Origin of the sequence: Streptomyces sp. 135, assembly GCF_020026305.1 — a bacterium.
Lineage (GTDB): Bacteria > Actinomycetota > Actinomycetes > Streptomycetales > Streptomycetaceae > Streptomyces.
Genome location: NZ_CP075691.1, coordinates 8,483,572 through 8,598,914, shown reverse-complemented (window position 1 = coordinate 8,598,914; position 115,343 = coordinate 8,483,572). Strand labels below are relative to the sequence as shown.

Below are 115,343 nucleotides of genomic sequence, written 5' to 3'. Positions count from 1 at the left end.
CACCGTCCAGGTCGACTTCCACCAGCCCGAGCGGTTCGGCCTGCACTACATCGGCGCGGACGGCGCGAAGCACCGCCCGGTGATGGTCCACCGCAGCGTCATCGGCAGCGTCGAGAGAGCCGTCGCGCACCTCGTCGAGGAGCACGGCGGCGCCTTCCCCGCCTGGCTCGCACCCACCCAGCTGGTGGTTCTTCCGGTCTCCGAGGCCCAACTCCCGGAAGCGGAGGTCACCTTGCGGCGGTGTGCCGAGCTCGGGCTGCGCGCAGAGATGGCCGGTCCCGAGCACGGCAGCCTCGGCGCCCGTGTCCGGGCCGCCCGGCTCGTGCCCTACCAGCTGGTCATCGGGGCGAAGGAGGCCGCCGATGGCCGTGTCGCCCTGCGGCTGCGGGACGGGCGGCGCGTCGACGCACTGCCGGTCGAGGAGGTCCTGGACCGCGTCCGGGCGCTGATCGGGGCGCACCGGGCCGAGCTGTGGGGCAGGGAGCCTGTGCCGTCCTGACATAGGGGCAGGAGGGAGGGGCGCCCGGAGCGTGTGCTTGGCATGCACGCGCCAATGGCGCTCCACCTGGCCGCACTCGGCGAGAGGCGCTCAGGGCCGGGGAAACAAGGGCGCGACCCCCTTCCACTTCGGTCCCGCCCCGGGATACCCCTGGTGGGAGAGACCCGGTCCACTCCCCCGCAGGAAGCGAGTCACACCGTGAACGACGCCCCCGCCGCCCAGCCCCCGGCCTCCGGTTGGTACGTGGACGATCGCTGCACGAACTGCGACGTCGCCCGGCAGCTCGCGCCCGACCTGATCCATGAGGTCGACGGCCGTTCCGAGCTCCTCCGCCAGCCGCGCGACGCGGCGGAGGAACGCCGCGTCCACGCCGCCGCGTTCGCCTGTCACACCCGCTCCATCCGGCCCGCCTCCGGTCGGCTGGACGAGCGGTGGGACCCCTACCCCCTGCCGATCGACGACACGGTCCTGTTCTGCGGGCACAACTCCACTCGTAACGCGGGCGCCAACTCCTACCTCCTGCGCCGCCCTTCGGGGACGCTGATGATGGTCGACACCCCGCGCTGGAGCGAAGCGCTGGCCGCCCGGTACGAGCGGATCGGTCCCGTCACCGACGTACTCCTCACCCACCGCGACCACGCCGCCCATGGCCGCCGCTACGCCGACCGCTTCAAGGCCCGGCTCTGGATCCACGAGGGAGACCTGGACGCCGCGCCCGGCGCCGACCGCGTTCTGCGGGCCACGGAGAGCGTCGAGATCGGCGACGGCGTCCTCGCCCATCCGCTGCCGGGCCACACCCGGGGCAGCGTGCTGTACGTCGCCGACGAGCGGTACTGCTTCAGCGGCGACAGCTTCTACTGGTCGCGTTCGGCGGGCGACATCGAGGTGGCCGAGAGCGTCACCTGGTACTCCATCGAGGAACTGGCGGCCTCGTTGGCCCGCACGGCCGAACGGCTCCGTTTCGAGTGGCTGCTGCCCGGACACGGTGACCGCAAGCACCTGCCGGCCGACGAAATGGCGGCCCGCATGCGGTCGTTGACCGCGCGGACGGCGACGCTGCGGCCCCGCCCGGTGGACTTCACGGCCGTACGCTGGTGACCTCCGAAAGGAGGACGCGACGGCCCGCGCCAGGGCGGCGAGAACATGCGGCGGACGCCACTCCTGTCTAGCGTCGTCGCATGAGGACTGATCCCCAGCGCTACGAGATTCTGCTGGTTCCCGAGTTCGCCGGGGACGGCACGGCCACCGGCGACACCCGCGGGGCCCTGCGTTCGGCCGTCGTGGTGGCCACCGGCGAGACCGGCGCCTCCGGCTACCCCCGCTACGTGGGGGACGGCATGGAGGCCGACATCGACCCCGCGACGCGCTCCGTCGAGGCCCTGCTCGTCGACGGGGCCGAGCTGGACTACGGCCTCTCGCCACGGGTCGCGGACCCCGAAAACGGCGCGGACGGCTGAGCCCGCGGGCGGATGCCCGCGGGCTCGCTCACCGCTCATCGGAGGCGGCGGCCGGTCACCGGACGGCGCGAGCGGTCACGACGTCCCGGGGCGGCGCGCCGCGGCCCGCTGGGCACGGCGGGACAGCCGTCCCTCGGCGGCGGGGGCGGGCGCCGCCGCCGTCTCCTGGCCGATGCCCAGTTCGCCGCAGAGGTCGGCCACGAACGAACGCACCGTGGGGTACTCGACGAACGCCGAGGAACGCACCGGGTGGGCGAGTTCGTCACCGAGCTTGGCGATGACCTCGATGAGGATCAGCGAGTCCAGGCCCATGTCGAACAGGTTGGTGTCCAGGTCCACGGTCCGCGGGTCCGGGGCGCCGAGCACCGCGGCGATCTCCTGCCGGATGAAGCCGGTGAGCAGGGCGGTCTTCTCCGCGTCCGTGCGCCCTTCGAAGCGGTCCCGCAGGGTCTCGACCGCGGGCCGCGCGGCCGGTGCCGTGCTGTCGTGCGGCTCGATCCAGTGCCGCTGGTGGTCGAAGGGGGAGCTGGGGAGCGGCACCCGGCGCACCCGCTCGCCCTCGTGGAACGCCGCCCAGTCGACCTCCTGGCCCGCCGTCCACAGCCGTCCGAGGACGTCCAGGAGGAATGCCGTGCCGACGGCCGACGCCTCGGGCAGCAAGGGCAGGGCGGGCCTGCCGTGCGCGGCGGCGTGCTGGGCGCCGGTCCGCTCCAGGAGGCGCAGCGCCGCGTCCGGGAGCTCCGTGCGGTCCGCGGCGACCACCGGGGTCCGGATGCCCCAGCCGGCCAGTGTCCGCAGCGTGGCGTACTGCACGGCGAAGGCCGCCAGGGGACTCCGTGCGCCGAGCAGTTCGGCGGCGCCGCCCGGCGTACCGAGGTCGGCGGCGCACTGGTCGAAGTGCGCGCGGAAGGCGGGGTTCTCCTCGTACAGCGCGGCGGCGTGCCCTGGGGCGTGCTCGCGCGCGTCGCCGGGGAGCAGTTCGAGGACCGGCTGTTCGGCGGTGGGGTCGCCGGCCAGCAGGCGGCTCTCGTCGCCGAGGGCCAGGGCGAGCGCCGCGTCCCGTACGCCGGTGGCGACGAGCGCGCGCCGGTAGGTGTGGACGCGCCGCCCGACCGCGAGGGTGTGGGACACGGCGGGCAGGTCGAGGTCGCGGTGCTGGCGCAGGTGACGGGCCAGCTCGGCGGTCGCGGCATCGAGGAGGGCCGGAGTGCGGGCGGAGAGCACGAGGAGCCGCGGGCGGGTGTCGGGGTCGGGCGCGGTGCGCGGCGCGGGGGGTTCCTCGACGATCACGTGGGCGTTCGTGCCGCCGATGCCGAAGGAGCTGACGCCGGCCCGGCGCGGTGTCGGCCCCGCGGGCCACTCCTTGGTCTCGGTGCCGACGTAGAAGGGGCCGGCCGCGAAATCGATCTCGGGGTTGGGCGAGTCGAAGTAGAGGCTCGGGACCAGGGTGCGGTTCTTCAGCATCAGGACCGTCTTGATCAGGCCCGCCATGCCGGCGGCCGTGTCCAGGTGGCCGACGTTGGTCTTGACGGAGCCGATCGCGCAGGAGGCCTGGGCGAGCGGTTCGCCGTCGCGGCCGAACGCCTGGTTCAGCGCGGCGATCTCGATGGGGTCGCCGAGCGGGGTCGCGGTGCCGTGCGTCTCCACGTACGAGATCGTCTCGGGGGCGCAGTCGGCGATCTGCTGTGCCTCGGCGACGACGGCGGCCTGTCCCTGCACGCTCGGCGCGGTGTATCCGGTCTTGTCCGAGCCGTCGTTGTTGACGGCCGTGCCCTTGATGACGGCGTGCACGGTGTCGCCGTCGGCCAGCGCGTCGCTCAGGCGCTTGAGGACCACGACGCCGACGCCGTTGCCGATGACGGTGCCCTGGGCCTTGGCGTCGAAGGCCCGGCAGTGCCCGTCGGGCGAGAAGATCATGCCCTCGTGGTGGAGGTAGCCCTCACCCTGCTCGGCCTGGATGTGGGCGGCGCCCGCCAGCGCCATGGTGCAGTCGCCGGAGAGCAGGCTGAGGCAGGCGAGGTGCACGGCGACCAGGGAGGTCGAGCAGGCGGTGTTGGTGCTGACGCTCGGGCCCCGCAGGTTCAGCTTGTACGAGGTGCGGGTGGCGACGAAGTCCTTGTCGTTGGTGATCATCATGCGGTAGCGGTCGACGGACGACGCGGTGCGGTAGCGCTCGCCGAGATTGTGCAGCAGGTAGGTGTTCATGCCGACGCCCGCGTAGACGCCGATCTGCTGTTCGTCGCGCTGCGGGTCGTATCCGGCCTGCTCCAGGGCCTCAAGGGCGCACTCCAGGAACTGGCGCTGCTGCGGGTCGATCAGCTCCGCCTCGTCCCGGGTGATGCCGAAGAGCCCGGCGTCGAACTTGTCGGCGTCCTCCACCACCTGACCGGCTTTCACATACCGCTCATCGGCGAGGAGTTGTTCGCTCACTCCGGCCTCGCGCAGCTGCTCGTCGGAGAAGTAGGTGAGGGTCTCGCGGCCCTCGCTGAGCACGCGCCAGAACTTGTCGGGAGTGTCGGCGCCGGGGAACCGGCAGGCGAGACCGACGATCGCGATGTCCGCGTCCCTGACCTCGGGGTCCGCCTGCTCCTGCCGTATGCCCTGCTCTGTTCGCTGGTCGTTCATCTCTTCTCCTCAACCCACCTTGATACCGAGGTCCGCCGCGACCTTGCGCATGTCCAGGAATGTCTCCGCGATGAACCTGGCTCCGTCGTCGGTGGTGTCCATCTGCTTGAACAGCTCCACCAGCGCCTCCCGGTGCCGCTCGCGGTCCCCCTCGCCCGCGGCGATCTCCAGGACCACCTGCTTCAGGCGTTCCTCGACCTCGGGCAGGTCCAGGGAACGCGGGAACTTGATGCTGAAGGTGGAGCGGTCGTAGTCCTTGTTGCGGCTCACCGCCCGCGTGTAGCTCGACGCGTTGAGCTTGTAGAACATGCAGTCCCAGTTCTTGAACGAGTAGTAGTTCAGGAGCGGGAAGAGCGTGCAGTGCGTCTCCATCGGTGAAGAGGCGTAAAGGCCCTTCTCCTTCAGTTCCGCGACCATGCGGTCCGGGTCGTAGTCGTGCCGCATGGCGATGAAAGGGAAGACGATCTTGGGGAGTTCGTCGTCCTCGGCGAAGAGGATCTCCTCGATCTCACCGTTGAACAGTTCGCTCGCGAGGTCGGGGCCGAAGGACTTGTAGAAGCCGCGGACCACCTCGCGGACGTTCGACTCCATCGTGAGGATCTGCTGCGGGTCGGCGCACAGGGCGATGTAGGGGATGCGCTCGCGGAAGGCGTGCAGGATGGCCCGGATCACGAAGAAGGTGCGGCAGGAGACACAGGGCAGCTTCTCGTCGAGGTACTGCCCCGGCTTCTTCGGACGCGGCCGGTTGAAGACGTCCCGCATCATCTTCTTGATGTTGTCGTCGTCGGCGTCCACCACGAACGTCGCGGGCAGCTTCTCCTGCGCGAGCTTGATGTTCTGCGCCGCGTGCGTGCTCTCGAAGGGGACGTCGAAGGTGTACGCGAGGGTGCGCTTGCCGTATTCATTGACGAACTTGTCCAGCATGTACGTGCTGTCCTTGCCGCCGCTGTACATGAAGAGGCAGTCGAAATCGCCCCGAGGATTCGGGGCCGCGGCCTGGAATTCGGCGAACACCTCGTTGGTGTACTTGTAGTTGACGAGCAGATCGCCCGCGAAGTCGAGGTTGCACAGATTGCAGACCTGTTCGTCGTCGAGAACGATTCCGGGGTGCCCGTCCTTGAGTGAGCAAATCTTGCAGCGAACGATGGTGGGTTCCACGATGCCTCCTTGGAAAGATGTCGGCTGCCCGGTCACTGGCGGGCTCAGCGTTCCGCGCCGGACCTCCGCCGGCGCGCTCCGAGCAGGGACCTGTCCCGGCCCGACGGCTGCCGCCCGCGCGCGGGCGGTGCGGTCGGCGCCTCGCCCTCGGCGAGGTGGCGGGCCATCGTCCGGATCGTCGGGTGACGGAACATGTCGAGACGGCGCAGCGAGGGGCGCAGCTCCGCCCTGAGCCGCGCGACCACGTGCGTGAGCCGCAGGGAGTCGCCTCCCGCGTCGAAGAAGTTGACGTCGACGCCGACTCCTGCCAGGCCGAGCGCGCTCTGCCAGATCTCGGCGATCCGCCGCTCCAGCGCGCTCTGCGGGACCGCGTCACCGTCGTGCCCCGCGAGGGCCGCCGCGCTGTGGGGCGCGGGCAGGGCCTTGCGGTCGAGCTTGCCGTTCGGCGTCAGCGGGAGTCGCGGCAGTACGACGACGGTTCCGGGGACCATGTACGCGGGCAGCCGCTCCCGCACGTGGGCGCGCAGCTCGGCCGCCGCCGGGGGCCGCCGCGCGTCGCGCGCCACGAGGTACGCCACCAGCCGGGCGCCGCCGGGCTCGTCGTCGCGTACCACCACGGCGGCCCGGGCGACGGCGGGATGGTCGCGCAGGACGGTCTCCACCTCGCCGGGCTCGATGCGGTAGCCGTGCAGTTTGACCTGGTTGTCCACCCTGCGCAGGTACTCCAGGCGGCCGTCGGGCAGCTGCCTCACCAGGTCGCCGGTGCGGTAGACACGGCCGGGCGCGAAGGGGTCGTCGAGGAACCTGTCGGCGGTGAGTTGGGGCCGCCGGTGGTAGCCGTCGGCCACGCCGTCGCCGCCGATGAACAGCTCGCCGGGGGCGCCCGGCGGCACGGGCCGCAGCCGTTCGTCGAGGACGTACATCCGCGTGTTGGCCAGCGGGCGGCCGATCGTGACGGGACGTCCCGCTGCCACGCGGTCGAGGGAGGACCAGATGGTGGTCTCGGTCGGGCCGTACATGTTCCACACCCGGCCCGCGCGGCGGACGAGTTCGGCGGCGAGGTCGTCCGCCAGGGCCTCTCCGCCGCACAGGACGGTCAGCTCCGGGCCGCCCCGCCAGCCCGCGCCGATCAGCATGCGCCAGGTGACGGGGGTCGCCTGCATGACGGTCGGGCGGTACGCCTCGACCAGCTCGCGCAGCGCGAACCCGTCGGCGGCCGTCTCGGCCGGGGCGACGCGCACCTCGCCGCCCGTCACCAGGGGCAGGTACAGCTCAAGGCCCGCGATGTCGAAGCAGGCCGTGGTCACGGCGAGCAGCGTGTCCGTGCGGCCGAAGCCGGGTTCCTTCGCCATGGAGCACAGGAAGTTCGTCAGCGCCCGGTGGCCGACCCGTACGCCTTTGGGCAGCCCGGTGGAACCGGAGGTGTAGATGACGTACGCGGGGTCCTTGGCGGACGCGCGCTCGGGGAAGTCTCCGGTGGCGCCCGACGGCAGGTCGCCCGGTGGTTGCGTGTCGTGGCCCTCCGGTGCCTCGTCGATGACCACGGGCCGGGCCGGGCAGCCGTGGGGCAGGGCGTCGGACAGCGCGGACTCGGTGAGCACCAGGAGCGCCCCGGAGTCCTCCAGCATGTGGCGGATCCGCTCGGGCGGATAGACCGGGTCCAGCGGTACGTACGCCGCGCCCGTCTTCAGCACCGCGAGCAGGCCCGTGACCAGGTCCGCCGAGCGGTTCAGGAAGACCCCGACGAGGGTGCCGGGGCCCGCGCCGAGGCGGGCCAGGCGGTGGGCGGTCCGGTCCGACCTGCGGTCGAGTTCGCCGTAGGTGAGGACCGTTTCGCCGAACCTGACGGCGGGCGCGTCCGGTTGACGTCGGCTCCACTGCGCGAAGAGCTGGTGGACGCACAGGTCGCGCGGATAGTCGGCGGCCGTGTCGTTCCACGCCTCGAGGACCTGGCGGCTCTCGTCCTCGTTCAGGAGCGGCAGCAGACCGGCGTCCTCGTCGGGCCGTTCGACGGCGTGGCCGAGGAACCGGCCGAAGCGGGCGGCGAGTTGGTGCGCGGCGCCCGCCATACGGGGGTCGGCCGGTTCGAAGGAGACGCTGCAGGGCGGCTCGTCGGGGCCGCCGAGCCGTACGGTCAAGGCCGGGCCGTCGCTCCGGTTCGCCGGGCGGCGGCCGTCGCTCAGGTCCACGGTGATCGGCAGGGCGGTGCCCGCGAGTTCCGAGCGCTCGCGCAGGTGGGGGTCGCGCAGGTGCACCCCACGCAGCGGGGCACCACGTCGGGCCAGGTCGGTGAGGTGCCGGGCGACGGCGGCCCGCAGCGCGTCCAGCGGTGCGCCGTCCGGGACGTCGGGGGCGCGGAAGGGCACGTCCTCCAGGAGGGGCCCGGGGCGCCCCGTGGCTCCCGGTGGGGCGGGGAGGCGCAGCGCGACGTCGTGGCCGCCGGCGGGCTCCCCAGCCATCCGGCCGAGGAACAGGAGCAGGGCGGCGAGCAGCCAGGCCCTGCCCTCCTGCCGGTCCATCGCGAGGACGTGGCCCGGCACTTCGGCCCGGGCGAGGGTCCGGGCGCCGGGTGCCGGGGGGTCCTCGCCGGCCTCCCCCACGGCCTGGGCGTCCTGGGCAGGCCAGGGCACTTCGAGGGGGGTCTGTGCGGTGAGCCGCCGCAGCCAGTACGGCTCGTGGCGGCGCGCGGCGCGGGCGGTGGCCGCCCACCGCTCGCAGGCCTCGTCGTCGAACTCCGTGAACCGGTCGCCGGGGCGCAGGCCGGCCACTGCCCCGGCCTCGGGGCCGCCGTCCAGGTCGGCCAGCCCGGTCAGCCGCACGTCGAGATCGGCGGTGGCGACGACCACTGCCCCGTCGTCGACGCCGAGCACGGTCCCTGGCGGGCTCGCCGAAGGGCGCTCGGTGACTTCCGCGCCCCGCACGGCGAACAGCCGCTCGCCCAGGGCCAGCAGCGCGAGGCCGAACGCGTTGCGGTGCGGCCCGAGGGTCGTGGCCCGTACGAGCGCGTCGAGTTCCCGGGCCGGCCGCCGCCACGAGAACAGGCCTGCGCGGGGCGGGCCGTCGTGCGGGCCGTGATACGTGCGCAGGGAGAGGTCCTGCGGGGTGCGCGTGTACGTCCCTGCGGCCAGCTCGTCGGCCAGCTCGCCGAAGGAGGCGGCGGCCGCCTCGTAGCAGGCGAGGTTGAGCGTGTACGCCGTGTCGTCCGGCCCGACCGGCACCGCGCGCTGTTTGAGCACGTCGCCGGTGTCCGCCTCGCGCTCCATCACATGCCAGGTCACCCCGTGCTCGGTGGCGCCCTCCAGTACGGCCCAGCTCGTGGCGTGCAGGCCCGCGAGGCGGGGCAGCGGCGCGTCGTGGAAGTTGACGGGCATCCGCTCGGGCAGCGCCAGGACCTCGTCGGACAGCATCCGCAGGTTGGTGATGCTGAACAGATACGCGAAGCGCAGCGGGCGCAGCCGTTGCGCGAGGTCACGGCCCGGGTCGAGCACGGTCAGGCCGTGCCCGTCCGCCCAGCGGCGCAGGCCCGGGTCGGCGGCGACCACGGCGACCACCTGGTGGCCCCGCGTCAGCAGGTGCTCCCCGCATTCGGCGAGGAGGGGTTCCTCGCCGATCAGGACGGCGGTGAAGGGGGTCGTCATCGCTGCTCCTCCTGGTCCTGGAGAACGCCGCCGAGCTGTTGGAGCAGGCGGTCCACGTCCGCGTCGGAGAGACCGTCGACGATCTGCGCGAGCCCGGCCGGGGGTTCCTCGGGCGGGTCGCAGGCCACGGCACCGGTCGCCTCCGTCACCTCTGCCGACCGCGCCTCTCGGGTCTCTCCGGGCGGTCCGTCCTGCCGGGCCGCGAGGTGGCGGGCGAGGCGTTCGATGGTGATGTGCTCGAAGAGCAGGGTCGACGGGAGCGGCCCGTACTCCCGCTCCAGCTCCTTGGTCAGGCTGAGGACCACCAGTGAGTCGATGCCGTAGTTCTCGAAGGTCGCCTTGGGATCGAGAAGGTCCTCGGGCATCTCCAGGACCCGGGCGAAGACCGCCCTGACCCGGGCCTCCTCCACGCGCGCCGGGTCCGGGGCGGCGGTCGGGGGCGCGGGTGTGCGCGGCGGCTTCGGCGCGCGCGTGCGCGGCGGCTCGGGGGCGGTCCCGGGGACGGGTCCGGGCGTGGTCTCGGGTACCAGGCCGTCGCTCGTGGCCACCAGTACGCGCTGGTACGTACCGCCGCCCGGGCTCGGGTGCTCCGCGATCCCGCGGAAGCCGTTCTGGGTGAGGACGTCGTGCCAGGCGGCCGTGGAGAGCAGGGGCGAGCCGGGCAGGCGGTACTCCGCGTCCTCGTACAGCCACCAGCCGGTGGCGAGACCGAAGATCAGCGACATCTGGTCGCGCGGCTCGACGCCCTCATTGATGACCAATACGCCGTCAGTGCACAGCAGTTGCTTGATGTGGGCCAGGGTGCGGTCGATCCGCCCGGTCGCGTGGAGGACGTTCGTGCCGAGCACCAGGTCGTAGCCGCCGTGCTCGATGTCCTGCTCCCGCGGCTCCCGTTCGATGTCCAGTGTGCGGAAGGCCGCGAAGGGGTGCTCGCCGCCGAAGCGCTTGCGGCCGTGCCGCACGAACCCTTCGGAGACGTCGGTGTAGACGTACTCGACGTGGCCGCCGTGGCCCGCTTCGGCGATCCGGCGCAGTACGCGTGCGCTGGTGCCGCCGGTGCCCGCCCCGACTTCGAGGAGCCGGACGCGCTCAGCGGGCCGGACGCGCAGGCACTCCTCCACGTACCGCAGAACGGTGTCGGCGACCTGGTCGTTGCACCGGTCGGTGACGGGGTCGCCCGCGTAGACGGCCCCCACCAGCTCGAAGGAGCCGCCCGGGAAGAGCACCTCCATGTGGCCGCGCCTCCCGGTCAGGACGTCCGGCAGCGCGTCGAGGCAGCGCAGCAGCAGGGTGGTCACCGGAGCCGACTCCGGGTGGCGCTCCGTCAGCTGCCGTACGGCTTCCTCGGGTTGGGCGATGCAGCGCAGCAAGTCCGCTTCCTCGACCCGGTCCGTCACCACCAACTCGGAGCCTTCGGACCGGAGATGGCCGCCGCGCAGAAGGATGTCGACGAGCAGGTCGAGCAGCCGCTCCTGCCCGGCGGTGACACCGAGGCGGGAGCGCAGCCCCTCGCGGGTGTGGCGTTCGCCGGGGCGGTGCAGGACGCCCATGCTCCGCATGGCGCCGACCAGGAGCCGCCGGGCGAGCCGCTCGGTCCGCGCGGACGCGCTCTTCGGCGCCGCCGGTGCGGTGGTGTCCGCCCCGCCGCGGGGCACGGCGGGCGCGGCCGTCACGGGGCGCCGGCACGGCTGGGGCCTCAGCACGGTGCCGGGGTCGACGCCGAGGCCGGCGAGGATGCCCGGCTCCGCCTTGACCACCAGCGTCTGCGGCAGCTCGCCGGACAGCACCCGCTCGACGGCGGCCATGCCCTCCTCGGCACTGATCGGCCGGATGCCCGCGGCGGAGAAGCGGCGCAGGACGCGCTCCCGGTGGACGTCCCCCGCCGCGTGCCAGTAGCCCCAGTTGACGATCCGGACGGGGTAGGGCGCGGTGTGCGCGGCGGCGAGGGCCCAGGCGTCGGCGACATGGCAGCCCGCCGCGTACCCGGCCTGGCCGTGGTTGCCCTCCAGCGTGACGGCGGAGGAGTACAGCAGCGCGAAGTCGAGCGCCTCGCCGCGCAGGGCGTGGAACATGCTCCACACCGTGTCGGCCTTGGCGTCCAGGGCGCTGCGCAGCTCCGCCTCGGAGAGGTCCCTGATGGGCTTGTCGACCAGCACCATCGCGGAGTGGATCACGCCGTGCAGCGCGCCGAAGCGGGCCTTGGCCTCGTCCACCGCCTGCCGCAGCGCGGCCGGGTCGGTGGCGTCGCACGGCACGTACAGCACCTCGGCGCCCAGCTGTTCCAGGGCGACGAGGTCAGCACGGCGCCGTTCGTCGGGTGCGCCGCGCCCGATCAGGACGAGGCGGGCGCGGTAGGTGCGGGCCAGGTGGCGGGCGGTGTCGCGGCCGAGCACGCCGAGGCCGCCGATGACGAGGTACACCCCGCGCTCACGGAAGCGGGTCGGGGCGGCGGGCAGCCTTACCGCTTCCAGGCGCCGCTCCCGTCGTACGCCGCCTCGCAGGGACACGGGACGGGCCTTGGCCCGGACGGGTTCGGCCACGAACGCGCCCACCGCATCGGCGAGTTCACCGCTGCGCACATCGACGCAGGCCGTGCTCAGCTGCGGGAACTCCTTGGCCGCGACCTCGCAGAAGCCGATGAGCCCGGCCGCCGCGGGACGCACCCGGTCGTCCTCGCCGAGCGGCAGCGCGTCGGCGGTGAGCACCTTGAGGCCGAGGGGCCGGTCGAGCATGCCCGCGCGATGCAGGGCCCGCACCAGGCGGTACAGGGAGACGACGCCCCGGTCCTGGGCCTCGCGCACCTCCCGCGCGCTCTCGGGCAGCACGTCGGGGCCGCCGACTCCGAGGAAGTACACCAGGTCGATGTGGGGGGCGTCGGCCAGGGCCTCGGCAACCTCCCGCTCGTCTAGGCCGCGGGCACCGATGCTCAGGTGTACGTGACGCGCGTCGGGGTGGGCCGCCGCCAAGGCGTCCGCCAGGGCGTCCGTCAGGGGGGCGGCCTCCGGCGTGGCGAGCGTGAGGACGGCGCGGGGCGCCGTGGTGTCCTGCCCGGTGACGAGCGGGGGCGCGGGCGTCCAGCGGGGGCGGTAGTCGATGCCGGGCGCCGTTCTCAGCTCCCGCAGCGCCAGGCCGATGACGCGTACGCAGACGCGGCCCTCGTCGTCGGTGAGGGTCACGTCGAACCGGTGGGAGCCGAGGTCACGGATGTGGGTCCAGCCTTCGGCGGGCACCGGGGCGTGCAGTTCCACCCGGTCCGCGGCGAACGGCAGGAGCGGCCGGGCGTCCGTGTCCGTCCCGTGGTCGAGCAGCAGGTCCAGCGGGTGCAGAGCCGCGTCGAGCGTGCCCGGGTCGAGGGGGCCCGGGTGGTTGGTGTCGCCGGGGCGTGCCTCGGGGCGGCGCAGCCGGGCGAGTGCGGTCCGCTCGCCGGTCCACGCCTGGGTGACGCGCCGGAAGAAGGGGCCGTAGGGCAGACCGCGCCGCCGCAGCCTCGCGTAGAGCTCCTCGGGGCCCGTCTCGTGCGGGCACTCCGCCTTGATCGCGTCGATCGCGAGGGGGGCGGGGCGGTCCGGTACGGCGTCGAGCACCTGGCCGAGCGAGTACACGGGGGCGTCCGTCGCGGCGGTACCGGTCAGCCGGTAGCCGAGCGCGGTGGCGGCGTGCCCGGTAGTGGCGTGGCCTGTGGTGCCCTGCTCGGTGGTGTCCTGCTCGGGGCGGGTCGTGAGGGTCAGCTCGGTCCCGTCGTCCGGCACTTCGACGGGCGCCGTCCAGCGGACGTCACGGAAGCCGCGCACCGTGCGCTCGCCGAGGGCACGGACGACCAGGTCCAGGTGGCCGACGCCGGGCAGCACCGGGCGGCCTGCGACGACGTGGTCGCGTACGACCGGATCGGTGGGCGCGAGGGTGAGGGGCACGTTCCGGGGAGTCGGCTGTTCACCCGGCATGTGCGCGGTGCGGGTGACCGGCAGCCAGTGCCGGGGCCGCTCGAAGGGGTAGCCCGGCAGCGGCACCGTCCGGCGCGGACCGGGCGTCGCCACGTCCAGGGTGTTCCAGTCGGCGAAGGCGCCGGAGACCCAGAGCCGGGCGAGGCGGGTGCGGTCGCCGTCGGCGGCCAAGGTGCGCAGGAAGTCCGGGCCCGCGCCTTCGGTGAACACGTCCGCGAGCGCGGTGTGCTGTTCGGCGTTGCCGAGGATCGCCCACGGACCCGCGTCCCCGTCGGCGAACGCCGCGAACTTCTCGGCGGCGTCGGTGACGTCGGACGCCAGGAAGGCGAGGCGCTCGGGCAGGGCTTCCCGTCCGGCCCGCAGGGTGTGCCCCACCTCGGCGAGCCCCGGCCGCTCGCGGCGCAGGTGGGCGGCGAGCGCGGCGGCGTAGGCCCGCAGCCGCTCGGGGCCGCGCGCGGAGAGCACCATCAGCTCGGGGCCGCGCGGGGCCGCCGCCGTGGCGGGCCCCTCCGCCGGGGCGCGGTACTCCTCCAGGACGACGTGCGCGTTGGTGCCGCCCGCGCCGAAGGAGCTGACGCTCGCCCGCCGGGGCAGTTCCACCGGCGCCCCGTCCTTCTCGGCGACGGGCCGCGGCCAGGCGGCCAGTTCGCGCTGCACCCGGAACGGGGAACGGTCGAAGTCGATGATCGGGTTGGTCTCCTCGGAGTGCAGCGAGGGGACCAGCTCGCCGTGGCCGAGCTGGAGGACGGCCTTGGTGACCCCGGCGATGCCCGCCGCGCCCTCCAGATGGCCGATGTTGGACTTCACCGAGCCGAGGGCGATGCTGCCCCTCGCCGGGCCCGCTCCGGCGAACGCCTGCTGGAGGGCGGTGTGTTCGATGGGGTCGCCGAGGGCGGTCCCGGTGCCGTGCGCCTCGACGTAGCCGATGGTGCGCGGGTCGATGCCCGCCCGGTCCAGGGCCTCCTCGACGAGCGCTTGCTGCGCCTGCGGGTTGGGCACGGTGTAGCCGCCGGTGCGGCCGCCGTGGTTGACCGCCGTCGCCTTGATGACGGCGTGGATGTGGTCGCCGTCGGCGACGGCCTCCGAGAGCCGCTTGAGGAGCACGGCGCCGACGCCCTCACCAGGCACGTAGCCGTTGCCACCGGCCCCGAAGGAGCGGCAGTTGCCGTCCGTGGAGAGCATCCGCATCCGGCTCAGGTGCGCGTACTTCAGAGGGTGCGCGGACACGTTGACCCCGCCGGCCAGGGCGTAGCGGCACTCCCCCCTGCGTACGCTCTCGCAGGCCTGGTGGAGGGCGACCAGGGAGGCCGAGCACGCGGTGTCCACGACCACGCTCGGGCCGCGGAAGTCACCGAAGTACGACACCTGGTTGGCGATCGCGGAGCGGTTGGCGAGGACCGTGTGGTGGTTGCCCTTGGCGGACTCCTCGGCGGCGAGCTGGGCGTAGTCGCCCCACATGACACCGGCGAAGACCCCGACGTCGCGGCCCTGGCCGCCGTAGCGGGGGCGCGGCAGGCGGGACGGCGGGTAGCCCGCGTTCTCCAGCGCCGACCAGGCGGCCTCCAGGAACAGGCGTTCCTGCGGGTCCATCAGCTTGGCCTGGGACGGCGGGATGCGGAAGAACAGCGAGTCGAAGGCGTCGACGTCCGCCAGGAACCCGCCCCACTTGCCGTAGCTGGCGCCGGGGGTCGTGTGGTCGGCGTCGAAGTGGGCGTCGGCGTCCCAGCGGTCGCGGGGCACCTCGGTGACGCAGTCGCGGCCCTGGCGCAGGTTCTCCCAGAACTCCGTCAGGTCGCGGGCCTGGGGGTAGCGGCCGCTGATGCCGATGATCGCGACGTCGGTGGTGGCGGTGCCGGCGGTGAGCTCGCGGGCCGGGACCCGGGGCGGGGCGGCCGGCGCCCCGTGCGCCTCGGGTGTCTCAGGCGTCCCGGGTGACCCCTGCATCTCGCTCGGGAACAACTTCCTTGCCGCCTCGGCGTGTTCACTCAGCAGGTACCGCGCGAGTTCGTGCACCGTGCGGTACTCGAAGAGGAGGGTTCCGCGCGCGCCGGGGAAGTCCCTGTCGAGGTGTTCGTTGGTCTCCATGACCAGCACGGAGTCGAGACCGTACGCATCCAGGGCCGTGTGGTCGTCGATGCGTTCCGCCGCCAGGCCGAGCACGTCCGCGAGCAGGCCTCGTACGTGGTCGCGCATCCGGCCGAGCAGCGCCGGGTCCGGCGCCACGTCACAGTGGGCGGCCGCGGTCCGCTCGCGGGCCGGGGCGGCGGCCTTGCCGGGCGCCTCGCCGACCTGCGGGGTCAGGGCCAGGTCGACGGTGGCGGGGTCGCCGATGGCCGGGACCGGCCGGGTGAGGCCGGTATGCCAGGCGAGGCCCAGGGCCCATATGCCCTCCTCGCCGGTGAACTCCCGCATACCGGTGCGGCGTCGGTAGCCGGTGCGTTCCTCCTCGCCCATCAGGGCGTCCACGCCGCCGATCCGCCACAGCGGCCAGGCCGGCGAGAGGGTGCGGCCCGAGGCCAGGCCGTCGCGTACGCGGGCGGCGCGGCCCGCCGCGTAGGAGTCCAGGAAGCGGTTGGCGGCGGCGTAGGCACAGGCGCCGAAGTCCCCGACGACCGAGGCGATGGAGGAGAACACCACGAACAGGTCGAGCGGCTCGTCGGCGGTGAGCGCGTCGAGCAGCCGCACGCCGTGGGCCTTGACCGCGAGCAGGTCGGCGAAGCGGGTGAGGTCCGCTTCGAGCACCGAGCACTGGTCGGCGGCGCCCGCGAGGTGGAAGACACCGTCGAGGTGGCCGAAGCGTTCCTTGGCCCGCGCGACCGCCGTCCGCATGCCGCGCGGGTCCGCGGTGTCGGCGGCCACGAGCAGGACCTCGCCGCCGAGCGCGACGAGTTCGTCCTCCGCCGCGCGTGCCTCGGGACGCTCGGCCGAGCGGCTGACCAGCACGAGCCTGGCCTGGTGCGTCGCGGCCAGGTGGCGTGCCAGCTCCAGGCCGATGCCGCCGGTCCCGCCGGTGACGAGATAGGTGCCGTGCCGCTTGAGCGGGTCGGTGCGGTCGGCCGGCGCGGTGGCGGTCCGGTCCGCCCTGCGCAGCACCCGGACCTGGCGGCCCGCCGCCGAGTGCCGCACCTCCACGCCCGCCTGCCTGCCGCTTTGCGCCAGTTCGGCCGCCAGCAGGTCCGGCAGGGCGGAGGCGTCGTCGGCGAGTCCGTCCGCGCAGGCCACGGTGGACAGTTCGAAGCGCGGCAGGACCCCGGGGACGGAGAGCGCGAAGCCCGCCACGGCTTCCTGGTCGGGGCGGGGCCCGTGCTCCGTCTCGGCCAGGACGTAGGCGCAGCGCGTCCGGCCGGGGAGCCGGACGGTGTCGAGCGCGCGGACGAGGGCGCGCAGGGAGTACAGCCCTCGCCCGAAAGCTTCGTCGAGGGCGGCACCCGCCTCCTGGCTCGCGCCGTCGCGTCCGTGCCCGACCTGCGGGGCGGTCAGGCCCCAGAGGTGGGCGAGGTCGAGGGAGCGGACGCCGTCACCCTCCAGGTCCCGCAGGAGCCGTTCGAAGTCGGCGGGACTGGTGGGGTCGACGGTGTACCGGTCGGGCCCCGTCCGTTCGAACTCCGTCGCCGCCCGTACGTCGATGACGCGCGGCGAACCGGCCCGCGCGGCCAGGCTCCGGGCGACCTCGCCGGTGTCCCCGAGGACGAGCAGCGCGTCGGCGCCGCCCGGGGCGCGCGGCGCGAGATCCTGGTCCTGCCAGACCTGCTCGTAGAAGAAGGGGGCTCCGGCTTTGGTGCCTGGCGCCGCCTCCTGCGGCTGCCGCGGCGTGGCCGTGAGGTGGCGGCCCCCGAAGTTCTCGATGCGGACCAGTTCGACGCCCGCGGCGTCCAGGACGCTGACGTCGAACTGGCGCGGTCCGCTCGCCGCGTCGGCGTGGCGGGCGGGGACGGCCAGTGCGTAGCACTCGCGGGGCAACCGCTCTCGTTCCGTGAGGACTTCCAGTGTGCCGAGGTCGAACGGCACGGCGAGGTTCTGGCTCTGTTCCGGCTGCGGCCGGTCCGCCCAGTGGCAGGCGCGCAGCGCGCCGTCGAGCACCGCCGGGGGCAGGAGCGTCGTCGCGGTCCCGGCGTCGGCGGCGTCCGGCTCGGGCAGCGTGAGGCGGACGAGGGCGCTGCCGTGGCCGAAGTGGACCTCTTCGATGACGTCGAAGGCCGGTCCGTAGCCGAAGTGCGCGGAACGGTAGGCGCGTTGGACGGCGGCGCCGTCCCGGTGCTCGGGGCAGCTCTCGCGCAGCGCGTCGAGATCGACGGCGGCTGCCACGGCACGCCCGGCGGCTCGGCCGGACACCGTGCCGCGCACATGCACGGTGCGCTCCGCGTCCTCCGAGGTCCATACGGTGAAGGCCAGTTCGGGGATCGCGCCCGCGCCGCCCGGCTGTGCGTCTCCGGTCCGGGTCAGGCTGACGAAGACCTCGCGCGGCTCGTCGCCGATCGCCACCGGCCGCCCCCAGAGCACGTCCCGCAGCCCGAGCGCTCCGTCGAGCCCGGCGAGGGCGGCCGCGGCCCTCGCCATCTCCAGGCAGGCGGCTCCGGCCAGCAGTGTCCGGCCTTCGATGACGTGGTCGCGTACGAGGGGCTCGGCGGGCAGGAATGTCCTGCGGAAGCGGATCTCGTCGAGCGTGGACTCGTTGGCGTCGAGGAGCGGGTGGAGTCGGGCGGGTGCTGCGGCCGTGCCGGGCTCGTCCCGCCGGTCGGCGGCGGGCACCCAGTAGCGTTCGCGGGCGAACGGGTAGCGCGGCGCGGGTATGCGGCGCCCCGGCGCGCCCTGCGCCGGGGTGAGCGCGTCCCAGTCGGCCGTGCCGTCGCGCGTCCACCGCACGGCGAGGACGAAGGCGGGGTGGTCGGCGGCGGGGGTGCCCGCCCCCGGGGCCGTGGCGGCCTCGCCCGCTACGACGAGGCCCGCGCACGGCGTGCCGTCCTGGTGGGCGCGCAGGGCCCGGACGAGGGCGGCACCGTCCTCGGCGACCACCGCGAGGCGTTCCTCCATCACCTCGCGGCCGTGTTGCAGCGTATGGGCGAGGTCCACGGCGCGTACGTGGTCACGCTCGGCGAAGTCGGCGAGGCGGCCCGCGTACTCGCTCAGGCGCTCCGTGTCCCGCGCCGAGAGCGGGAAGACCAGCGGCGCGGTGAACCGCTGCGCGGCCACGGGTTCGTCCGTGCGTTCGGGTCCGGCCGGGTACTCCTCGATGACCAGGTGGGCGTTGGAACCGCCCGCGCCGAAGGAGCTGAGTCCGGCGCGGCGGGGCGCCGGGCCCGAGGCCCCGGCGGGGGCGGGCCAGTCGGCCGTCTCGCGCTGCACCGCGAACGGCGCCCGCCCGAAGTCGATGTTCGGGTTCAGTTCATCGGCGTGCAGCGAGGGGACCAGCCGCCGGTGCTTGAACTGGAGCAGCACCTTGGTGAGTCCGGCGATGCCCGCCGCGGATTCCAGGTGGCCGATGTTCGACTTGACGGAGCCGATGGGCCACAGCCGGCCGGCTGTCCGCGCGGAGCCGAAGACCTTGGCGAGTCCGGCGATCTCGATCGGGTCGCCCAGTGAGGTGCCGGTGCCGTGCGCTTCCACGTAGCCGATGTCCGCCGGTCCGAGGCCCGCCCCGGCGAGGGCCCGGCGCACGGAGTCGGCCTGCGCGTGCGGGCTCGGCACCGTGTAGCCGTTCGTACGGCCGCCGTGGTTGACGGCGTGGCCGCGGATCACGCCGTAGATGTGGTCGCCGTCGCGCACGGCGGCGGCCAGGGGCTTGAGCAGGACCGCGCCGACGCCCTCGCCCGGGACGTATCCGGTGCCCCCGGCGCCGAAGGCGCGGCACCGCCCGTCGGCGGAGACGAACCTGCCCTGGCTGAGGAAGACGTACTTGTACGGGTGCAGGGAAAGATTCACGCCGCCCGCGATGGCCACTTCGCTCTCCGCGCCGCGCAGGCTCTCGCAGGCGAGGTGGATAGCGGTCAGGGAGGAGGAGCACATCGTGTCGAGCGCGATGCTCGGCCCGTTGAGGCCCAGGGTGTACGAGACCCGGTTGGCGATCGAGGCGAACGAGGAGCCGGTGACCCGGATGCCGCCGCGCTCGGCGTCGGCGGCGCCGTAGAGCTGGTACTCGCCGTACATCACGCCGACGAAGACACCCACGCTGCGGCCGGACAGTTCGTCCCTGCGGTATCCGGCGTCCTCCAGCACATGCCAGGCGTTCTGGAGGAACAGCCGCTCCTGCGGGTCCATCAGCTCGGCCTCGCGCGGCGATATGCCGAAGAACAGCGGGTCGAAGCGGTCGACGTCGCGCAGGAAGCCGCCCCACTTGGAGAAGGCGCGGCCACGGGCGGCCGGGTCCGGGTCGAAGTAGCGGTCGTGGTCCCAGCGGTCGGCGGGGATCTCCGTGACGCAGTCGCGGCCCGCGGCGAGGTTCTCCCAGAACTCGTCCACGTCGTCGGCCATGGGGTAGCGGCCGGTGAGTCCGATGACGGCGACGGCGCCGTCATCGTTCTCGCTGTCACGCTCGGAGGGGGTGGTCGTCGCGGGGACGGTGGGCGTGAGGGCGGGGGCGAGCCCGGTGACCGTACCGGCCGCGTCGGCCGGGTTCTCGGTCCGTGACGGTGATTGCTCGGGGGCGGCCAGTTCGCCGAGGCGGGCGGCGTGTTCGGCCACGAAATAGCCCGCCAGTTCCTCCAGCGTGGCGTACTCGAAGAACAGGGTCTTGGGAAGGTCGTCGAAGTGCCGCTCCAGCTCCGCGTTGAGCTGGGTGATGATCAGCGAGTCGATGCCGTACCGGTCGAACGGCACCCGCAGGTCGAGTTCCGCCGCGTCGAGCTTGGTCCGCTCGGCGAGCAGTTCCCGCAGGAAGGTGCCCGCCCACTCGGTGAGCTCCGCCTCGGACAGGCCGGTGGGGGCCGCCGCCCCGGTGGCGGACGGCCGGCGGCGTGCGGGGGCCGGTGCGAGCGCCGCCGCGATACGGTCCGGTTCACCGTGGGCGACCAGGACCGCGCCGCCGTCCTGGCGCAGTGCCTCGTCGAGGGCCGCCAGGGCGTCGGCCGTGGCCATCGGGGCCAGGCCGACGCGGTGGCGCAGCGCCCGGACGGCGTCCTCGTCCTGGCGCATCCCGCCGTCCAGCCAGAGCGGCCAGCCGAGGGAGAGCGTGCGGCCCGAGCGGCGGCCCGCGGCCACCTGCGCCCGGCGGCGCTCGGCGAAGGCGTCGAGGAACGCGTTGGCGTACGCGTAGTCGCTCTGGCCCGCGTTGCCGAAGGCGGCGGCGATGGACGAGAAGCAGACGAAGAAGTCCAGCGGGTCGTCGGCGGTGAGCCGGTCGAGGTGGAGCGCGCCGTCCGCCTTGGGGCGTACGACGTCGGTGAACTCCTCCCAGCTCTTGTGCAGCAGGTACGCGTCGCGCAGCGTGCCGGCGGCGTGCACCACGCCGCGGATCGCCCCGTGGTCGGCGCGTACGGCGTCGAGCAGCGTGCGCAGGGCTTCCTCGTCGGTGACGTCGGCACGCCGGAAGGTGATGTCGTGCCCGGCCGTGCGGAGCGCCGCGAGGCGCCGCTCGGCGTCCGGGCCCGGCGCGCTCCTGCCGATGAGGACGAGGGGGCCCGCGGCCCGGGCCGCGAGGTGTTCGGCCACGGCCAGGCCGAGGCGGCCCGCGCCGCCGGTGATGAGGCAGGCACCGCCGTCGCTGATCGCGGTGCCGCTCGCGGGCGCCGTTTCGAGGCGCTGGTGGCGCCGTGCGCGCCGGGCGCCGCCCTCGTGCCGGGTCTCGGTCTCCCCGTCGTCCAGGCAGGCCAGTTCGGTGACGAGCGTGGGCAGCAGCGGGGTGCCGGTGTCCAGGCCGACCAGGCGGTGGGTGAGGCGCGGGTTCTCCAGCGCGGTGCTGCGGGCGAATCCGGCGAGGGCGGCTTCGGCGGGGCGGGCCCCGTCGGCGTCCGTGCGGTGGGCGATGAGCAGGGCGGTGCGGTGGCCGCCGCGGCGTTCGAGGAGGGTCTTGGTGAGCGCGAAGACCGTGCGCGGGCCGCCGTCGGGAGAGGCGGGGCTGGAAGCTTCTCCGGGGTCGCCGGTGTCGCACCAGGTGTGCAGGACGGCGGTGGGGGTGAGGTCCGCCTGTGCGAGGTGGTCGAGGAGCGCGGCGAAGTCGGCCTGGCGGGACGGGTCCACGGTGAAGTGGTGGCCGTCCACCGCCGCGAACCCCTCGCCCGGGGTCACGAGGACCACCTCGGGGTCCGTGGCACCGGCGGCGCGCAGCGCTTCGGTCAGCTCGGCGCGGCGGGCGGGGCCGTCCGCGAGGAGCAGGAGCGGCCCGGCGGGCAGGGACGCGGGGGTCGCTTCCGCCGTCTCCCAGGCGCCGCGGAACAGGGCGGTTCCGGGCCGGTTCCGGTCCCCGCGCAGCGTACGGACGGACAGGTCGCCGAGTTTGGCGAGCAGCCGCCCCTCGGTGTCGAGGAGACGGACGTCCGCCTTGGCCTGCTTCTCGCCCGTGCCGTGCGGCGTGGTCAGGGTGACGTGCGCGAGGCAGTGCCGGGGCAGCGGCGCGAATACCTCCAGCCGGCCGAGTGCCAGCGGGAGATACGTGGTGGCGTCGTCCTCGCGCGCGGCGAGGAGCCCGACGACGGCGTGCAGGGCGCCGTCCAGGAGCGAGGGGTGCAGGACGAAGGCGTGGGCGTCGTCCCGGCCGGCCTTCGGGCTGGCGGCGGGCAGTTCGAGGACGCCGAGTGCCTGGTCCTCGCCGCGCCGCAGTTCGCGCAGGGAGCGCATGGCCGGGCCGTAGTCGAGGCCGCGGGCGCGCAGCAGTGCGTACAGCTCGGGTGCGGCGAGGCGGTCCGGGCACCGCTCGGCCAGTGCGGCCGGATCGGCGGGGGTGAGGGCGTCGGACGGGGCGGCGGGGGCGGTGAGCTCGCCGCGGGCGAAGACGGCGGGCTCACCGGTCGCGCCGCCCTCGTCGTCGTCGGCCGTGGCGGTGATCGTGAAGCGGGCGCCGTCGCCGTGCGGGGTGAGCCGGGTGTGCAGCGTGCGCGGTCCTTGGGCGAAGGACAGCGGGCGTTCGAAGGAGACCCTGCTCAGGGTGGGGCCGTGCGACGCGCCGACGGGCAGGGAGAGTGCTCCCGCGGCACGGGCCATCTCCAGGTAGGCGACGGCAGGCATGAGGGGCACGCCGTCGACGCGGTGATCGGCGAGGTAGAACTCGCCGCCGGTCAAGGTGGTGGCGTAGCGGTGTTCGGCCAGGGTGGAGACGTTGGCGCCGAGCAGCGGGTGCAACGCATCGGGCGTGCGGTCGCCCGCGTCCGGGGCCTCGGGGTCCAGCCAGACCCTTCTGCCTTCGAAGGGGTAGGTGGGCAGGGGGACGCGGCGGCGGCGCTCTTCCGCGTAGAACGCGGCCCAGTCGATGTCCGCCCCGGCGAGCCAGGCGGCGCGCACGGCGTCCAGGAGGGCACGCCCCGACAGCTCCGCGCCGGGCGTGAACGGCCGCTGCTCGTCAAGGTGTTCGCCGTCCCCGGTGGCGCAGGCGGGCTCGGTGCGCTCCCGCAGGGCCCGTACGGCCTCGGCGGCGTCGGCGCAGATGACGGCCCTGCGGTGGCGGTGTGCCCGGCGGCCCATCGCCAGGGTGTACGCGGTGTCGGCGAGGTCCGTGCCGGGGTTGCGGTCGAGGTGGTCGGCGAGGTCGTCGGTGAGGGTCTCCAGGGCCGTGGGGGTCTTCGCGGAGAGGACGAGCAGCTGCTCGTCCCGCGCGGAGGGGCCGGACGGTTCCGGCCTCGGGGGCTCCCCCAGGATGGCGTGCGCGTTGGTGCCGCCGATGCCGAACGAACTGACCCCGGCCCGCAGGGGGCCCGGCCCCGTCCAGGGCTTGGTCTCGGTGTTGACGTAGAACGGCGTCGCCGCGAATTCGATGGCCGGGTTGGGGCGTTCGTAGTTCAGGGTGGGCACCAGGGAGCGGTGGCGCAGCATCAGCGCGGTCTTGATCACCCCGGCCACACCGGCGGCGGCGTCCAGGTGGCCGACGTTGGACTTGAGCGAGCCGATGGCGCAGAAGCCGCTCTCCCGCGTGCCGCGCCGGAAGGCGTCGGTGAGCGCGGAGACCTCCACCGGGTCGCCGAGGCGGGTGGCGGTACCGTGCGCCTCGACGTACGAGACGTCGGCCGGCTCCGTGCCGGAGACGGCGTGGGCCTCGGCGATGACGGCTGCCTGGCCCTCCTTGCCGGGGGCGGCGTAACTCACCTTCAGGGAGCCGTCGTTGTTGGTGGCGGTGCCCTTGATCACGGCGTGGACGGTGTCCCCGGCGTCGAGGGCGTCCGCCAGGAGCTTGAGGACGACGACGCCGACGCCGTTGCCGAGCACGGTGCCGCCTGCGTCGGCGTCGAAGGTGCGCACCTTTCCGTCCGGGGAGAGGATCGCGCCCTCCTCGTACAGATAGCCGCGCGTCTGCGGCAGCTTGACCGTCACGCCGCCCGCGAGCGCCATGTCGCACTCGCCGTTGATCAGCCCCTGGCAGGCCAGGTGGATGGCGACCAGGGAGGTCGAGCAGGCCGTCTGGACGCTGTAGCTCGGGCCGCGCAGGTCGAGCTTGTAGCTGACGCGGGTGGCGAGGAAGTCCTTGTCGTTGCCGACCATCACCTTGAAGTGGTCGGAGGTCGCGGTCTGGTCGATACGGGGCAGGACGTTCTGCTGGAGGTAGGTGTTGATCGCCGCGCCGCCGTAGACGCTGATCAGTCCGTCGTAGCGGCGCGGGTCGTAGCCGGCGTCCTCCAGCGCGGTGTGGCAGCTCTCCAGGAAGAGGCGCTGCTGCGGGTCGATGACCTCTGCCTCGGCGGGCGTGAACTCGAAGAATCCGGTGTCGAAGAGGTCGACGTCCGGCAGGACGCCGTGCGCGGGGACGTACGCCGGGTCGGAGCGCAGGGCGGCCGGGATGCCGGCCTCGGCGAGTTCGTCGTCGCTGAACCGGGTGATGCCCTCGCGGCCCGCCCGCAGCAGCTCCCAGAATTCGGCCACGCTGTCGGCGCCGGGGAAGCGCCCGGCCATGCCGACGATGGCGATGTCGTTCCCGGACACTTCGGTGCCGTCGTGCGCACTCACGGTCGTACCCTCTTCCCTTGCTGCTCGGCTCACAGTGCGGCGAACATGGCCGCGCGTTCGCGCAGCAGTGCGGCCGTCTCGGACATCAGCTGCTCGGCGATCGCGTCGACGTGGCGCGACTGCCAGGACTCCAGGACGGTGCCGCGCACCCAGGAGTTGAAGGCGCCCATCGCGGGCCCGCAGTAGATCAGGTAGTCGACGGTCCTGCCCGGTTCGCCCCGCAGCGCGAGCCGGAAGCCGCGGTCGAGGTAGCTCCGGAAGGCGTCGGCCATCTGCCGCTTGGGGTCGCCGCTCCCGGGGGCCGCCGCCTCGGGGAGCGGTCCGCGCAGGAACTTCTCCTCGATCTGGCGCCGGGTCGCCGCGTCGATGTCGCCGAGCGCGTCGTGGCGGCGCCACAGGTCGTGGAGCTTGCCGGCGCGCGCGGGCAGGAACACGCCGCGCTTGACGACCTGGGCGCGTACGCCGAGTTCGAACATCTCCGCGGCGGGCGCCAGGGCGACGTCGTGGACGTCGAGGTCCTGGAGGAGCTCCTTCACGGCGGTGCTGGTGTTGGCCTCGGGCGTGCACTGGTTGATGGAGCCGGTGAGCAGGAAGTCCGCGCCGAGCAGGAACGCGGCGGCGGCTGCCTCCGGGCCGCCGATGCCGCCGGCGGCGCCGACGTGCACCTTCGGGCCCGCTCCGGACGCGGCGTCGCGCAGGCGGAGCACGGCGGGCAGCAGGGTGGTGAGGCTGCCGACGGCGTCGTACCAACCGGAGCCGGTCTCGACGCAGAGGTCGTCGGCGAGCGGCACGTCCGCGAACCGTGCCGCGTCGCGGGCGGAGACCTGCCCCGAGTCGATCAGCTCCTGGACGACCCTGCGCGGGGCGGGCGCGAGGAAGGCGGCCGCCATGTCCGTGCTGGACACCTTGGCGAGCACGCGGCCGCCGCCGAGCCGGTACTTGACGAGGGCCGGGGTGATCCGCAGGAAGCCGGAGGCCTCGACGGTGCGCACGCCCTTGCGCAGGAAGAGGTCGACCAGCGCCGACTCGCGCCCCGGGTCGGCGTGCTGGTGGAGGAGGTTCGCGCCGTAGGGGCCGTCCGCCCCGAGGTCGGTACGGACCGCGTCGAGGCCCGCCTCGACCTCGTCGAGGGTCAGGCCGCCGGTCCCGAAGAAGCCCATGCCGCCGGCCTTCGCGAGGCGCGTCAGGAGGTCCGGGCCGGAGACCCCGCCGTACATGGAGCCCGCCAGGTAGGCGTAGCGCAGGCCGTAGCGTTCCCGGAACGTGTCGGCGCCGAGGGCCGCGGGGCCGCCGGGCCGTGCGCGGGGGGTGACGGCCGCTTCGGCGCGGGGCTCCTCGGCCGGGGTCGCTGCGGCGGGCGGCTCCTCGGCCGGGGTCGCTGCGGGCCTCGTGACCAGCGGTTCCGCCTCGGCCTTGATCCTGGTGACGAGCTTGCGCAGCACCGCTCCCGGACCCAGCTCCCGGAACTCGAAGTCGCCCTCGGCCATCAGGTAGCGGATGGTGTCCGTCCACCGCACCGGGGAGGAGATCTGGCGGGCGAGGAGCCGCTTCACCTCACCGGGTCCGTACCGCCGGGCGTGCACGTTGGAGATCACGGGGATCTCGGGGTCGCGGAGCGTGAACCCGTCGAGGTAGCGGGCGAACTCGTCGGCCACGTCCCGCAGGTAGCGGGAGTGGAAGGGGGCGCTGACGTTCAACTGCACGTAGTGGACCTTGAGTGCTTCGAACACCGGCTTGGCCAGGGCGATCTGTTCGGTGGGCCCGGCGAGGACGAACTGGGTGGGCGCGTTGTGGTTCGCGATGTCCAGACCCGTCAGACCGTTCTCGGTGAGCGCCCGCTCGACGGTGGCGAGGTCGCAGCCGAGCACGGCCGCCATCCGGCCGTCCTCGGCACGGCTCATCAGTTCGCCGCGGCGGGCCACCAGGCGCAGTCCTGTCTCGAAGTCGAAGGCTCCGGCGGCGAACAGCGCGACGTACTCGCCGAGGCTGTGGCCGACGAGGAAGTCGGGCGGTGCGGGGTCCTCGCGCCGCTCGCGCAGCCAGGTCAGGGCGCTGACGACGTACAGCGCGGGCTGGGTGAACCGGGTGAGCTTCAGCTCGCGGCGCGGGTCCTCCAGGCACAGTTCGCGGACGGAGTACCCGAGGACGGCGTCCGCGACGGCGGTCTCCTCGGGGAACTCGTCGAAGAGGTCCTTGCCCATGCCCCTGGCCTGGCTGCCCTGGCCCGGGAATCCGTACACCTTCATGACGCCGTCCTTGGATACGGGGGTTGCGGGGGTGGCCGGGGACGCGGCGGCCGGCAGGGCGGCTCGTACGGCGGCCAGGGAGCGGGTGTCGTCGCCCAGTGGGGTGAGCAGCGGAAACGACCGTGAACGGGAGCCGGCGGGCAGACCGGCCCGCGTGAAGTTGTGCAGGGTGCCGGACGGTCCGAGGTCCAGGTACCGGTGGGGGCCGAGCCGCTCCAGGGCGGCAAGGGTCGCCGCGTACTCGATGGGCTGCCTGGTCGCCCGCCACAGGTGGTCGACGGTGATCCGGTCGACCTCGCCCGCGGTGGCGCAGGACACGACGGGGATCCTCGGCGGCTTCAGGTCGGCCGCCGCCATGACGTCCCTGAACAGCGGCTCGGCCGCGTCCATCCGGCGCGAGTGGAAGGCGTACGGGACCGGGACGCGATGGCACACCACCTTGCGTGCCCGCAGCAGTTCCTCGGCCTCGGCCAGGTCGTCGTGTGCGCCCGAGAGCACGAAGTGGCCGGGGTAGTTGCGGGCGGCGACCTCGGTGCGCTCGCGCAGCAGCGGGATGTCCCGGTGGAGCGCCTCGTCGTCAAGGACGGCGAGCATGCCGCCGCGCGGCGCGTCACGCAGCGCGGCGGCCTGGCGGACCAGGAGCCGCAGGCACTCCTCGGCGTCGAGGGCGCCCGCGAGGACGGCCGCGGTGAACTCGCCGAGGCTGGCGCCGAGCAGCAGGTCGGGCCGGATGCCGTACCGGGCGAGGGTGTGGGCGAGGCCGAGTTCCACCATCACGATCGCGGGATGGGTGTAGATCAGCGCGTCGAACGGCTCGGCGGGCCCGTGGCCCGGGGCGTACATCCGGCCCAGTACGGACGTGCCGAGTTCCGTCTCGACGACGGCGTCGAGGCGGTCGAGCGTCTCCCGGAATACCGGCTCCGCCCGGTACAGGCCCTGGCCCATCCGCTGGTACTGCGAGCCCTGCCCGGAGAACATGAACACGGTGGAAGGCGTCACCGCGCCGCCTCTCCGACGTCCGCCGCCTCTCCGGCTTCCGCCGCGCCGTCGGCTTCTTCCAGCAGCGCGCAGACGTCCCTGACCACGAACTCGCCCTCCCGGAAGGAGAGAATGCCTGTCGGCGCGGGCCTCTCGCGGCGGGCCGCCGCCATCAGGTCGCGCACGCTCAGGGGGCGTTCGGCGGCGAGTGACTCCAGCACGGAGGTGAAGGATCCGAGCAGGCGCGTGATCGTGGCGTCGGTGAACCGCTCCCGGTAGTACGACATGTGGAGCTTGACCGTCTCGGTCGGGAAGACGTCCAGGCGCAGCGGGAACCCCATCCGCGAGATGTAGTACGCCGCGCTGAACCGTTCGGAGTTGTCGAGGCCGACGTTCTGGAACACCACGTAGCTCTCGGTGGGCAGGGTGTCGTCCGGCTGTCCGGCCCAGGCCAGCGCCCTGTGCAGCGGGGTGTTCTCGTGGCCGCTCATCGCGACCAGTTCGTCCCTGACGCGCGCGAGGTACTCCGGCAGCCGCTCGGCGGCGTCGACGCGGGTGCGCAGCGGCAGGATGTTCAGGGTCGGGGCGACCATGTCCCCCACCCCCTGGGGGCCTGCCGAACGGCCGGTGAACAGTACGCCGTGGGTGAGGTCGGCCCGCTCCCCGTCAGCGGTGACGAAGGCCGCGACGGTGGCCGCCCAGCCCGCCTGGAACAGCACGTTCAGGGTCAGCCGGTGCTCACGGGCCACCGCGCGCAGCCGGGACGCGAGCCGGTCGGGCAGCGCGAACCACTGCCGTCCGAATCCGCTCTCGGTGCCGAGGTCGTTGCCGGGCACCCGCTCGGAGAGCCGGGTGGGGCCCGGGAGGCCGCCGAGCGCGTGCTGCCAGTAGCGTTCGGCGGCCCGCTGGTCGGCGCCGCGTACCGCCGCCACGAACTCCTTGAACGGCAGGCCCTCTTCGAGTGCGAGGGGCTTGCCCTCGGCGAGCGCGGGCAGGCCGCGGTCCACCTGGTTGGCGATGATGTCGAAGCTCCAGCCGTCCAGGCACAGATAGCTCAGGCTCACCACGATGACGCAGGTGCGGTCGTCGACGTCGGCCACGAAGTAGCGGATGGCGCCCGGCTCCTCGGGCTCGATGCCGCGCTCCCGGTCCGCCTTGAGGTGATGTTCGAGTGCCTCGTCCTGTTCGGCGGGGGTGAGCCCCCGCCAGTCCACGAAGTCCAGCTCGACCCGTGGCTTCCGGTGGACCACCTGGACGGCCTGGTCGGGACCGATCCACCGGAAGGAGGTCCGCATCGTGGGGTAGGTCCTGGCCTGGGTCTCCAGAAAGCTCCGGAAGTCGTCCTTGTCGGCCATCCCGAGCGGCACCGCGGTGAGCCGGTGGACCTGGAACATTCCCGGTTCGGGCGTACGCAGTCGGCGCAGGGCCCACTCCTGGAACGGGGCCACCGGGTAGACGTCCTCGACGTCCGGGTCCGCGCGGAGTTCGGCCAGTCGCGCGGCGGTGTCCCGGTCGCCGGGATCGTCCTCGGCCTCGGTCCGCGCGCTCGCCGTGCCGTTCGCCGCGACGGCGGCGGCGAGCTCCGCGAGCGTGTCGTACTGGAAGATCATCTGTGGGGTCAGTTCGAGACCCCGGTCGCGGGCCTTGGACACCACGTGGATGCTGTGGATGGAGTCGCCTCCGAGCCGGAAGAAGTTGCTGCCCGCGCCGATCGGCTCCACGCCCAGCACCTCGGTCCAGATGTCGGCGATGGTCCGCTCGACCGGGGTCCGGGGCTCGGTGGTGTCACCGGACTCGTCGAGCGTCTCGGCCGCCGGCTCCGGCAGGGCGGCCCGGTCGAGCTTCCCGTTGACGTTGACCGGGTACTTCTTCAGCGGGACGTAGGCGGCCGGGAGCATGTAGTCGGGCAGCCGGTCCTTGAGGTATCCGCGCAGCTCGGGCACGACGGCACGCGCCCACCGGTTGAACACGGGGTCGGTGGCGTACTCCGGCCACCGGCCCGTCGGCGCGGGCGTCTCCACGGCGACGCGGTCGTGCTCGTCGTCCTTGGGGCTCAGCAGCACCGCGTAGCTTCCGTCGGTGCGGTCGGGCATCCAGTCGACGCTGACGGAGCACCCCAGCCGGCCGGCCAGCCGCCACCACTCCTCCGGCTGCACGCCGTGGCCGCCGACCGTCGCCGCGAGGCGCGCGTTGGGCACGTCCAGGACCGCGAGGGCCCGGCCCGGCTCGGCGCGCAGCCGATGCTCCGCCGTGGCGAGCACGTCCTCGCCCCGCGACCACACGATGCGGTCGTCGGGGGCCGCGGGAGCCACGGCGGGGCCACCGACGCGCAGGTAGGCGTCATACCGGTAGCGGGTCATCTCGTTCTCGTGCTCCCCGCGCCGCAGTTGGGTCCTCACGTCCGCCAGGCGGGGCTCCTCCTGCTGCACGGCCCGGAAGAAGTCGGGGTGCAGCACCAGCTCCTGGTCCTGGGCGACGCGCCGGCGGGCGCGGGTGCGCAGCCGCTCGTCGCTCGGCGCATCGCCCGCCTGGTGGAGTTCGACCTCCGTGTGGAAGGTTTCCAGCAGGGCGAGGTTGCGGACGTCTCCGACGAATACGGTGCCGCCGTCGTCGACGCGGCGCAGTGCCTCGCCGAGGACGTTGCGCAAGTAACCGGCGCTGGGGAAGTACTGGACGACGGAGTTGATGACCACCAGGTCGAACTGCCTGTCCTGGAAGGCCGCGAGGTCGTCCGCGCCTCCGTTGTGCAGTTCCACGTGTCTCAACTCATCGCGTTGCTGGACCAGTTGTGTCCGTACGTGAGCCAGTGCGGTCCTTGAGATGTCGGTGGCGTGGTACATCTCGCAGTGCGGGGCGATGCGGGAGAGCAGCAGGCCGGTGCCGCAGCCGATCTCCAGGACCCGTCGGGGCCGCAGGGCCAGGATGCGCTCGACCGTGGTGTCCACCCACTCGCGCATGTCCTCCTCCGGCAGCGGGCCACCGTCGTAGCTGCTGTCCCAACCGCTGATCTTGAAGTCGGCGGGCCCTTCGCCGCCCTCCCCGTAGACGCGGTCGAAGACGGCCTCCCACTCCGTGCCCTGGGGCGTCGTGCTGTCGGCGGCGTCCTCGGCAGCGCTCCCCCCGGCGGCTTCGCCGTCCTGTTCGTCGTCGCGGGTTCCCGGCACGACGTACGCGACAAGACGCTTGTCGCCCGTCCCCGCGGCCTCCCGCCGGGCGAGCACCACGGCCTCGCCCACCTGCGGGTGCCCGGCCAGGGCCGCCTCGATCTCGCCGAGTTCGATGCGGTGGCCGCGGATCTTCACCTGGTCGTCCGCGCGTCCCAGGTACTCCAGTTCTCCGTCGGCCGTCCAGCGGACCAGGTCGCCGCTCCGGTACCAGCGGGAGCCGTCCGGGTCGCGCAGGAAGCGCTGCTCGGTCAGTTCCGGACGGTTCAGATAGCCGAGGGTCACACCGGCTCCGCCCACGTACAGCTCGCCGCGCACACCGACCGGCGTCGGCTGCCCATAGCCGTCGAGGACGCGCACCTCCAGGTCCGGGATGGGCACCCCGATCGGGCTGTGCGCGACGGCGGCGTCCACGTCCGCGCGGGTCACCGGGCGGTAGGTGACGTGGACGGTCGTCTCGGTGATCCCGTACATGTTCACCAGCCGGGGCGAGCGGTCCCCGTGGCGGTCGAACCACGGGCCAAGGCTTCGCACGTCGAGTTCCTCGCCGCCGAAGACGACCACCCGCAGGCACAGGGCGCCGCGCTCCACGTCCGACAGGTGGCGGAAGGCCAGCGGTGTCTGGTTGAGCACGGTGACCCGCTCGTCCCGTAGCAGCTCGTAGAAGCGCTCGGGGGAACGGCTCACCCAGTGCGGCACCACGACGAGCCTCCCGCCGTGCGCGAGCGCGCCCCACAGCTCCCACACGGAGAAGTCGAAGGTGAAGGCGTGGAAGAGGGTCCAGGTGTCCGAACGCCCGAAGCCGAACCACTCCTTGGTGGCCGAGAAGAGCCGCACCACGTTGGCGTGGCTGACCAGGACGCCCTTCGGCGTTCCGGTGGAGCCGGAGGTGTAGATGACGTACGCGGGGTCATCAGGTCCGGCGCCGGGCGCCCGCTCGGGGGCGCGCTCGTCCGTCGCCCCGTCGATGACCACCAGCTCGGCCGTGTGCTCGGGCAGACCGTCGACCAGGTGCGGCTGGGTCACCAGGATGGGCGCGGAGCTGTCCGACAGGAGGTAGGTGACGCGCTCGGGCGGGTAGTTGGCGTCGATCGGCAGGTAGGCGGCGCCGGACTTCAGGATGCCGAGGATGCCGACGACCAGGTCGACGGAGCGCTCGGCGCAGAGCCCGATCAGGGTGCCGGGGCCCGCGCCGAGGCGGCGCAGCCGGTGCGCGAGCGCGTTGGCCCGGCCGTCGAGCTCCCGGTAGGAGACGTGTTCCCCGTCGTGGCTGACCGCGATGGCGCCGGGTGCTTCGGCCGTCCGCTCCTGGAACAGTTCGTGGAGCAGCGCGACCGGTTCGGCACTCGGCGCGGGCGCCCGCGAGCCGCTCCACTCCAGTTCCAGGCGCTCGCGGTCGGCGGCGGGCATGATCGGCAGCTCCCCGACACCGAGGCCCGGGTCGGCGGCGACCGCCTCCAGGACCACCCGGTAGCCGTCGAGCAGGCGCTGGACGGTGGCCTCGTCGAAGACCGCGGAGTTGTACTCCACCTCGACCAGGAAGTCCCGGTCGCGGTCCACGACGCTGATCCACAGGTCGAACTTCGAGGTGTCGTTGCGGATGCCCTCGATCGCCTCGACCGTCAGCTCCTCGCCGGAGCTGAGCTCACGGGCCGGCAGGTAGCTGAAGGAGACCTGGAACAGCGGGTTCTGGCTGAGGTACCGCTCCGGCTGAAGGGCCTCGACGACCGCCTCGAAGGGGACCTCCTGGTACTGGTGGGCGCCGTTCACCACGTCCTGCACCCGGCGCAGCACCTCGCGGAAGTCCGGCTCCCCGGCCAGCCGGGTCTTGTAGACGAGCGTGTTCACGAACAGCCCGATGAGCTGCTCGATGTCCAGCCGGGTGCGGTTGGTGACGGGCGAGCCGACCGCGATGTCCTCCTGCCCGGTGTAGCGGTGCAGCAGGACGTTCAGCGCGCCGAGCAGCACGGTGAAGAGGCTGACGCCCTCCCGCTTGCACAGCTGGGCCAAGTCGGTGCGCAGCTCCTGGGGGAAGACTGTTCTGAGGTCGCGTCCCTCGAAGGTCTGCACGGGCGGGCGGGGCCGGTCGAAGGGCAGCTCCAGCGGCTCGGTGCCCTCGCCCAGTTGCTCGCGCCAGTACGAGAGCTGCTGCTCGAGCCGCTCGCCGCTGAGGTGCTCGCGCTGCCACACGGCGAAGTCCGCGTATTGGACGGGCAGTTCCGGCAGCGGCGAGGGCCGCCCGGCCGCGAAGGCGTGGTACAGCGTCAGGAGTTCCTGCCAGAACAGGCCGAGCGACCATCCGTCGACGACGATGTGGTGGGCGTTGAGCAGGACGACGTGCAGCTCGGGTTCGAGGCGGTACAGGGTGACCCTCAGCAGGGGCCCGGCCGCGAGGTCGAAGGGCCGCCGCGCCGCCTCGTCGACCAGGCCGTCCAGCGCCCCCGGGTCGGAGGTGAGGTCCACCAGCTCGACCGGCACGTTCACCCGCGGCAGGATCCGCTGCCAGGGTTCGCCGTCCTCGCTGGGCAGGACGGTGCGCAGCGATTCGTGCCGGCGGACGATCTCGTCGACGGCGCGCCGCAGGATGTCGTGGCGCAGCGGTCCGCGGAGCCGGAAGCTCATCGGGACGTTGTAGGCCGCGCTGCCGGGCACCATCTGGTCCAGGAACCACAGCCGGCGCTGGGTGAAGGAGAGCGGCGGCCGCTCGCCGGCGGGGCGGCGGGGAATGCCGGTGGTCCCCGCCGGGCGGGAGGCACCGCTCAGCTTCTCGAGGAGTGCCCGCTTCTGCGGGGACAGTCGCGCCTTGCGCGTGGCGGCGAGGTCTTCGGGGGACATGGCGGGGGGAACTCCTCTGTGTCGTCGGCGGCGTCCTGGGTATCGCCGGTTTCACGCGAGCGGGGGGCGGGTCACGCGAGCAGGGTGCGCACGGTGTCCTCGGGCAGCTCGTCGATGCGCTCGATCAGCTCCTCTTCGAGCAGCCGCACCATGTCCGCCAGGGTGCGGGCCTGGAACAGCTCGCCGAGGTCGAGTTCGAACGGGAAGCCGCTCTTGAGCCGGGAGATGATCTGGGTCGCCAGGATGGAGTCGCCGCCCACCTCCTGGAAGTCGTCGTCGGGGCGGGCCGATGTGACGCCGAGGACCTCGCGCCAGGCGTCGACGACCAGTTCCTGGAGCGGGCCGCCGCCGGCTTCTTCGGACACGGCGGGCTCCGGCGTGGCGGGAGCGACGGTCTCCGGTACCGGCACGGGTACGGCCGGGGCGGGGGCCTTGACCGGCACCGTCGTGACCGGCCCCTCCGTGGCGCCTTCCTTCTCCGCCACGACGATCGCCTGGTAGGCCTGGTCCTCGCGCACCGGAGCCGGTGAGAGGCTGCGTACCCCGCGGAACCCGCCGCGCTCCAGCGCCTGCCGCCACAGGGAGACGCTGAGCAGCGGGGAGCCCGGCAGCCGGCAGTCGTCCTCGAAGGCCCACCAGCCGCCCATCAGGCCGAAGGTGAGGGTGAAGAAGTCCTGTGCCCGGGTGGTCTCCAGGAGGATCAGTACGCCGCCGGGGCGCAGGAGTTGCCGGGCGTGGGCGAGGGTGTCGTCGATGCGCTTGGTCGCGTGGAGGACGTTGCAGGCGAGGACGAGGTCCTGGGTGCCGGCCTCGAAGCCCTGCTCGGTGGGTGCCGACTCGATGTCCAGCGGGGCGAAGGTCACGAAGGGGTGGTCCTTGCCGTACTGATTGCGGCCGTACTGCGTGAAGCCGCGGGAGATGTCGGTGTAGACGTACCGGAGCCGGCCGTCGGTGGCTGCTTCCGTGCCGTTGAGGGCGGGCAGCACCTTGGCGGTGGTGCCGCCGGTGCCCGCGCCGATCTCCAGGACGGAGACCGTGGCGCCGGGGTCGCGCTCGCGCCGCGCCCGCACGTACCGCGCGACGAGGCCTGCCACCAGGCCGTTGGTGTCGCCGTCGCTGTGGTAGACGGCCTCCACGGCGTCGAACGAGCCGCCGGGGAACAGCACTTCGTGGGCCTTCTTGCGTCCGGTGAGGACGTCCGGCATCTCCTCCAGGCAGAGCGTCAGCAGGTGGAAGTACCCGTCCATCTCCGGGTAGTCGGCGCCCACCTCGCGCTTGAGGGCGTCCAGCCTGTCCTTCTCCCAGGTCAGGGGCGCCGGTTCCGTGACCAGGCCGGTGGTGAGCAGGTCCGTGCCCTCGGCGCGCAGATAGCCGCCTTCTTCGAGGACGCCGAGCAGTCCGTGGAAGAGCGCCGCGTGCTCGTCGACGACGCCGAGCCGCCGGGCCAGGTCCGCCTCGGTGTGCCGCTCGCCCGGCGCCGTGAAGACGTCCATCCGGCGCAGCGACGCGAAGAGCATCCGCCGGCAGACCTGGGTCAGTTCGTGGACCATCACGTCGGAGCGCAGGGCCGCCGCCAGGTCCCCGGCCGCCGGGTCGGACCGCAGGTGCTCGTCGGCGGCGGCGTCGAGCTCCGCGAGGACGGACGGCACGGCCGCCGGGTCCTGAGGGGCGGAGCCGTGACCGGGGGTTCCTGGTGCGGTGCCGTCCGCCCATACGTGGGGGAACACGTCGCGTACGAAGGGGTGGCCGGGCAGGGCGATGCGGCGGGGGGCCGTGCCGGTGTGCAGGCGGGGCCACTCCACCGGGGAGCCGGTGACCCAGGCCGCGGCGAGCTCGTCGGCGTCGCGGCCGGTGGCCGGCTTCGCTCCGGTGCGGCGCTCCGTCACCTGGCCGTGGTGGGTGCCGGGCACCTCGGTGGCGCCGCCCGCGTACGCGCTGAGGCGCTCCAGGAGTTCGGCCATCGAGCCGGCGGTCACCGCGAGCCGTTCGGCGAAGGCCTCGCGGCCCACCTGGAGCGTGTACGCCACGTCGAGGAGCGCGTCGTCGCCGAGCTCGGCGCGCCGCAGGTGGTCCGCCAGCTCCCCCGCCTTCTGCCGCAGTTGGGGCTCGCTCTTCGCGGAGAGCGGTACCAGGTGGCGGCGGCCGGGGACGGCGCGGGCGCGGGGCCCCTGGGGGCGTCTCCTCGAGAGCTCCGGCTGACGAAGACCGGGCTCTCCTCGAAGTCGGCGTGCTTGTTCTCCGTGCGGAAGTTCGCGGCCGGGGGGAGCTTGCCGTGGCGCATGCACAGCAGCACCTTGATGGCGCCGAGGACGCCCGCGGCGCCCATCGTGTGGCCGATGTTGGCCTTGACCGAGCCGATCGCGCAGAACTGCTTGCGGTCGGTGAACTCGGCGAACGCCTCGGTCAGCCCGTGCACCTCGATGGGGTCGCCGAGGCTCGTCCCGGTGCCGTGTGCCTCGACGTAGCCGAGGCGGCTCATGTCGACGCCGCTGCGGCGGTAGACGTCGCGCAGCAGACCGCTCTGCGCGGCGGAGCTGGGCGAGGTGATGCCCGAGGTCCGGCCGTCCTGGTTGGTGGCGCTGCCCCGGATCACGCCGAGGATCCGGTCGTTGTCCCGGACCGCGTCGGACAGGCGCTTGAGTACGAGGACTCCGACGCCCTCCCCGACGAGCATGCCGTCGGCGTCGGCGTCGAAGGGGCGGCAGGCCCGGCCGGGCGAGACGGTGCCGAGGGCCTCCATGGTGACGAAGGTGCCGGGGTGGTTGGCGACGTACACCCCGCCCGCCAGCGCGAGGTCCGACTCGCCGTCCAGCAGCAGCCTGCGTGCGATGTCGACCGCCACGAGCGAGGACGAGCAGGCGGTGTCCACCGTCATCGCCGGGCCGCTGAGGTCGAGCTGGTAGGCGAGGCGGGCCGCCATGATGCTGGTGTCGGAGCCCATCAGGGCGTGCGCCGAGTACTCCGCCTGGGGCGCGAGCCCGGTGCTGCCGACGATGGTCGCGACGGAGCGGCCGCGCAGCGCCGAGGCGTCCTGTGCCGCGTCCTCCAGGGCGTGGTAGCAGGATTCGAGGAGGACGCGCTGGGCGGCGTCCATGGCGGCGGCCTCGCGGGGGGCGATGCGGAAGAAGGCCGGGTCGAAGTGCTCGCTGCCGGACATGGCTCCGTAGCGGGGCGGGGCGACGTCCGGGAAGTGCTCCTTGAGCAGCGAGAGGGCGACCGGGTCGTCGACCTCGGTGGTGCGGTCCCGGCCCTCGCTGATCACCTGCCACAGCTCGTCGGGGTTCCGCGCGCCCGCGGCGCGGCAGTGCATGCCGATCACCGCGATCGCCTCCGGCGCCGCCTGCTGCCGGCCGACGTGGGCCGTGACGCGCTCGCTGAGCCCGTCGAGGTCCCCGGCCCCGCTCACGTCGGCGGTCGACAGGGCCGTGCCGAAGCGGGCGTTGACCTCTTCGGTCAGCGCGACGGTCGTGGCCAGGTCCAGGCCGAGGTCGCGGAAGGAGGTGCGGGCGAGCCGCTCGGGGGCGGTGTCGAGGACACGGGCCGCGAGGTCCGACAGCGCCTGCTTGACGTGGGGCGACATTGACTCTGTTTCTCCTTCAGCTCCGCGGGGCGCGCGGCTGCGCGGTGGTCTCGGCCAGGTGTGCCCGGTTGGTCCGCAGGCGGTCCTCCTGGGTGGTGGAGGTCTGCTTGCGCAGGCGGAAAAGGCGGTGTCCGATCCAGCCCCGGCGCACTGCTTCGGCCAGCTCGGGGTCGGGGTCCGCGGGTTCGTGCGGGAGCTGTTCCTCGACCACGAACCGGTTGCGCGCGAAGACGTCGGACCAGGTGCGCGCGGTGGGAACGCTGATCCCGGCGCCGGGGTCGACCAGGTCACCGCTGAGCGTGCACAGGTAGTCGGCGAGGAGGACGTGACCGCCGTCCACGACCGCCGCGTCCAGGCGGGCGAAGAGTGCCTGCTTGTCCTCGACGCGGTAGCAGCCGTCGATGCCGTACGCCAGGTCGTAGTGACCGGGGAACGGATCGAGCGGGCCGCTCCGGTGGAACACGGCGACATGTCCTCGCGCCCCGCTCCCGTCGATGCGGCGCCCGGCCGCGTCGGCGAACTCCTTGTCACCGCTCACGCCGTGCACGATGAGCGCCGGGTGGTCGGCGGCGAGCCCGATGAGCGCGTCCGCGTCACGGCACCCGAACTCCAGAACGGCACCGAGCCGGTCGAGCCCGGCGTCGGCGAGGAGGAGGCGGTGCGGGGGGTCGGCCGGCGGGGCGGGGGCCCTCCGGGCGGGGGCGGTGTGGGAGGCGGGGATCCTCCCGGCGGGGGCGGTCTCGGGAGCGGGGGCCCTCCCGGCCGGGGCGGCCTGGGCAGCGGGGGCCCTCCCGGCGGGGACGGCCTGGGCAGCGGCCGTGGCGGGCTGGGGCTCGTCGACCGTGGTGGCGGCGCCGGACTGCGTGGCGGTGTCGGTCTGCGAGGCGGTGCCGGATTGCTCGGCGGTGCGAGCCTGCGTGGCGGTGCTGGCCCGCGCGACGGGACCCGGTTGCGAGGCGGTGGATTGCTTGACGGCTGCCGATTGCTCGGCGACGCCGAGCCCGGCGGCACCGGCCTGCATGGCGGCACCGGCCTCCGCGGCAGTGCCGCACAACGAGGCGGTACCGGAATGCGTGACGGCAATGGATTGCGAGGCGGCACCGGGCCCGGCAGCGCCAACCTGCGAGGCGGCACCGTATTGCACGGCCTCAGCGGCTTGCGCGGCGGAGGCCGCACGACTCGGCGTCAGCGCACCGTGCGCGGTGGCCGCACCGCCCACACCCCCGCCCGCACCCCTTCCGCTCCCCCGCCCGCGCCCCTCGTCCCCCCTGACGAGCCGCCGCCGCAGGTACGCGGCCAGGGGACCCGGTGCCGGGTGGTCGAAGATCAGGGTGACGGGGAGCCGCAGCCCCGTGGCGCGGCCCAGGCGGTTGCGGAGTTCCACCGCGGTCAGCGAGTCCAGGCCCAGCTCGACGAAGCCGGTGTCGGCGCCGATGGTCGCCGGGTCGGTGACGAGGACGGAGCCTACCTGCGCGCACACCAACTCCAGGAGAGCGGCGTGTTGTTCGGCCTCCGGTAGGCCGTCGAGGTCCGGGAGGCCGTCCGTGGCGGCGGTGGCCGTCGCGGTCCGAGGCACCCCACGCAGCAGGCCGCGGTGGAGCGGGTGGCCGTCGCCCGCCTCGGCCTGGGCGCGCAGGGCGTCGAGGTCGAGACGCATGGGCACCTGGAGCGGTTCGTCGGCGCCACGTGCCACGTCGAACAGGGCGAGTCCGTCCGCGGAGGGGATCGGCAGGAGCCCGCCGCGCGCCATCCGCCCGGTGTCCTCCTCGCTCAGGTGCTTGGTGAGACCGGTGGCCTGCTCCCAGTAGCCCCAGGCCATGGACGTGCCCGGCAGCCCTCGCGCCCTGCGGTGCTGGGCGAGGGCGTCCAGGAAAGAGCTCGCGGCGGCGTAGTTGGACTGGCCGGGGTTGCCGAGCACACCGGCCGCCCCGGAGAAGAGGACGAACTCGGCGAGGTCGAGACCCTTGGCCAGAGTCAACTCGTGGAGGTTCAGGGCGCCTTCGGCCTTGGGCCGCAGGACCCTGGCGAGACGTTCGGGGGTCAGCGCGTCGAACACCCCGTCGTCGAGGTCGCCCGCCGTGTGGACGACGGTGCCGAGCGGATGCTCGGCGGGGATGCCGTCGAGCACCTCCGCGAGCCGGGCCCGGTCGGCGACGTCGCAGGCCACGACGGTCACCTGGGCGCCCGCGGCGGTCAGTTCGGCGGCCAGCCCGGCCGCGCCGGGCGCGTCGGGGCCCCGCCGGCTGAGCAGCGTCAGGTGCCGGGCGCCGCGCTCGGCCACCAGGTGCCGGGCGAGCATGCCGCCGAGGGTTCCGGTGCCGCCGGTGATCAGGACGGTGTGCTCGGGGTCCGGCCGCCGGGGCACGGTCAGGACGATCTTGCCGACGTGGCGTGCCTGGCTCATGAACCGGAAGGCCTCCGGCGCGCGCCGCAGATCCCAGGCGCGGCGGGGCAGGTGGGTGAGGACGCCCTGTTCGAAGAGGTCGACGATCTCGGCGAGGATCTCGCCGATGCGCCGCGGCCCGGCGTCCACGATGTCGAACGCCCGGTAGCGGACGGCGAAGTGGGCGGTGGCGACCTGCGCCGCGTCACGGATGTCGGTCTTGCCCATCTCGACGAACCGGCCGCCGCGCGGCAGCAGCCGCAGCGAGGCGTCGACGAACTCGCGGGCGAGCGAGTCGAGGACGACGTCCACGCCGCGCCCGTCGGTGACGGTGCGGAACTTCTCCTCGAAGCCCAGGTCCCGGGAGGACGCCAGGTGGTCGTCGGGCACGCCGAGTCCGCGGACCGCGTCCCACTTGCCCTCGCTCGCGGTCGCGAAGACCTCCGCGCCCAGGTGCCGTGCGAGCTGCACGGCGGCCATGCCGACGCCACCCGCCGCCGCGTGTACGAGGACCGACTCGCCGGCGGTCAGGCCGCCCATGTCGACCAGGCCGTAGTAGGCGGTGGCGAACGCGACGGGGACCGCGGCGGCCTGTTCGAACGACCAGCCGCGGGGCATCCGTACGACGGTGTGGGCGTCGGCCACGCAGACCGGGCCGAGGCCGCTCGGGAAGAGGCCCATCACACGGTCGCCGACGGCGAGGCCGCTCACGCCGTCCCCGACGTCGACGACCACACCGGCACCCTCCGCACCGAGCGTCAGCTCTCCCGGGTACATGCCGAGCGCGCCGAGCACGTCACGGAAGTTCAGCCCTGCCGCGCGCACCTCGATCCGCACCTGACCGGGAGTCAGGGGTGCCTCGGCGGCGGGCCAGGGCAGCAGGGCGAGGTTCTCCAGGGTGCCGGCGCCGCTGGTGTCCAGGCGCCACGGCGTACCGTCACCGGGCGGTACGAGCGCGCTGTCCGAGCCGAGCCGGGCCAGCCGGGGCACGGTCGCCTCCCCGCCCCGCAGGGCGAGCTGCGACTCCCCGGCCGCGGTCGCCGCGGCGACCGCGCCGGGCAGCGCGGCGGCCGAGGCCTCGGCACCGTCCACGTCGACGAGGAGCAGCCGGTCGGGGTTCTCCGCCTGGGCGGCCCGCAGCAGACCCCACACCGGGGCGTGCGTCAGGTCCTCGACGTCCTCGCCGACGCGGGTGGACACGGCCCGCCGGGTCACCACGACCAGGCGTGCCGCGGCCTGGCTCTCGTCCGCGAGCCGGCTCCGTACGAGGCCGTGTACGCGCGCGGTGGCGGACCGGACGGCTGCCGCCAGGTCGTCCGTCGGCTCGGCGTGGAGGGAGATCAGCGCGATCTCGTCACCGCCGCCGTCGGACGCGCCGGGCACGTCGGCGCCGTCGCCGCGGCGCAGGGCCGTGGCGAGGCCGAGTTCGTCGGGGCCCGCCGCGGTCCACTTGATGCGGGGCGTGTCGGCCGGGGCGAGCGGGGTCCACTCCAGGCGGAGCAGTTCGTCGGGCAGGGCCGTGCGGGCGGGCGTCCGCCGTGCGCCGGCGAACGGGCGCAGTACGAGCGAGTCGAGGACGGCCAGGGGCCTGCCGGTGGTGTCGGCGACGGCTGCCGAGACCGCGTCGGTGCCCGCGCCCGTCAGGCGTACGCGAACGGCGGCCGCTCCCCCGCCGAACAGCTGCATGCCGGACCAGGAGAACGGCAGCAGACCGCCGCCGTCGCGGACGAACCCGCCGAAGCCCATGGCGTGCAGGGCCGAGTCGAGCAGGGCGGGGTGCAGGCCGTAGCGGGCGGCGTCCGGGCCGTCGTCGAGGGCGGCCTCTGCGTACACCTCCTCGCCACGCCGCCAGACGGCGCGCAGGCCGCGGAACGCGGGACCGTACGCGTATCCGGCGTCGGCCATCACCTGGTAGTAGGCGTCCACCGGTACGGGTTCGGCGCCGGTCGGCGGCCACACCGCGAGGTCGAAGCCGGCCTCCGCCGCACCGGCCGCGAGCAGCCCGGTGGCGTGCCGTGTCCACGCTCCCTCCCCGTCGGCAGCGCTCTCGGCGCCGGACTCGGCCAGCGAGTGGATCTCCAGGGGCCGGGCTCCGGTGGCGTCGGGCGCCCGGACGACGAGCTGGAGCCGGGCGCCTGCCTGCTCCGTGAGGGTGAGCGGCGCCTCCAGGGTGAGTTCTTCGAGCCGCCCGCAGCCGAGTGCCGCTCCGGCGTGCAACGCCATCTCCACGAAGCCCGTGCCCGGGAAGAGCACCGTGCCCGAGACCGCGTGGTCGGTGATCCAGGGGTGCGTGGCGAGCGATACGTCACCGCTGAACACGGTGCCGCCGTCGGCGAGCCGGACGGCCGAGGTGAGCAGCGGGTGCCCGGCCTCGTCCCGCGCGGGGCCCTGCGGCTGCAAGGCCGGGGTGGCGGTGTCGCCAGTGCCGGCGTCGGTGTCGTCGAGCCAGCAGGACCGGCGCTCGAAGGGGTACGTCGGCAGTCCCGCCACCCGCACGGGCACTCCGTCCCCCTGGTCGTACAACGCGGCCCAGTCGACCGCCGCGCCACGCACCCAGAGGTCCGCGACCGCGCCGAGGTCACGGCCGCGCAGGGCCGCGTCGAGGCCCGCCGTGTCCACCCGGGCCGCGGTGGCCGAGAACACCGCGTCACCGGGGCGGCCCCGGCGCCAGCGCGTGAGGTGGCCGCGCAGCTCCTCGGCCCCGGAGGCGATGACCGCCAGCCGGTGCGTCAGGTCCACGCGTCCGACCTGGAGGGTGTACGCGATGTCCGCCAGGTCGCTCGTGGGCCGTCCCACGAGGAAGTCGAGCCACGCGTCGACGTAGGCACCGAGGCGTTCCTCCGTGTGCGCCGACAGGACGAACAGGACCGGGCCGCGCTCGGCCGGCCGGGCGCGCGGCGCGGGCTCGGGCGCCTCCTCCAGTACGACGTGGGCGTTGGTGCCGCCCCCGCCGAGACCGGTGATCCCGGCGCGGCGCGGCGCGGGGACGCCGTCCACGACGACCTGGTGCCAGGGCACGGGTGCGGCGGAGAGCTCGAAGGGAAGCCGGTCGATGTCGATGGCCGGGTTGAACTCCTCGGGCAGCCGCGTCGGCGGCAGCGTGCGGTGCTGGAGCGCGAGGACGACCTTGAACAGCTGCGCCATGCCCGCGGACGCCTCGCCGTGACCGATGTTGGGCTTCAGCGAGCCGATGCGGAAGCGGCCGCTCACGCCCGTCCGGTCCTCGAAGACCTGGGTGAGGGCGGTCATCTCGACGGCGTCGCCGATCTCCGAGCCGTTGGCCGTGGCCTCCACGTAGCTGACGGTGCGCGGGTCGATCCGGGCGTCGCGCAGCGCCTCCCGGATCACCTCGGCCTGGCGCAGGGAGCTGGGGCTGGTGAAGCCGATGGTCCGGCCGTTGTGGTTGACGGCGCTGCCGCGGATGACGGCGCGTACCGGGTCGCCGTCGCGCAGCGCCTGTCGCAGTGGCTTGAGGAGCACCGCGCCGACGCCCTCGCCGGGGACGATGCCGGCGGCCTCGGCGCCGAACGACGCGCAGTCGGAGCGGTCGGAGAGCAGCCCCACGGTGGCCAGTTCCACGTACGTCGACGGGTGGAGGTAGAGGTTCACGGCCCCGGCTATGGCCAGGTCGCAGCGGCCGGAGCGCAGGCTCTCGACCGCCTCGTGCAGCGCCACGTGCGCCGAGGAGCAGGCGGTGTCCACGGCCTTGCTCGGCCCGCCGAGGTCGAACTGGAAGGAGACCCTGTTGACCATGTCGCCGAAGGAGGTGCGGGGCATCTCCAGGCGGCCCTCGGAGCCGAGGTGGGTGAAGCCGTGCTTCGCGCCGCCCGCGAAGACACCGATGCGGCCGCGTACTTCGGCGGGCAGCTTGGCGGGGGCGTATCCCGCGTCCTCAAGGGCCTTCCAGCACTCCTGGAGGAACAGCCGCACCTGCGGGTCGGTGTTGCGGGCCTCCTGCTCGGTGAAGTTGAAGAGCGCGGGGTCGAACGCGTCGAATCCGTCGAGGAAGGCGCCCCACTTGGAGTGGCTCTTGCGCACCACGTCGGCGCCCTCGGGGTGCGGGTCGTAGTGCTCGCGCCAGTCCCAGCGGCGGCGCGGGATCTCGGTGACGGCGGACCGCCCCTCCATCAGCAGCTGCCAGTAACTGTCCTGGTCGGGGGCGTCCGGGAAGGTGCCGCTCATGCCGATGACGGCGATGGCACCGGCGAGCTCGTCGTCATCGCCGCGCACGGGAGCGGCCTCGGCTGCAAGCTGTACGACCTCGGCGGCTTCGGCTGCTTCGACGGCAGGCTGGGTTGCGGGTGCGGGTGCGGGTGCGGGTGTGACCACTGTGCCGTCCCAGCCGAGGAAGGTCCTGCACTCGTCGGGGAACTGCTCGGCGAGCTGTCCGGCCACTCCTTCGACCTTGGCGAACTCGAAGAACAGCGTGCGCGAGGCCGACGGGAACGCCTCGCTCAGCAGCTGGTTCAGCCGTGTGCGCGTGATCGAGTCGATGCCGTAACGATCCAGCTGTTCCTTGGGGTCGACCTCCCCGCCGCCGTCTCCCTCGGCCGCGCCGAGCAGCTCGCTCGCCATCAGCGCGATCCGGTCCTCCATCGCCTGTTCCAGCCGCTCGGGGCGCAGCTCGCCCCTGGGCTCGGCGACGGGCCCCGGCACGCGTACGGGAGGGACCACGGGAGCGGCGACGGACGCGGGAGCGGACCCGGCCGCCGTCGCGGTGGCGGGAATGCCGTGGTGGTTCTTCGCGAACGGATAGCCCGGCAGCGGCACCCGGCGGACCGAGCCGTTCCGGTGCAGCCTGCGCCACTCGACGCTGCCGCCGCGCACCCACACCTCGGCCACCTGGGCTAGCTTCCCGCGCTCCAGCCACTTGCCCACGGTGTCGCGCAGCTCCTCGTCGGCGAAGAGCCGCGCGACGTCGCCACGCCCGTCGGCCTCGCCCAGCCGGCAGTTGTCGGGCAGCTCCCGGCCCTCTGCCAACGCACGCAGCCCGGCGAGGAGTTCGGCGCGGTCGCGGACCACGAGTGCGGCGCGGGCGGCCAGTTCGGCCCGGCCGAGCTGAAGGGTGCGCGCCACATCGGCCGCGGACGGCACGGCGCTCCCGGTTCCGGTTCCGGTCGAGGCGGCGCCCTCGGCGCCCTCCGTGGGGCCGGCGTCACCGGCCCGCGCCGCCAGCCGCGCCAGTTCGCCCGCCGTCCGCCCTTCGTGGAAGACGTCGGCGCCCAGGCGCGTGCCGAACTCGGCGTCGAGCGCCTCCCCGATGCGGGCGAACTGTTCCGGGCGTACGCCGTAGGAGTCCAGGGGTTCGTCCGGGTCGATCTCGTCGGTGGCGACGCCCAGGACGCCCGCCACCGCCGCGCACACCCGGGCGGGCTCCGCGGCGCGCGCCGCCTCTGGGGGCGGGGCGACGGCGACGGCGGTCGAGGAGGAGGCGCAGTTCTCCAGGTGGTCGGCGAGGACGCTCGCGTAGGCGCGCAGCCGCTCGGGGGTGCGGGCCGACAGGGGGACGATCTGGGGTGTGCCGTCGTCCGCGTGGGCCGGTTCGGCGGCGGGCACGTACTGCTCGACCACGACGTGCGCGTTGGTGCCGCTGTGCCCGAAGGAGTTCACCGCGGCCATCAGCGGCGCCCCGGAGCCGCTCCGCCAGGGGCGGGGCGCCTCGTCCGCGACGAACGCCGAGTCCTTGAGGTCGATCAGCGGGTTGAGCCGGCGCAGGGTCGGCATGCCGACCAGGGCGCCGTGCCGCATCGACAGCAGGACCTTGATGAGGCCCACGACGCCCGCCGGGGCCCCGGTGTGCCCGATGTGCGCCTTGGCACTGCCGATGGCGCAGAACTCCCGCTCCGTGGTCAGCCGCCGGAAGGCCCGTACGAGCGCGTTGGCCTCGACCGGGTCGCCGAGGGCGGTGCCGGTGCCGTGGGCCTCCACGTACCCGACGCGTTCGGCGGGGATGCCGAAGCGCCGGTAGACGTCGAGGACCAGGTCCTCCTGCGCGGCGCCGTTGGGCGCGGTGATGCCGTTGCTCGCGCCGTCCTGGTTCATGCCGGTGGCTCGGACGACGCCGTGGATGTGGTCGCCGTCGGCCACCGCGTCGGACAGCCGCTTCAGTACGAGGACGGCCACCGCCTCGGAGTAGACGGTGCCGTCGGCGTCGGCGTCGAAGGTGCGGCACCGTCCGCTGGGCGACATCGCGCCGCTCTCGACGAGGAGGTCGAGGCCCCGTGCGTCGAGGCCCGCGTTGACGCCGCCGACCAGGGCCAGGGACGACTCTCCCGAGCGCAGGCTCTGGCAGGCCAGGTGGACGGCGGCCAGCGAGGACGAGCACGCGGTGTTGACGACGAGGGCGGCGCCGCGCAGGTCGAGGAAGTACGAGAGGCGGGAGGCCACCAGGGCGTCGGAGGCGCCGGTGAACGACTCGTGGGGGTAGCCGGTGGGCTCGGCGCCGATGAACAGGCCGGTACGGGAGCCGGCCAGGGACGTCGGGTCGAGCGCGGCGTCCTCCAGGGCGTGCCAGCTCTCCTGGAGGAGCAGCCGCTGATTGTGGCTCATCAGGTCCGCCTCGTGCGGCCGGATGCCGAAGAACTCCGCGTCGAAGAGGTCCCGTTCGGCGAGCGCCCCGCCCCAGCGGTAGCCGCCGGGGTCGTCGGGGGCGAGGTAGTGGTCCGGCAGTTCGCCGTAGCCGACGCGGCCCCGGCTGAGGTTGTGCCAGAACTCGCGTACGTCCGCGGCGCCGGGGAACTGCCCGGACATGCCGACCACCGCGATGTCCAGCATCCGCGTGCGGTCCTCGGACTCCGTGTGCCCGGTGGCCGCCTCCGGGGCCGGGCGCCGGGCTTCCAGCAGACCGCGCGCCTGCTCCGCGCCGACCGCGCCCTTGACGTATCCGTCGAGGATGTCGCGGAAGTCTGCGCTGCTCATCGTTGCTCCCTCGTGGCCAGCTCTGCGTCGAGCAGGTCGAGCACCTCCGCGGCGGAGAGCTCTCCGGCCGCGAAACGTGCCTCCAACTTCACGATCAGGTCGTGCGGTGCGGATGGTTCGTGGGTGGCCGGTGGTCCGGAAGTCGCCTGCGGTTCGGGGGCCGTGGGCGGTTCGGCGGCCGTGGGCGGTTCGGGGCTCGCGGGGGCGAGCAGCCCGTCGAGGTGGTCGGCCAGCCGCTCCACGGACGAGAACTCGTAGAGCGCGGCGGCGTTGAGCTCGACGTCCAGCTCCTCGGCGATCCGCGTGACGAAGGTGGATCCGGTGATCGAGTCGACGCCCAGGTCGGCGAAGGCCGTCGACGGCGAGAGGTCCTCCTTCGGCACGCGCAGCGTCTTGGCGAGCCGCTCCACCAGCAGGTTCCGCAGCTCCGGCCGCCGGTCGAGGCCGCGGGACGCGCCGCCCGGGGACGCGCTCGGCCGGGCGGGCGCCCGTACCGTGGGCGCGCGCATGCCGATGACCTGCCGGTACCGGTCCGCGCGCAGCAGCCGCACGGCCGTGTCGAAGCAGGCGGCTCCCTCGGCGTCGTCCAGGAAGCCCAGCGACGGGTAGTCCCGCGCCGCCTCGCCGAACGAGGCCCGCCAGGCCCCCCAGTTGACGATGCCGACCGGGAAGGGTGCGGCGGCCGCGGCGGCCCGGGCGAAGGCGTCGGCGGAGGTGATCCCTGCGGCGTAGGCGGCGTGGGTGCCCGCCCCGCCGAAGGAGAAGGCCTGGGCCGAGGAGAAGTAGCAGAGGAAGTCCAGCGGTTCGTCCGCCACGGCCTCGTACACGTTGCGGGCACCCGCCGCCTTCACCTCGTAGTGCACGCGGAACTCGTCCTCGCCGAGGTCGGCGAGCGCGCCCGGTGCCCCGATGATGCGGGTGGCGCCCGCGAACAGGACACCGTGGATCTCGCCGAGGAGCGCCTTCGCCCCGGCGATCGCCCGCCGGGCCTGACGGGGGTCGGTCACGTCGCCCTGGACGTAGCGGACGCGGTCGCCGTACAGCGCCTCGCGCACGGCGGGATCGCTCTGCGGGCGGCGTCCGACGCAGACCACCTTGGCGTCGTACCGGTCGATCAGATGGCGGCTGACGACGCGTCCGACGAACCCGCTGCCGCCGACCACGACATAGGCGCCGCCCGGCCGGATACCCGGCAGCCCCGGCCGCGCCGCCTCGGACGGCTCCACCGGGCGGACCTCCTGCCGGTACCTCCGTCCGGCGCGCAGCGCGACGAGGTCGGCGGCCGGGGACGGAGGCTCGGCGGCCACCGCGGCGGCCACGGCCGCGCAGCCCTCGGGCGTCAGCAGGTCGGCCGCGGTGACGTCGAGGTTCCGTACGGCGAACCGCCCGGAGTCACGGGCCACGAAGTAGGCGAGGCCCGTGAGGCCCGCGCCGTGCGCCGTGCCGGGTCCGCCCGCGACGGACTGGGTGTCCTGGGTGACGACGAAGAGGTCCGTCCGCCCGGCGCCGTCGAGCCGCTGGACGGCCTTGACCAAGCGGAGCAGGGCGAGTTCGGGCGCGGCCGCGTCGGAGCGGGCCGTGCGTCCGGAGCCGGTGACGAGCAGGATCCGGTCGGGCGCGGGTCCCGCGAGGCCGGAGAAGTCGTCCAGCGGGCGCTCGGTCACCTCGGTGGCGCCGCCGGTCCGCCGGTGGTGCGCGGCCAGCGCCCCGGCGAGCGCGGAGCCCGGTTCCCCGGCGAGGACCAGCACCCTGCGCGGCGCGTCACCGGTGGCGGGAACCGCGGGTGATTCGGTCCAGCGGGGCACGGACAGCAGTCCGTGCGGCGGGACCACGGGCACCTCGGTCGGGGCCGCCGAGGAGGGCGCCGGGGCCTCGGGGCGCGGGCCGGCGTCGGTGGGGACCCAGTGCCGCTCCCCCGCGAACGGGTACGTCGGCAGGGGGACCCGGCGCGGCCGGTCCGCTCCATGGCGCGCGTTCCAGTCCACGGTGCCGCCCTCGGCCCAGCGCCGCGCCGTCTCGTGGAGTTCCGTCCCGGTCAGCGCCGGACGCGTACCGGAAGCCGCGAACTCGTCCAGCTGGCGCACCAGTTCATCGGCGTCGCTCGCCACGAAGGCGACCCGTACGGGCCATGCGACCCGGCCCACTTGCAGGGTGTACGCGATGTCGTGCGGCGCGTGCGCGGCGCCTCCCGCGGTGATCGCGTCCCGCAGCCGCGCGGCGCTCTGCCGCAGCTGGTCCCCGGTGCGCGCGGAGAGCGGCACAAGCACCGGCTCCCGCGGTGCGGCGCGCCCGGCCGCGGTCCGGGCAGCGGGGACGTATTCCTCCAGGACGATGTGCGCGTTGGAACCGGTGGCTCCGAAGGAGCTCAGGCCCGCGCGGCGCGGGCCCTCGGGCGGGGCGGGCCACGGCTCGGTCGTGCGCTGGAGCCGGAAGGGCGTGCCGTCGAGGGCGAGCAGCGGGTTCACGGTGCCGGCGTGCAGGGTCGGCACCAGCGTGCGGTGGTGGAGTTGCAGCGCCGCCTTGGTCAGGCCCGCGATGCCCGCGGCGGACTCGGCGTGGCCGATGTTGGACTTCACCGATCCGAGGGCGCAGAAGCCCGTGTCGTCGGTGTGCCTGCCGAAGGCGGTGGCGAGGCCCTTTATCTCGATGGGGTCGCCCAGCGAGGTGCCCGTGCCGTGTGCTTCGAGGCAGCCGATGGAGCGGGCGTCGACGTCCGCAGCGGCGAGCGCGGCGGTGATGACGGCGGCCTGGCCGACGGGGCTCGGCACGCTGAACCCGCTGGCGGCGCCGACGTGGTTGACGGCGGAGGCGGCGACGACGGCGTAGATGTGGTCACCCGCGGCCTCGGCGGCGGCGAGCGGTTTGACGACCACCGCGCCGACGCCTTCGGCGGACACGTAGCCGTCCCCGCCCTCCCCGAAGGAGCGGCAGCGGCCGTCCGAGGAGTGCATGCCGACGGTGCCGTAGGTGCGGTACTTGCCGGGGTGCAGCGAGAGGTTGACGCCGCCCGCGAGCGCGACCTCGCACTCCTTGCGGCGCAGGCTCTCCACGGCGAGGTGCAGCGCGGTGAGCGAGGACGAGCAGAGGGTGTCCACGGTCATGCTCGGGCCGTGGAAGTCGCAGACGAAGGAGACGCGGTTGGCGATCTGCCCCTGGTTGAGGCTGAGCGGCACCGGCGTGGCCGCCTCCGCGGCGACCAGGGTGTAGTCCTTGTGCATGGCCCCGGCGAAGACGCCGACCGCGCGGCGCCGGTCGGGCCCCTTGGCCTCGGCGAGGGTGTCGGGGGTGTACCCGGCGTCCTCGATCGCCTCCCAGCAGGTGCGCAGGAACCAGCGTTCCTGCGGGTCGGTGATCTCCGCCTCGGGGCGGGAGACGCGGAAGAAGTCGGCGTCGAACCGGTCGACGTCGTCCAGGAAGCCGCCCCAGCGCGACTCGCGGCCCTCGCCGGGCGTCCAGCGCTCGGCCGGGACCTCGCCGACGCTGTCGCGGCCCGCCTTGAGGTTCTCCCAGAACGCGGTGAGGTCCGCCGCGCCGGGGTAGTGGCCTGCCATGCCGACGATCGCGAAGCGCTCCGTGCGCGCGCTCGGCAGGGGGCGCCGCTTCAGGCGCGGGCGTTCCAGCGGCTGCCGCCCGGCGGTGGCGTCGCCGTCCCGGCCCGCCAGGACGGCGTGGGCGTTGGTACCGCCGTCCGCGAAGCTCGACACGGCGGCGGCCAACGGCGCGTCCGGCCAGGGGACGAGTCCGCGCTCGAAGCGCAGCGGAGTCGCGGCGAGGTCGAAGTGGTCCAGGGGCTGCTGTCCGCTGAGGAAGGGGACGATGCGGCGGTTGCGGAGCATGAGGACGGCCTTGATGACCCCCGCGATGCCCTCCGCGCACTGCGGGTGGCCGATGTTGGGCTTGACCGAGCCGAGCGAGCAGGGCGTGTCGGAGCCGGCGCGGTAGACGGCCGCGATGGCCTTCAGCTCGATGAGGTCGGGGACCTGGGAGCCCGCCGCGTTGGTCTCGATGTACGTGACGTCGTCCGCGGCGAGGCCGGAGCGGGCCAGGGCGCGGGCCATGACGCTCCGCTGGGCGGCGGGGTTGGGCGTGGCGGGGCCCGCGGTCCTGCCGTCGTTGTTGACGGCCACCGCCTTGACGACCGCGTGCACCTGGTCGCCGTCGGCCTCGGCCGCGGCGAGCGGCTTGAGCAGGAGGACGCCGACGCCCTCGGCGGGGGTGAAGCCGCGGGCCCGCCGGTCGAAGACGTGGAACTCGGGCTCGGTGTTGAGCAGGCCCCGCCGGTCGAACAGGCGGTGCCCGCCGGCGTCGGGCAGCAGGGTGATCCCGGCGACCACGGCCGCCTCCACGTCGCCCGAACGCATCGCCTGGACGGCGTGGTGCATGGCGACCAGCGCGGAGGAGCAGGCGGTGTCGACGACCGTGCTGGGGCCGCGCAGGTCGAAGTGGTGCGACAGGTTGGCGGCCAGGTAGTTCTGGCCGATCGCGACCACCGGGTTGCGGCTGCGGCCGAGGGTGGCGTCGTCGGGGGCGTGCCGGGTGCGGCCGCCGACGTAGACGCCGATGTCGCGTCCCTTCAGCTCGGCGGGGGTGTAGCCCGCGTCGCAGAAGGCGAAGAGCGTCTCCTCCAGGAGCAGCAGCGCCTGAGGGTCCATCGCGGCGGCGTCGTCGTCGGAGAGGTGGAAGTGGCCGGGGTCGAATCCGTCGAGGTCGATCAGACCGGCGGTGTATCCGGTCTCGGTCCCCCAGCGCCGGGCGGGCACCGGGGCGATCGCCGTACGTCCCTCGCTGAGCAGCCGCCAGTATCCGTCCAGGTCCGGGGCGCCGGGGAAGCGGCCCGACATGCCGATCACCGCGATGTCGTACGGGCCGTCGGCCGGGGCCTGTTGGCGCTCGCTCGGGGCGGAGGCGGGTGCCGTGGCTCGTGGGCGGGCGGCCGTGGTGACGGCGGTGGCCGGCGGTTCCGTGCCGAAGGTCCGCGTCAGTGCCTGCCCGTGGTGGGTGGTGAGCCAGCCCACGAAGGACTCCACGGTGGGGTGGTCCACGAGGACCGAGGGGTCGAGCTCGACGTCCAGTTCGGCACCGGCCAGGCGCAGGATCTGCACCATCATGATCGAGTCGGTGCCGTAGTCGGCGATGGGTACGTCGGCGGCGAGGCGGTCACGCGCGAAGCCCAACTGCTCGGCGAGCAGCCCGAGCAGCCATGCCTCGGCCTTCTCGGCGATGCTTCCGGCGGCGGCGGTGGTGGCGGAGGGCGCGGCGGTCGCCCGGCCCTGCGTCGGGGCCTGCGGCCTGGGGACGCGCAGTGCGCGCGGCGTCCAGTCGGGGGCGACGATCGCCGGCAGCACGACCGGCCCGGCCCCGGTGGACAGGACGTGGTCGAGCAGCCGCAGTCCCTCGGCCTCGGAGAGTTCACCGAGGCCGGTGGCCCGATAGCCGGGTCCTGGGCGCTCAGTGCCCATGCCCACGCCCCGCCAGCTGGGCCAGGCCACGCTCACCAGCGGCAGGCCGTGCGGCGCGCGGCGGGCCACGGCGTCCAGGTGGGCGTTGGCCATCGCGTAGTCGCTCTGTCCGACGGCGGCGGCCGGGACCATCGAGGCGACCGACGAGAACAGCACGCAGAACCGCAACGGATCGTCGGCGAGGGCGTCCACCAGGGCGTCGAGTCCGGCGGTCTTGGGGGCGAGCACCGTGCGCACGGAGTCGGCCGGCTTGCGGACGAAGGCGAGGTTGTCCCGGTCGACGAGCCCGGCGGCGTGCAGGACGCCGCCGATCGGGCCGAACTCCCGCCGGATCCCGGCCAGTGCCGCGTGTACGGCCGCCGCGTCCTCCCCCAGGGGCAGCGCGAGCACCCGCAGCCGCACCCCGTCGCGCTCCAGGGCGCGCAGCCCGTCGAGCTTGCGGCCCAGCGGCGTGTCCGTGCCGTGGCGGTCCCATTCGTGGCGCGGCGGCAGTGGGTCGCGCCCGGTGAGGACGAGGGTGCGCGCACCCCACTGGTCGACGGCGTGCCGGGCCACCGCGAGACCGATTCCGCGTGTGCCGCCGGTGATGAGCAGCGGCCGGTCGGCGGGGAAACGGACCGGGGCGCCGGTGGCGGCCGGCAGTTCGGCGAGCTCGGCCCGGTGCCGGGCCCCGTGCCGGTAGGTCACCTCGAAGTCGTCGCCGCCGTCGGCCAGTTCGGCCGCCACGAGGCCGGGCAGGGCGGGGTCGGCGGGGTCGGCCTCCAGGTAGCGGGAGCGGACCCGTCCGTACTCGCTCTGGAGCATGCGGTAGAGCCCGGCGCGCGCGTCACCCGTGCCGACACCGAGCAGCAGCGCCTCGCGTCCGGTCATCCGCTGCACCGCGGGGAGCCAGGCGTCGAGGCCGACGCCGCCGAGGTCGACAAGCGCGTCGAACCGGTCGTGCAGGTCCGCCGCGCAGGAGACCGGCTCCGCGCCGGGCAGGGCCTCGACGAGCCGGCGTGCGTGCTGCCCGCCGCCGAGGACGGCCACCGCGCGGGGCCGGCGGCCCTCGGTGGCGGGGGCGGGCCGCCACTCCCTGACCAGGAGGCGGGTGCCCTCGGGCGCCGGGAGGGCGGCGGGGCGCCGCCGGGCGACGAAGACCTCCCCGAACGCGTCGGGCTCGGCCACCGGCCGCCATACCTCGTCGTAGCCGGTGTCCTGGAGTACCTCCTGCCAGCGGGGCGCGGAGAGGAGGGGCGCGCCGGGGAGGCGGACGTCCTCGTCGTCGTAGAGCCACCAGCCGTCGAGCAGGCCGAAGGTGAGGGTGAGGACCGCGGACTTGCGGGTGACCTCGTTGATGACGAGGACTCCCCCGGGGCGCAGCGCCGCGGCGAGGTTGCGCAGGACGAGGCGGATGTCCTGGGTGGCGTGCAGGACGTTGGTGGCCACGATGACGTCGCAGTCGCCGCCGGTGAGGTGCTCGCCCGCGCCGGGCCGTGTCACGTCCCAGCGGCCGTAGCGCAGGTAGGGCCTGCCGGGTCCGAAGCGCTGCTCCGCCTGGTCGAGGAAGGCCGGTGACAGGTCGGTGTACCAGTACTCGACGCGGTCGGCGTACGCGTCGACGCGCGGCAGTACGACGGCGGTGGTGCCGCCGGTGCCCGCGCCGGCCTCGGCGAGGCGCACGGTGGCCGAGGGGTCCTCGGCGAGGCGTTCGCGCACCGCCGTGGCGGTCACTTCCGCCACCACGTCGTTGAGCCGGTCGGCGACCGCGTTGCCCTGGTACACGGCGGTGAGCTTGACCATGGAGCCGCCGGGGAACAGCACGTCGGTCGCGGGCAGCGCGCCGGAGAGGATCTCGGGCAGCCGGTCGGCGCACTCTTCGACGAGGGAGAGCTGCGCGTCCCAGTAGGGGTCGGACGCGAAGCGCTCGCGTACGGCGGTCCATGCCGGGTCGTGGGCCGGGGGCCGCTGTGCCGTGAGCTCCAGGACGTCGTCGTACTGCCTGGTCAGGCCGGTGGCAGTGAGCAGCCGGACCGCCTCGTCCAACCAGCGGCGGTACTTGTCCACGACGGCGAGGCGCCGCGCCAGGCCGTCCACGGACTCGGTGCGGCCGTCGGCGAACGCGCCTGCCGCGCAGAGCCGCAGGAGTACGCGGCCAGCGATCAGCCGGTCGAGTTCCTCGGCGGGCAGGGCGGCGGGGGCGGGGGCGGGCGGGATGACGGCGCCGTCCCTGATCCGGCTCAGTCCGCCGCTCTCGGCGGGGGTCACGGGGCCCTGGGGGTACGGGGCGGCCTCGACGGCTCCGGCCGCTTCGAACGCCCCCGGGAAGCGCGCCGCGAGATGCGCCGCCAGATCGCGGGCCGTGGTGTATTCGAAGAGCAGCGTGGGCTCCAGCTCCTGTCCCACGGCTTCCTGGACGGCTTCGACCAGGCTCAGTACCTGCACCGATTCGAGGCCGAGTTCGTAGTAGCCGGCGGTCGCCGGTATCGACTGCGGGTCGCGGTCCAGACGGTCGGCCAGCAGGCGCCGCAGGAAGGCCTCCGCGCGGTCGGCCGCGGGCGTGCCGGGCTCGGCGGCCCGGGCGGGCTCAGCGGCTCGGGCGGGCTCGGCCGACACGTACGTGGGCGTGTCCGTCACCGCCTTGCTGGACAGCTCCGACAGTTCGGCCACCTTCCGCCCCTCCGGGTCGAAGAAGTCCACGGAGAACCGGACGACCTCGCCGCGCCGGATCACCGACGAACGGCGTACGCGGGCCGTGCAGCGCCCGGTCAGCGGCCCCGCCGCGCGGAACGAGGCGATGTGCAGCGGCAGGAACGCCTGCCCGCCGGTGTCGAGCAGCGTCCCCGCCGCGACCGCACCGCCGAGCAGCAGCGCCGGATGCACGAGGAAGTCGCCCTGGGGCGCGGTGAGTTCGGCGGTCAGCTGCTCCTGGTCGACGCGGACCAGGCCTTCGGCGCGCGCGGCGCCACTGTAGTGCTGGCCGTTGGCGCCGTCCCTCAGATAGGTCTCGGCCAGTGGCCTCGGGGCGCCGTCGGCGGGACCGTCCAGCCGTTCGCGGAAAGCGGGGGCGTCGGTGACATCGGCGGCGTCGGTGACGAGCACCTCGGCCGTGGCGTAGGGGTCGCCGTCGGTCACGGCGACCTGCCAGCGGCCCGGACCGTCGGCGACGCAGCGGATCTCCGCGGTCACCGGCCCGTCCGTCACGTCGAGCGGGCGCAGCGCGGTGAGGTCACGGATCGTCAGCCGCTCGACGGGGTGCCCGTGGTCGCGGAAGACCCCGGCGACGAGATCCGCGTAGGCCAACGCGGGCAGCAGCGAGCGGCCCTGGACCCGATGCCCGGCGATGACCGGGGTGTCGGTGGACAGCAGCACCTTGCCGTACGGGGTGGACGGCCGCGGCGTGGCCGGGCCCCGCACGGCGTCGGCCGCGGGCAGCCAGCAGCGCTCCCTGGCGAAGGGGTAGCCGGGCAGGGAGACCCGCGGGCCGCCGCCGGGCCAGGTGACGTCGGCGCCGCGCACCCAGGCGGCGGCCAGTTCGCGCGGGGTGCCGCAGGTGGCCGGTGCGGCGGCGCGGGTGGCGGTGCCCGTCAGGACCCGCGCGGTGTCCGCTCCTGAGAGGTGCTCCTCCAGGGCTGCCGCGAGGTCGTCCACGCCGTCGAAGACCACGGCGAGGCGGTGCGCCATCGGCTCGCGGGTCCGGAGCGTGGCGGCGAGCGCGGCCGGGTCGGTGCCGCGTCCCTCGCCGCGCAGGAACTCCGCCGTCCGCGCGGTGTGTTCGGTGAGCCGCTCCGCGTCGCGGGCGGAGAGCACGCACACGTACGGCGGCTGCTGCCCGGGCGGCTGCGTGGGTGACACGAACTCCTCCAGGATCACGTGGGCGTTGCTGCCGCCCGCCCCGAACGCGCTGATCGCGGCGGTACGGGGCAGGGGGCGGCCCGCGGCGTCGACGCGCGGCGTCCAGGGGGCCCGCTCGCGTTGCAGCCGGAAGGGGGTGGCGTCCAGGTCGAGATGGGGGTTCAGGCGTTCGGCGTGCAGCGAGGGCACCAGTTCCTGATGGCGCAGTTGCAGCAGGACCTTGGTGAGCGCGGCCATGCCCGCGGCCGACTCGGCGTGCCCGATGTTCGACTTCACCGAGCCGATGGGGATGCGTACCCCGGTCAGGTCGTGCCCCTCGAAGGCGCGGACCAGGCCGGTGATCTCCACCGGGTCGCCGAGCGAGGTGCCCGTGCCGTGCGCCTCCAGGTAGTCCAGCTCGGCGGGGGCGAGGCCGGCGCGGTCCAGCGCCTCGCGGATCATCACGCCCTGGGCCTTGGGGTTGGGCACGCTGAAGCCCTTGCCGGCCCCGCCGTGGTTCACCGCCGTCGACTTGACCACGGCGAGGATGCGGTCGCCGTTCGCCTCGGCCGCGCGGCGGCGCTTGAGCAGCACGGCCCCGGAGCCCTCGGCGGGCACGTAGCCGTCGCCGCCCTCGCCGAAGCTGCGGCACCGGCCGTCGGTGGAGAGGAATCCGCCCTTGGCCAGCTGGAGGTACTTCAGCGGGTGGCTGGAGACGTTGACACCGCCGGCCACGGCGACCTCGCAGTCCCCGTCCCGGATCGCCCGGCAGGCGAGGTGGAGCGCGGTGAGCGAGGACGAGCACATCGTGTCGAGGGCGATGCTCGGACCGTCGAAGTCGAAGAAGTACGAGACGCGGTTGGCCACGGAGGCGTACGACGACGAGGTGGCCGCGCCGTCACCGCGCAGCGCCTCGTCGACGCCGTACAGCTGGTAGTGGCCGTACATCAGGCCCACGAAGACGCCGGTGCGGACCTCGGAGAGTGCGGCGCGGGACGTGCCCGCGTCCTCCAGGAGGTGCCACACGGTCTCCAGGAAGATGCGTTCCTGCGGGTCGATGTGGACGGCTTCCACCTGCGACATGCGGAAGAACATGGGGTCGAAGGAGGCCACGTCGGAGAGCCAGCCGCCCCACTTGGCGTAGGTCTTGCCGGGGGCGTCGCGGTCCGGGTCGTAGAACCGGTCGTGGTCCCAGCGGTCCTTCGGCACCTCTTCGACGCAGTCCTTGCCCTCGCGCAGGTTGCGCCAGAACCGGCCGAGGTCGTCGGCCTGCGGGTAGCGGCCCGCGACGCCGACGATCACGATGTCGTCGTCGGAGGCGGAGTGCCGCCGGGGCGCGGGAGCAGCGGTCGCGCGTACGTCCTGCGCGAGCGGCACCGCCACGGCCGACGTCTGGGCCGGGGCCGTGTGCTCGGCGGGCAGCGCGGGTCGCGGGCCGGGGGCGGCCAGGTCCCGCAGCGCGGCCGGGTGCCGCTCGACGAGGAAGTCGGCCAGCTCACCGATCGTCAGGTATTCGAAGAACAGCGTCTTGGACAGCGGTCCGAAGCGCTCCTCCAGCGTGCGCGTGAGGCTGAGCACCAGCAGCGAGTCGACGCCGTAGCGGTCGAACGCCTCGTCCTCCGCGACGTCTTCCAGCGGCATCTTCAGCTCGTCGGCGAGGAGTTCCCGCAGGAACCGGACCGTGGGGGCGCGCAGTTCGCCGTCCTCCGGGTCCGGGGTGGCCGGGGCGGCTACGGGGGCGGGCCCTGCGGGGCCTCCGCGCAGGGCATCGGCGATCCGCATCCGGTCGCCCGCCGTGAGCAGGAGCCGGGAGGCACCGCTCCGCAGAGCCGCCTCCAGCGCGTCGAGCGCCGCATCGGCCGGCAGCGGTTCCATGCCGAACTCGCGCCGCATGGCCTGGCGGGCCTCGGCGGTGAGGGTCATGCCGCCGTCGCGCCACAGCGACCAGTCGACCGTCAGACCGCCGCCGGGGCGCCGCTCCAGGTAGTGGTCGAGGAAGCTGTTGGCGTACGCGTAGTCGCTCTGCCCCGTGTTGCCGAAGACGGCGGCGGTCGAGCCGAACGCCACGAAGTAGTCGGGGGCGTCGGCCCGGGTCGCCTCGTCCAGGTGGACCAGGCCGCGCACCTTGGGTGCGAGCACCTCGTCGGCGTCCGCGCCGCTCTTGTGCAGCACCAGGGAGTCCCGCAGCGTGCCCGCCGCGTGCACCACGCCCGCGACGCGTCCGAACCGGCGCCGGGCCTCGGCCACCACCCGCTCGACGTCGGACCGCACACCGACATCGGCGCGGAGGTGCAGCCAGCCGTCCGGGAGCGGCGCGTCCGGCGCGGACCGGCTGACGAGGACGACGTGCGCGCCCGGGTGCCGGGCGATCCGCTCGGCCACCAGCAGGCCCAGCTTCCCGGTGCCTCCGGTGATCAGGTGCGCCCCGTCCCGGGCCAGCGGCGAGGGGCCGCTCCCGGGAAGCGCGCGCTCGCGCCAGGCGCGGACCGTGCGCCTGGGGCCGTCGATGCGGACCTCGGGCTCGCCGTCGACCGCCAGTTCGGCGAGCACCAGTTCGGCGAGTTCCCGCATGGATGCGGGGCCGCGAGCGTGGGCGGCGGCGGTCGCGGAGTCCGCCGGAGTTCCTGAGCCGGTCACGGGTCCGGAGCCGGCACGGGAGAGCACGCTCATCCGGATCGCGGGCTGCTCCTGGACGATCGTCCGGGCGAACCCGTCAAGGGCCGCGTGGGCGGCGTGGGCCGCCCCGGCCGCTCCGGGCCCGCCGTCATGGACGTACAGGTAGCGCAGCGGTCCGCCGCGGTCGGCGATCCGCGTCCGGCAGATGTCCAGGGCGGTGCGGAACCCGGCGCGCAGCGCCTCGTCGAGACCGCCCCCGGCACCGGAACCTCCCTCGGCGGCCAGGTGGACGAGGTGCGAGGCCCGCTCCGGAGCGCCGACGACCACCCTCACCTCCGGGGCAAGTAAGGCGAGTTCGTCACGCAGCGCCCGGGCGCGGCCGTCCCCCGTGTCGATGACGGACAGCAGCTCCACCCCGTCCAGCGGGGCGGCACCGGGCGGGCGTTCCACGTCCTGCCACACCGGCTCGAAGGCGTGCACGCGGGGCTCGGCGCCGGGCACGGACCGTTCCGTCCCCGGCACGGCCCGCAGGGTGAAGCGTTCGATCCGCGCCACGACCGTGCCGTCGAGGGCGGCCAGGCTGATGTCGAAGATCTGTGCGTCGGCGCGGCGCTCCACGGCCACGGCGTGCACGAGGCAGTCGGCGGGCAGCTCGGCGAAGAGGTGCACGGACCCGATCGCGTACGGCAGATGCGCCGTCGACCCCGGTACCAGCCAACCGGCGGTCTGCAGGGCCCCGTCGAGCAGCGAGGGGTGGAACCGGTGCGCGCCGACGTCGGGGCGGCGCAGCCGGGCCAGCGCCTCGCCGTCCCCGAGGGCGAGTTCCTCGATGACCTGGAAGGCCGGACCGTACCGGAAGCCGAGCCGGCCGAAGTACTCGTAGCACTCCTGCCGGGTCCTGCTCTCCGCGCACCGGGCGCGCACGGCGGCGGGGTCGAGCGGGGCGGGCGCCTCGAAGGCGCCGTCCTCCTCGTCGAAGACCAGGCGGCCGCGGGCGTGCGGACGTTCGCCGGTGATCTCGAACGCGCCGGAGGGCGCCACCGCCACCCGCAGGTCCCGCTCCTGTCCCGGGGAGAGGGCGACGGGCGCCGCCCAGACGACCTCGTCGATCCGCCGGACGGCGGCGGTGCCGTGGGCCCGTTCACCGGCGAGCCGCGCCATCTCCAGGTAGACGACGCCCGGAAGCACGCGCTCCGCGCCGACCTGGTGGTCTGCCAGGTAGAACTCCGCGCCGGTGAGGCGCTTGGCGAAGGCGGACTCGTTGAACGTCGACACGTTCGCGTCGAGCAGCTCCGCCGTGGCCGGGCTCGGCTCGGCGATGGGCGCTGCGGTGGTGGGCGGCGCGGTGGTGGCCGGGGCGTCGACCCAGTGCCGGGTCGGTTCGAACGGGTAGGTCGGCAGCCCGATCCTGCGCCCGCCCGGCAGGCCGGACCAGTCCACGTCCGCGCCGTCGGTCCACAGCTGGGCCAGGGACTCCAGGTCACGCTCGGCCGACAGGGCGCGTACGAAGTCCTGCCAGGCCGTGCCGCGCGACGTGACGGCGCGGCGGTGCCCGGAGCTCACCCGGGCGCGCAGCACGCCCGCCGCCGTCGCCGTGCGGCCTTCGGCGCAGGCGTCCAGGCGGTCGAGCAGCTCGGCGCGGCCGCGGGCGACGAAGGCGAGCCGCTCCTCCATGGCCTCGCGGCCGACCCGCAGGGTGTGGGCGACGTCGGCGGGCGAGGGCCGCTGCGCGCGGATGTGGGCGGCCAGGCGGCGGGCCTGCGCCCGCAGGGCTCCCTCGGTCCTGGCGGAGAGCACGAACAGTTCCTCGGCCGGCTCCTTCGCCGCGCTGTCCGGGCCGTCCGCCGCGGTGGGCGCCTCCTCGACCACGACGTGCGCGTTGGCGCCGCCGAAGCCGAAGGAGCTGATGCCCGCCCGGCGGGGCAGCGCGGAGCCGTCCTCGGCGAGCGGCGCGGGCCAGGAGCGCGTGGTGTCGACGATCTCGAAGGGGCTGCCGTCCAGTTCGAGGTAGGGGTTGCGCTCGCGGAAGTGCAGGCTGGCCGGCAGGGTGCGGTGCCGCAGCGCGAGGAGGACCTTGAGCAGGCCCGCGATGCCCGCGGCGGCCTCCAGGTGCCCGATGTTGGTCTTCACCGAGCCGATGCCACAGCTGCTCCCCTCCCTCCCTCGCTCGTGGCTCTGCGTCCGCGTGCCGCCGCCGAGGCGTTCGAACGCCTCGGTCAGGCCGCTGATCTCGATGGGGTCGCCCAGGGCCGTGCCGGTCCCGTGCGCCTCGATGTAGCCGACCGTGCGGGGGTCGACGCCCGCCGCCCGGTAGGCGTCGACGAGCACGTCGGCCTGCGCGTTCGGGTTGGGCGAGGTGAGCGAGGTGGTGCGCCCGCCGTGGTTGACGGCGGCGGCCTTGATCACCGCGGCCACGCGGTCGCCGTCCCTGCGCGCGGCCGTGTGGTCCCGCAGCACCACGACCCCGACGCCCTCACCGCGTACGTAGCCGTTGGCCGAGGCGTCGAAGGCCTTGCACCGGCCGTCCTCGCTGAGCATCTCGCCGCGGCTCAGCGCCTCGTAGATGCCGGGGTCGAGGATCAGGCTGACCCCGCCCGCGATCGCGAGGTCGCACGTGCCGTCGCGGAGGGCTCCGACGGCCTGGTGCACGGCGGTGAGCGAACTGGAGCAGGCCGTGTCCACCGCCACGCTGGGGCCGCGCAGGTCGAGGAGGTAGGAGACGCGGTTGGGGATGATGGACAGGGCGGCGCCGGTGAGCGTGTGGGCCTGCGCCGAGCGGCCGGTGGCGCGCTGCACCTCGGCGTAGTCGGAGTTGGTGGTGCCGATGAAGACGCCGACCCGCTTGCCCGCCAGGTCGCTCGCGCGGTAGCCCGCGTCCTCGATCGCCGACCACACCACTTCGAGGAGCAGCCGCTGCTGCGGGTCCATCAGCTCGGCCTCGCGCGGCGAGATGCCGAAGAAGGCCGCGTCGAAGCGGTCGACTCCGCTGAGGAAACCGCCCCAGCGGGAGCGGGAGCCGTCCGTGTGCGCCCGCCAGTCCCAGCGGTCGGCGGGGATCTCGGTGACCAGGTCCCTGCCGTGTTCCAGGTTCTCCCAGAACTCCGCCAAGTCGGCCGAGCCGGGGAACCGGCCGGCCATCCCGACGACGGCCACGTCGCCCGCCCGGGCCGCCTGCCCCGCCGCCCGGACCTCGCTCCCGGCTTCGGTCGCCGTATCGGTCGCCGTCTGGAGCGCCGCCAGATGCGCCGCGACCGCGGTGACCGTCGGATGGCGGTAGAAGACGGTCGGCAGCACTTCGGTCCCGTACCGCTCGCTGATGCGCGTGCTGAGCACGGTGAAGCTGACCGAGTTCATCCCGAGTTGTCCGAGAGGCACATCGGCGGGGATCTGCGCGGCGTCCATGTCGAGGATGTCGGCGATCAGGCCGGTCAACTCCTCCACGTCCTCCACGCGCGGCGAGGCATGACTCCTCACGCCTGCCTCACGGCGTGCCTGCGTCACGGCGCCCGCACCCCGCAGCTCGTTCAGGGGCACGTCCGTGAGCCTCGCGCGGTCCACCTTGCCGTTGAGCGTCTGCGGCAACGACGTCAGCGGGACCAGGACGTCGGGGACCATGTGGGCCGGCAGCCACTGGCCGAGCGCCTCGCGGCGGGGCACGGCGGCGCCGTCGTCGAGTACGAGGAAGGCGTGCAGGACGTTCTCGCCGCCGACGCGGCGCGCGACCACCGCGGCCTCGCGGACGCCGTCCTGGCCGCGCAGCACCGCCTCGATCTCGCCGGGCTCGATCCGGAAGCCGCGGACCTTCACCTGGGAGTCGAGCCTGCCCAGGTACTCGATGCGGCCGTCGGGCAGCTCGCGCACCAGGTCACCGGTGCGGTAGCGGCGGTCGCCGTCCATGGTGACGAACCGTTCGGCGGTCAGCTCCGGGCGGCCCAGGTAGCCGGTCGCCAGGCCCGCGCCGCCGATGTACAGCTCGCCGGGCACGCCGGGCGGCACCGTACGGCCACGCGTGTCCAGCACGTACAGCCGTGTGTTGGCGATCGGATGACCGATGGTGACGCGCTCGCCGGGCGCGAGGCGGCACACGGCCGACCAGATGGTGGTCTCCGTCGGCCCGAACATGTTCCACACCTGACCGGCACGGCACAGCAGCTGTTCGGCGGTGTCCTGGTCGAGTGCCTCTCCCCCGCACAGCGCCTTCAGCCCAGGGGCGCCGGTCCAGCCCGCGGCGAGCAGCATCTTCCAGGTCGCGGGGGTCGCCTGGACGACCGTGGCGGGGCTCGACTCGATGAGGCGGCGCAGCAGTACGCCGTCGCGGGCGACCTCGGCGGGCACGATCTCCACGCGGCCGCCGGTGATCAGGGGCAGGAAGAGTTCGAGGGCCGCGATGTCGAAGCAGACGGTGGTGAGCGCGAGCAGGTGGTCCCCCGCGCCGAGGCCGGGCTCCTCGGCCATGGACAGGAGCAGGTTGGCCAGCGCTCGGTGCGGGACCTGCACTCCCTTGGGGCGGCCGGTCGATCCGGAGGTGTAGATCACGTACGCGGCGTCGTCCGGTCCGGGCGCGACGCCCCGCTCCGGCTGACCGGCCTCCGTGTACACCCCTTCGCTCGCGTCGACCGGCAGGACCGGCGCGCCGAGGTCGGGGTGTGTTCCGGAGCGGGTGAGCAGCAGGTGCAGTCCGGCGTCCTCGGCCATGTAGCGAAGCCGCTCGGCCGGGTAGTCGGGGTCGAGCGGCACGTAGGCGCCGCCGGCCGCGAGGACGCCGAGGAGGGCGACGAGCATGTCCGCTGACCGGTCGACCAGTACGCCGACGTTGCGTCCGGGAGCGACTCCCGCGCGGCGCAGGCGGGCCGCCAGCGCGTCGACGCGTCCGGTCAGTTCGCGGTAGGTGAGGGTGGCGCCCCGGTCGGAGACGGCGACGGCCTCGGGGGTGCGGCGGGCCTGCTCGGTGAGGAGCGTGGGCAGGACGCGGTCGTCGGGGTGGTCGCGTCGGGTGCGGCGCTGCCGCTCCTCGGCCAGGCGCAGTTCGTCGGCGCTGCGCAGGGGCAGGCCGCCGAGGTCGCTGTCGGGTGCGGCGAGGGCCGCGTCGAGCAGCAGGCCGAAGTGGTCGCCGAGCCGCCGTACGGTCTCCTCGTCGAAGAGGTCGGGGTTGTACTTGAGGCAGTAGCGGGCGCCCTCGGGCTCCTCGACGACCTCCAGTGTGACGTCGAACTCCCCTTCCTGGTGCACGCCGTGGAACACGTCGGCGACCGGGGTGGTGTCGGTGTCGTCCTCCACCCAGTTCTGGAAGTAGAAGGCGGTGTCGAACAGGCGCGAGGCGCGCAGTTCCTGAGCGAGCGTCAGCAGCGGGTAGTCACCGTGCTCAAGGGCCTCCAGGACGGTGTCCCGTACGTCGCGCAGAAGGGTCCGGAAGTCCTGGTCCTGCTCCGCGAGGTCGTGCTTGAGGACGACCATGTTCATGAAGTAGCCGAGTACGTCGGCGTACTCCGGGGCGGGCCGCCCGGCGACGGGGGTGCCGATCAGTACGCGGTCCTGCTGCGTGTAGCGGTGCAGGAGGGTGGCGTAGGCGGCGAGGAGCACGGTGAACAGCGAGGTCCGCTCGTCGGCGGCGAGCTGCCTGGCGGCCCGGATCTGCCGCGCGTCCAGGCGTCCCTCGACGGAGGCGCCCCGGTAGCTCGGTACGGCCGGGCGGGGGCGGTCGAGGGGAAGCTGGAGCCTGGGCAGTTCACCTGAGAGCTGCCGCAGCCAGTACGCGCGCAGGCGGTCGCCGCGCTCCGAACCGAGCAGCTCGCTCTGCCGGTCGACGAACTCGGCGTAGGTCGCGAGGGGCCCGTCGGTGGGCGGGCACTGCCGGTAGAAGGCGGAGAGTTCGCGCAGGAAGACGGCGATGGACAGACCGTCGAAGACGATGTGGTGGAAGGTGAGCAGCAGTACCTGCCGCCCGTCGGCCATGACGAACAGCGTGGCCCTCAGGAGGGGCCCGCGGGCCAGGTCGAAGGGCTCGCGGACACTCTTCCTGGCCGCCTCGCGGACGTCGTCCACGGAGCTGGTGTGCAACTCTCGTCGTACGTAGGCGAGTTCCTGGCGGGGTTCGATGATCTGGTGGTCGCCCTCCACCCGGGCGCGGAGCTGCGGGTGCCGGTCGACCATGGACTGGAGCGCGGCGCGGAGGGCGCTCTCGTCGGTGTGCCGGTCCAGCCAGAAGGCGAGGGGCAGGTTGTAGGCGTAGTTGCCGGGCGCGGTCTGCTCGATGACGCGCAGCGCCTGCTGGCCGGCCGACAGCGGGAACCGGAGCGGCTCGGGTGCCGGCTCGGGCGCCGCCTCAGGCTGCGGCTCCGGTTCCGGCACCGCGTCGCTGTCTAGGTCGCCGTCGAGGCCGGGGGCCAGGCCGAGGCCGGGTTCCGCTTTCGCCCCGGTCGACCGGCTTATGTGGTCGCTCAGCTCGCGCAGCGTGGGGTGCCGCAGCAGATCGCTCAGGCGCAGCCGAACGCCGAGGTCCGCCTCGATCACGGTGGCGATCTTCATGCCGCTCAGCGAGTCGAAGCCGTAGTCCGAAAGGAGCCGGTCCGGGTCGACGGGGTCGTCGAGCTTCAGGGTCGCGGTGACGATGTCGCGCAGCCGCGGCAGTGGTCCCCGGCCCGCCCGCGGGGCCTGGGCGGGCCGCTCGGCGGCGGTAGCGGCAGTGGCGGCCGAGTCCGGCGCGGGGGCCGGTGCCACGGCGTCCCCGCCCGCGTTCTCGCCGACGATCACGTGCTGGCCGAGGTGCGCGCCCCGGTCCAGGACGACGGCGTCCGCGAAGCCCTCTTCGAGGAGGAGCCGCTGCCAGGTCTGCGCGGTGGCCAGCGGCGCGTCCTTGATGCGCAGTTCCGGGTCGGTGAACGCCCACCAGCCGTCCAGGACGCCGCCGGTGACGGTGATGCTGCTGCGGATCGACGTCAGTTCGTTGAGCACGAGCCGGCCGCCTGGGCGCAGCAGCTGTCGCGCCTTGCGCAGGGTGCGGCGCAGGTCTCCGGTCGCGTGCACGACGTTGGTGGCCACCACGATGTCGGCGCTGCCGGGCGCGAATCCCTGGTCGGCCAGGGACCGTTCGAGGTTGAGCGTACGGAACCGGGTGAAGGGATGGCGCTCGCCGAACCGCTGCTCGGCACTCTCCAGGAACTGCGGCGAGATGTCGGTGAAGACGTACTCGACCCGCTCGGCCCAGGCGGACAGGACGGGCAGCACCCGCTCCGTGGTCGCCCCGGTGCCCGCGCCGAACTCGACGACGCACAGCCGCTCGTCCGTGCCGAGGGCGGCGATGCGCCGACGGGCATGCTCCGCGACGGTGTCGGCCGCCAGTTCGTTGAGGGAGTCGGTGAGCGGGTTGCCCCGGTAGAAGTCCTGGACCAGTTCCATCGACGCGTCGGGGAACATGACCTCGGTGGCGCCGATCTCGCCGCGCAGCACCCGCGGGTAGTCGCGCAGGAACAGGCGGGTCAGCTCCACCGTGGCGGTGATGTCCGGGTGGTCGGCCGCGATGCGGTCGAGTTCCCGCTCGGCGTGGGCCAGGTCGGTGCCGTCCGCGAGCGCGAGCGCCTCGACGGTGTCGTCTCGTACGGCCACGTGCCCGGCGTCGGCGAGGATGTTCAGCAGGGCCGCGTGCAGCCGGCGGTATTTGGACACGATCCCGAGCCGGTCGGCGAGAGCGGTCACGCCGTCCCGCTCCCCCGGCCGTGTGAAGGCACCCATCCGCTGGTAGACGCCGAGCAGCGCCCGGTCGCAGAGCGCGGAGAGCCGGTCGTAGCCGGTGAGGACGGCGTCGGCTCCGGGTCCGGCGGGTGCGGGGACCGGGCAGCGGTCGGCGAGCGCCGAGGCGCGGTGGCCGAGCGCGTCGAGGGCCCACCGGTCCGCGCGGATCGGCATGACCTGCACGGGCCCGTGGGCGAGCACGCGCTCCAGCGAGTCGAGTCCTTCGCGCACCGTGAACTCGGCGACGCCGGTCCTGCGGAAGATCTCCTGGAGCCCCGGCTGCGCTCCGGAGCCGACACGGCCCCAGTAGCCCCAGTTCACCACCCGTACCGGATACGGGAGTTGCGCGGACAGGAGCCTGCCGTAGGCGTCCTGGAAGGAGCTTGCCGCCACATAGGCGGCGTTGCCCGCCGCGCTGACGAAGGAGCCCACCGAGCTGAAGAACGCCAGGAAGTCCAGGCGTTCACCGGCCAGCGCGGTGGTGAGTGCGGTGGTCAGCGCGAGCGAGCCGTCGATCTTGGCGGCGAGCGCGGCCCGCAGCTCCGCCTCGGTGAGTTCGGCGATGGTGCTGGCGTTGAACGTCATCGCCGCGTGGCACACGCCGTGTACCGGGCCGAAGTGCCGCCTGGCCTCCGCGACGGCGTCGCGCAGCGCGTCCGGGTCGGCGGCGTCGGCCCGCAGGTGCAGCAGCCGACCGCCTGCCTCGCGCACCCGCTCCGCGGTGGCCCGCTGCTCGGGGCCGGGTTCGCCGCGGCTGATCCACACCACATTGGCCCGGTAGCGCCGCGCGAGTTCCTCGGACAGGGCACGGCCGATGCCGCCGCTGCCACCGACCAGCAGGTAGGTGCCGCCGACGCGGTAGGGGGAGCGCTCCGGTGCGGGGACGGGCGTCTTGACGAGCTGCCGTACGTGACGGCGTCCGCCCCGCAGCAGTACGGCCCGCCCTGCCGGGTGCGCGGGCTCGGCGAGGATCGCGGCGAACGCGTCCGCCGGATCGGTGTCGGCCACGTCGACGCAGGTGACGTCGAGTTCGGGGCACTCGGCGGCGAGCACCTGCGCGTAGCCGAGGAGCGCGGCCGCGTGGGGGTTGTCCGCGTGGGCGCCCGCGGTGACCACCGTGAGCCGGGCGGCGAGGCCGTGGGTGCGGAAGAGGGCGAGGACGCCGTCACGCAGGGCGGCGTCGAGACCGTCCGGGCGGCGCAGCCCGCCGAGGTGGTACAGGTGCCGCACCGGTTCGGTGAGCAGGGCCGCCGGGTCGTCACGATCGAGGCGGACGTGGCGGGCACCGGGGTGGTGGCGGAGCAACGCCTCGGCGAGGCCATCGGGTTCACCGGCGGTGAGCACGGCCACGTCGTGTCCGGCGGTGGCGGCGTGGCGGGGCCCCTGACCCGTCAGCTCCTCGGGACACCAGACCGGCTGGTAGAAGCCGAGCGGGGGGAGGTCCGTACGGTGTTCCGGCGGGGCCGCGGATTCCGTGGCTTCGGCGGGTACGGCGCGCGGGGAGTCGACGGTGGAGTCGTCGGCGATGGTGCGTATGGGTTCCACGGAGGTACGTATGAGGTCCTTCGCGGACGTGGGTCTTACGAACGGACGGGCACCCGTAGCGGTCGGCGGCTGCGTGGCTTTGGCCGCGGCCGTGACCGTCCGCTCGGGCTGCGGTATCCAGTAACGCTTGCGGGCGAAGGGGTACGTGGGGAGGCCGACGCGCCGCCCGCCGGTGTCCGGCCACTGCGCTTCGACGCCCCGCGTCCACAGGCGGGCGGCGCTCGTCAGGTCACCTTCGGACAGGGCGCGTGCGAAACGGTCCGCCGCGTCCGGGTCCAGCGAACGCCGGGTGCGGCCCGCGTCGTTGAGCTCGACGTCACCCTCCGCTCCGGCCGCGACCGCCCTCAACACGTCCTTGGCCATCGCGAGTTCACGCGCCGGGAAGGCAAGGCGGACGTCCAGCTGCTCCCGGCCGACGCGCAGGGTGTGCGCGAAGTCGGCAAGCGTCAGGGCGGCTTCGGTCTCGGCACCGGCCAGGTCACGCAGCGAGGTCTTCCCGGAGACGGTCGTCTCCAGGCCGAGCCGCTCGCTGAGTCCGGCCAGTTCTGCCGCGCCCAGTCCGTACTCCGCCAGTTCGAGGTCGGGGTCCAGGTCCTGGGGCCTGACCCGCAGCACGTCGGCGGCCACCCGTACGCACTCCTCCAACGGCGCCCCGGCGGCCGGGCGGGCGTCGAGGAAGTCGGCGAGCCGGCCCGCGTACACCCGAAGCCGCTCCTCGCTCAGCGCGGAGAGCACGACCAGCTCCTCGGCCCCGCCGTCCGCCGCGGGCGGGCGGCTCCCCCGGTACTCCTCGACGATCAGATGGGCGTTGGCACCCCCACCGCCGAAGGAGCTGACGCCCGCGCGGCGCGGCAGCTCCCGTTCCCCGCCGTCCCGGTCGCGCAGCACGAGCCGGCGCCACGGCGCGGCCTCCTGCTGTACGTGGAAAGGGGTGCCGGACAGGTCGATGTCGGGGTTCAGCTCCGCCGAGTGCAGGGACGGCGGCAGCACGCCGTGCTTCAGCTGCATCAGGACCTTGGTGAGGCCCGCGATGCCCGCGGCGGACTCCAGGTGCCCGATGTTGGACTTGAGCGAACCGATGGCGCAGCCGTCATGGGCGGCCGGAGACCCCACGGCAGCGGGCGCCTCGGGGGTGGGCGCCTCGGCGGCAGGCCCGGCAGCGCCCGCGCGGAAAGCCTCCCGCAGGCCGGTGATCTCGATCGGGTCACCGAGCGGGGTGCCGGTGCCGTGCGCCTCCACGTACGTCACGGTCCGGGGATCGACGTCCGCGCGGCGCAGCGCGGCGCTGATCACCTCGGCCTGGGCCGAGGGGTTCGGGACGGTGTAACCGCCGGTCCTGCCGCCCGCGTTGATCGCCGAGCCCTTCAGGACGGCATAGACGCGGTCGCCGTCCGCCTCCGCCGCGCGCAGCGGCTTGAGCAGGACGGCGCCCACTCCCTCACCGTCCACGAAGCCGTCGGCGTGGGCGCCGAAGCTGCGGCACCGGTCGCCCCGGGAAATCATCTGACGGTCCGCCAGCATCCGCAGGTGCATGGGGTGCAGGATGAGGTTGACCCCGCCGGCGAGGGCCGTGGCGCACTCTCCGCGGCGCAGGCTCTCGCAGGCCAGATGGACGGCGGTGAGCGAGGCGGAGCAGGCGGTGTCGACGGTGAGGCTCGGGCCGCGCAGGTCGAGCGCGTACGACACGCGGTTGGCGATCGACCAGTGGGCGGAGCGCGCGTGCGTGTGGACGCCGAAGGCGCTGCTCTGGCCCGCGAGCCACTCGTAGTCGTTGTTCATCACGCCGGCGAACACACCGACGGGGTCCTCCGCGCCGAGCCCTCGGGGGCGGTACCCCGCGTCCTCGATGGTCGCCCAGGCCGTCTCCAGGAAGAGGCGCTCCTGAGGGTCCATCTCCTCGGCGTCGGAGGGTGAGATCTGGAAGAGGAGCGGGTCGAACCTGTCGACGTCGTCGAGCCAGCCGCCCCACTTGCTGTAGCCGCGGCCGTCCTTGGACTCCGGGTGGTAGTGCTCGTCCACGTCCCAGCGCTCGCCCGGCACCTCACCGACACAGTTGCGGCCTTCGACGACGTTGCGCCACAGCTCGTCCGGGGTCCGCGCCGAGGGATACCGCCCCGCGAGCCCGATGACCGCGATGTCCTCGCCCGCGCGCGAGGACGCGGCCGCGGGGGCGGCCTGCTGCTGTGCCGACGCCAGCAGTTTCAGGAGAAGAGCACGCTTGTCGTCCATAGACCTTCGTCTCATCCGGATGCCTCAAGGCTCGAATTGCGGCCGGCCCACGGCGCCGCACCATGAATTGGCGCAGCCCGAGGTGAACAATTCATCAAATCAAGCTGAAGAGAATCAGCGCAGCGTCACGATCTCCGGCGAACGGTCCGCTTACATGGGTTACATGGGTCGAAGCAATCGGCGGAAAAAGGAAATGCTGCCTCGCGCGACGACTCCGCTTACATCACTCTCAGTAGGCATGCTCAGCGGTCGACCCCCCGTCAGCTTCACCGGTCAACCGGAATCTAACACTTGATATCCAGCAGCGGCAAGCATGTGATCTTTCATCCAACTTCCATTCGTGTCGCACTCGACTACAAAGGCTTTCACCGCCCTGACCACGGAATACGCACCCTTCGAGAGCGCCGGGCACCCCACCGGGCCGGGCGGTCCCGGCGATCAATTTCGGACATGGCCGTCGCGATGGGACGACAACTGGCCAATGGCTCAGACCTGTTGGGGTGCGTACCGTCGGTAGCTCAGCGGGTCCACGGACGGCGTCCGGTTGTGTCCAATTGCGGTACCTTGGGCCGCTTTCGCGAGGTGCGCCGCCCTCCCGCCGTCTCCCACCTCACCCCACCTCCCGCCCGAGCCCCGGGAACCCATTCCCCACTTGCGTCCGACATATTCACGGGAAGCGGAGAACAGGCAGAGAAAGAGAGAAGACGCAGGCCGTTCGGCATTACGGCCGCTCACCCGGGATAGCGCACGAAAGAGATCTGGCGCCACCCCCGAACAATCATGCTACCGTCGTCCGGCGTCGGACCGAAGGGAAGGGCTATGGCCTCGTATTGGTATTGCGGCCCACCGAGCACCTCGTCGACCTAGGCCTGGTCGACCCGATCGGGACCCAGAGATCTGGAATGACGCATTCCATCCTGCTTCCGTATCCACGCACACCGATCGGCAGCCCGCCCCGCTTCCCGAGTGAATGGTTCATCGATGTCAGCCGCCAGGTAAGGGGAGGTACGCGGTGACAGAGGAAGATCCCACCCCGAGGCTGGCCGTTCTCGGCGCCGGCGTCATGGGGGTCAGCATCAGCACGCTCGCCCTCGGGCAGGGCGTCCCGGTGGTCCTCATCGAGACGGACCCGGCGAAGCGGGCGGACGCCGGCGCCAGGATCGAGCGCGAGCTACGCACGGCGCAGCTCATGGGCGTGCGCTCGGACACACCGCCCGCCCAGCTCGTCACCGGCGCCCGCGCGGCCGACTGCGAGGGCGCGGACGTGGTGATCGAGGCGATCACCGAAGAGGCCGGGCTGAAGGTCGCGGCGCTGACGGAGGCCGGTGAGGCGGCCGGCCCCGGCACCGCGCTGGTGACCAACACCTCCTCCATCCCCGTCGACGAGCTCGCCGCGAAGCTCCCGCACCCCGAGCGGCTGCTCGGCGTGCACTTCATGAACCCCTCGTACCTGATCAGGACGGTGGAGGTGATCCGCGGCTCGCGCACCTCGCGGCAGGCCGTGGAGTCGGTCCAGCGGCTCCTGGACGCGCTCGGCCGCCGGGGCGTGTTCGTCGGCGACGGCCCCGGGTTCGTCACCAGCCGCGTACTGCACCGCATGATCAACGACGCGGCCCGCGTCGTCGAGGAGGGACGGGCCACGGCGGAGGACGTCGACACCCTCATGCAGGACTGCCTCGGACACCGCACAGGACCACTGCGCACCGCCGACCTGATCGGCATCGACAATCTCGTGGACTCCCTGTGGGTGCTCCACGAGCGCACCGGTGACGAGGGCTGCCGCCCGTGCGACCTGCTGCTCCAGAAGGTGCGGGACGGCGAGCACGGCCGCAAGAACGGCCGCGGCTTCTACACCTACACGGGGATGGTCTCCTGATGGCCGGTCAGCTCGCGGTCGACCGGCAACTCCTCGACTACGTACGCGAGATGTCGCTGCGCGATGACGACGTGCTGCGCGAACTGCGCGCGGAGACCGCCGGCATGCCGATGCTGCAAGCGATGCTGGTCCTGCCGGAGGAGGCACAGCTCCTCGCTCTCCTGGTCCGGGTGACCGGCGCCCGCCACGTCCTGGAGGTCGGCACCTTCACCGGCTACAGCAGTCTGTGCATGGCGCGGGCCCTGCCGCCCGGCGGCCGGGTCGTCACCTGCGACATCAGCGAACGCTGGACCGGCATCGCCCGGCGCTACTGGGAGCGTGCCGAGGTCGACGGCCGCATCGACCTGCGCCTCGGGGACGCGGCGAAGACCCTCGACGAACTGACCGAGGAGAGCGGAGCGGGCAGCTTCGACCTCGCCTTCGTCGACGCCGACAAGGCCAACTACGTCCGGTACTACGAGCAGTCGCTGGAGCTGGTGCGCCCGGGCGGGCTGCTCGTCCTGGACAACACCCTCTTCTTCGGCAAGGTCGTCGACCCCGCCGCGCAGGACCCGGACACCCTGGCCATCCGCGAACTCAACACCCTGCTGCGTGACGACGACCGCGTGGACATCTCCATGCTCGCCGTCGCCGACGGCCTCACCCTCGTCCACAAGAAGTCCTGAGAGGAAGCACGGAGATGAGCGAGCCCACCACGGCCCGGCCGATGTCGGCGGAGGAAGTCCGGGCCGAGCTGAAGCGGTTCCTGGAAGAGCGCACCAAGACCGACTGGGAGCCGGACACCGACCTGTTCGCCACCGGCGGGGTGTCCTCCCTGTTCGCGATGGAACTGGTCGTCCACGTCGAGAAGACCTTCGGCATCGCCGTCGAGGGCGCCGACCTCAGGATCGACAACTTCCGTACGGTGAACACCATGACCGAGCTGGTGCTCCGGCTCGCCACAGCGGATGCCGGGACGGGCGCAGGGACGTACGCCGGTGAGTGACGAGCTCGCGGCCCTGATCAGCGCGGAGGTCGGCGACCGTGCCGCCGGCTGGGACCTGGCCGGGGCGATCCCGCCGGAGGTGCTCCGCGGGCTCGGCGCCAAGGGGGCCTTGTGCGCCGAGGTCCCCGCGGAGTACGGCGGGCGGGGCCTGACGGGACGCTCCAACGGCGAACTGACCGCGCACGCGGGGGCGTTGTGCAGTTCGCTGCGGAGTGTGATGACCTCGCAGGGCATGGCGGCGTGGACGATCCAGCGGTTCGGTACGCGTGCCCAGCGCGCCGCCGAGCTGGCCCGCCTGACCGGGGGCGGGCTCGCGGCCGTCGCGTTCAGCGAACCGCAGGCCGGCAGCGATCTCTCGGCGATCAGCACCACGATCGTGGACGACGGCGGGGACGGCGAGGGCGTGGTCCTCAACGGGCACAAGGTGTGGTCGACCGCGGCCGCCTACGCCGACGTCCTGGTGGTATTCGGCCGCTATCAGAACGACGCGGCGGCCGTGGTGGTCCCGGTGGACACCCCCGGCGTCACGGTACGACCGATCGACCAGCCGCTCGGCTGTCGTGCGGCGGGCCACGCGGACGTACTCCTGGAGGACGTACGCCTGCCCGCGGCCCGGGTGCTCTCGGGCGCGAGCCAGTCGCTCGGCCTGCTCACCACCATCGCCCTCACCTACGGCCGCCTCTCGGTGGCGTGGGGCTGCGTCGGCATCATCCGCAGCTGCCTGAAGGCCGCCGCCTCGCACGCCCGGACCCGTGAGCAGTTCGGCAAGCCGCTGGCACGGCACCAGCTGATCGCCCGCCACCTCGCCGAGCTGGTGGTAGCCGAGCAGACCGCGACCAGGGTGTGCGAGCACGCGTCGGAGTGCTGGGACAGCCGGTCCGCGGAGCTGTCCGGCGCGTCGGTGCTCGCCAAGCACGTCGCCGCGGGCAACGCGGCGCGCGCCGCCTCCACCGCGGTGCAGGTGCTCGCCTCGGCGGGTTCGGTGGACGGCGAACCGGTGGCCCGTGCCTACCGGGACGCCAAGTTGATGCAGATCATCGAGGGCAGCGAGGAGATCTGCCAGCTGATCCTCGCGGAGCGCGCCTTGGAGGGTGTGGCATGACGAGCGGGACCGGAGCCGTCGGAATCGGCGCGATCCACTGCCTGCTGCCGGACGAGCGGGTGGCCGTAGCGGACCTGCCGGAACTGGCCCGGCTGACGGACGAGGAGCTGAAGTTCGCCGAACAGGCCGGGATCAAGTCGGTCGGCGTCTTCCCCGACACGGAGCCGACCGAACTCGCCGCCCGCGCCTGCCGGGAACTGCTCGCGGCGCGGCCGGGGGTGCCGGACCTGCTGCTGCACATCGGTTCCCGGGCGCCCGACGTGCTGATCGGTTCCGACGCGGGCAAGATCGCGCATCTGGCCGGTCTCACCGGCACCTTCCCCTTCACCGTCGACGGGCTGGGCTGCGCGGGCTCATCGGCCGCCTGGGGCCTGGGCCGGGACCTGCTGCTCGGCGACCCGTCCCGGCGATGCGTCCTGCTCACCTACGGCAGCCGGCCCACGGCAGCCGACCGGGTCCGGCGTCCCGTGACGGTGATCGGAGACGGCGCGTTCGCGATGACGCTCGTACGAGGGGGGCGCCCGGTGCTCAAGGCGCACCGCATGGAGGCCGACAGCTCCTTCCACGACCTGTTCAAGGTGGAGTACAAGCACAGTCCCTGGTCGCAGTGGCGCGAGGTGTGCGCCGACAACGACCGCTACTCCTTCGAGCTGGCCATGCACAGCCGCACCCGGCTCGGCAAGCTCGTCGACCAGGTCCTCGCGGACGCGGGCATCGGCAAGCAGGACGTGGCCGCCACCCTGATGCAGAACGTCACCGCCAGCGCCTTCGAGTTCTACAAGGTCACGCTGGGGCTGCCGATCCACCCGGTCTGCGCCACCCACCTCGCGGAGCTCGGCCACCTCGGTCCGATGGACGTGGTCCTCAACATGGACCGGCTGCTGGCCACCGGCGAGCTGGACCCCGGGCAGCACGTCCTCGTGCTCAGCAACAGCCCGGTGGCCGCCTGGACCGTGACGCTGTGGGAAGTGTGAGCGACGCGACCCCGGGACGCGGGGACTCAGCCTCGGGGCGGGCCCCCGGGGACCGGCGAGGGAGGACAAGGGAGGAACGAGCGGTGACGGAACCGCAGCCGACCGTCAAGTGCCTGGTCTGGGACCTGGACAACACCCTGTGGCGCGGCACGCTCCTGGAGGACGGCGAGGTCGCCCTCCACGAAGGCCTGCGCGAGGTGATCGCCGAGCTCGACTCGCGGGGCATCCTCCAGGCGATCGCCAGCCGCAACGACCACGACCACGCCTGGGCGCAGCTGGAGAAGCTCGGCGTCGCCGAGTACTTCGTGCTGCCGCGGATCAACTGGGGCGCCAAGTCGGCGTCCGTCCGGGCCATCGCCGAGGAGCTGAACTTCGCTCTGTCGACGATCGCCTTCATCGACGACCAGCCCGCCGAGCGCGCGGAGGTCGCCTTCCACCTCCCCGAGGTGCGCTGTTATCCGGCGGAGGAGGCGCTCGCGCTGGTGGGGCTCGCCGAGTTCACGCCGCCCGTGGTCACGGGAGACGCGCGCCGGCGCCGGCAGATGTACCAGGCGGGGGTCCGCCGGGAGGCCGAGCGCACCGAACACGCGGGCAGCGACGAGGAGTTCCTGCGCTCGCTCTCCTTGGAGCTGCGCATCGAGCGCGCCGGCGACGAGGAGATCGCCCGGGTCGAGGAACTGACCCTGCGGACGAGCCAGATGAACGCCACGGGGGTGCACTACTCCGACGAGGCGCTGCGCGCGCTCGTGGCGGACGAGCGGCACGAGGTCCTCGTCGGCTCGCTCACCGACCGCTTCGGTCCACACGGCGCGATCGGCGTGATCCTTCTGGAGCGGCGGCCTCGGTCCTGGCACATCAAGCTGCTCGCCACCTCCTGCCGGGTGGTGTCCTTCGGCGTGGGGGCGGCGCTGCTGCGCTGGCTCTCCGACGAGGCGGCCCGGGCCGGCGTGGCGCTGACGGCCGGGTTCCGGCGCACCGAGCGAAATCGCATGATGGAGGTCGCCTACCGCTTCGCGGGCTTCAGCGAAGACGCCGGAGCGACGGTGGAGGACGGCGTGCAGACCCTGGTCCTCGACCCCGCCCGGCAGGACCCTCCCGCGCACCTGGCGGTCATGGCGCCCCGGCTCTTCGGGGAGTCGCCCGAGCCGGTGCGGTGGATGCCCGCCGGGTGAGGCGACGGGTGCGTGCGGGTCCGCGCCGCGGCTGAGCCGTGGCGCGGGCCCGCACGCACCGGTCACGGGGTGGCTTCCGCCTCCACCGGCTTGGGGATGAGGAAGGACGTCGCGAAGGCCGCCGCGATGAGCGCGACCCCGGCGATCATGCCTGCCGTGTATCCGCCGGGCGAGGTCTTGTCGGCCGGTTCGGCGGCGGTCTGCACGGCGTACAGGACGGCGAAGCTGAGGCCGGCGCCGAGGTTGAAGGCGCCCGCGTTCAGACCGGGCAGGAAGCCCGGGTTCTCCTTCGGGGAGAGCACGATGCCGAGGCCGTTGAGGACGATGTTGCCGACGCCCGCGTAGGTGACGCCGATGAGGATCGACGCCGCCAGGAGCAGCGGCCGCGAGTCGGCGTGCAGCGTGAACAGCATCAGGGCGACCGTCACGGCCGAGCCGATGAGGCCGAGGCGCAGGACGCGTCCGTATCCGTACGTGGCGGCCAGGCGCCCGGCGATCGGGCCCATGGCGAGGCCCGCGAGGGCGTACGGCGTCAGGGTCCACCAGGCGGACTGCTCGGCGCTCATGCCGAAGCCGGCCTGGGCGTCCTGCGCGAAGGCGGGGATCATGCCGTTCATGACGGCGAAGACGCCCGTCATGGTGAGGACGGTGGTGAGCAGCAGCGCCCAGGTGGAGCGCCGACGCAGGTGATGGGTGGCGACCAGGGGGTGGCTGCTGCGGTCCTCGGTGCGCCAGAACAGGGCGAAGGCGACGGCCGAGACGACGAACAGACCCGCGACCAGCGGCCAGTTGGCGGCGCCCAGCTTGCCCGCTTCGTTGAGGGCGATGAGGGCGGCGCCGACCGAGACGACGAGGAAGGTGACACCGGGCCAGTCCATGCGGCTGTCAGCGGTGGCGGCGGCCTTGGACTCGGGGGTGAGGGTGGCGACCAGGACCGCGGCGACGGCGGCCACGCCGGCCATCGACCAGAACACCGACTGGAAGCCGTGGTGGTCGGCGAGGTAGCCGCCCGCCAGGGAGTCGACGCCCGCGATGCCGCCGTTGACGGCGGTGATGACACCGAGGAGGGTGCCGTACTTCTTCGGCTCGTGGACCTCGTGGCGCAGCATGATCAGGCAGAGCGGCACGGTGGGGCCGGAGACGCCCTGGATGACACGGCCCGCGAAGAGCATCGGCACGCTCTCGGCGAGCGCGGCGACGACACAGCCGACGACCATGAGCGCGAGCATCCCGGCGAGGACCTTGCGGCGTCCGACGAGGTCGCCGAGGCGCGGCAGGAAGAGCGAGAAGAGCGCGGCGGAGGTGAAGAAGGCGGTCTGGGTCAGGCCGACCTCGGCGGAGGTCGCCCCTAGGGAGTCCTCGATGTTCTTCAGGGCGGGGCTGAGCATGCTCGCGTTGAGCTGGAAGGCGAAGCAGGCCGCGAGGAGCGCGGTGACCAGCACGCCGATGCGCACCGGGCGGGAGCCACGGGCGCCGCCGGGGGTCTCGGCGGCCGGTTCGGTGAAGGAGGCGTTCATGCGGGGACGTCACCGATCCGGACGTCACCGATGCGCTCGAGCGCGTCCACGACGAGGTCCCAGAAGCGCTGGTGGTCGAGGTCGACGGCGACCTGCGTGTGGCAGTCCTCGGGGGCGGGCGCGCGGAGGTCCGTCACGGTCATGCCGAGGGTGAGGGTGCCGGTCAGCTCGATGTCGACGGGGGCCTTGCGGACCGTCATGACGTCGGGGTCGATGACGTAGGCGACCGCGCAGGGGTCGTGCACCGGCGGGGCCGCGAAGCCCTGGGCCTCCAGGTACATGGCGCCGAAGAAGTCGAGGAGCTCGCCCACGAAGACGGCGGGCTCGGTGCCGACCTTCGCGATGCGCTCGACGACCTCGGGGGTGGCGAGCGCCTGGTGGGTCAGGTCGAGGCCGACCATGGTGACGGGCCAGGGCTCGTTGAAGACGATGTGCGCGGCCTCGGGGTCGATCTTGATGTTGAACTCGGCTACGGGGCTCCAGTTGCCCGTGTGGTAGCCGCCGCCCATCAGGACGACCTCGCGGACGCGCTCGACGATGCGGGGTTCCTTGCGGGCGGCCATGGCGATGTTGGTCAGGCCGGCGGTGGGTACGAGGGTGATCTCGCCGGGCTCGTGGGCCATGACCGTGTCGATGATCAGGTCGACGGCGTGGCGCTCGTCCAGGGCGAGGACCGGCTCGGGCATGACGGGGCCGTCGATGCCGCTCTCGCCGTGGATCTCGGGGGCCGTCTCGATGGTGCGTACGAGGGGGCGGGAGCAGCCTGCGGCGAAGGGGACGCCGGTGATGTTCGCGATGCGGGCCACCGACAGGGCGTTGCGGGTGACCTTCTCCAGGGTCTGGTTGCCCACCACGGTGGTGACGGCGACCAGCTCCACATCCGGGTTGCCGTGCGCCAGGAGCATGGCGATCGCGTCGTCATGTCCCGGGTCGCAGTCCAGGATGATCTTTCGGGGCATCGCGGAACCTCTTTGTTCGGCTGAGCCGCCGCCGGTCCTCGCCGGAGGGCGGGGCGGCGGCTCGGGAAAACGTTCTCCGAAGACTTTGTGCACAGGGGCGAATTATGTCAATGGCCGAAACCACACTCCGGCAAACGCGCCCGGAACGGACACGGTCCGGCAGGCCTCGGATGGACGCCAGACAGGCGTCAACTGCCCCAATCGCACGCGAATCTCACCCGCAATTCGGGGGTCTGGTTGTGACGAACGCCCGCTGATAACGTTTGCCGAAATGTGGCGGCTGGTCGAAGGGACGGGCGCGGCGTGGCCGACGTAACGCTGAGGGACGTGGCCCGGGTCTGCGGCTGCTCCGTCGCCACGGTCTCCCGGGTCCTCGCCGGCACGCGGCCCGTCGGCTCCGAGACCGCCCGCCGGGTCCGCGAGGCCGCCGACGCGCTCGGCTACCGGCCCAACCAGGCGGCCCGGGCGCTGCGCGGCCGCTCCACCGGCACGGTCGGCCTCGTCCTGCCGCAGATCACCAACCCGTTCTACCCCGCGCTCGTGCGGGAGCTGACGCACGCCCTGCACGCCGACGGCCGGGCGGTGCTCCTCGCCGACTGCGACGACGACCCGGTGACCGAGGCGGAGTACGTGGCGGATCTGCTGAGCCGGCAGGTCGACGCGCTCCTGGTGATCCCGGCGCACGAGGAGCGCAGCCGGGCGGCGGTGGCCGCGGCGGCGGCGCGGGTGCCGCTGGTCCTGATGGACCGCGGCTGCGGACCGGGCGTCGCCGACTCCGTCGCGGTCGACAACACCGCGGGCATGGCCCTCGTCCTCGATCACCTGGCGGCCACGGGCCGCCGCCGCGTCTGCTTCCTCGGGGCGGCGGGCACGGCGTCGGCCGCGGCCGAGCGGCGCGGCGCCTACGCGGCCGGGGGGCGCGCTCGACCCCGGCGCCCCGGAGCGGGTGGCTCTCGGCGACTTCTCCGTGGAATGGGGCAGGGCCGCCGTCGACGAGGTGTGGCCCGCCCGCCCAGACGCCCTGGTCTGCGCCAACGACCTCATCGCGATCGGGGCGCTCCAGCGGCTCCAGCAGCTCGGCGTGACGGTGCCGGGCGAGGTCGCCGTCACCGGTTTCGACGACATCCCGATGGCGGCGCTGTCCGCACCGGGCGTCACGACGGTCCGCCAGCCGGTGCCGGAACTGGCCGCCGAGGCGGCCCGCCTCCTGGCCCTGCGCCTGTCCGGCGACAACAGCGGCCCCCAACGGTCGATCCGGCTGGCCCCGGCCCTGGTCGTACGCGAGTCCAGCACCCCGAGCCGCTTGACGCCACCACGCAGGGCCGAGCGGGACGCGGCGCCGGTTACGTAGGGGTGGGGCGGATCGGCCGGGCGGGGCGGCGAGGCGCGGCGGCCGGGCGGGCGCGGCCAGGCGCGGCAGCCGAGCGCGGGCCGCCAGGCACGGACGGCCAAGCGCGGCAACCAAGCACGGACGGCCAAGCGCGGGCCGCCAGGCGCGGCCAGGCGCGGCGGCCGGGCACAGGCCGCCAAGCACGGACGGCCAAGCGCGGCAACCAAGCACAGGCCGCCAAGCACGGACGGCCAAGCGCGGGCCGCCAGGCGCGGCCAGGCGCGGCGGCCGGGCACTCGCCGCCCGGCTGCCGAAGAGCGGCCACGCCGCCGGGCCATCACCGCACCGGGAGGCGTCTCCGACAAGCGACCACTCCCCCGGCCCGCGACCGCACCCCAGGCCGAGTCACCCGACCCCGCACCCACCTCGGCGGCGCGTATCCCGCCAGGTAAGCGTGTCCCTCAGCAACGACCCCGCTCCGGACCACGGACCGCGCGTCCGTACCCGGCCAGTGGCCCGAGCCGAGCGCGAATGCGTCCGACAACCGGTAAGGCGCCCGGGCACTCACCGCCCAGGCGCCCGAAGGGCGACCACCCCCGGCCCGCGACCGCATCCCAGGCCGAGTCACCCCACCCGCGCCTACCTCAGCGCGTAACCCGCCACGTGAGCGTGTCCCTCAGCAACGGCTTCAGCTCCGGGTCACGGACCGCGTCCGTCCCGTCCGTGGCGTGGACCGAGAGCGTGTGCGTACGGCCGTCGGCGGGGACGCCGAGCGCGCGGGGGCTGACCACGGTGTCGCCGCCGGCCCGCCGGATCTCGCGGCCGTCGACGGACCAGCGCAGCCGGATGCCGGCCGCCGCCTCCACGGCCACCTTCGCGTCGCGGCGCACCACGCGGTCCGTGGGCGTGAGGGGGGTGACGACGGACGCGTGGCGGTGGAAGCCTGCGATCATGGCCTCGCGCCCGGGCAGGTTGAACTCTCGGCCGAGCGTACGCATCATCGAGTCGGTCGTGGGCCGGTAGAGCCCGCGCGGGTGGTAGCCGCCGCCCTCGTACGCGCCGACGGTCCCGCCGTCCGGTGACGTCTGCCCGATCCACCGGTACCACTTCTTCTTCTGCGCGGTGAGCCGGTCGGCCGTGAGCTTGCTGGTGTTCGACTCCCACGGCTCGGCGCCGGTGTAGGCGCCGTACTCCTCGTACCAGTACTCGTCGGCCAGCTTGCCCAGCGAGTGGCCCGTCTCGTGGACGACGACCTGGTCGGACTGCGCGTGGTCGGAGGAGGCGGTGGCGATGCCGTCGTAGCCGGACGGCGAGGTGATGTCGTTGTAGCCCGCGCCGCCGTACTTGGTGGAGTTGGCGAGGACGATCACGAGGTCGGGGTCCGCGGCCTTCTTCGCGTACGACTCGACCTTGTTGGTGTCCACGCACAGCAGCCGCTCGATGCCGTCGCAGTAGAAGGCCGAGCCGAGGGCGGTGTCCTTGACGGTGCCGCTGGTCGGATCACCGGAGACGCCGGACTGCCGGGAGACCGCGTCCACGGCCCAGACGTTGAAGAGGCTCTTGTACGACGCGTACGGCTCGACGGCGGAGACCTTCGCCCACTTGGCGCGCACGTCCGCGTGGAAGTCCTCCTGTTGGGAGGCGGTGTAGCCGTCGCCGATGAAGACGACGTCGAGCTTGGAGCCCGTCGGCCCGCTCCGCACGATGGGGACGACGTCGCCGTCCTCCTTGATCGTGGCGCGCTCCTTCGCGGAGAGCGGTTCGGCCACGGGGACCTCGGCGTGCCGGGGGTGGGCGCCGGGGCCGGTGAAGTACTCGACGCGCTGCGCCGGGTCCGGGCCGGCGGCCGTGGCCGTGCCGGCGGGTGCGGTGGCGGCGAACGCCGCGGTGAGGGCGATTCCGGTGGCGAGGGCGGCGCGCAGCGGTGTGCGTCTGGTCCTGCCCGGTATTCGGTGCGTGGGGGGCATGGGCGTCCTTCCGAAGTCCGCGGTATAAATGGCGGGTTAAGCGCGGTTAAGGCGCGGCTCAACGTAGAGGCTCCTGGGGTTCCAGGCAATGGGTGTGCCGTAAGTCGCTTGTGGGGATGGGGTGTTCCTACCGCCCACGCCGGGCGGCCGGTGAGAGCGATGCACGTGGAGGCAACGGTGGCGCAGGACAGTTCCGAGGGCGTACGGCCCGACGACCCGGCCGAGATCGGGCGGCGCGTGCTGCGGCTGCGCGGCGAACGCGGGCTCACGCAACGCCAGTTGGCCGAGCCCGCCTACACACCCGCGTACGTCTCCACGCTCGAATCGGGCAAGGTGCGCCCCTCGGAGACTGCGCTGCGGCACCTGGCGGAACGCCTCGGGGTGAGTTACGAGGAGTTGGCCACGGGCCGCCCCGCCGAGGTCGCCGCCGGACTGCGGCTGCGCCTCACCGACGCCCGGCGCGCCCTCGCCACCGGGGCACCCGAGGACGCGGCCGTGCTGTTCCGCGCACTGCACGAAGAAGCCGTCGCGCACGCGCTCGCCGAGGAGCGGGCGGCCGCGCTGCTCGGGCTCGGCGACTGCCTGCTGGAGTCGGGCGAACTGACCGACGCCCGCGACTGCTTCGCCGCCGCCGAGCGGCTGCTCGCCGACGAGCCGCTGCCGCGCCGGGTCCCGGCCATCCGGGGCCGCGCCACCGCCCACCTGCTCACCGGCGAACTGCGGTACGCCTGTTACCTCCTGGAGAGCACCCTCGACGAGCTCGACGCCGCGGGGCTGCACGACCCGGAGGCGCTGCTGCTCCTCTACACGGCGTCGATCGCGCCGTACATGGACATGGGCGCGCACGCCCGCGCCGCGCACGCCGCCGAGCTGGCCCTCGCGCTCGCCCCGCGCGTCAGCGATCCGGCACTGGTCGCCGGCATGCACCGCGGGGTGGCCCGCACGCTCATCGCCGAGGGACGCATCGCCGAGGCCGACGCGTCGCTCGCCAAGGCCCAGGAGCTCTACCGCCAGCTGCACATCCGTACCGAACTGGCGCACTGCCACTGGATGCGGGGCTATGTGCACGCCCAGGACGGCGACCTGGAGCAGGCCGAGCGCGAGCTGCGCGCGGCCCGCTCCATCCTCGCCTCCAAGCGGGCCGCGCTCTTCACCGAGCAGGTCGAGGTGGAACTCGCGGACGTCCTGCGGCGGCGCGGCAGAGCCGCGGAGGCGCAGGCGCTGCTCCGTCCGCTGCTGACCTCCGCAGACGAGCGGGACGGCGCGGGCGAGGGCACCGGGGTGCTCGGGGCCGGGCGGGGCGCGGTGCACGCGGGCGGCGCGCACCGGCTGCTCGGGCTGATCGCCGAGGAGCGGGGCGACACGGAGGCCGCCGAGGAGCACTACTGCGCGGCGCTGTCCCTGCTCGAACGGTCCAGCGCGGCGGGGGACCTGGCGGACCTCTGCCGTCTGCTGGGGGATCTGCTGCGCCGTACCGGACGGGTGGAGGCGGCCATGGACGCGTACCGCACGGGCCTCGGGCACCGGGCCGCACCGGGCACGACGACGCTGGGCCCGGCGCCCGCCACGCCCCCGATGTGAGGCCGGGCCCGACCGCCACGCCCCCTGTCACACCGCTCCTGCATCGACTGCATCGAAGGATGTACCCGCATTTCATCCACGGCTACGACTCTCTTGATCGCTGCGGCGCCGACCATGGTGAGTACACCATCCGGCGCGACCTGCGACGGCGCGGCGGGTGGCACGCGAGGACGACAGTAGTGAGCCCGAGGTGAGACAGAGATGCGTCCCGAGACCGGCCTTCGCCCCGCACCACCGGCCCCGCTCCTCGGGACGCTGCGGCGCGCCCTGGCCGGCGGGCTCGTCATGGGCGCGGCGCTGGGCGCCGGCACCGAGCTGGGGCCGGTCGTCGCCGACGCCCTCGGGGTGAGTGGGTTCCTGGCGCGGCTGATTCCCGCCGTGTCGGTCAGCGTGCTGGCCGTCCCGCTCGTCGTCCTCGCGCTGCGCCGCCGCGGCGGCTCGCTCAGGGACCTCGGGTTCGGCGGGACGGGCGCGAACCTGCGGGCGCTGCTCATCGGCGCGGGAGTGGTCGTCGCGGCGGCGGCGCTCGTGCTGGGCGCGGGGACGGCCGCCGGGCTGCTCCGCTGGTCACGCCCCGACGTGGGGACGCTCGCCGCGTACGTAGTGGCGAACGGCGTGGTCGCCCTGTTTCTGGAGGCCTTCCCCGAGGAGGCCACCTTGCGCGGTTACGTCTGGACGTCGCTGCGCGAACGGTTCGGCGGCGCGGCGTCGGCACTCGGCACCACGGCCGTGTTCCTGGTCGTGCCGGGCGTCTCGACCGTGGTGGGGGCGGGGACCGCGCGCCTTCTCGGCCGGGAGGCGGGCCCCGTCGGGGCGGCGCCCGGCGGGCAGGATCCGGTCGGCTATCTGCTGCTGCTGACCGTGTTCGGTTTTATGCTGGTGGTGGCCCGCACGGCCGTCCGGCGTGCTCCGTTGTGCGTCTCCATCGGCGCCCATCTGGCGTTCCTCACCGTCAACCGGATCGTGTACGAGGGGGATCGGCGCGGCGCGGGCTGGCACGCGGACGTGTCGTCGCCGGACGTCGAAATCCTTGTGCCCGGCTACCTGTTGGTGGCCGCCGCGGGCTTCGCGGTGTGGCGTCTGGTGGAGCGACTTCGTGGCGCGGCGGCGCGGCGGCACGGCGCCGAACCGTCAGGGGAGAACTTCGGCCATGGTGGCGTCCGGGCGGCCGACCGCCGGGACCGCTCATGGACGGCGGGGTCCGCGGAGGCGCACCATGGCGGGCAGAGCAGTTCGGCGTCGCCCGTCGCACCACGTCAGCTCAGGCCGACGCCTGGAAGGGAGCGGCCCCTTGACCCCCTCAGCGCCCCCACCGCGCCCCCCGAGCACCTTCCGGACCCTCCCTCCCACCGCCGAGGTCGTGATCATCGGCGGCGGGGTGATGGGGACGAGCATCGCCTTCCATCTCGCCGAGGCCGGCGTACGTGACATCGTCGTCGTCGAGCGGGGCGCCCTCGGCGGCGGCAGCTCGGGCAAGCCGATCGGCGGTGTGCGGGCGCAGTTCTCCGACCCCCTCAACATCGAGCTGGGCCGGCGGAGTCTGCGGGCCTTCCGGGACTTCCCGCGCCGCCCCGGCGCCCGCATCGGTCTCGACACCGTCGGCTACCTCTTCCTGCTGACCGACCCGCGACAGGTGGCGGACTTCGAGGACGGCGTGCGGATGCAGAACAAGCTCGGCGTCCCCAGCCGCATGATCGGCCCCGAGGAGGCCCGGGCGCTCTGCCCCTACCTCAGCACCGACGGGCTGCTCGCCGCCGCCCACTCCCCCGCCGACGGCCACGCCCGGCCCGCCCTCGTCGTCCAGGGGTACGCACGCGCCGCCGCCCTCTCCGGAGCCGTCTTCGCCTCGCACACCACGGTCACCGGCATGGACATGGCCGGCGACCGTGTCACCGCCGTGCACACGGACCGCGGGCCGGTCTCCTGTGCCACGGTCGTGTGCGCCGCGGGCGCCTGGTCAGCCGGGATCGGGTCCATGGCGGGCGTCGACCTGCCGGTGCGCCCGCTGAAGCGGCAACTCGCCTTCACGGTCCCGCTGGTGCCCGCCGCGCCCCGCATCCCGTTCACGATCGACTTCGCCTCATCGGCGTACTTCCACAACAGCGACGACGGGCTGCTCCTCGGCCTCGCCGACCCCCGGCAGCCGGAGGGCTTCGACACGACGTGGACGCCGCAGTGGCTCGACCTGTTCCGCGCGGCCGTGCGACGGCGGGCGCCCGCCGTCGCCCGCATGGAGACGTGCCGAGGCTGGGCGGGCCTGTACGAGGTCACGCCGGACCACAACGCGCTGATCGGCCGCTGTACCGCCGTGCCCAACTTCCTGTACGCCACCGGGTTCTCCGGGCACGGCTTCCTCCAGGCCCCCGCTGTGGGCGAGATCGTCCGCGATCTGCACCTGGGGCGACGCCCGTGCGTGGACGTCACCCCGTTCGGCGCGGACCGCTTCCGCACGGGGTACGCGAACCGGCCGGAAGCCCATGTGGTGTGACACTCCCCGCCGGCCGGGACGCGCACTGACCGGAAGCCGAAAGGCCGAGAGGACTACCCGCCGATGACGATCGCCCCGTGGCGGCTGCGCGCCGCCTTCGCCGCGCGGCTCTCCCGGATGTACGGACGTGAAGTCCCCGCCTACACCACGCTCCTGGCTGTCTCCCACGAGGTCAACGAGGACGTCCTGCGGTCCCGGGGAGCCGACGCCGAGCGCCTCGGCTCGATCCGCCGGGTCACCGCCGAGCGGCACGGCGCCATCCGCGTCGGCACTCCCGGGGAACTGCGGCAGGTCGCCCGCGTCTTCGGCGCCCTCGGCATGCGCCCGGTCGGCTTCTACGACCTGCGCGACACCGCCGTCGGCGCGCTGCCCGTCGTATCGACCGCGTTCCGGCCGGTGGCCGAGGAGGAGCTGGCCCGCAATCCGTTCCGGGTCTTCACCTCCATGCTCACGGTCTCGGACCGGCGCTTCTTCGACGCGGACCTGCGCGCACGGCTCACCGCGTTCCTCGCCGGGCGTGAGCTGTTCGCACCGGAACTGCTCGCCCTGGCCGACCGGGCCGAGGCCGAGCGGGAACTGCCCGAGGCCGACGCCGAACGCTTCCTCGACCTGGCCGTGCGGAGCTTCGAACTGTCGGCGGAGCCCATCGACAGGGACTGGTACGCCGCGCTGGAGCGGGTCTCCGCCGTCGCCGCGGACATCGGCGGCGTACGCGCCACGCACCTCAACCACCTGACCCCGCGCGTGCTGGACATCGACGAGCTCTACCGGCGGATGGCCGAGCGCGGCGTCGAGATGATCGACACGATCCAGGGGCCGCCCCGCTGGGAGGGCCCGGACGTCCTGCTGCGCCAGACGTCCTTCCGGGCGATCGCCGAGCCGAGGGCGCTGCGCGCGGCGGACGGCACGGTGACCCACGGCGCGCTGCGGGTGCGCTTCGGCGAGGTCGAGGCCCGCGGCATCGCCCTGACCCGCGAAGGCCGCGCGCTGTACGACCGGATGCTCGCCCTCGTCGACGAGCGGGCCGCGGACCTGCCGCCGGCCGACCGCGGCGACATCGCCCGCGCCGTGTGGGCGGAACATCTGCCGGTGACGGAAGAGGGGCTCGCCGAGCGGGGGCTCGGATTCTTCACCTATCACGTGGCTCAGGGGCGGCCCAGGGACGGCCGCCCGCCCTCGAAGCTCGGAGCGCTCCTGCGGGACGGCTGGGTCGGGGCCGAGCCGATCGTCTACGAGGACTTCCTGCCCCGCTCCGCCGCGGGCATCTTCCGGTCCAACCTGAACGACACCGGGGCCCGGGACAGCGCCCAGGAGGCCGACGCGTACGACGCAGGGCGGCTCTCCGCCGCCATGGACCGAGAGGTGCTCGACCCGTTCGCCCTGTACGAGCGGCAGCGGCGGCTCTCCCTCACCCGGGTCGCCCGTGAGCTGGGGCTCGCGGCCGCCCCGGACGTGCTCAGGCCTGGCTCTCCTTGAGGCGTCGTACGGCGGCCAGGGCGCGGTCGGCGTGCGCGCTCATGCGCAGTTCGCTGCGGACGACTTCGGCGACGGTCCGGCCCTGGTCGATCACGAACGTGACGCGCTTGGTGGGCGCCAGCGAGAAGCCGCGGGTCACGCCGAACCGGTCGCGCACCTGGCCCTCGGTGTCCGAGAGGAGGGGGAGGCCGAGGCTGTGCCGTTCGTTGAACTCCCGCTGGCGTTCGACCGCGTCGGCGCTGATGCCCACCGGCCGCGCGCCGGCCTCGGCGAACTCCGTCGCGAGGTCGCGGAAGTGGCAGGCCTCGGCCGTGCAGCCCGGAGTGAGGGCCGCCGGGTAGAAGAACAGGACGACCGGGCCGTCTTCGAGGAGTTCGGAGAGTGCACGCGGGACGCCGGTCTCGTCCGGCAGCGTGAAGTCCTCGACGGTGTCCCCGACCGCCACGCGCGCCGTCATGTCCGGTCCCTCTTCGACACATTCGACACACTGACTCCTCGACCACGTAGCGGCGAACGACAGCGGAACCCTACCCGCAGGGCGGGCGGGTGACTTTCGCGGGCCGCGGCCCGGAGCCGTGGCAGGCCTCCCACCAGCCTTGATCTTCCCGAATGTGCTCGTGCGATGCTGGGCACGAGCCGAGAGGTACCGAGAGAACAGCGGGGAGCACGGCATCGCGATGGCAGTGGCACGAAGGACAGCGAAGAGCGTCTGGGACCGGTTCTCGGCGTCGGACCCAGGACTTCTGCGTCTGATGGCGGGGTTGCGCACGGTCGGGGCGATCCTCCTCGCGCTCGCCGTGCTCGCCCTCGTCGGCACCCCGGTGACGCATCTCGTGGCGGGCGCGATGACGGCGATGGCCGCCACGTTCGCGATCCAGGAGAAGGAGGTGCGCGGCCAGGCGGTCACGCTGGCGCTCGGCCTGCCCGTGGCGCTCGCGGCGATATCCCTGGGCGCGCTCCTCAACTCCCGTGTGATCGCCGGTGACGTCTTCTTCGTCATGCTGATCTTCGGGGCGGTGTACTCGCGCCGGTTCGGCGACCGGGGCACCGCGCTCGGCCTGATCGGCTTCCAGGTCTACTTCGTCTCGCTCTTCGTGAGCGCGTCCGTGTCGGCCCTGCCCGAGCTGTTCCTGACCCTCACCATCGCCTTCGTATGCAGTGCGATCGCGCGGTTCGCCCTGGTGCCGGAGACGCCCGAACGCACGCTGGCGCGGTTGCGCGAGGCGTTCCGGGCACGGCTCGCCCAGCTCGTGGCCCACCAGATCGAACTCCTCGACGCCGACGCCGGGGACGTCGACGCGGTCCTGGCCGATCTGCGGCGCAGCACCGCCCGGCTGCACGAGGCCGCGCTGATGATCCAGGGCCGGCTGGAGGAGGGTACGCGCGACGCGTCCGCGGCGGCGCTGCTCCAGCGCAGGGTCGCCGACGCGGAGATCGCCGCGGAGCGCCTCGGCGTCCTGCTCCTCAACGCCCGCAGCGCCGAGCGTGTGGAGACGCTGACGCTGCATCTGCCGAACGCGTCGGCGTCCATGCCGGCGCGCGCCCGGATCGCGCAGGACGCGGGCTCGGCGCTGCGCCGGGATCTGCGGGCCCTGCACCTGCTCGTGGTGCGTCTGGTGCCCGACGACCGCGGCACGGCGCTCCCTTACCTGCGCAACCGGCTGCTCGGTTACCGCGAGGAGCAGGGTCTTCCGCAGGGTTCGCCCGCCGTGCAGGACTGTTTCCGCGCGGTCGGTGAGGCGGCGCGCGCCATCTTGGGTCTGCGGCTCGCGGTGAACGCCGCACAGGACGAGGAGTACGACACTCCGGAAGCGGCGCGCTCCCGTGAGGAGTTCGAGGCGGAGGAGATATCGATCTCCGGTGAGGCCGCGGAGGCCGCCGAGCAGGAGCCGACCGGGCTGCGGCGCCCCACCACCAGGGCGGCCGTGCAGGTCTCGGTGGGCTCCGCGCTGGCCATCGTCGGGGGCGAGTTCCTGTCCACGCAGCGCTGGTACTGGGCGGTGCTGACCTGCTGGGTCGTCTTCCTCAACACCGCCTCCACCGGCGAGATCCTGGTCAAGGGCTACCGCCGGCTGGTCGGCACGGTGCTCGGCGTGGTGGCGGGGGTGGCGCTGGCCGGTGCCGTCGGGAACCACACGTGGATCGCGTTCGCCCTGGTCCTCCTCTGTGTCTTCGGGATGTTCTTCACCGCCCCGTTGTCGTACGCGCTGATGTCCTTCTTCGTCACGGCGATGCTGGGCCTGCTCTACACGCTGCTCAACACCTACAGCCTGGACGTCCTGGTGCTGCGCGTCGAGGAGACGGCACTCGGCGCGGCCTGCGGCATCATCGCGGCGGTCCTCGTCCTGCCGGTGCGTACGTCGCACCGCACCGACGAGGAGCTCGGCACCGTCCTCGCGCGCCTGCGGGACGTCGTCTCGGCGGCGGTGGCGCAGCTCAGCGGCGGGCCCCCGGTCGACCTCGTGGACCTGGCACGGGACTTGGACACGGCGCTGGACGATCTGCGCAGCTCCACGAAGCCGTTGACGCATCCGATCGCCCCGCTGCGGGCCCGGCGGCAGAACGCCCGCTATGTGGTGGCGCTCCTGGAGACCTGTGCCTACCACGCGCGTTCGCTGGCGGCGACGGCCGAGCTGGTGCCCTCCAGCAAGAGCGTGGCGGCGGACGCGCGGCTGGCTCTCGCCGGGCGGCGCATCACGCACAACATCGATCTGATCGCCGCGCACGTACGGGACGAGGAGACCGACGGGGAGATCGAGTCGGGGGCGAGCATCGCCTCGATGCTGGACAGCGGCCGTCACGAGGTGCTGCGCACCGGTTCTGTCGCCTTCCGGGTGCTGCGTCACCTCCAGCGGCTCGACGAAGGCATCGTAGGCCTCGCCCGTCCGCTCGGGGTGCCGCTCGCGGCGCGCGAGGAGAAGGCCGCCGGGGCGCGGGGCGGGGGCTGATCCGCCCCGCGCCGGTGACGGCTTGCGCCGGGCCGGGGCGGCGCGTGGATACCGCCGCGCGAGGCGGCCGCGTGCGCCGCGGCGAAGTCGGCGAAGGAGCGCGGCGCGCGGCCCGTGACCTGTCCCACGGCCGGGCTCGTCCGGTCCTCCGCTCCCTGGGCGATCGCCTCGTCCATGCCGGCGAGGAGGTCGGCGAAGCGTTCCGGGATGCCGTCGGCGGCCAGCCGGTCCCGCAGCGTCGCGCGAGGGACGGCGCGATGGCGCACGGCCCTGCCCGTGACACGGGAGAGGGTCGCCGCGACTTCGGCGTAACTCAGCGCCTGGGGGCCGGTGATGAGGTGGGCGGTGTTGTGCGGGCGCTCGTGCGTCAGGGCCCGGGCGCCGACGGCCGCGATGTCCTCGGCGTCCACGAACGCGACCCGGCCGTCCCCGGTGGCCGTCACGATCTCGCCGCGCTCTCGGATGCCGCGGGCGTGCGGATGGTCACCGCTGAAGTTCTGCATGAACCAGGAGGGCCGCAGCACGGTCCACTGCGGGAACCGCGCGCGGAGCGCGCGATGGACCTCGCCGAGGCCGCCGTCCGTCTCCGCGATGGCCGAGGAGTTGAGCAGCACCACACGGTCGACCCCGGCCCGGCGCGCCAGGTCGAGGAACGGCAGCAGGTACGCGGCGGGGTCCGGCTCGCCGGTGGGCGGGACGAGATAGACGCGGCGCACGCCTTCCAGGGCCGGGCCGTGGGTCGCCGCGTCACCCCAGTCGAAGGGCACCCACGGGTGGCCGTCGCCAGGCGCCGGGCGACGGCTGCCGGTGCGGACGCGGTGGCCGGCCCCGGCGAGAAGGCCGGCGATCCGGCGCCCGGTGTTGCCGGCGCACCTTAGGTCGCGACACCGTGACCGCGGTGGGCAAGCCGCGGGCACGTCTTGGGAAGGTGGCGCGTCGATGACGGCACCCGGCGGGGGGCGCCCGCACCGCCGTGGTCACCGCAACCTGAGCCCCGGGCACCCCTGAGAAGAACCCGGTTGATCCCGACCGAGGGCCCTGAGAAGGTCAGGCCCATGTCTACCTTCTCCGCGCCCGACGGCACCCGACTCGCCTACCACGTACTCGGAGGCGAAGCGGACCCCGAGCGGCGCACGGGTCCGGCCGGCGCCGCCCCGGTGGTCTGTCTGCCCGGCGGCCCCATGCAGGCCTCCGCGTACCTCGGCGACCTCGGCGGCCTGAGCGCGCACCGCCCGCTGGCCATGCTGGACCTCCGGGGGACCGGCGCCTCCGAGGTGCCGCGGGACACCGCCTCGTACCGCTGCGACCGCCTCGTCGACGACGTGGAGGCGCTGCGCGAGCACCTGGGCCTCGACACGATGGACCTGCTCGCGCACTCCGGCGGTACGAACCTCGCCGTGCTGTACGCCGCCCGCCACCCCGAACGCGTCGCGAGGCTCGCGCTGATCACGCCCAGCGTGCTGGCCGTCGGCATCACGGTCACCGGTGAGGTACGGCGGCAGACGGCGCTGCTGCGCCGGGACGAGCCGTGGTTCCCGACGGCGTTCGCGGCCCTGGAGGCGGTCGTGACCGGGCGGGCGACCGCCGAGTCCTGGCAGGCCATGACGCCGTTCTCCTACGGCCGCTGGGACGGGACCGCGCGGGCCCACCGGGCGGCCGAGGACGAGCAGCGCAACGACGAGGCCGCGGCGGCCTTCGGCGGCGAGGGCGCCTACGACCCCGAGAGCACCCGCGCCGCGCTCGCCCGCTTCGCATCGCCGGTGCTGGTGCTCGCCGGGGAGGCCGATCTGAACTCGCCGCCGCCCGCCATGGCCGAGGTCGCCGCCCTCTTCCCGCACGCCGAGCTCGTCGTGCAGCCCGGCGCCGCCCACTTCCCGTGGCTGGACGACCCCGCACGGTTCACGGCGGCCACCGCCGCCTTCCTCGCCTGAGCCGCGGGGGCGCCGCGGGGTCTCACCAGATCCGCACGCGCTCCGCCGGGTCCAGCCACAGGCCGTCGCCCTCCACCGTGCCGAACGCCTCGTGGAACTCGTCGAGGTTGCGGACGATGTTGGCGCGAAACTCCGGCGGCGAGTGCGGGTCGATCGTGAGGTACTGCTGCTCCTGCTCCTTGCGGCGCATGGTCCGCCAGCAGTACGCCCAGTTCTTGAAGAGCCGCTGCGAGCCGGTCATGCCGTCGCTCTCGGGCATCGGCGCCCCGTCGAGCGAGATGAGGTACGCGGTGTGCCCGATGGTCAGGCCGCCGAGGTCGCCGATGTTCTCGCCGACCGTCAGAGAGCCGTTGACGAACTCGCCGGGGAGGTTGCGGGGCGAGAAGCCGTCGTACTGCTTGACCAGCGCCTTCGACTTGGCCTCGAACGCGGCCTTGTCGGCGGCCGTCCACCAGTCGTTGAGGTTGCCCGCGCCGTCGTACTGCGCGCCCTGGTCGTCGAAGCCGTGGCCGATCTCGTGGCCGATGACCGCGCCGATGCCGCCGTAGTTCTCCGCCGGGTCGGCGTCGGGCGAGAAGAACGGCTTCTGCAGGATGCCCGCGGGGAAGCAGATCTCGTTGGTGCCCGGGTTGTAGTACGCGTTGACCGTCTGCGGCAGCATGAACCACTCGTCGCGGTCGACCGGCGAACCGATCTTGGCGAGCTGCCGGTCCGACTCGAACGCGGCCGCCGCCTGCGCGTTGCCGAGCAGGTCGTCGGCGCTGACCTGGAGCGCCGAGTAGTCACGGAAGGTGTCGGGGTAACCGATCTTGGGGCGGAACGTGGCGAGCTTCTCGTACGCCCGCTCCTTCGTCTCGTCGGTCATCCAGTCCAGGCGGGCGATCGACTGGCGGTAGGCCTCCAGGAGGTTGGCGACGAGGTCGTCCATGATCGCCTTGGACGACGGCGGGAAGTGCCGCGTGACGTACTCCTTGCCGACGGCCTTGCCGATGGCGCCCTCGACGAAGGCCACGGCCCGCTTCCAGCGGGCGCGCAGCTCGGGGGTGCCGTTCAGGGTGCGGCCGTAGAACTCGAAGTTGTTCCGCACGAACTCGTCGGTGAGGTATGGGGAGCAGGCGCGGAGCACCCGCGTCAGCGCCCAGTCCCGCCACTGCTCGATCGGCGTCTCGGCGAGGACCGTGGAGAGGTGCGCGAGATAGGACGGCTGGCGTACGCACGTCTCGGCGATCGCGGCCTCCGAGCCGCCGAGCCCCTCGACGTAGCCGCGCCAGTCGAACTCGGGCGCCAGGGCGAGGAGTTCGTCCAGCGTCGTGAGGTTGTAGGTCTTCAGTACGTCGCGGGTCTCGGCGCGCTCCCAGTGCCCGGCGGCGAGCCGCGTCTCCAGCGCGAGCACGGTCTTCGCGGCGGCCTCGGGGGCGGCGTGCCCGCCGAGCGCGAGGAGCCGGGTGAGGTGGGCGACGTACTTCTCCCGGATCTCGGCGAACTTCTCGTCGCGGTAGTACGACTCGTCGGGCAGGCCGAGGCCGCCCTGGAGGATGTTGAAGAGGTAGCGGTCGGAGTCGCGGTCGTCGGAGTCGATGTACGAGCCGAAGAGCCCCGAGCCGCCGATACGCTCGAAGCGGCCGAGGAACGCGGCGAGCTCACGCACGTCCCGCACCCGGCCGACCTCGTCGATCAGGGGCTGCGCGGGGGCGAGCCCGCGGGCGGCGATGGTCTCCTCGTCCATGAAGGAGGCGTACAGCGCGGCGATCTTCCGGGCGTCCTCGGACGGGGCGCCCGAGGCCTCCGCCGCCAGTTCCTGGATGATCTCCTTGACCTGCTCCTCGGCCGTGTCGGCCAGCTGCACGAAGGGGCCCCAGCTGGAGCGGTCCTCGGGGATCTTCTCGGTGTCCAGCCAGCGGCCGTTCACGTGTCCGAACAGGTCGTCCTGCGGGCGGATCTCGGGGTTCATGCCCGGGCGGGCGTCATCCAGAATGCTCATCCACGCACCCTATGCGAGCCGTCGCCCCAGGGCGAAGGCCCGGCGTCAACGCGTGGCAGCACGCCGCCAACTCGTGTGCAAACCATCCCAATAGGAGCGATAAAGTATCGCGTCAACCTCCGCACATCTGTCACACCAGGAGAGCTTCCGTGACCGCAGCCATCGCCCCGTCCGAGACCGCCGCTCCCGAGGCCGCCGCCTCCGAGGCGGGCCCGGCCGCCGACCCGGCCCCGGCCGTCGACACGGCGCGCCTGGTGGCCGAGGACGCCCGCGCCTTCGGAGCCTACGCGCGCACCGGCGGCTGGGCCTTCGGCCTGAGGGTCGCCCGCAGCGTGCGCCCGGGCGGTCAGGGCGCGGGTGAGACGCCGAAGATCTCGGCCAAGGAGTTCGCCGAGCTCGCGGGCTGCTCGGCCGACCGCGTCATGCGGTACTACAAGGCGTGGGACAAGGCCGCCGACGACGGCATGGTGCCGCACTTCGAGGCGCTCGCTCCCGGCATGGACGTGGAGCTGCCCGACGCCGACGTGTGGCTGACGTACTACACCTCCCGCTCCAGCGCCCTGACCCCGCGTGGCAACGCCATCACGGAGGCCGCCCAGGCCGAGGGCATCCGCCCGACCAAGGCCCTGGAGGTCGCGGAGAACCCGACCGCGCTGCGCGCCGCGATCCTCGCCGATCCCGGCACCGCGGAGGCCGCGAGGAAGGCGCTGATGGACCGCCTCGGGGAGGACCCGGCGCTCCGCACCGAGCTGGTCCGCGACATCGTCCGCGCCGACGACCTCAAGAAGGCCGTGGCCGCCGAGGCCAAGGCGGGCGACCGCGTCGGCTATGTCCGCCAGATCGTGGAGAAGGGCCAGGTCAAGACCCCCGCGGGCCAGCTGATCGAGGCCCCCGCAGAGCTGCGCGAGGAGGCCGAGCGGCACCTGTCCCTCATCGACGAGCTGGACGACGGCGAGGAGTCCGGCGAGTGGGCGCGTGAGGCGTACGACACGGTGCGCGACCTGGTCGCGCAGACCGTCCAGAGCGACCCGGCGCTGCGCGTGCAGGAGCGGCGCGCGAAGTTCTACAGCAGCCTGCAGAAGGCGACGAAGGTCTTCGAGGAGCTGACGTTCGACGACATCCAGAACGCCGAGGACATCCAGGACATCTACGAGGACGACATGGTGCGCCGCCTCGAAGACCTCCAGCAGGCCATCGGCGCGTGCATCTCGGCCCTCCAGGCGGCGACCGCGCCGCGGGAACCGAGCGCTTCCTGAAGGAGGGCCGCGGAGGCGGCCGTCAGCGCGGCGGCGCGGGCGTGATGCGGATGCCGACCGTGCCCTTCAGCCCGCGCCGTAGCCTGCTGCCGAGCAGCGTGAGGAAGCCGATCACCCCGTACTTGCGGGCGATGAGGCGGCGGTAGCCCGCGGTGACCTCGGGCGGGCAGATCTCGGCGGTGGCGGGCACCTGCTTGCCCGTCGGATTGCCCCGCAGGTCACACGGGCCGACCATGACGTCCGCGCGCCGGCGGATGCGCTTCACCTTCCACGAGTCCCCGGCGGTCCAGATCCCGAGGGCGTCGCCGTCCGGGACGACCCAGACGGGGCTCGGCACGAGGGTGCCGTCCTTTCGGTAACTGCTGACCAGCAGGTACTTTCCGGCGCCGAGCCGTGCCCAGGGAGTGTCGTCCATGCCGGGGAGTGTAAGCCGCGCGGGGCGCGGGCGACGTAACCGCTTATGGTAGTTACATGGCATCGCCCGCGGCCCCCGGCATCCTGATGCGCGCCCACAGCGGCGCCACGTACCGCTTCGACCCGGGTGCGCTCTGCCTGGAGCTGCTGACCACCGGAGGCCCCGGCGCGTTCCGCCGCTACGAGACGCTGCACGCCCCCGAGGACCTGGCCGCCTGGGCCGGGCGCTCGCGGCTGACGCCGACACCCGCCCTGGAGGTGTCCGCGGCTGACGTGGCGCACGCGCGGCGGCTGCGGGACGCGCTGTTCCGGGTGACGACGGCCCGGGCCGAGGGCGGGAGCGCCGCCCCGGCCGACCTCGGCACCGTCAACGAAGCGGCGGCCCGTCCGCCGCTGGTCCCCGCCGTCGGACCGGACGGTGAGCGCCGCTGGGCACGGGACTGCGACGGGCCGGGGCTGCTCTCCACCGTCGCGCGGGACGCCGTCGAACTGCTGACGGGGCCGTTCGCGCACCGCGTCCGCGTCTGCGCGTCCGACAACTGTCACCTGATCTACGTCGACACCTCCCGCCCCGGCCGCCGCCGCTGGTGCTCGATGGAGCACTGCGGCAACCTCCACAAGGTACGGACGCTGCGCGCGCGCCGCGCAGCGGACGAGCGGGACGGATGAGTCCCCCGTCGGCAGCCGAGCGTGTCAGGTCCGCCTGTGGCCCGCCGTCATCATCAGCGTGCTGGGCCGCACCGTCGCCCTCGCCACCGGGCGGACGCTCTGGATCGAAGCGCAGCGGGTCGGGGAAGAGGCCCGGGTCGCGGTGCAGGGCGTGCTGGCAGTACGCCAATTCCGTGTCCGCCGGGATCTCCTGGTCGCCGAGGCGGATCGGGGCGAGGGTGCGCCGGGTGACGAGCCTCCGGTGTGGTGCAGGCGCAGCGCCTCGGTGATGACGTCGCGGAGGTAGGGGAGCTTCGGGATGCCCTCGAAGGTGACCGGGCGGTCCGCGAGCACCTCGTCCAGTTCGGCCTGGAGGCGCTGGTCGACCTCGGGGTTGCGGGCGAGTTCGTAGAGGATCCAGGAGAGGACCGATGCCGTGGTCTCGGTGCCCGCGACTGCCAACGTGAGGATCTCCGAGCAGATCTGGTGCCCCGTCAGCGGCTCGCCGGTCTCCTCGTCCTCGGCCCGCATCAGCATCAGCATCAGCATCAGCATCAGCATCAGCATCAGCATCGAGAGCATGTCGCCCGTGTCGTGGCCGGAGGTGCGCAGCTGCGTGTTCATCTGTACCGCCTTGACCTGCTCGGCGGCCCGGCCCAGCTCACCGCGCGAGCGCAGCAGGAGCCGTACACAGAAAGTGGTGGCGGCGCTCATGCCGAGTCCGACCAGGACCACGGGTATGCGGGCCTCGTCGGGCCCGGCCACCGCGGTGGCGAAGGTGCCCGCGCCTAAGCCGAGCGGCAACAGCCATCAGGCGCGCCAGGCCTTGGACTCTCGGGCCGCCGCCGGTGGCGGAGTGGCTAGTTCCATCTGCATCCTCAAACCAACGCGCTCGAACGGGAGACAACCGGAAACGGAATGCCGCCCAGGGCGGCGACACGGCAGGGTGCGGCGGAGCACCATCGCGTCAACACGCCGCGCTACAACGGAGCTTATAGGGTCACAGGGGATGTGGATCAACCTGGCCCGGTCTCGCCTACGGGCCAGTAGTGATCTTCAAGTCAAGATCGTCCAGACGGCTGGTGTTCGAGTGTTCCCTGCTGTACGCGGCCCTCGCCCCGCACACCGCGACTCCCCCGGTAACCTGCGCATCGGGGTGGCGGAACGCCACCGGAAAGGTCGTTGATGAGCCGTCAGGAAGCAAGCGGCGGCGCCCCGGCCGGTCCTGCGCGGGAGACGGCGGGCGGCATCCGGAGCGAGGCCGGTGGCGCGGAGCGTGAGGAAGGCGGCGCCGCGCGGCAAGCGGGGGCCGAGCGGCTGCGCCCGGTCGACCTGGCGCGTGCGGCGGGGGTCTCCACGCAGCAGATCCGGAATTACGCGGACGCGGGGATCCTGCCGCCCGCGCCACGCTCCCCCGCCGGGTACCGCAGGTTCGACGACAGCCACCGGCAGGCCCTGCTCACCTACCGGGCCCTGGTCCGCGGACACGGTCCCGGCACCGCCCGGGCGGTCATGCGGGCGGTGCACGAGGGGGACGTACCGCAGGCGCTCGCGCTCATCGACGCGGGGCACGCCGCGCTGCACGAGCAGCGGCGCTCCCTGCGGGCGACCGGTCGGGCCCTGGAGGCCGTCGCCGAGGCGGGGCCCGGCGCCCCCGCCCTGCCGCGCTCGCGGCTGCGCATCGGTGAGGTGGCCGCCCATCTGGGCGTGCGTGCCTCCGCCCTGCGGGTGTGGGAGTCGGCCGGGCTGCTCACGCCCTCACGCGATCCGGGCACACGCTACCGCTCGTACCTGCCGGCCGATGTGCGCGACGCCCGCGTGGTGCACCTGCTGCGGCAGAGCCACTACCTCTTCACGCAGATCCGGCCGGTCCTCGACGACCTGCGCCGCAGCGGCGGCGTCGCGGCGCTCCGGGCGGCCCTGGCCCAGCGGGAGACCACGCTGAACGCGCGGACGCGGGCGATGCTGGAGGGCGCGGGCCGTCTGCACCGCTACCTGGATTCCACGTCCCGGGGTCCGTACGGCGCGGACTCCGCCCCGGACAGCAGTGCCCAATAGCGGTCGCCGTACGCCCAATGCCACCACTCCGTGGGGTAGTTGGTCAGGCAACTGCTCGGCGTACTCCTCGAACACGGGCACGGCGGCCACTCTGGGGTCGGACACTTCCTCAGGGGCGCACGTCCTCCAGCGCGTCGGCGAGCGCGGCGTAGAAGCGGGCGTGTTCCCGTGCGCTGGGCGGCAGTTCGGGGTTCCAGGGCAGCGTGCGGATGCCTGTCCCGAGGGCGTCGCCGAGCCGGGCCGCGTTGGACCGTACGTCGGTGAGCACGAGGTCGGGCTCCAGCGCGCCCGCCTCGGCCCAGCCGGTCGTGGACCAGTTGGCGCCCTGCCCGGACTCGGGGTCCACGAGGCCGACACCGAGTCCGGTGAGCGCGGCGAGGTCGGGCCAGGCGTAGGGCCTCGCCAAGTGGACGGAGTCGGGCCCCGCCGGCGAGAGGGCGAGCACCCTCGGCCGTACGGCACCGGTCGCCACGTCGCTCAACCGGCGCTCGGCAGCGAGGAGTTCGGCCTCCGCGTCAGCCTGCTCATGTGCCCCGAGGCTGCGCGCGAGGGCGGTGAGGCGGCCCCTGATCCCGGCGAGGCTACGGCCGCGGCCTACGTCGAGCACGGCGAGCGGGACCCGCTCCTCCAGGTGCTTGGCGGCCTCCGGATCGATGCCGTAGACCTGACCGCCGCCGTAGGTGAGCGCGATGACCAGGTCGGGCGCCGCGGCGAGAAGCGCGTCCAGGTCGAGCGCGGAGCCCGCTCCGAAGTAGGTGACGTCGGCGAGCGGCAGGCTGCCCGACTTGGCCGGATCCGGTAGGGCGGGGTCGTCGTGCGCGGAGCCGAAGACGCCGGCGGGGCGTATGCCGTGGTCGTGCAGCGCGGCGGCCGTCGGCAGGTAGGCGACCAGCCTGGCCGGGCGGCGTGGTGCCCTCACCAGGTGGTCCCGGTCGTCGGTGAACTCCCAGTCCTGGGCCGTGTGGTGTGCCATGGTGTCCGACTCCTCCTGGTCCGGTGCCGCGGCGCGGCCCTCCCCTGCCGTGGCCTGTTCCGCCGCCTGCGTGTGCCGCCGTGGCCGTCCGGTGCTTCCTGCCCGGGCGCGCACCGGCGTACACGGCGAGGGGCGCGCGAGCCCGCCCCGGACCGATGCACCCGTCAGGCCCGCGCCGCGCGCTCCACCGAAGGCGCCGGTCGGCTGCCGCCGGGAGCCGAATCAGCTGCGTCCGGTGAGCCCGCGGGGGCCGCTGAGCCCGTTGAGACCGTTGAGTCCGTCGAACCCCTTGGCCCCGCTGGGCGGGACGCCGCCCGGCCCGCCGCCACCGCCAGCACTCCGGCCACCTGCAAGGCCGCGAGGACGACCACTCCCGTACGGAACCCCCGGGCCCCTCCCCCGCCGAGGCCGTACGCGAGGGACGCGACCGCCGGGCCCACCGTGAACGCCAGGGTGCGGACCGTCGCCGCCACGCCGCCGCCCGTGCCGATCATGCCCGCCGGGGTGGCGGCCAGCATCGCCGTGTTGTTGGGGGCGCCGAACACGCCCTGCCCGAAGCCGATGAGCGCGAGCCGCCAGGCCAGGTCCACGAGGCCCGAGTGCGCGTCGAGGGACAGGGTCGAGAGCAGCCCGGCGAGGGTGAGGGCGCCGCCGGCCCCGGCGAGCAGATGCGGCGCGTACCGTTCCGTCAGGCGACCGCTGAGCGACGAGCCCGCGGCGACCCCGCCCACCAGGAAGATCATGGCGAGGCCCATCAGATCGGCGCCCGCGTGCAGGACGTCGGCGACGAAGAACGGCAGCAGGAAGAGCGAGAGCCCGACGAAGGTGCCCGCCAACTGCAAGGAGAGCAGCGGCAGTCCGAACGCGGGCCGCTTCACGAGGGCGACGATCGGCCTCGACGACCGCAGCCGCGTCCACACCACCGCGAGCCCGGCCGCACCGAGGGCCAGCACCCCCGCGACGTACGCCGAACCGTTCTCGACCCGGTCGAACGCGAGCAAAAGCGCGGTGACCGCGCCGCCGAGGACCAGGACGTCGGTGAGCAACGTCCGGTCGGGCGCCGGCAGTCCGCCGCGGCCTCGCGGCAGCAGCCACGAGCCGAGCCACCACACCACCAGCAGCACCGGGATCTTGACGAGGAACACCGGCCGCCAGCCGTGGGCGTCGGCGACGAAACCGCCCAGCGCGGATCCGGCCATCGAGCCGATCGGCATGATCGTGGCGACGTAGCCGAGAGCCCGGCCGCGCAGCTTCGCCGGGACGCTCGCCGCGACCACCGGCATGTAGAGGGCGACGACCATGGCACCCGCCGCGCCCTGGAGGACACGGGCGGCCAGCAGGACCCAGAAGGTCGGCGCGAGCGCCGCGAGGACACTGGTCAGCCCCACGGCGGCGACCGCCGTGAGGAAGACGCGCCGGGTGTCCGCACGGTCCACCCAGCGTCCGGCGGGGATGGCGAGCGCCGCGGTGGGCAGTGCGTAGGCGAGGACCACCCACTTCACCGCTCCGCTGCCGACGTCGAGTTCCCGGCCGATGGACGGCAGGGTGACCGCCGAGAGACTTATCTCCAGGGTGACCATCAGCATGGCCAGGGCCATCACGTAGACGGCTCCCCAGCGAGGTGCGTCAACCGGCTTGTCGCGGGCGTCCGTTGCGGCTTCGTTCGTCATGGGGGCGACGGTAGGGAGCGGGGCCCGCGCCCGCCTCTGTCGGATGACCGGGGTGTACTCCGCCGGTCGTCCTAGGCCCTGCGCAGGTAGCGAACCCGGTCGTGCGACAGAGGCGCGGACGGGGGCGGGCTCCGTAGCTTCGTCGGTGCCGGAAAGCACACCACCGACCGAGGAGCGGACATGAGCGCAGACATGAGCCATGGCAGTGAGAGCCGACGCGGCGAGCGCCTGAAGGTGGCCGTCATCGTCGCCAGTACCCGTGAGGGCCGCTTCGCGCCCACCGTCGCCCGCTGGTTCACCGAGCTGGTCTCCCGGCGCGACGACCTGGACGTGGACGTGATCGACCTGGCCGAGGCGCGACTGCCGGACGGGCTCTCCGACCAGCGCGGACCGGAGGTCGCCGGGATCACACCGCGGCTCGACGCGGCCGACGCCTTCGTGGTCGTCACGCCGGAGTACAACCACAGCTTCCCCGCGACGCTGAAGACCGCCATCGACTGGCATTACGCCGAGTGGCGCGCGAAGCCGGTGGGCTTCGTCAGCTACGGCGGGATGGCGGGTGGCCTGCGCGCCGTCGAACAGCTGCGGCAGGTCTTCGCGGAGCTGCACGCGGTGACGGTGCGCGACACCGTCAGCTTCCACGGCGTGTGGAGCTGCTTCGACGAGTCCGGCAGGTTGTCCGACCCGACGGGGCCGGAGTCCGCCGCCAAGACGATGCTCGACCAGCTCGCCTGGTGGGGCCACACCCTGCGCGACGGCAAGACCGTCCGCCCCTACGCGGCCTGACCCACGCCTTCTCCCCACACCACTTTTCCCTTCCCCCATACTGGAGTTGACCGTCATGCATGCCGTACGTCTGCACACCTTCGGGCCTGCCGAGAACCTCGCGTACGAGGAGGTGCCCGAGCCGGTGCCGGGACCCGGCCAGGTACGGATCGCCGTCGGGGCCGCCGGGGTCCATCTCCTTGACACGGCGCTGCGCAAGGGCGCCGCCGATCAACTCCCCTTCCCGCTGCCGGAGTTGCCGCTGATCGTGGGGCGCGAGGTCGCAGGCGTGATCGACGCGGTCGGCGAAGGGGTGGCGGAGTCCTGGCTCGGGCAGCGGGTCGCCGCGCATCTGGGGCTGGTCAACGCCGGGTACGCCGAGTTCGCCGTACGCGAGGTCGAGGCGCTGCATCCGCTGCCGGACGAGGTCGCCTTCGACACCGCCGTCGCGATGGTGGGCACCGGGCGCACCGCCCTGGCGATCGAGCACCTGGCCGAGTTCACCGCGGACGACGTGGTGCTGGTGACGGCCGCGGCGGGCGGCGTGGGGACGCTCCTCGTGCAGGCCGCGCGGAACGCGGGCGCGACGGTGGTGGGAGCGGCCGGCGGCGCACAGAAGGTGGAACGGGTGCGGGCCCTCGGCGCCGACGTGGCCGTGGACTACGACGATCCGAAGTGGCCGGAGGTGGTGCGGGACGCGCTGCGGGGGCGTGAGGTCACGGTGGCGCTCGACGGGGTGGGCGGCAGGGCGGGGCGGGACGCCCTCGAACTGCTCGGTTTCGGCGGGCGGCTGCTGCTGTTCGGCTGGTCGGCCGGGTCGGTCACCGAGCTGAGCGCGCAGGATCTGTTCGACCGGTTGCTCCAGGTGACGGTCGCGCTCGGGCCACGGCTGCTGAAGGTGCCCGGCGGGCTGCGGGCCGCGCAGGACCGGGCCATCGCGGAGGCCGCGGCCGGGCGCCTTGTGCCCGCGGTGACGCGCTTCCCCCTGCGGGACGCGGCGGCGGCGCACCGGGCGCTGGAGAGCCGCGCGACGATCGGCAAGGTCGTCCTGATCCCGTGAGGGCGTGACCACCCCTTCCCCCCTCAACCTCGCCGCCTCACCGGGCGTCCCCTGTCGCGACGTACAAAGGAGCCACCATGAAGATGATCGCCGCCGCGTTGTCCGCCTACGGTCCGCCCGAGGTGCTGCGGCCGACCGAGCTCGCCGTGCCCGAGCCGGGGCCGGGCGAGGTGCGGATACGCGTCAGGGCCGCCGGGGTGCAGCCCTTCGACCTCGGGGTGCGGGAGGGCTGGGTGCCGCCGGGCGTCGAGCCTGGGTTCCCGTTGGTGCCCGGCAATGAGTTCGCGGGGGTCGTGGACCGGATCGGCGAGGGCGTGCCCGACTTCGCGCCCGGTGACGAGGTGCTCGGCTACGGCCTGCTCGGCGGGTACGCGCAGTACGTCGCGGTCCCCGCCGAGCAGCTGGTGCACAAGCCGGCCGCGATGCCGTGGACGGTCGCCGGTGGCTTCTCCGGCAACGGTCAGGGTGCTCATCTGGCCCTCTCCCAGGTGCGTGTGAAGCCCGGCGACACCGTCCTGATCGGCGCGGCGGCCGGTGCGCTCGGCACGTTCTCCGTGCAGTTGGCGCGGGCGTGGGGCGCCACGACCGTCATCGGCACGGCGAGCGAGCGCAACCACGACTACCTCCGGTCGCTCGGAGCGGTCCCGGTGACGTACGGGGAGGGGCTCGTGGACCGGATCCGTGCCGTCGCGCCCGACGGCGTCGACGCGGCGCTCGACGCGGCCGGCGCGGAGGGGCTGCGCGCCGCCGTGGCGGTGGCCAAGGACCGTGACCGCGTGGTGACGATGGTCGCCACGGAGGAGGCGGCGCGCCTCGGCCTGCCGGACTGGGGCGGCACCCGGTCCGCCGCGCGCCTGGCCGAGCTGACCGCGCTGTACGAGAAGGGTGCGGTGGACGTGCGGCTGCGCGCGACGTTCCCGCTGGAGCGGGCGGCGGACGCGCACCGTCTCGTGGCCACCGGGCACGGGCGGGGCAAGGTCGTCCTCACCGTGGACTGATCCCGCGCCGCTCGAACGTAGGGTCTGGTCCATGGGGTTGTACGGGAGGGAAGACGAACTCGGCGTCAACGACCGGGTTATCCAGGGGGCACGGCAGGGCCGCAGCGCGGCGCTCGTCGTGCGCGGCGAGGCCGGGATCGGCAAGTCCGAGCTGCTGGCGCACGCGGTCACCGCGGCCCGCGCCGAGGGGCTGCGGGTGTTGCGGGCCACCGGGACGGAGTCGGAGAGCGAGCTGCCCTTCGCGGGGCCGCACCTGCTGCTCGGCCGGGCGGCCGACCGTGTGGCGGAGCTGCCCGAGCGGCAGGCGCGGGCGCTCGCGGGCGCGCTGGGGCTGACCGACGCGGCGGTGGAGACGGGCGGCGGTGACCGGTTCCTGACCGGGCTCGCCGTCCTCACGCTGCTGGCCGATCTCGCCGAGGAGCGGCCGCTGCTGTGCGTGGTCGACGACGCGCACTGGCTCGACAGGGAGTCGGCCGAGGCGCTGCTCTTCGCCGGGCGGCGCCTCGACGCGGAGGGCGTCGTCCTGCTGTTCGCCGCCCGGGACACGTACGCCCCGCCGTTCCCCGCGCCGGGCCTCGACGAACTGCGGGTGGGCGCGCCGTCGGACGCGGCCGCCCGGGAGCTGCTCGCCGAACACGCCGGCGATCTGCCGCAGCACGCACACGCGCAGATCCTCGGCGAGGCGGCCGACAACCCCTTGGCGTTGCGGGAGTTTCCCGTGGCGCAGCGGGAGGGACTGGCCCACGACGCGGCGTCAGCGGACACGCGCGCGTGCAGCAGACGTTCAGCGACCGCATCTCGGCGTTGCCGCCCGCCACCCGCACGGTGCTGCTCGTGGCGGCCGCGGAGGCCACCGACGACCTCGCGGTGATCGCGTCGGCGGCTTCCGATCTTGGGGCCGCGGTGACCGACCTGGATCCGGCCGAGCGCAAGGACCTGGTACGGGTCGCGGAGGGCCGCCTGGTGTTCCGTCATCCGCTGATCCGCTCGGCCGCCTACCAGAGCGCACCGCTCGGTGAACGACTCGCCGCGCACCGCGCCCTCGCCCGCGCGCTGCCGGTGTGGGCCACGTCGATCGGCGCGCAACTGTTCCTGAGCCCGCGCACGGTGGGCTGTACAACGCCTATCCGAAGCTGGGGGTGGCGTCACGGGGTGAGCTGGCGCGCCTGGAGGAGTCGTTGCCGTCATAGAACTCGTCGGCGAGGAGCCCCATCACGATCAGATCGCGGTATCGCCCATCGAGGAACACGTGCTGACGGAGGCGGCCTTCTTCGGTGAAACCGAGCCGACGGTGCAGTGTCAGCGAGGGTTCGTTGTGTGCGAAGACGCGCGCCTCGCACTTGTTGTAGCGCCGCTCGGCGAACATGAAGCGCAGCAACATCACGACGGCTTCCGCCGCGTAGCCTCTGCCCCGGTGATCGGCGCCGATCGTGACGCCGTACTCGAACCGGCCTGCCTGCGGATCGGCGTGATGTACGGCGAGGGCACCGATCGCCTCCCCCGTCTCGACGGCTTCGACCACCAACTGGACGTGGTCGCCGTCGCGCGCGGCCACGGCCTGTTCCTTCGCCCAGGCCCGGTAGCCCTCGGCGGAGCCGGGCGGGCGCGGCAGATCCCCCGATCGCGCCTCTTCCGCGGCGAAGCGCTGGAACGCGCCCCAGTCATCGGGCTCGATGCCCCGCAGGCGTACGCGTTCACCTGTCCAGCCGCCGCCTCCGCGCCTCACCTCCGCAGCCAATGGCCCGCCCCGTCCAGCCAGGCGGCGAAGAGCCCCTCGTCGCCCAGGACTTCGATGCCGTCGGCGGCAGTCGGGGAGCGGCGCTGGTAGAGGAGGAGCAGGAGGTCGGTGAGAGGGCCGCGCACGGCCGTGCCCGCCTTCTTGTGGATGTGGCTCACGGTGACGGGCGTCTCGGCCAGGTCGATGAACCACTCCCCCGCGCCTTCCGGCGCATCGGTGGCGTGGAAGTGAAGGCTGCGGCCGGGGCCGAGCAGCGCCCGGTACTCGGCCTGCGACGGGTAGGCCTGCGGCAGCGTGCTGAACTCCAGCCACTCGTCGAGGCCGTCGAGGGCGACATCGACGTCCAGGGTGTAGGCCCCGCCGACCGCGGCGGTCGCGTCGAAGCGGTGCACGACCGTCTCGTACGTCATGCGCCGCGCCCAGAACAGCGGCGTGCCGCCCGGGGCCGGCGTCCACACCGTGACGTCCGGGCCCGCCTCGCGCAGCGTCTCCACGAGCCGGGCGGTGCTGTCCGTGAGCCGGGCGGCCAGTGTGGCGACGTCGTCGTCCGCGCCGGGCGTGACGTCGGCGACGCCATGGTCGGGGACGGGCCCGGTGGCCCGTGTCCGCACGACGGTCTCGGCCCAGCCGTGCGCGCCGCCGACGTGACGCAGCAGGTGGGCGAGGGTCCATCCGGGGCAGCCCGGCACGGGCGCGGCGGCGTCGGCGCCGTCGAGGGCCGCGACCAACTGGGCGGTCTGGTCGGCGATCCGTGTGACATAGCCGTCGTACACCGCACGGGGGTTCGGACGCGTCATGCCGCCACGGTAGACCACGGACCGCACCGTGGTGGGCACGAACCAGGGAGTGATCAAGACGGACGGATGGGCGCTCCGGTCGCCGGGGAACGCACCCGGTTCGCCCGGGAATTCGCCGTGGCCGCTCACGCCGAGGCCGGGGCTGACTCCGGTGCCGAGACCGACTCCGAGGCCGACTCCGACTCCGACGCCGTCAGGAACTGGGTCGCCGCCAACTCTCCGTACAGCGGGTCCGCCGCCACCAGTTCGGCGTGCGTCCCCACCGCCCGTACCTTCCCCGCGTCCATCACCACGATCCGGTCCGCCAGCATCACCGTGGACAGGCGGTGGGCCACCACCAGGACCGTCACCTCGCGGGACACCTCCGTGACGACGTCCCGCAGCGCCAGTTCGTTGACCGCGTCCAGTTGCGAGGTCGCCTCGTCGAGCAGGAGCAGGCGGGGCTTCCTGAGCAGCGCCCTGGCGATGGCCACGCGCTGCCGCTCCCCACCGGACAGCTTGGAGCCCCGGTGGCCGACCACCGTCTCCAGCCCCTCGGGCAGCCGTTCGACGACGCCGTCGAGGCGGGCGCGTACGAGGACCTCGCGGACCTCGGCGTCGGTGGCGTCGGGCGCGGCGAAGAGGAGGTTCTCGCGGACGGTGCCCGCGAGGACGGGCGCGTCCTGCTCCACGTAGCCGATGACTGCCCGGAGCTCGGCCGGCGGCCACTCACTGACGTCCTTGCCGTCGACCAGGATCCGCCCGCCCGTCGCCTCGTAGAACCGTTCGATCAGGCCGAACACGGTCGTCTTGCCGGCGCCGGACGGGCCGACGAAGGCGGTCATGCCGGGGCCCGGCACGTCGAAGCTCACCCCGTGATGGACGTAGGGGAGGTCGTCGCGGTAGCGGAAGGTCACGTCCTCGAAGGCCACCGAAGCGGGACCGGCGCCGGCCGGGACCGCCGCTTCCGTTCCGAGCCCTTCTCTTCCGAACTCTCCTGTTCCGAGCTCTTCCGTTTCGAGTCGCTCCGCCTGCACGATCCGTGCGATCGCCGCCGAGCCCACCTGGTACTGCGAGGCCGCCTCGACCAACCGCGACACCGGGTCGATCAGGTAGAAGAGAAAGAGCAGGAACGCCACCAGCGTCGAGATGGATATCGCCCCGGACGCGACCCGCGCGCCGCCGATCCCGAGTACGGCGAGGAACGACACCTGCACGGAGAGGCCGACCGAACTCCACGCCACCGACTGCCACTTCGCCGCCCGTACGCCATGCCGCCACGCCTCCAGCGCGGCCTCCTGCACGGCCTCGGTCTCCCGCCGCTCGGCACCGGAGGCCTTGACCGTACGGAAAGCCCCGAACGCCCGTTCAAGCGCGGTCGAGATGGTGCCCACCGCCTCCTGGGCGCGCCGTGTCGCCTGCGCGATCTTCGGCATGGCGAGGGAAGCCGCGCCGCCGATCAGCACGATCACGCCGAGGGTGACGCACAGCAGCACGGGGTCCATCAGCGCCATCAGCACGATCGTCGCGATGAAGGTCAGGCCGCCGGACGCGGCGGACACCACGGACTGAGTGGTCACGGCCCGCAACAGCGTGGTGTCCGAGGTGACCCGGGACATCAGGTCGCCGGGCTGGGTCCGCTCCACCTCCGGGAGGCGCAACCGCAGCAGCCGCCCGATCAGCGTGCGCCGGGCGGCGAGCACCACGGACTCGGCGGTGCGTTCCAGGACGTACGCGCCGACCGACTCGATCGCGGTGCCGAGGATCACGAGGGCGGTGAGGAGCACGAGGATGCCGGTGATCGAGTCGTCGGCGCCGAGCCGGTCCACGAGCGCCTTGGCCGCGAGCGGCTGCGCGAGGCCGGACGCCGCACCGATCAGCGTGAGGAACGCACCGAACGCCACGGCGGCGCGGTGCGGACGGAAGTGGCGGTACAGGGCGCGCCAGGTCTCCCCGGCCGGGAGCCGCTCGGGTTCGGCGGCGGGGGCGGGGTTCTTCACGGCGGGGGCGGAGACGGGAGTTGCGTCGGTCACGCCTGGCAGGACGCAGCCGGGCGTGATCCACCTGACTGGCGGCGCGCACACGTCGTACCGGAGTCATGCGCCGGACCGGACCCGTACAGGGATACGACGGTTCGCTGCCCCGCATGATTCGGCTCGGCGCTTCACTACTCCGCGTACGGGCGGGGAGTTAGAAGTTCTGTCGAAAACGGTGCAGTGACGATTCTGCGTAGTGCGTTCCGCACGGCGATGGCGACACGGGGCGGGCAGGCGGGCAGGAATGGAGAGGCGTGCGAACACGGGGCGACGGGGAGGACGCGGCCCAGCCGGAACGGTTCGGCAGGCGGGCGGGCGATCCAGGTACGGGTGGTGCGGGGGCGGGCGGGCCCGGCAGGGGCGGACTGGTCGGACGGACCGAGGAGTTGGCGGCGCTTCGTCGGCTCCTCGCCCAGGGCAGGCTCGTCACGGTGGTCGGCGGCGCGGGGATCGGCAAGAGCCTCCTCGCCGAGCACGCGGCCGCCGCGGTGGGAGGTTCGCTGCCGGACGGCGTCGTGCGGGTGCGGTGGTGGGACGGCGCTCCGGCGCGCAGGCGGAGGGTCGCGCAGACCGTGGCCGAGGCGCTGGACGGGGAGGTGGGGCCGGGCATGGACGCCGCGAGTGGCGGGATCGCCGTCGGAGTGGCTGACGTCGCGGCGCGCTTGCGGTCCCGGCGGATGCTGCTGGTGCTGGACGACTTCGATCCCGTCCGGTGCGAGTGCGTACGCCTGGTGCGAGCACTCCTGGAAGAGGCCCCCGACGTACGCGTCCTGGCTGCCGGACGCCATCCGCTGGGCCTCGGCGACGAGGCGGTACTGCGCCTAGGGCCGCTCGCTGTTGTGGGCGACGGGGGGTGGGGCGCGGTTGCCGGAGGCGCGGAGCCGGATGCGGCTACAGGGAACGCGGGGCCGGATGCGGTTAGAGAAGGGGTGGAGCCGGACGCGGTCGCGGGAGACCTGAGGCCGAACGTCGGCACAACGGGCCCGAGGCGGCTCGCTGTCGGAGGCGACGTGGGATCGGATGCGGCTACAGGGGACGCGGGGTCGGACCCGGTCGCAGGAGATGTGAGGCCGAACGCGGTCACAGGACACGCGGAGCCGAACACCGCCACAGGAGACTCGGGCCCGGACCCGGTCACAGCAGACCCGAAGCCGGACGCGGTCACAGGACACGCGGAGCCGAACACCGCCACAGGAGACTCGGGCCCGGACCCGGTCACAGCAGACCCGAAGCCGGACGCGGTCACAGGACACGCGGAGCCGAACACCGCCACAGGAGACTCGGGCCCGGACCCGGTCACAGCAGACCCGAAGCCGGACGCGGTCACAGGACACGCGGAGCCGAACACCGCCACAGGAGACTCGGGCCCGGACCCGGTCACAGCAGACCCGAAGCCGGACGCGGTCACAGGACACGCGGAGCCGAACACCGCCACAGGACACACCAGACCGGACACCGCCGCAGGAGACCCGACGCCGGACACGGTCGCGGGAGACACAAGGCCGGACGCGGTCACAGCAGACGCAAGGCCGCACAGCGCCGCAGGACACGCGACGCCGGACACCGACACAGGACACTCCGAACCGCACGCCGCCACAGGACACGCCACACCGGACACCCCCGCAGCAGTCCCGGGGCGGAACGCGGTCGTGCGCGACGCGGGGCCGGAAGCGGTTACAGGAGCCGAGGGCCCGCACGCCGCCGCAGGAGATCCGGCACCGGACACGGTCGCGGGAGACACAAGGCCGGACGCGGTCACAGGAGATCCGAGGCCGGACGCCGCCGCAGGACACGCGAGGCCGGACACCGACACAGGACACTCCGAGCCGAACACCGCCGCAGGACACGCGGAACCGGACGCCGACGCCCGACACACCGTACCGGACACCCCCGCAGCAGACCCGGATCCGGGCCGCCTCACCCAGCCCGGGGCCCCCGCCGCCTCCGGTGGCGGTTCGGAGGCGGGCCCCGCCGTGGCTCTGTTCCTGGAGCGGGTGCGGGCCGCCCGGCGGGGACGGGCCCGGGCCGGGGGTGAGGCAGGATCAGGGGGCGCCTGGGGCGACCCCTCCGACGTGCGCGTCGCCCGTGAGATCTGCCGGCGGCTCGAAGGCGTGCCGCTGGCCATCGAGTTGGCGGCGGCTCAGGCGGCGGACCAATCCTTGGCGCAGCTCGCGCGGATGCTGGAGTCCGCGCAGGGTTGGCCGGGGACGGTGGACGCGCCGCTGCGCAGGCACCGGTCGCTGCGGGCCGCCGTCGGCGCGGGGTACGCGCTGTGCGGGACGGAGGAACGTACCGTCTGGGCGCGGCTCAGCGTGTTCGCGGGCGACTTCGACGAGGACGCGGCGGCATTCGTGTGCGGGGGCGGCGGCCTCGGCGCGCAGGACGTGCCGGCCGCGCTGGCCCGGCTGGTCCTCGCCTCCGTCGTGGAACCGGTCCGCGCCCCGGGCGGCGTGCTGTCCCCCCGCTTCCGCCTCTCCGCGGCGGTCCGCGGCTTCGGTGCCGAACGGCTGGAGTCCGCAGGGGAGGCGGCCGCCGCCATCAGCCGCCACCTCTACTGGTACGGCCATGTCGCCTCCACCGCCCACCACTTGTGGAGCACCGGCCTGCACGAACGGGCCGTCGCGCTCGTCCGCGACGAGGAGGCCGACCTGCGCGCCGCGCTCGCCCGGCAGCCGAGCGGCGCGGACCAGGCCTCGATGGCGCTCGCCCTGGCCGTGGACCTGTGGTTCTGGTGGGCTCTTTGCGGAAACGCCCCCGAGGGGCGCGAGCACCTGCTGCGTCTGCTGCCCCTGGGCCGGACCGACACGCTGGTCCGCCGGCAGGCGCTGTGGCTGGCCGGCTGGCTGGCGGTGTGCACGGGCTCTCCCGCCGCCGCCGAGATACTCGGCCAGGCCTGGCGGGTGGCCCTGCTCGCGGGCGATGACGCCACCGTCGGGAGGGTCTGCCATGCGCTCGGGGCGCTCGCCCTGGACGAGGGCAGGACGGAGCGGGCCATCGCACATCTGCGGGAGGCCGCGGTCACCCTCCCCGCGCACGCGGAGTGCGGCCCGCCCGTGGCCGTCAACTGGGCGCTGCTGGCCGTGGCGCAGGCCCGGGTCAGCCCCGGCGACGCGACACGCAGCATCCGTCGTGCAGCAGCCTGCGCCCAGCCCCGGCACGACCTTTGGACGCGCTCCATGACGCAGTACGCGCAGGCGCTCGTCGAGCATGTGCGCGGCCGTCGCAGCCGCGCGTGGCGCCGGGCCCACAAGGCGCTCGCGGGAGCCCTCGGGTTGGCGGGCGCCGCCCACGCGTGTGCGACCGGCGGGGACGGCGCGGCCCTCCTGGCCCAAGAGGCGACCGGCGCGGCCGACACCGTGGCGCTCCCGGCGGTCACCACCATGGCCGGGCCGCCCGGCCCCGCGCTCGTCCACCAGCTGATCGCGGACATCGAAGCGGGCCGGACGTGACACCGCCGCCGAGCGCCGCGAGTGCTGCGGCCACGCCGTGGGTTCTCACCACCCGGCACGACCGGCGTCCGCCGATCCGCGTCCCCCGTACGCGGCGCCCGAACCCACGGGGTACCTCGGCCCGCCTCCGTCGCACCGCTCACCCGCTCACCCGCTCACCCGCTCTGGCGAGGTTCCGCCGCACTGAGCCACGGCTGGGCCGTCAGACGCGCGCGGCGGCCTCGGGGGTGCGCGGCTCCGGTCGTGGGTCGCGCAGGATGCCGGCCGTACACGCGGCGATGACGCAGAACGCCACCGGCAGGAAGAACGTGAGGTTGAGCGGTACGAGGTGTGTCAGCGGCCCGATGACGGCGGGCCCGGCCAGCATGCCGAGGTAACCGAGCCCCGCGACGCGCGAGACGTTGACCCCGGCGGCGTCCTCGTCCGCGTGGCCCGCGGCGCTGAAGAGCTGGGGGATGCAGCCGGAGAGGCCCGCGCCGAACACGGTCCAGCCGAAGAGCGCCGCCGGGGTCCAGGGCGACAGGGCGGCCACCGTCAGTCCGGCCCCCGCCAGTGCCGCGCCGTAGCGGAGGATCGCCACCGGGCCGAAGCGGGCCGCCACCCGGTCGGCCAGCAGGCGGCCGACGGTCATGGCGGTGGAGAAGGCGCCGTAGGCGAGAGCGGCGGTGGCGGCGGGCGCGTCCAGGACGTCACGGAGGTGCAGCACGCTCCAGTCGTTGGCCACGCCCTCGCAGAGCATCAGCATGAGGGCGAGGGCGGCAAGGGCCCAGATACGCCGGGGAGTGCGCCTGCGTGCATTCGTCCCGGCGGCGAGGACTTCGGCACCGTCGCCCGCGGCCGCGCCGTCCGCGGCCTTCGTACGAGCCGCCGGTTCGGGCCGCAACAGCGCGGGCGCCGACAGCGCGGCGGCGGCCAGGCCGAGCAGCGCCACCGCGCCGAGGGTCGCCGCGGGGCTCAGGTCCCAGCTGAGCGTGCGGGCGCCGACCAGCGCGGCGAGGACACCGCCGATGGAGAACGTGGCGTGGAAGGCGGACATGACGGGCCGTCGGTAGCCGCGCTCCACCTGGACCGCGTGGGCGTTCATGCTGACGTCCAGGCCGCCGTTGCCGAGGCCGAGGACGAGCAGGGCGGCGCCCAGCGTCCAGACGTTCGTGGCGAGGCCGGGGAGGACGACGGCCGCGCTGCACAGCGCGGCGCTGACCGGCACGACGACGCGGGCACCGAGGCGGTCGGTGAGGGGGCCGACGAGCTGCATGCCGACGAAGGCTCCCGCGCCGAGCAGCAGCAGGAGCCAGCCGAGCACGGCGTGGCTGATCCCCGCGCGGTCCTCGATGGCGGGGATGTGGACGATCCACATGCCCATGAGGAAGCCGTTCAGGGCGAAGTAGGCGAAGGTGGCCAGCCGTCCGGCCCGCAGTGTTCTTTCCATGCCATCGAACTTAACGAACACTATCAATGTTCGGAAGGTTGGTTGGCGAACACATTTGGTGCTTGAATAGCGGCGTGACCCACCCCAGCAGAGGCAGCACCAGCAGAGATCGACTACGGCAGATCACCGACGCCGTACGGGAGGCGGGCCGGCTCGGCGTCGCGGAACTCGCCGAGCTCACCGGCGCTTCCGAGATGACCATCCGGCGCGACCTGGAGGCCCTGGCCGAACAGGGCGTACTGGAGCGCTACCGCGGCGGCGCGCGGAGCCTGCTGCTGCGCGGGGAGGAACCACCCTTCGCACTGCGGGAGCAGGAGGGCCTTGAGGTGAAGCGGCGCATCGCCGCCGAGGTGGCCGGGCTGATCGCCGACGGAGAGTCCGTCCTCCTGGACAGCGGCACCACCTGCCTGGAGGTCGCCCGCGCCGTCGAACACCGGCGGCTGACCGTGCTGCCGCTCTCCCTCCAGGCGGTGAACGCGCTGAGCGGCGCGCCCCGGCTGACGCTGCTCGTACCCGGCGGCCGGCCGCGACCCGGCGAGCTGGCCCTGACCGGCCCACTCACCACGGCCTCCCTGGCCGCGCTGCGCTTCGACACCGCCGTCATCGGATGCTGCGGCCTCACCGCGGCGGACGGCCTGACCGCCTACGACCTGGACGACGCCGCGGTCAAGCGGGCCGCCATCGCCTCGTCCCGCCGTGTCATCGCCGTCGCGGACGCCACCAAGCTCTCCCGCACCGCCCTCGCCTTCGTCGCGCCCGCCACCGCCCTCCACGCCGTCGTCACCGACGGCGCCGCGCCGGACGAGGAGACCGACGCGCTGGCCGCGGCGGGCGTGACCGTACGAAAGGTATGACTTCTGATGTACGACGCGACGAACCGCCCGGCGGACGCCGTCCGCCCCCGCCCCGGGCACGGGCACAGGCACGGCATCGTCCTCTTCGACATGTTCGGCGTGATAGCGCGCCACCAGTCCGAGGACGGCAAGGCCCGTCTGGTCGCCACCGCGGGCGTGCCGGAGGCGCCCTTCTGGGCGGCCTACTGGGGGCTGCGTCAGCCGTACGACCGCGGTGACGTGACCGGCCCCGGCTACTGGCGGCAGGTCGCCGACGCCCTCGGCACCGGCTTCAGGCCCGGTCAGGTCGCGCGGCTCGTCGAGGCCGACATCCTCAGCTGGAGCGGCGTCGACGACACAATGGTCGCGCTGATCGAGGAACTCGCGGCGGCGGGCCGGCGGATCGCACTCCTCTCCAACATCCCCGAAGAGCTGGCCGTCCACTACGAAGAGCGGCACGCCTGGCTCAAGCACTTCCAGGTGCGCGCGTTCTCCTGCCGCATCGGCCACGCCAAGCCCGAGCCCGGCGCCTACCGCTGGTGCCTGGACGCGCTGGGCGCCGAGGCGGGCAAGGTGCTGTTCGTCGACGACCGCGAGGAGAACGTCTTGGCCGCCGAGGCCGGCGGCCTGCGCGGCCACCTCTTCACCACCCCGGCCGCCCTGCGGAAGGCGCTGCGCCTCAGCGCGTGATCGCGCCCAGCAGCGCCTTGGCGCACAGGTCGCGCACCTGGTCGCGCGTCAGCTCCGGTTCGGCGAGCCATTCCAGGCAGACGGCCACCATGAAGGCGAGCCACCCCCGCACCGCGAGGCGCAGCGCGGGCGGATCCCGGATGATGTCCGTGGCGTGCGGGTCCGCGGCGAGGGCCGCGAGGATCTGCCGTTCCTGGGCCGCGAGGCCGTCGCCGTAGACCTCGCGGACCAGCGGGTCGCCCGCCGCCTCGGCCCGGTGGAAGGCACGGAAGCCCTGCGCGTGGCTCTCCACGTAGCCGAGGAACGCGTCGAGTCCGGTGGTGATCTGCTCCCGCACCGGCAGACCCGGCACCGCCGCCGTCAGACGCA

Annotated in this window: 51 protein-coding genes and 2 pseudogenes (2 of these 53 only partly in view); 27 read left to right on the top strand and 26 right to left on the bottom strand. The window is 73.7% G+C overall.

Annotation, left to right across the window (positions count from 1 at the left end; translation table 11 throughout):
- The 3 genes from thrS to KKZ08_RS37440 all read left to right on the top strand — a co-directional run.
- A protein-coding gene (gene thrS, locus KKZ08_RS37450) for a threonine--tRNA ligase (protein ID WP_346657909.1) crosses the window boundary here: on the top strand, positions 1-499 show its end. Its footprint begins 761 nt before the window's first position; only the last 499 of its 1,260 coding nucleotides appear in the window; its start codon lies beyond the left edge, outside the window; it ends in the stop codon at positions 497-499.
- A gap of 198 nt (positions 500-697) precedes the next feature.
- Positions 698-1,597, top strand: coding sequence for an MBL fold metallo-hydrolase (locus KKZ08_RS37445; protein ID WP_223778676.1), 900 nt, complete (start codon positions 698-700; stop codon positions 1,595-1,597).
- An 80-nt stretch (positions 1,598-1,677) separates the two neighbouring features.
- Complete coding sequence (locus tag KKZ08_RS37440; RefSeq protein ID WP_223778675.1) at positions 1,678-1,956, top strand: hypothetical protein; 279 nt, start codon at positions 1,678-1,680, stop codon at positions 1,954-1,956.
- A gap of 75 nt (positions 1,957-2,031) precedes the next feature.
- On the opposite strand, the gene KKZ08_RS37435 is transcribed toward KKZ08_RS37440, so the two are convergent.
- The 10 genes from KKZ08_RS37435 to KKZ08_RS37390 all read right to left on the bottom strand — a co-directional run bounded on the left by KKZ08_RS37435 (position 2,032) and on the right by KKZ08_RS37390 (position 69,894).
- The gene (locus KKZ08_RS37435) at positions 2,032-4,581 is read right to left on the bottom strand and encodes a beta-ketoacyl synthase N-terminal-like domain-containing protein (protein WP_223778674.1); all 2,550 of its coding nucleotides are present in this window, start codon (positions 4,579-4,581) and stop codon (positions 2,032-2,034) included.
- Positions 4,582-4,590: 9 nt separating this feature from the next.
- Positions 4,591-5,739, bottom strand: a complete 1,149-nt coding sequence (locus KKZ08_RS37430; protein ID WP_223778673.1) for an OzmP — start codon at positions 5,737-5,739, stop codon at positions 4,591-4,593.
- Positions 5,740-5,783: 44 nt separating this feature from the next.
- A complete protein-coding gene (locus KKZ08_RS37425; protein WP_223778672.1) occupies positions 5,784-9,377 on the bottom strand; it encodes an amino acid adenylation domain-containing protein in 3,594 nt (1,197 codons plus the stop codon).
- Complete coding sequence (locus KKZ08_RS37420) at positions 9,374-24,400, bottom strand: SDR family NAD(P)-dependent oxidoreductase (RefSeq protein WP_223778671.1); 15,027 nt, start codon at positions 24,398-24,400, stop codon at positions 9,374-9,376. The genes KKZ08_RS37425 and KKZ08_RS37420 overlap by 4 nt, the downstream gene beginning before the upstream one ends.
- A gap of 29 nt (positions 24,401-24,429) precedes the next feature.
- Complete coding sequence (gene fabD / locus KKZ08_RS37415) at positions 24,430-27,645, bottom strand: ACP S-malonyltransferase (protein WP_223778670.1); 3,216 nt, start codon at positions 27,643-27,645, stop codon at positions 24,430-24,432.
- On the bottom strand, positions 27,642-33,623 hold the full coding sequence (locus KKZ08_RS37410; protein ID WP_223778669.1) for a non-ribosomal peptide synthetase: 5,982 nt from the start codon (positions 33,621-33,623) through the stop codon (positions 27,642-27,644). Before KKZ08_RS37410 ends, fabD begins: the two co-directional genes overlap by 4 nt.
- A gap of 71 nt (positions 33,624-33,694) precedes the next feature.
- Entirely contained in the window at positions 33,695-35,650 is a 1,956-nt protein-coding gene (locus KKZ08_RS37405; protein ID WP_223778668.1) for a methyltransferase, read from the bottom strand.
- A complete protein-coding gene (locus KKZ08_RS37400; RefSeq protein WP_223778667.1) occupies positions 35,596-37,203 on the bottom strand; it encodes a beta-ketoacyl synthase N-terminal-like domain-containing protein in 1,608 nt (535 codons plus the stop codon). The genes KKZ08_RS37405 and KKZ08_RS37400 overlap by 55 nt, the downstream gene beginning before the upstream one ends.
- Before the next feature lie 16 nt (positions 37,204-37,219).
- Positions 37,220-46,504, bottom strand: coding sequence for an SDR family NAD(P)-dependent oxidoreductase (locus KKZ08_RS37395; protein WP_223778666.1), 9,285 nt, complete (start codon positions 46,502-46,504; stop codon positions 37,220-37,222).
- On the bottom strand, positions 46,501-69,894 hold the full coding sequence (locus KKZ08_RS37390; protein WP_223778665.1) for a non-ribosomal peptide synthetase: 23,394 nt from the start codon (positions 69,892-69,894) through the stop codon (positions 46,501-46,503). Before KKZ08_RS37390 ends, KKZ08_RS37395 begins: the two co-directional genes overlap by 4 nt.
- 1,012 nt (positions 69,895-70,906) lie before the next feature.
- Between KKZ08_RS37390 and KKZ08_RS37385 the strand changes: the two genes are divergently transcribed.
- The 6 genes from KKZ08_RS37385 to KKZ08_RS37360 all read left to right on the top strand — a co-directional run bounded on the left by KKZ08_RS37385 (position 70,907) and on the right by KKZ08_RS37360 (position 76,003).
- The gene (locus KKZ08_RS37385; protein ID WP_223778664.1) at positions 70,907-71,770 is read left to right on the top strand and encodes a 3-hydroxyacyl-CoA dehydrogenase family protein; all 864 of its coding nucleotides are present in this window, start codon (positions 70,907-70,909) and stop codon (positions 71,768-71,770) included.
- A complete protein-coding gene (locus tag KKZ08_RS37380) occupies positions 71,770-72,435 on the top strand; it encodes a class I SAM-dependent methyltransferase (RefSeq protein ID WP_223778663.1) in 666 nt (221 codons plus the stop codon). Before KKZ08_RS37385 ends, KKZ08_RS37380 begins: the two co-directional genes overlap by 1 nt.
- A 14-nt stretch (positions 72,436-72,449) precedes the next feature.
- Positions 72,450-72,755: an acyl carrier protein gene (locus KKZ08_RS37375; protein ID WP_223778662.1), complete on the top strand. Its 306-nt coding sequence runs from the start codon at positions 72,450-72,452 to the stop codon at positions 72,753-72,755.
- Complete coding sequence (locus tag KKZ08_RS37370; protein WP_223778661.1) at positions 72,748-73,857, top strand: acyl-CoA dehydrogenase family protein; 1,110 nt, start codon at positions 72,748-72,750, stop codon at positions 73,855-73,857. The genes KKZ08_RS37375 and KKZ08_RS37370 overlap by 8 nt, the downstream gene beginning before the upstream one ends.
- Entirely contained in the window at positions 73,854-74,831 is a 978-nt protein-coding gene (locus tag KKZ08_RS37365) for a 3-oxoacyl-[acyl-carrier-protein] synthase III C-terminal domain-containing protein (RefSeq protein ID WP_223778660.1), read from the top strand. The genes KKZ08_RS37370 and KKZ08_RS37365 overlap by 4 nt, the downstream gene beginning before the upstream one ends.
- A gap of 83 nt (positions 74,832-74,914) precedes the next feature.
- Entirely contained in the window at positions 74,915-76,003 is a 1,089-nt protein-coding gene (locus tag KKZ08_RS37360; RefSeq protein ID WP_223778659.1) for an HAD-IIIC family phosphatase, read from the top strand.
- Positions 76,004-76,065: 62 nt separating this feature from the next.
- Here KKZ08_RS37360 and KKZ08_RS37355 read toward each other — a convergent pair whose 3' ends face one another.
- On the bottom strand, positions 76,066-77,520 hold the full coding sequence (locus KKZ08_RS37355) for an MFS transporter (protein ID WP_223778658.1): 1,455 nt from the start codon (positions 77,518-77,520) through the stop codon (positions 76,066-76,068).
- A complete protein-coding gene (locus tag KKZ08_RS37350) occupies positions 77,517-78,479 on the bottom strand; it encodes a nucleoside hydrolase (protein ID WP_223778657.1) in 963 nt (320 codons plus the stop codon). Before KKZ08_RS37350 ends, KKZ08_RS37355 begins: the two co-directional genes overlap by 4 nt.
- A gap of 273 nt (positions 78,480-78,752) precedes the next feature.
- Between KKZ08_RS37350 and KKZ08_RS38815 the strand changes: the two are divergent.
- Both KKZ08_RS38815 and KKZ08_RS38810 read left to right on the top strand, forming a co-directional pair.
- Positions 78,753-79,331, top strand: a pseudogene (locus KKZ08_RS38815) (LacI family DNA-binding transcriptional regulator); the annotation flags it as partial.
- Between the two features lie 94 nt (positions 79,332-79,425).
- On the top strand, positions 79,426-79,830 hold the full coding sequence (locus KKZ08_RS38810) for a substrate-binding domain-containing protein (protein WP_263303390.1): 405 nt from the start codon (positions 79,426-79,428) through the stop codon (positions 79,828-79,830).
- A gap of 623 nt (positions 79,831-80,453) precedes the next feature.
- Here KKZ08_RS38810 and KKZ08_RS37340 read toward each other — a convergent pair.
- Positions 80,454-81,776: a M64 family metallopeptidase gene (locus tag KKZ08_RS37340; RefSeq protein WP_223778656.1), complete on the bottom strand. Its 1,323-nt coding sequence runs from the start codon at positions 81,774-81,776 to the stop codon at positions 80,454-80,456.
- Between the two features lie 177 nt (positions 81,777-81,953).
- On the opposite strand from KKZ08_RS37340, the gene KKZ08_RS37335 reads away from it, so the two are divergent.
- From KKZ08_RS37335 to KKZ08_RS37320, 4 genes are all read left to right on the top strand, one after another.
- On the top strand, positions 81,954-83,357 hold the full coding sequence (locus KKZ08_RS37335) for a helix-turn-helix transcriptional regulator (RefSeq protein ID WP_223778655.1): 1,404 nt from the start codon (positions 81,954-81,956) through the stop codon (positions 83,355-83,357).
- A 201-nt stretch (positions 83,358-83,558) separates the two neighbouring features.
- Positions 83,559-84,785 carry a CPBP family glutamic-type intramembrane protease gene (locus tag KKZ08_RS37330; protein WP_223778654.1) on the top strand — a complete coding sequence of 409 codons (1,227 nt, stop codon included), beginning with the start codon at positions 83,559-83,561 and terminating at the stop codon, positions 84,783-84,785.
- The gene (locus KKZ08_RS37325; protein ID WP_263303389.1) at positions 84,739-85,845 is read left to right on the top strand and encodes an FAD-binding oxidoreductase; all 1,107 of its coding nucleotides are present in this window, start codon (positions 84,739-84,741) and stop codon (positions 85,843-85,845) included. Before KKZ08_RS37330 ends, KKZ08_RS37325 begins: the two co-directional genes overlap by 47 nt.
- A gap of 63 nt (positions 85,846-85,908) precedes the next feature.
- A complete protein-coding gene (locus KKZ08_RS37320) occupies positions 85,909-87,321 on the top strand; it encodes a DUF1338 family protein (RefSeq protein WP_223778652.1) in 1,413 nt (470 codons plus the stop codon).
- Here the strand turns inward: KKZ08_RS37320 and KKZ08_RS37315 are convergent.
- Complete coding sequence (locus KKZ08_RS37315) at positions 87,302-87,778, bottom strand: peroxiredoxin (protein WP_276573916.1); 477 nt, start codon at positions 87,776-87,778, stop codon at positions 87,302-87,304. The two genes, KKZ08_RS37320 and KKZ08_RS37315, sit on opposite strands and share 20 nt — an antisense overlap.
- 220 nt (positions 87,779-87,998) lie before the next feature.
- On the opposite strand from KKZ08_RS37315, the gene KKZ08_RS37310 reads away from it, so the two are divergent.
- Entirely contained in the window at positions 87,999-90,269 is a 2,271-nt protein-coding gene (locus tag KKZ08_RS37310) for an FUSC family protein (RefSeq protein ID WP_223778651.1), read from the top strand.
- On the opposite strand, the gene KKZ08_RS37305 is transcribed toward KKZ08_RS37310, so the two are convergent.
- A complete protein-coding gene (locus KKZ08_RS37305) occupies positions 90,164-91,036 on the bottom strand; it encodes an NmrA family NAD(P)-binding protein (RefSeq protein WP_223778650.1) in 873 nt (290 codons plus the stop codon). The genes KKZ08_RS37310 and KKZ08_RS37305 overlap by 106 nt on opposite strands.
- A 288-nt stretch (positions 91,037-91,324) precedes the next feature.
- Between KKZ08_RS37305 and KKZ08_RS37300 the strand changes: the two genes are divergently transcribed.
- Positions 91,325-92,200, top strand: coding sequence for an alpha/beta hydrolase (locus KKZ08_RS37300; protein WP_223778649.1), 876 nt, complete (start codon positions 91,325-91,327; stop codon positions 92,198-92,200).
- A gap of 22 nt (positions 92,201-92,222) precedes the next feature.
- Here KKZ08_RS37300 and KKZ08_RS37295 read toward each other — a convergent pair whose 3' ends face one another.
- Positions 92,223-94,181 carry a M13-type metalloendopeptidase gene (locus KKZ08_RS37295; protein ID WP_223778648.1) on the bottom strand — a complete coding sequence of 653 codons (1,959 nt, stop codon included), beginning with the start codon at positions 94,179-94,181 and terminating at the stop codon, positions 92,223-92,225.
- Between the two features lie 251 nt (positions 94,182-94,432).
- Here KKZ08_RS37295 and KKZ08_RS37290 point away from each other — a divergent pair, with 251 nt between their 5' ends.
- Positions 94,433-95,437: a hypothetical protein gene (locus KKZ08_RS37290; RefSeq protein WP_223779347.1), complete on the top strand. Its 1,005-nt coding sequence runs from the start codon at positions 94,433-94,435 to the stop codon at positions 95,435-95,437.
- 22 nt (positions 95,438-95,459) lie between these two features.
- Here KKZ08_RS37290 and KKZ08_RS37285 read toward each other — a convergent pair whose 3' ends face one another.
- A complete protein-coding gene (locus tag KKZ08_RS37285; protein WP_223778647.1) occupies positions 95,460-95,852 on the bottom strand; it encodes a PPOX class F420-dependent oxidoreductase in 393 nt (130 codons plus the stop codon).
- Between the two features lie 56 nt (positions 95,853-95,908).
- Here KKZ08_RS37285 and KKZ08_RS37280 point away from each other — a divergent pair, with 56 nt between their 5' ends.
- Positions 95,909-96,520, top strand: coding sequence for a CGNR zinc finger domain-containing protein (locus KKZ08_RS37280; protein ID WP_223778646.1), 612 nt, complete (start codon positions 95,909-95,911; stop codon positions 96,518-96,520).
- A 297-nt stretch (positions 96,521-96,817) separates the two neighbouring features.
- On the opposite strand, the pseudogene KKZ08_RS38805 reads toward KKZ08_RS37280, so the two are convergent.
- Positions 96,818-97,030: pseudogene (locus KKZ08_RS38805) on the bottom strand (cytochrome P450); the annotation flags it as partial.
- A 654-nt stretch (positions 97,031-97,684) separates the two neighbouring features.
- Between KKZ08_RS38805 and KKZ08_RS37270 the strand changes: the two are divergent.
- Positions 97,685-98,557: a MerR family transcriptional regulator gene (locus tag KKZ08_RS37270; RefSeq protein WP_223778645.1), complete on the top strand. Its 873-nt coding sequence runs from the start codon at positions 97,685-97,687 to the stop codon at positions 98,555-98,557.
- 109 nt (positions 98,558-98,666) lie between these two features.
- On the opposite strand, the gene KKZ08_RS37260 is transcribed toward KKZ08_RS37270, so the two are convergent.
- Both KKZ08_RS37260 and KKZ08_RS37255 read right to left on the bottom strand, forming a co-directional pair.
- Positions 98,667-99,530 carry an ABC transporter substrate-binding protein gene (locus tag KKZ08_RS37260; RefSeq protein WP_223778644.1) on the bottom strand — a complete coding sequence of 288 codons (864 nt, stop codon included), beginning with the start codon at positions 99,528-99,530 and terminating at the stop codon, positions 98,667-98,669.
- Positions 99,531-99,694: 164 nt separating this feature from the next.
- Positions 99,695-101,200: an MFS transporter gene (locus KKZ08_RS37255; RefSeq protein ID WP_223778643.1), complete on the bottom strand. Its 1,506-nt coding sequence runs from the start codon at positions 101,198-101,200 to the stop codon at positions 99,695-99,697.
- Between the two features lie 180 nt (positions 101,201-101,380).
- Here KKZ08_RS37255 and KKZ08_RS37250 point away from each other — a divergent pair, with 180 nt between their 5' ends.
- The 4 genes from KKZ08_RS37250 (at position 101,381) to KKZ08_RS37235 (ending at position 104,894) form a co-directional block, all read left to right on the top strand.
- Positions 101,381-101,986: an NAD(P)H-dependent oxidoreductase gene (locus KKZ08_RS37250; RefSeq protein ID WP_223778642.1), complete on the top strand. Its 606-nt coding sequence runs from the start codon at positions 101,381-101,383 to the stop codon at positions 101,984-101,986.
- A gap of 55 nt (positions 101,987-102,041) precedes the next feature.
- Positions 102,042-103,025 (top strand): zinc-binding dehydrogenase, encoded by a 984-nt coding sequence (locus tag KKZ08_RS37245; protein WP_223778641.1) that lies wholly within the window; start codon positions 102,042-102,044, stop codon positions 103,023-103,025.
- Between the two features lie 77 nt (positions 103,026-103,102).
- Entirely contained in the window at positions 103,103-104,023 is a 921-nt protein-coding gene (locus tag KKZ08_RS37240; RefSeq protein ID WP_223778640.1) for an NADP-dependent oxidoreductase, read from the top strand.
- A 31-nt stretch (positions 104,024-104,054) separates the two neighbouring features.
- Positions 104,055-104,894, top strand: a complete 840-nt coding sequence (locus KKZ08_RS37235; protein ID WP_223778639.1) for an ATP-binding protein — start codon at positions 104,055-104,057, stop codon at positions 104,892-104,894.
- 252 nt (positions 104,895-105,146) lie between these two features.
- Here KKZ08_RS37235 and KKZ08_RS37230 read toward each other — a convergent pair whose 3' ends face one another.
- The 4 genes from KKZ08_RS37230 to KKZ08_RS37215 all read right to left on the bottom strand — a co-directional run bounded on the left by KKZ08_RS37230 (position 105,147) and on the right by KKZ08_RS37215 (position 109,361).
- The gene (locus KKZ08_RS37230) at positions 105,147-105,749 is read right to left on the bottom strand and encodes a GNAT family protein (protein WP_223778638.1); all 603 of its coding nucleotides are present in this window, start codon (positions 105,747-105,749) and stop codon (positions 105,147-105,149) included.
- The gene (locus KKZ08_RS37225) at positions 105,746-106,558 is read right to left on the bottom strand and encodes a maleylpyruvate isomerase family mycothiol-dependent enzyme (RefSeq protein ID WP_223778637.1); all 813 of its coding nucleotides are present in this window, start codon (positions 106,556-106,558) and stop codon (positions 105,746-105,748) included. Before KKZ08_RS37225 ends, KKZ08_RS37230 begins: the two co-directional genes overlap by 4 nt.
- 125 nt (positions 106,559-106,683) lie before the next feature.
- The gene (locus KKZ08_RS37220) at positions 106,684-108,537 is read right to left on the bottom strand and encodes an ABC transporter ATP-binding protein (RefSeq protein WP_223779346.1); all 1,854 of its coding nucleotides are present in this window, start codon (positions 108,535-108,537) and stop codon (positions 106,684-106,686) included.
- A gap of 167 nt (positions 108,538-108,704) precedes the next feature.
- On the bottom strand, positions 108,705-109,361 hold the full coding sequence (locus KKZ08_RS37215) for a hypothetical protein (RefSeq protein ID WP_223778636.1): 657 nt from the start codon (positions 109,359-109,361) through the stop codon (positions 108,705-108,707).
- A 1,185-nt stretch (positions 109,362-110,546) separates the two neighbouring features.
- Between KKZ08_RS37215 and KKZ08_RS37210 the strand changes: the two genes are divergently transcribed.
- The gene (locus tag KKZ08_RS37210) at positions 110,547-112,022 is read left to right on the top strand and encodes a hypothetical protein (protein WP_223778635.1); all 1,476 of its coding nucleotides are present in this window, start codon (positions 110,547-110,549) and stop codon (positions 112,020-112,022) included.
- A gap of 202 nt (positions 112,023-112,224) precedes the next feature.
- On the opposite strand, the gene KKZ08_RS37205 is transcribed toward KKZ08_RS37210, so the two are convergent.
- Positions 112,225-113,451 (bottom strand): MFS transporter, encoded by a 1,227-nt coding sequence (locus KKZ08_RS37205; protein ID WP_223778634.1) that lies wholly within the window; start codon positions 113,449-113,451, stop codon positions 112,225-112,227.
- Between the two features lie 74 nt (positions 113,452-113,525).
- Here KKZ08_RS37205 and KKZ08_RS37200 point away from each other — a divergent pair, with 74 nt between their 5' ends.
- Complete coding sequence (locus KKZ08_RS37200; RefSeq protein ID WP_223778633.1) at positions 113,526-114,305, top strand: DeoR/GlpR family DNA-binding transcription regulator; 780 nt, start codon at positions 113,526-113,528, stop codon at positions 114,303-114,305.
- A 6-nt stretch (positions 114,306-114,311) separates the two neighbouring features.
- Entirely contained in the window at positions 114,312-114,974 is a 663-nt protein-coding gene (locus KKZ08_RS37195; protein WP_223778632.1) for an HAD family phosphatase, read from the top strand.
- On the opposite strand, the gene KKZ08_RS37190 is transcribed toward KKZ08_RS37195, so the two are convergent.
- A protein-coding gene (locus KKZ08_RS37190; protein ID WP_223778631.1) for a TetR/AcrR family transcriptional regulator crosses the window boundary here: on the bottom strand, positions 114,964-115,343 show its 3' portion. It continues 229 nt past the right edge of the window; 380 of the gene's 609 nt are visible here — the last part of the coding sequence; its start codon lies off the right edge, out of view; the stop codon is at positions 114,964-114,966. The genes KKZ08_RS37195 and KKZ08_RS37190 overlap by 11 nt on opposite strands.

Bases quoted from the DNA above. Each gene is read 5' to 3' on its own strand.
- KKZ08_RS37395 (WP_223778666.1), bottom strand. From the start codon at position 46,504: ATGAGCAGCGCAGACTTCCGCGACATCCTCGACGGATACGTCAAGGGC.
- KKZ08_RS37380 (WP_223778663.1), top strand. From the start codon at position 71,770: ATGGCCGGTCAGCTCGCGGTCGACCGGCAACTCCTCGACTACGTACGC.
- KKZ08_RS37280 (WP_223778646.1), top strand. From the start codon at position 95,909: ATGGCATCGCCCGCGGCCCCCGGCATCCTGATGCGCGCCCACAGCGGC.
- KKZ08_RS37260 (WP_223778644.1), bottom strand. From the start codon at position 99,530: ATGGCACACCACACGGCCCAGGACTGGGAGTTCACCGACGACCGGGAC.
- KKZ08_RS37205 (WP_223778634.1), bottom strand. From the start codon at position 113,451: ATGGAAAGAACACTGCGGGCCGGACGGCTGGCCACCTTCGCCTACTTC.
- KKZ08_RS37310 (WP_223778651.1), top strand. From the start codon at position 87,999: ATGGCAGTGGCACGAAGGACAGCGAAGAGCGTCTGGGACCGGTTCTCG.
- KKZ08_RS37330 (WP_223778654.1), top strand. From the start codon at position 83,559: ATGCGTCCCGAGACCGGCCTTCGCCCCGCACCACCGGCCCCGCTCCTC.
- KKZ08_RS37315 (WP_276573916.1), bottom strand. From the start codon at position 87,778: ATGACGGCGCGCGTGGCGGTCGGGGACACCGTCGAGGACTTCACGCTG.
- KKZ08_RS37340 (WP_223778656.1), bottom strand. From the start codon at position 81,776: ATGCCCCCCACGCACCGAATACCGGGCAGGACCAGACGCACACCGCTG.
- KKZ08_RS37225 (WP_223778637.1), bottom strand. From the start codon at position 106,558: ATGACGCGTCCGAACCCCCGTGCGGTGTACGACGGCTATGTCACACGG.
- KKZ08_RS37410 (WP_223778669.1), bottom strand. From the start codon at position 33,623: ATGTCCCCCGAAGACCTCGCCGCCACGCGCAAGGCGCGACTGTCCCCG.
- KKZ08_RS37365 (WP_223778660.1), top strand. From the start codon at position 73,854: ATGACGAGCGGGACCGGAGCCGTCGGAATCGGCGCGATCCACTGCCTG.
- KKZ08_RS37400 (WP_223778667.1), bottom strand. From the start codon at position 37,203: ATGTCGCCCCACGTCAAGCAGGCGCTGTCGGACCTCGCGGCCCGTGTC.
- KKZ08_RS37270 (WP_223778645.1), top strand. From the start codon at position 97,685: ATGAGCCGTCAGGAAGCAAGCGGCGGCGCCCCGGCCGGTCCTGCGCGG.
- KKZ08_RS37300 (WP_223778649.1), top strand. From the start codon at position 91,325: ATGTCTACCTTCTCCGCGCCCGACGGCACCCGACTCGCCTACCACGTA.
- KKZ08_RS37350 (WP_223778657.1), bottom strand. From the start codon at position 78,479: ATGCCCCGAAAGATCATCCTGGACTGCGACCCGGGACATGACGACGCG.
- KKZ08_RS37235 (WP_223778639.1), top strand. From the start codon at position 104,055: ATGGGGTTGTACGGGAGGGAAGACGAACTCGGCGTCAACGACCGGGTT.
- KKZ08_RS37245 (WP_223778641.1), top strand. From the start codon at position 102,042: ATGCATGCCGTACGTCTGCACACCTTCGGGCCTGCCGAGAACCTCGCG.
- KKZ08_RS37355 (WP_223778658.1), bottom strand. From the start codon at position 77,520: ATGAACGCCTCCTTCACCGAACCGGCCGCCGAGACCCCCGGCGGCGCC.
- KKZ08_RS37240 (WP_223778640.1), top strand. From the start codon at position 103,103: ATGAAGATGATCGCCGCCGCGTTGTCCGCCTACGGTCCGCCCGAGGTG.
- KKZ08_RS37285 (WP_223778647.1), bottom strand. From the start codon at position 95,852: ATGGACGACACTCCCTGGGCACGGCTCGGCGCCGGAAAGTACCTGCTG.
- KKZ08_RS37295 (WP_223778648.1), bottom strand. From the start codon at position 94,181: ATGAGCATTCTGGATGACGCCCGCCCGGGCATGAACCCCGAGATCCGC.
- KKZ08_RS37325 (WP_263303389.1), top strand. From the start codon at position 84,739: ATGGGGACGAGCATCGCCTTCCATCTCGCCGAGGCCGGCGTACGTGAC.
- KKZ08_RS37435 (WP_223778674.1), bottom strand. From the start codon at position 4,581: ATGAACGACCAGCGAACAGAGCAGGGCATACGGCAGGAGCAGGCGGAC.
- KKZ08_RS37250 (WP_223778642.1), top strand. From the start codon at position 101,381: ATGAGCGCAGACATGAGCCATGGCAGTGAGAGCCGACGCGGCGAGCGC.
- KKZ08_RS37390 (WP_223778665.1), bottom strand. From the start codon at position 69,894: ATGGACGACAAGCGTGCTCTTCTCCTGAAACTGCTGGCGTCGGCACAG.
- KKZ08_RS37320 (WP_223778652.1), top strand. From the start codon at position 85,909: ATGACGATCGCCCCGTGGCGGCTGCGCGCCGCCTTCGCCGCGCGGCTC.
- KKZ08_RS37215 (WP_223778636.1), bottom strand. From the start codon at position 109,361: ATGGCGTCCGGCAGCCAGGACGCGTACGTCGGGGGCCTCTTCCAGGAG.
- KKZ08_RS37195 (WP_223778632.1), top strand. From the start codon at position 114,312: ATGTACGACGCGACGAACCGCCCGGCGGACGCCGTCCGCCCCCGCCCC.
- KKZ08_RS37440 (WP_223778675.1), top strand. From the start codon at position 1,678: ATGAGGACTGATCCCCAGCGCTACGAGATTCTGCTGGTTCCCGAGTTC.
- KKZ08_RS37255 (WP_223778643.1), bottom strand. From the start codon at position 101,200: ATGACGAACGAAGCCGCAACGGACGCCCGCGACAAGCCGGTTGACGCA.
- KKZ08_RS37375 (WP_223778662.1), top strand. From the start codon at position 72,450: ATGAGCGAGCCCACCACGGCCCGGCCGATGTCGGCGGAGGAAGTCCGG.
- KKZ08_RS37425 (WP_223778672.1), bottom strand. From the start codon at position 9,377: ATGACGACCCCCTTCACCGCCGTCCTGATCGGCGAGGAACCCCTCCTC.